The sequence below is a fragment of the Pseudomonas frederiksbergensis genome (assembly GCF_003732705.1).
Lineage (GTDB): Bacteria > Pseudomonadota > Gammaproteobacteria > Pseudomonadales > Pseudomonadaceae > Aquipseudomonas > Aquipseudomonas frederiksbergensis_F.
On the sequence record NZ_MOBR01000042.1, the window covers coordinates 57672 to 173014 of the forward strand.

The window sequence follows — 115343 nt, forward strand, 5'->3', positions numbered from 1 at the left end:
TCCCCTGCTCGAATGCGTGATGAACTACGTCAAGGGCAACCAGACCAAGGCCAGCGAGCTGCTCGGGCTGAACCGAGGCACGCTGCGCAAGAAACTCAAGCAGTACGATTTGCTGTAAGCATTCAATCAAACCAGAAAGGCGCCCGCGTAAAACCGGTCGCCTTTTTTGCTGACTCCTTTGCTTTTGATGGAAATTGAAATGACCGACCAGACTACCCGCCTGCCGATCCGCCGCGCCTTGATCAGCGTTTCCGACAAGACCGGGATCCTCGAATTCGCCAAGGAGCTTGAAGCTCTGGGCGTCGAGATCCTCTCCACCGGCGGGACGTTCAAGCTGCTGCGCGACAACGGTGTTGCTGCAGTGGAAGTCGCGGATTACACCGGTTTCGCAGAAATGATGGACGGTCGGGTCAAGACCCTGCACCCGAAAATCCACGGCGGGATCCTCGGTCGTCGCGGTATCGACGACGCGATCATGAACGAGCACGGCATCAAGCCGATCGATCTGGTAGCGGTCAACCTGTACCCGTTCGAAGCCACCATCAACAAGCCAGGCTGCGACCTGCCGACCGCCATCGAGAACATCGATATCGGCGGCCCGACCATGGTCCGCTCGGCAGCCAAAAACCATAAAGACGTGGCCATCGTGGTGAATGCCAGCGACTACGCCAACGTCCTGGAAAGCCTCAAGGCCGGCGGCCTGACCTACGCTCAGCGCTTTGACCTGATGCTCAAGGCCTTCGAACACACCGCCGCCTACGACGGCATGATCGCCAACTACATGGGCACCGTGAACCAGGCCGCTGACACCCTCAGCACCGAAGGTCGCAGCGAGTTCCCGCGCACCTTCAACAGCCAGTTCGTCAAGGCCCAGGAAATGCGCTACGGCGAGAACCCGCACCAGAGCGCGGCGTTCTACGTGGAAGCCAAGCCTGCCGAAGTCGGCATCGCCACCGCGACCCAACTGCAAGGCAAAGAACTGTCGTACAACAACGTGGCCGACACCGACGCCGCGCTGGAATGCGTGAAGAGCTTCGTCAAACCGGCCTGTGTGATCGTCAAGCACGCCAACCCGTGCGGCGTTGCGGTCAGCCCGGACGCCGAAGGCGGCATCCGTCAGGCTTACGAACTGGCTTACGCCACCGACACCGAATCCGCGTTCGGCGGCATCATCGCCTTCAACCGCGAACTGGATGCTGCAACCGCCAAGGCTATCGTCGAGCGTCAGTTCGTCGAAGTGATCATTGCCCCAAGCGTCAGCGAAGAAGCCCGCGCCATCGTGGCCGCCAAAGCCAATGTGCGCCTGCTGACCTGCGGTGAGTGGTCGTCTGACCGCGCTGCTGCCTGGGACTACAAACGCGTCAACGGCGGTTTGCTGGTGCAGAGCCGCGACATCGGCATGATCAGCGCCGATGACCTGAAAGTCGTGACCAAGCGTGCCCCGACCGAACAGGAAATCAACGACCTGATCTTCGCCTGGAAAGTCGCCAAGTACGTTAAATCCAACGCCATCGTCTACGCCAAGAACCGCCAGACCATCGGTGTCGGCGCCGGCCAGATGAGCCGCGTGAACTCCGCCCGCATCGCTGCGATCAAGGCTGAACACGCCGGTTTGCAGGTGGCAGGCTCGGTGATGGCCTCCGACGCGTTCTTCCCGTTCCGCGACGGCCTGGACAATGCAGCCAAGGTGGGTATCACCGCAGTGATCCAGCCGGGCGGCTCGATGCGTGATGCGGAAGTGATTGCCGCGGCTGATGAAGCCGGCATCGCCATGGTCTTCACCGGCATGCGCCATTTCAGGCACTGAGTGCAGCGACAAGTCCCAAGCTGCAAGCGACAAGTAAAAGCCGACCTGCGTAGCTCTTACTGCCACTTGCAGCCTTACTAATTCAGAGCTGCACGCCGCACTTCAGAGCGATACAGATTGCTCTCAACTTGCCGCTTGCAGCTTGCAGCTTCTCCGAAGGAGTCTTCTTTTTGAACATTTTGATCATTGGCAGCGGTGGCCGTGAACACGCCCTGGCCTGGAAAGTGGCTCAGGATCCGCGCGTGCAGAAGGTTTTCGTGGCCCCGGGCAACGCCGGCACCGCCATCGAAGCCAAGTGCGAAAACGTCGCCATCGACGTGCTGGCCCTTGAGCAACTGGCCGATTTTGCCGAGAAGAACGTTTCCCTGACCATCGTCGGCCCGGAAGTCCCGCTGGTTGCCGGCGTTGTCGACCTGTTCCGCGCCCGTGGCCTGGATTGCTTCGGTCCGACCGCTGGCGCTGCCCAGCTGGAAGGTTCGAAAGCGTTCACCAAGGATTTCCTGGCTCGCCACAAGATCCCGACTGCCGACTACCAGAACTTCACCGAGATCGAGCCAGCCCTGGCTTATCTGCGTGAAAAAGGCGCACCGATCGTGATCAAGGCCGATGGCCTGGCCGCCGGTAAAGGCGTGATCGTGGCCATGACCCTGGCCGAAGCCGAAGACGCCGTGCGCGACATGCTCGCCGGCAACGCTTTTGGCGACGCCGGTTCCCGTGTGGTGATCGAAGAGTTCCTCGACGGCGAGGAAGCCAGCTTCATTGTCATGGTCGACGGCAAGAACGTACTGCCGATGGCCACCAGCCAGGACCACAAACGCGTGGGCGACGGCGACACCGGCCCGAACACCGGCGGCATGGGTGCCTACTCCCCTGCCCCGGTCGTGACCGCTGAAGTACACAAGCGCGTCATGGACCTGGTGATTTGGCCAACCGTGCGCGGCATGGCCGATGAAGGCAACGTCTACACCGGTTTCCTCTACGCCGGCCTGATGATCGACAAAGCGGGCAACCCAAAAGTTATCGAGTTCAACTGCCGGTTCGGCGACCCGGAAACCCAACCGGTGATGTTGCGTTTGCAGTCGAGCCTGGTGTTGCTGGTCGAAGCCGCGCTGGCACAAGCCCTGGACAAGGTCGAAGCACAGTGGGATCCACGCCCGAGCGTCGGCATCGTGTTGGCGGCGGGCGGCTATCCTGGCGACTACGCTAAAGGCGTGGCGATCAACGGCCTGGACGCAGCGGCGGGCCTGGAAGGCAAAGTCTTCCACGCCGGCACGGCGCTCAAGGACGGTCAGGTGGTGACGGCCGGTGGTCGGGTGCTGTGCGCCACGGCCATGGGGGCCAGCGTTGATGCGGCCCAACAGCAGGCTTACAAACTGGCGGCTAAAATCGACTGGGAAGGTTGTTTCTATCGCAAGGACATTGGCTACCGCGCCATTGCCCGCGAGCGTGGCGAAAATCAGGAATAGGCCATCCATTCGGCCAGGCAAGGGCGTGATGCCCTTGCCGGACTATTCCAGCGCCGCGCATAGTTATATTCTGGCATCAACCTACGAAGGGATTTCGCCGTGCGCTGGCTCAGGATTGCCATAGGACTTACCGTCACTCTGTTGACCTTGCTCTGCATGCTTCCGGCCCAGGCCGCGCAAGGCAGTGGCTGGTCGGTATTGCTCGACGAACAGGGCGACCTGGCGTTGAGTGACATCCGTTCCGCGCGCTTCACCAATCAATTCAGCCCCATCGAACTCGACCGCCTCACCGCGGCCGAGCCCGACGGTGCGTTATGGCTGCGTTTCAAGCTCGCACCCGGCAAACACGAGCAATTGCTGCGCGTGTTCGCACCTGACCTGTCGCATCTCAATTTATACGTGCTGGACGGCGACACGCTGGTCGAGCAACAGAACACCGGCACTCAACAGCCTCAGGCTGATCGGCCATTGCCCAGCAGTGACTTCATGTTGCCGCTGCCCCAAAGTGACAAAACCCTCGACGTCTACGTGCGACTGGTCTCCCAACACCAGTTGCGGCCTTATATCACCCTGCAATCAGCGGTGATGACGGCGGCCAATCAGAACCTCACGCTGATCTATGGCCTGCTGTTCGGCTGCATCGCCATGCTGATCCTGCACAACATCGTGCGTTACGCCTACACCCGCTCACGCAGCAGCCTGTGGCTTGCCGCGTGTGAATTCCTGCTGATGCTCAGCCTGATCCTGTTGCTGAACCTGGCCGGCCCGTGGCTGCCGAACTGGCACGCCGTCCAGACCCCCGGTGCCTATCTCGCCTTGTTGCTGACGGCGCCGTGCGGGCTGATGTTCGCCTACCGTTTCTTTGCGCCATTGGGCCCGCATCCACTGAACAAGCTGCTGCTGGGGGACATTCTGTTCACCGTCGTCGCCGGGCTGTTGCTGTTGTTCGTCAACACCCTGCCGCTGAACATCATCACATACGCCCTGGTCGCACTCGCGGGCTTGAGCATGTTGTTCGTCAGCGGTTATCACTGGCAAAAAGGCTATCGCCCGGCCCGACTGTTCGTGGCGGCGATGGTGGTGTTCAACATCGGCGCGCTGATCATCCTGCCGGCCCTGCTGGGGTTAACCCTGGTCGCCCCGCAAGGCCTGATCATCACCCTGCTGGCCTTCATCTGCATCAGCGGCCTGTTGATGAGCATCGCCCTGGGCGAACGCCAGCGCAGCATCACCGAAGACCGTTTCAGCGTCAGTCGCGATCTGGCCGCCAGCAATGCCGAGATCAACGCCAAAGCCGAATTCCTGGCCAAGATCAGCCACGAAATCCGCACACCGATGAATGGCGTGCTGGGCATGACCGAACTGCTGTTGGGTACGCCGTTGTCGGTCAAGCAACGGGATTACGTGCAAACCATCCACAGCGCCGGCAACGAGCTGCTGACCCTGATCAACGAGATTCTCGACATCTCCAAGCTCGAATCCGGGCAGATCGAACTGGACGACGTGCAATTCGATCTCAATGCCCTGATCGAAGATTGCCTGAGTATCTTCCGCGCCAAGGCCGAACAGCAGAACGTCGAACTGATCAGCTTTATCCAGCCGCAAGTGCCGCGGGTGATCAGCGGTGATCCGACCCGCCTGCGCCAGACCCTGCTGAGCCTGCTGGAAAACGCCCTGAAGAAAACCGACGAAGGCGAGATTCTGATCGTCGTCGCCCTCGACGAACGCAGCGCCAAACCGCGCCTGCGCATTGCCGTGCAAGACAGTGGCATTCCAATGGAAGCCGAAGAGCGCGATGCCCTGATGCACGCCGAGTTGCACAGCAAGCATTTCCTCTCCGCCACGCGCCTGGGCGGAAATCTGGGGCTGGTCATCGCCCGGCAACTGATTCGTCTGATGCAAGGGGAATTCGGGATCAAGAGCGGCGCCAACCAGGGCAGCACCTTGTGGCTGACCCTGCCGCTGGACCCGGATCGCCTCGAACACCCGACCTCCGACCTCGACAGCCCGTTGCAGGGTGCGCGGGTGTTGGTGGTGGACGACAACGACACCTGTCGCAAGGTGCTGGTGCAGCAGTGCAGCGCCTGGGGCCTGAATGTCAGCGCCGTGCCGTCCGGCAAAGAAGCTCTGGCGTTGCTGCGCACCAAGGCGCATCTGCGTGATTACTTCGATGTGGTCCTGCTGGACCAGAACATGCCCGGCATGACCGGCATGCAACTGGCGGCCAAGATCAAGGAAGACCCGAGCCTCAACCATGACATCCTGCTGATCATGCTCACGGGCATCAGCAATGCGCCAAGCAAGATCATCGCCCGCAACTCGGGGATCAAACGCATCCTCGCCAAACCAGTGGCCGGCTACACCCTCAAGACCACCCTGGCGGACGAACTGAACCAGCGCAACAAAGGCCTGGCCGTGTCACATCACGTGCCCGCCGGCCCTACCGTGCCGGTCAAGGTACCCAGCGATTTCCGCATCCTGGTGGCCGAAGACAACAGCATCTCGACCAAGGTGATTCGCGGCATGCTGGGTAAGCTCAACCTGCAACCGGACACCGCCAGCAATGGCGAAGAAGCCTTGCAAGCGATGAAAGCCCAACGCTACGACCTGGTGCTGATGGACTGCGAAATGCCGATCCTCGACGGTTTCTCCGCGACCCAGCAATTACGCGCGTGGGAAGTCGGCAATCAGCGGATTCGCACCCCCGTGGTAGCGCTGACCGCACATATCCTCGCCGAGCACAAAGAGCGCGCGCGGCAGGCCGGCATGGATGGGCACATGGCCAAACCGGTCGAGTTGTCGCAATTGCGCGAATTGATCGAGCATTGGGTTGCCCAGCGTGATCAGCAGAACAGGGCAGCCGCGCAAACGTCCTGAGCCGACAGACGCCATGGCGCCTGATAGACTCCGCCTCGACTTCCCTCGCCAGTGAGCTAGCACCATGCTCCATGTGTTGTTCAGTGTTTACCTGAAGATGCTGGTGCTCTACAGCCCGTTCTTCGTGTTGTCCTGTTTTATCAGCCTGACCCGTGGTTATTCACGCAAGGAACAACGTCGCCTGGCCTGGAAAGTGGCGGTCGCGACGCTGGTTTCCAGTGTTTTGCTGTACCTGTTCGGGCGGGTAATTTTCAGCGTGTTCGGCATCACCGTGGATGCGTTTCGCATCGGCGCCGGCAGCGTGCTGTTCATCTCGGCACTGGGCATGGCCCAGGGTAAGGCCGTGGTGCAGACCGACAATGTGCAGCAGGACGTGACCATTGTGCCGCTGACCATCCCGCTGACCGTCGGCCCCGGCACCATCGGTGCGCTGCTGGTGATGGGCGTAAGCCAGCCGCATTGGGATGACAAGCTCACCGCGATTCTGAGCATTGCCTTGGCCAGTTTCACGGTTGGGGTGGTGCTTTATTTATCCAACCACATCGAACGGATTCTTGGTGATCAGGGCTTGCAGATTGTCAGCCGGTTGATGGGGTTGTTTGTGTGCGCATTGGCGGCGCAGATTATTTTTACCGGGGTGAAGGGTTACCTCGTGCCGTAGACGTTTTGTCTGACGCTGGCACCCCGCCTCCTTGAGCGCCTTGACCGGTCGCGTGCGGTGTAAAAGAGATCAATGCAGTTCCACAATCTCGTCTTCGCGCCGCGTACCGAGTATCGACAGCACCGTTGATCGGGAGAAATCTTCGTACTCATCACTTAGCTGGGCCTGAAAGCACAACAGATGAACGCTGCCATTGATCCGGTCAGCCATAAACTGTTGACTCATAAAGTTTGAGTTCAACGGCTCGGCGACTGCAAAACTAATCCTGAGCATCTTTAACGTCGCGGCTTCGTCGACAAGGCCAACTTGCAGCCGGATTCGGGTCAAGCCTTGGCTATCCGTTGACTCGCTCGTTCCAATAACCGGTTCCACAGCGTGCCGCGTCAGAACTTGCAGGCTTGTGCCGTTTGAAGTACCAGCGGAAAGAGACTGCAGGGCCGGATTTATTAACGCTATTTGCTCACGCGAAAAACAACGCTCCAACGCGTTGTCGATCACACTGGCAACCGATACGTGGCCTTCTCGCCCTAATGTATAAACATCCCCCGCCGTTCCCAAGACATTAAAATGCAGCCGGCGCAGCAACAGTGAATACACTTCGCACCACGAATCAAAGTCTTTAAACTCTGGATGTTTATGAGTTGACGCCAACTGCATGTAAAGCGTAGAAGCCGTAAAGTCATCACGCTGCGAACGTTCCAACATTGGCGACAAAACTAAAACGCTGCCCCCACTGACATAACTGTAACGATCCATAATTCTCACCTCCTCTTGGCAAAAAAAAGCCAAGCGCGTTAACGCTTGGCTTCCAAAAATTACTTGATGCCGAATTCCAGCTCCAGGGCTCTGTCCGCTGCTTCAAAGAACGCTTGGGCTTGCGCTTCTTTCCTGGCGGTGTAGTCCTCTTCATGAATGGTAAGAGTGGCTTTACCTTGGTTCACCTTTGCTGAGAAATGCATTTTTTCGAAGATGGCAACTTGGGTGTTACCGGCGTCAGTGAAATAGGAAGTTGAGCCCAGTACAGCCCAGACATCCTCTCCCTTGTCCTGCGCCACGGCCATTATCCCGATCGAGGCGCCATAGGCTTTCTTGCCATTTTTCTCATACAACGCCAGGGCTTCCGCGTTCTTCGCCAAACCCTCGATCGTCTTGTTGGCGACCGCTTTCAAAACAGTGGCGGTGGAGCCAGCAACACCACCGATGGCTGCATGAACAACATCGAGAACAACATTGCTCATGGTATAACCAACGTAATCTTGATCCATACCCGTATAACCATCGTGCATTCGGGACCACCCCATCGCCCTCATACCTTTGACATAGTGCTCCCAGCGTTCAACCTGTTGCTCTTTTTTTGGATATTTGATTTCAGCGCTAACGTCCGCAAAAAACTGAGTCCGCTTGATAATGTTCCTGTAACGACGACTCATATCATCGGGAAAACCAATCAGCGTCGAGTTCAAAATGGCCGCATTCAACTTCTCTGTATCAATGGGCAAATCCACTGCAACACGCATTGCTTTAGGGGTTGCCAATGCCTGGAGGACCGGCATGCAAGTTGCCATGCAGTCTTCGATAAATGCCAGACTTTCGGCTTCGGTCATTTTCACATCACGCACATTATTCACAATCAAAGTTCCTTTTTAAATAGTTATGAGCCAACGCCGGCTCGATGAGAAAATTAACGCACTCCGCGCTTCAACTTCAACTTAACTAAAAGAACAAAACATTTCAAAGACAGAGCAAAAGCAATTAACCAAGGATCAAAAATACTGTCACAGCACAAACTAATAAGAGATCAAAGACCCACGAAACCCTATTAAAAAGCAATGCACCCCATCCTTAGACCGAAGCGCACGAAGTACAAGAGGTCATGCCTGCAGTTGGTCTGCTGCAACTCGCAGGGCTGGCAACAACGCTTTTAGCACTACACCCGCCGCGGGCTCCGGGATGTCCACCAAGGCACGCACCAAGGCCGAAACGGCAACGTCCCGATAAACAAATAACTTTGCGACGGATATAAAAAACGCCTCCGAAGAGGCGTTTTCACTTAACCGGCGGGCTTGTCGCCATACCAGCGTGGCGTATACACCCACGCACCACCCTCGGCGCGAGGAAACACGCAGGTGGTGGACGAACCGATCAGCACCATCGTGCGCATGTCCACTTGGTCCGGGGTTAACTGACCTAGCGTGGTGACACGCAATGTCTGCCCCGGTCGGCCAATGTCACGCCCCAGCACCACTGGCGTTTCGGCGGTGCGGTGCTGCGCGACGATCTCCAGCGCGCGACCCAGTTGCCATGGGCGGGAACGGGAAATCGGGTTGTAGAACGCCAGGGCCAGGTCGGCCTGGGAGGCCAGATCCAGACGTTTCTCAATGATCGACCATGGCTTGAGGTTGTCCGACAGCGACATTACGCAAAAGTCATGGCCCAACGGTGCGCCGGCCTGGGCCGCCGTGGCCAGGGACGCGGAGACGCCGGGAAGGATCTCCAGCTCAACGTTATGCCAGTTCACATCGCTCGATTCGTGCAAGGCTTCAAGCACCGCCGCAGCCATGGCGAACACGCCCGGATCGCCGGACGACACCACCACCACCGAACGCCCCTGGGCCGCGAGTTCGAAGGCGTGGCGGGCACGCTGCATCTCTTCGCGGTTATCGGTGCAGTGCATCACCTGATCGGCGCGGAACGGCCCGGCCATGCGCACGTAGGTTTCGTAACCCAGTACGTCATTGGCCCGGGCCAGTTCGGCTTTGACCGCTGGCACCATCAGTTCGGCGGCGCCAGGGCCCAGGCCGATCACCGCCAGACGACCGCGTGGACGGCCGATCAGCTGTGGATCGAGGGGGTCGGCAGCGACGGCGATGGCCATCGAGTCGTTGATTTCAATTGAAGTGAGCAGCGACGGCACGGCGTTGCGCGCCAGCTCAAGCACAGTGTCGGGCCGGGCGCTGAAACGCAGCGGCACACCCAACTCCAGCGCCGCTTCGCGCAATGACGGGTTGGCCATCTCGCTTTCATCGCTCAACAAACAGGCCAACGATTGCAGCGCAATATTGGCTTCACGCAACGCCGCACGAATGGTTTCCGCCGTTCCCGCCGTCACTGCCACAACCACATTGCGCGGATAAATCAGCAGCTCATTGGCACTCGGCTGACGCTCGGCATGCCCGACATGGATCGCCAATCGCGCCTGCCGGTCTTCCGGCAACTGCGCCTCGGCCAACCATGGCGCCGGACCTTCGATGCGCACCGATTCGCCTGCGAGCAAATCCGAGACGAAGCGCTTGCCCAACTCCAGATCGCCCAAGGCATAACCGCTGGGCGGGTTGAGCAGGCAAGTGCCAAAACGCAATTCACCGCTGGTGGTGATGGCGGCGGCGACGTCCAGCGCGGCGGCGATCTCCCGCGCCAACACATTCACCCCGCCCAGACCGCCGAGCAGCGGCACCACGGCGCTACCGTCTTCAGCCACGGCCAGCACCGGCGGCTCGGCGCCCTTTTCCAGCAGCAACGGCGCCAGAGTGCGGATGACAATACCGGCCGCGCACAGGGCAATGATCGGTGTGTCCTGTTGATAGAGTTCGCGCAACGTCGTGCCGAACTCTTGATAGTCGCGGTCGGCGCCCTCAACCCGCCCGGCCAGTCCGTGGATCACGGCGTCCGGATAACGCTGCTGAATCCGTCGCGCCGTGGCGAGGCTGCCATTGCCAAGGATGACAATCGCCGGAGCTGGACGGCCGATCACCCTTGCCACCGTTCACCGGGCACGATGATCAACGAGAAGTACGGCGAGGACATCGGCTCGACTTCATCCAGCGCAACGATTTTCTGGTTGGCCATGGTCGCGCGCTCGACGTACAACGCGCGCCCGGCCAGACCGAGCTCTTCCAGCACCTGCCGCACCTTGGGGAAATTGCGCCCCAGCTTCATGATCACCGCCGCATCGGCATCGGCCAAACGTCGTTTCAATTCGTCATGGGGCAGCACGCCGGACAACACCGACAAACTCTGATTGCGATACACCAGCGGCGCACCCAGCACCGACGCGCCGCCGAGCATCGAGCAGACACCCGGCACCACTTCGGCGACGTAGCGTTCGGCCAGGCGATCGTGCAGGTACATGTAGGAGCCGTAGAAGAACGGATCACCTTCGCAGATCACCGCCACATCGCGGCCGGCATCCAGGTGTTGCGCCAATTGCTCGGCAGCGGTGTCGTAGAAATCGCTGATCACTTGCTCGTAGGACAGCGGCGCCGGCAACGCTTCGGTGGTCACCGGGTACACCAACGGCAGCAGGTTTTGCGCATCGACAAGGTGCGCTTCGATGATGCCGAACGCGTTGCCTTTCTTGCCCTTGGCGACGAAGTACGCCACCACCGGCGATTCGCGCAGCAGGCGCAGGGCTTTGACGGTAATCAGTTCCGGATCACCGGGGCCGACGCCCAGGCCGATCAAGCGTCCAGGTTGCTGCATCATTCGATCTCCGTGGCGAGGGCGTTGACAGCGGCGGCGGCCATGGCGCTACCGCCCAACCGGCCTTGCATGATCACGAACGGCACACCACGACTGTCTGCCGCGAGCGCTGCTTTCGATTCGGCGGCGCCGACGAAGCCCACCGGGAAGCCGAGGATCAGCGCCGGTTTCGGGGCACCGGCGTCGAGCATTTCCAGCAAGTAGAACAGCGCAGTCGGCGCGTTGCCGATCACCACCACGCTGCCTTCCAGATGCGGGCGCCACAGTTCCAGCGCGGCGGCGGAACGGGTGTTGCCCAACTCACGAGCCAACTCCGGAACGCTGTCGTCGCGCAGGGTACAGATCACCTGATTGTTCGCAGGCAGGCGCGTGCGGGTCACGCCTTCGGACACCATCCGCGCATCGCACAGGATCGGCGCACCAGCCGCCAGCGCAGCGCGCCCGGCCTTGCCGGCGCCTTCGGAAAATTGCAGACCGTCGATGGCCTCGACCATGCCGCAGGCGTGGATCACCCGCACCGCGAGTTTTTCCAGGTCGGCCGGGATGCGCGAAAGGTTCGCCTCGGCGCGAATGATCGCGAAGGAGTTGCGATAGATCTCCTGACCGTCGCGGATGTAATCAAGCATCAAGGGGGCTCCGTGGGCGGGCGTCGAGCAAGGTCGCGACCGCTTCAATAGTAAGGTTGCGTGCGTGCAGCGCGCCGAAACCCGGCAGTGCTGCATCGCGAAAATAGAGGTCGTAGTGACCGGGTGAAACCGCCAGCAAGGTCACCGGCGCAATGTGCGCGGCCGCGCAGGAACGCGGGCAGCCAGACAGGTGCACATTCAGGATTTGGCCGTGACGTTGCAGCGATGCCGCCAGTTGCAGGGCATCGCTTTTGGTGTCGGACAGGCCTTTGCCACAACCGGCGGAACCGGTGCAGGCAATCACATGGGCCAGGGCATCGTCGGCGCAACAGCGCAGGCCGAAGGTTTCCAGGCTGTGGATAACTTGGGCGGCGTTGTCTTCATGGATATTGGGCAGCAACAGACTTTGCCACGGCGTGAAGCGTAGCGTGCCGTCGCCCTGCTCCCGGGCCAGTTGTGCAGCGCCTCGGAGCATGGCGGGATCGAGCCGGCCAAGGGGGGGGACTGCGCCGATATACACACGACCGGGTTCACGTTGCGGATGTGCGCCGATATGCAAGACGCCCGAGGTACGCGGCGCGTTGACGATGGAGAGCATCGGCACACGTTCGCCCAGTTGCGCGAGCAACCCGGCCAACGGGTATTCGGCCAGCAGATGACGCATGCGGGTCTGCTCGGGGCGCGCCAGTTCGAGGAATAAATCGAGCACTGCGATCACCAGTGCGTGGCCGTGCTCCAGTTGCACCGCGCCCAGGGCAACGTCCGTCGGGCAACCGGCCAGGCCGAACGCCAACAGACACTCGCCATTGTGCTCGACCGCGCTCAACCACAAGTCATGGTGATGTTCGAGCATCGCCAAGCCTTCGCCGCCATCAAGTTGCACGGCGAACTTGGCGCTCAACCCGTGGAAACGCTCATGGCTTTGCAGGCTGGTGAGGATCTGATCGGCCAACGGCCGCGTATCGAGCACCATCTGCCGATCAATCCCGGCGCCCGGGCTGAGCATCAGGTTGCGCACATCGTCGCCCGCTGCGGTCCGTGGTCCCAACCCGGCGGCCAACAGGCTGTCGATCAACGCAGCTTCTTCAGGGCCAATCCCGCGAATCTGCAGATTGGCGCGATTGGTCGCCTCGATCACGCCGCCGGCAAAGCGCTCGGCAGCATTAGCCACGGCGTCAGCCTGATCGGCACTGATCGAACCGCCATTCAACTTGATCCGGCAGATCCCGCCATCCAGCGCCTGGACGATACGCAGCAACCCCGGGCAGGCCGAGGGGCGTAGGGCGGTAGACATCGGGCGTTCGTTCAAGGGATGGCTGGCTGCGCGGTGATGGGCGAAAGGGCGCCATTATGCCTGCTTTGCCCCCCAGCATGAAAAGCCGGCGGGCAGAATACCGTCGCAGCCAACTCATCACAGGCTGGATCCAGCACTGGACATTTTGGAGGACGTACTCTGGCCACAGGCTACACGGCGCCGGTTTTCAAACCTGAAAATTAAACTCGATGGCGTCCAATTCCTCCACTATTTGTCGCAACTCCGCCCGGCTAGTGTCCATGTCTCGACGACCGATCGTAAAACGCTGCGCTCTGATATCCAATTGAGACAGGTTGTGTTGAATCTTCCAGAACAGATAATCGGTACTCCACGAACTGACTATCAGGCGCATATCAGAGACCCAGAGCTCAATTCTTTTATCGCTGGTTATCGAAATCGGCAACACTCGCATATCGCCATCTTTTCGAATACTCCCATTAAAGGCTTCACTTGTATCCTGATGGCTTTCAATCATCGATACCGCCTCCAGGCTTGCCTTTAACTTATCAGCGCTGATTTTCGATTTCATGACGTCTACCCACGCGGCCATGAGGCTGCCTCGATACTGTTTATCGACCTTTTCTACGGGTTGACCTTCAATAACCCAGCCAATGGACCATAACATCCCGCTATAGTGTTCAAACCAATCGGCTGGATAGCGCCTGCGATTAGCTCTGGCATCCGCACCCACCTCAGCATACGTAATACTGTCCTTTACAAAACGCTTATCTTCTTTCGATAAGCCCGCAAAAAAACTCATCACATTACTTTGCACCATCGAGGCACTTTGCCCGTCGGCTTCTTCTGATAAACCCAAGCTGCCCCTGACGCTCGACGACTTCAAAGTATTGACATCCCGGCTCGGCGAACCCTGCGCATCTTGTGCAACTTCTTTCACAGGCCCGTCACTTAATACAACTTCTTCCATGATCACACTGTCTCCTGACTGCTCTAACGAGTAATTAATTAATAACTTGCAACACCGCCAAACTAACAACAAACACTTAGCAAGTTAACCATCAATGTTGTACATCGAATTTCGGGCGGGCCAGGCGCAAAGCCAATAACGTCACTCCCAATGTCAATGCACAATTGAAAGCGTCAGGCCCTGACGACCGCGTTATCATGCCGACTTTAAAAAATACGCTTCTGGTTGAGATACGACATGACACCCTGGCTGACAGTAATAGGAATCGCTGAAGACGGCTTCAAGGGCCTGGGCAAGAACGCCCGACGGGCCCTGCTGAGCGCTTCACGGATCATTGGTGGCCAGCGCCAACTGGATTTGCTGCCGGTGTGCATTCGTGGCGAGCGGCAGTTATGGCCGAGCCCGTTTTCCCTGGCTCGGGTGCTGGAGCGCCATGGCGAAGCGGTGTGCGTGTTGGCCAGTGGCGACCCGATGTTCTTTGGCGTCGGCGCCAGCCTTGCGCGGCAAGTGCCTGCCGAACAGATGCTGATCCTGCCGGCGCCCTCTTCCTGCTCCCTGGCGGCAGCGCGGATGGGCTGGCCGTTGCAGGAGGTGGTGACGCTGTCGGTGGTGGCTCGTCCGATTGCCGCGCTGAATGCGCACCTGTCCGGTGGCGTGCGGTTGCTGGTGTTGAGCAATGACGGGCAGAGCCCGGCGGCCATCGCTCAATTGCTGCACGAACGGGGTTTCGGGGCGAGCCGACTGACCGTCCTCGAACACCTGGGTGGCGGGGCCGAGCGACGTATCGAAGGGCTTGCCAGCGACTGGACCGTCACAGGCATTGCCGATCTCAATGTGATAGCCATCGAATGCATCGCCGACCCTGGCACCCCACGCCTGTCACGCCTCGCCGGTTTGCCGGATTCAGCCTTCCAGCACGACGGCCAACTGACCAAACGCGATGTGCGCGCCATCACCCTCGCCCGGCTCGCGCCGACACCCGGCGAATTGTTGTGGGACGTCGGCGCCGGCAGCGGCTCGATCGGCATCGAATGGATGCGTGCACACCCGAGTTGCCGGGCGCTGGCTATCGAGGCCGATGACGGACGGCAATTGTTGATCGAGCAGAATCGCGACGCCCTGGGCGTCCCGGGCCTGCAACTGATTCGCGGCAACGCGCCGCAAGCCCTGGCCGGGCTCGAACGTCCGGACGCGATTTTCATCGGCGGCGGCGTGACCCGCGACGGTGTGCTCGATGCTTGCTGGTCGGCGCTGAAACCCGGCGGCCGATTGATCGCCAACGCCGTCACCCTGCAAAGCGAAATGACTCTGATGTCTTGGCGCGACCAGCACGGCGGTGAGTTGACCCGCATCCATATCGCTCAGGCCCGGCCGTTGGGCGAGTTCGATACCTGGCGCCAAGCGTTGCCGATTACCCTGCTTGATGTGACGAAGCCACTCGATGCGTGACGAAACCGCTGAACAACCCGCGCCCCTGCGCAGCGGTCTGACCACCGGCAGTTGCGCCACGGCCACCAGCCTCGCCGCCGCACGCCTGTTGCTCAGCGGCGCGAATGCCGACGCGGTGGAAATCGTCCTGCCCAAGGGCAAGCAGGTGCGAATGCGCCTGGAGTTCTGCCGTTTGAGCGACGACGGCGCCGAGGCCGGAACGATCAAGGATGCCGGTGATGACCCGGACGTGACCCACGGCGCGTTGCTCTATTCCCACGTGCGCCTGGGCGCCGAACCCGGCATTCGCTTTATTGCCGGCCAAGGCGTTGGCACCGTGACGCGGCCCGGTCTGGTGCTGGGTGTCGGCGAACCGGCCATCAACCCGGTGCCGCGCAAAATGATCACCGAGCACCTCACGCTATTGGCTCAGGAGTTGAGCTACAGCGGTGGTTTCGAGGTCACGGTCAACGTCGAAAACGGCGAAGCCCTGGCGCTGAAAACCATGAACCCGCGCCTGGGAATTCTCGGCGGGTTGTCGATTCTCGGTACCAGCGGCATCGTCCGGCCATTCTCCTGCGCGGCGTACATTGCCTCGATCCACCAGGGTATCGACGTCGCCAAAACCAACGGCTATCGGCACATCGCCGCCTGCACCGGCAACGCCAGCGAAGACACCATGCGCCGGGTCTACGACCTGCCGGAAATCGCCCTGATCGAAATGGGCGACTTCGTCGGCGCGGTGCTCAAGCATCTGCGCAGAGTGCCTGTGGATAAACTCAGCCTTTGCGGCGGCTTCGGCAAGATCAGCAAACTGGCGGCCGGGCACATGGATTTGCACAGTCGCCATTCAAGCATCGACCTGCCGCAACTGGCCGAATGGGCGGCGGCAATTGGCGCCGATGAGGCGTTGCAGCAATCGATCCGCGAGGCCAATACCAGTCAGCAGGCATTGGCCATGGCCAGTGAGGCCGGCATCGGGTTGGGTGATGAAGTGTGTCGACATGCCTTGGAGTTTGCGCGCAGCGTGGTGCCGGCGCAGGTTCAGGTCGAGGTTTTTGCGATTGATCGTCAGGGCGGGATAGTCGGGCATGCGGGAGCCTTTCAATGAAGCGCGTGTTGTTGCTGGGGGGCGTGACAGAAGCGTTGGCCATCGCCCGGACGCTGGGACCGGAGCACATCTACAGCCTGGCCGGCGTTGGTCGCGTGCCGACGGATTTGTCCTGTCAGGTTCGCGTCGGCGGTTACGGCGGTGCTGAAGGCCTGGCGCAATTCATTCGCGAAGAAGGCATTGAACTGCTGCTGGACGCCACCCATCCCTACGCCGCGCGAATCAGTCAAAACGCTGCGACCGCCGCACAGTTGAGCGACATCCCATGCTGGGCCCTGCGTCGTTCAGCCTGGCAACCACAGGCCGGGGATGACTGGCGTGAAGTCAGCGACTGGGCGGAACTGATCGAGGCGTTGAAACCCTTCCGCCGACCACTGTTCACCCTCGGCCGCGAGCCCTTGCAACACCTGCACGAAATCCCCCCGGAACAGTTCTGGACCTTGCGCGCGCTCGACGCTTACCCCGGCAACGAACGCTGCGAAGTCATCGGCGCCCGTGGGCCGTTTTTGCTCGAAGGTGAACGCGAACTGTTCGAACGCCGGCAGATCGATGTGCTGATCAGCAAAAACAGCGGCAGCGCCGCCACCGAACCGAAACTGGAAGTGGCGCGGGAGCGTGGGGTGCCGGTGCTGGTGTTGAAGCGGCCGGTGTTGGCGAGGGTTGAGCGGGAGTTCGGGGCTGTGGATGAAGTGCTGCAGGCCCTGAAAGAACGTGGATTGCGCTGAAAACTGCGAACGGCATAGGCCGCTTTCGCAAGCAAGCCCGCTCCCACACTGATTGCGTGAACACTGTAGATCTACTGTGGGAGCGGGCTTGCTCGCGAAGGCAACTTGACTGACGACACAAGGCTAAAGCCTACAAATCAACAGGACCTTACGCACAGCATCATCAAAACCAGCCGACTGACTTAGTCAGACTTCAACCGGTATGTTTTCGAGCACTTTAACTGAAGTGCCAGAGCCCCAAATGCCCGAAAAATTCGCCCGTTTCGATATCAAGGAGTTTCTCCTGTCACCCGCCGATATGTGCAACTACATCCAGGCTTGTGAAGTGGAAGACCCAGGCGATGGGAGCCTCAATCGTGTGGCACTCATGGACGTCAAACACCTCATTCGCGCAAGAATTCAAAGAGACCCGCAATTCGCCCAGGCATTGCGAATCGAAGTCGCTACACTCTTTCATAACGGTCAGCCAGAACTAGCTCGCAGGTTCTTGCTCCTGTTGAATGAGGCGCTGCGACACCACACCGCACGCCGCTTTTTTACTTATCGGCCCTGATCAGGCTAAATAGCCGCGCCTGATCGCCCACCCAACCGGATCTGTCCCATGTCCCGACAACGGCTCGCATTTGCCTGGATCGCCTGCTTTGCAGTGCTGTTCAATATGCTCGCCATGCCGATGACCGGTGCGATGGCGCAGTCGGCGAAGTCACCCGCCGAACAGTTGTTGTGGGGGAGTTTTTGCACGTCCAGCGGCACGAAGATGGTGGCGATTTCCCTGGGCAAAATCGAACAGAAAGCCCCACAAAACGACGATCATTCCAACATGCAGCATTGCTGGTGCTGCTCGGGTTCCGCACCGTTGGTGGCATTGCCGGGGCATGTACCGCAGTTGTATTTCGCGCGGTTCGAGGCCAATCACAGCCTGCCCGCCGCCTCTCTCGACACACCGACACCGCGCCAGCAATGGCCGAGCCTCAACCCCCGCGCGTCCCCTCTGGTGTGATTCCTTCTCGCAATTGACCTGCGTTTTGAATCGTTCTGGAGAACTGCCATGTTGAACAAACTCATCGTTCTGGCCGCGTTGCTGCTGCCTGCCTGTTTCGCCAATGCCCATGAATACAAGGCCGGCGAGCTGGAAATCGCCCATCCGTGGTCGCAAGAGTTGCCACCCAACGCGCCCACCGTGGCGGCTTACTTCGTGATTCAAAACAACGGCAAAACCGCTGACCGACTGCTGAGTGTTGACTCGCCGATTTCAGAGATTGCCCAGTTGCATGAGCACGTCATGCAGAACGACTTGATGAAAATGCAGCAGGTACCCAGCGTCGAAATCCCGGCCGGTGGCAATGTCACGTTTGCGCCGATGGCTTACCACGTGATGCTGCTGAACCTGAAAGACCGCAGCCTGCTCCGCGACGGCAAGCGTTTCCCGCTGACGATGCATTTCGAGAAATCCGGTGATGTGACCGTCGAAGTCTCGGTGCAGAAGAAACCGCCGGAAGACATGCAGATGCACGCCCACGCCCAGTAATCGCCTGAGCCGCAAACACCATGCGCCCGCTTAGCGCCAGGTCATCCGCACACCGCCGTCAGTCCCTGAGCCTGACCCGCGGCAGCTGGATCAGCCTGTTCGCCATGTTGATGATCTTTATCGGCCCACTGATTTCTCAGTCGATGCCGATGGATCAACGCGCCTCGCCGCTCATGAACATGAGCATGAGCATGAGCATGTCGATGGACATGAGCATGGACGGGCATGGGGAACAGGCTAAAGAACACTGCCCACCGCAAGCCGAACACCACGCGCTATGGGAAAAATGCGGCTATTGCAGCCTGCTGTTCAACTGCCCGGCGCTGACCGGCGGGCAGTCGTTCAGCGCATTCGATACGCCTCACGCAACGACCTTCACCACTCCCGCCACCCGCCTGGGTCACGCCCGGCAATCGTTCTTCCCCGGCGCTAGAACCCGCGCCCCGCCTATCGCTTCGTAAACCCCCACACCGATCTCACACGGTTTAGAAGATAGCCATCGCAACCTGTGAGAGCGGGCTTTTGTGGCGAGGGGGCTTGCCCCCGTTGGGTCGCGTAGCGGCCCCAAAACCTGCAATTGCTGTGTATCAGGTACACCGCGCGCAATGGTTTTACGACTGCTTCGCAGCCGAACGGGGGCAAGCCCCCTCGCCACACAAGCCCGCTCCCACAGGGGATTGCGCACGCTGCCGGCCGTGTCGTTTACGACTGTTCGATGGAAATTGTCATGTCCAGGTTTTCTGCTGACACACGCTTTATCTACACCCACGCCACTGCCGTCCTTTGCGGCGTTTTACTGTCCCCGATGGTGCTGGCCGACGACCACGCCGGCCACACCGAAGAACTGAGCCCGACGGTGATCACCGCCATCGCGCCGAGTTCGCCGCTGACCGTCGTCACCAATCCCAAGGACCCACGCCAACCGGTGCCGGCCAGCGACGGTGGCGATTATTTGAAGACCATTCCCGGCTTCGCCCTGGTGCGCAATGGCGGCACCAACGGCGATCCGGTGCTGCGCGGCATGTTCGGTTCGCGCCTGAATATCCTCACCAACGGCAGCATGATGCTCGGCGCCTGCCCCGGCCGCATGGACGCGCCGACCTCGTACATATCCCCCGAAACCTACGACAAACTCACCGTAATCAAAGGCCCGCAAACCGTGCTCTGGGGACCGGGCGCCTCCGCTGGCACGATCCTGTTCGATCGTGAACCGGAACACTTCGGCGAACTCGGCACCCGCGTGAACGCCAGCGTGCTGGCCGGCTCCAACGGCCGCTTCGACAAAGTGGTGGATGCCGCTGCGGGCGGGCCGCTGGGCTATGTGCGGGTGATCGGCAACACCGCGCATTCGGACGACTACAAGGACGGCAACAACGACACCGTGGCGTCACGCTATGACAAATGGAACGGCGATGTCGCGCTCGGTTGGACCCCGGACGCCGACACCTTGCTGGAACTGACCGCCGGCAAGGGCGATGGCGAAGCGCGTTACGCCGGGCGCAGCATGGACGGTTCGCAGTTCAAGCGCGAAAGCCTGGGCCTGCGGTTCGAGAAGTCCAACATCGGCGATGTGCTGGATAAAGTCGAAGCCCAGGTCTACTACAACTACGCCGACCATGTGATGGACAACTACACCCTGCGCACGCCGTCCGGCACCGGGATGATGGCAGGGCCGATGGCGTCCAACGTCGATCGCCGGACCCTTGGTGCGCGGATCAAGGCGACCTGGCGCTGGGCCGATGTGCAATTGATCAGCGGCCTCGATGCGCAGACCAACGAACACCGCCAACGCAGCAGCATGGGCATCGACACCTATAAGGACCTGCCCTACACCAAGGACGCCGACTTCCATAATTACGGCGTGTTCAGCGAACTGACCTGGTACGCCGCCGACCGTGATCGCGTGATCACCGGTGCGCGCGTGGACCGCGCGAGCGCCAAGGATTTTCGGCAAACCATCGATGCCGGAATGATGAGCATGCCGAACCCGACCGCCGACAAGACCCGCGCCGATACCCTGCCCAGCGGCTTCGTCCGTTACGAGCATGACTTGGCCGACAGCCCGACCACGCTCTACGCCGGCCTCGGCCACGCCGAGCGCTTCCCGGATTACTGGGAGCTGTTTTCCCCCGACTCCGGCCCCGCCGGTTCGGTGAATGCCTTCGATTCGATCAAACCGGAAAAGACCACCCAGCTCGACTTCGGCCTGCAATACAAGACCGAAAACCTCGAAGCCTGGGCCTCGGGTTATGTCGGCCAGGTGCGCGATTACATCCTGTTCAACTACACGCCGGGAATGATGGGCGCGACTTCGCAAGCGCAGAACATCGACGCGCGAATCATGGGTGGCGAATTGGGTGCGGCCTACAAGCTGACCAGCAACTGGAAAGCCGACGCGACCCTGGCCTACGCCTGGGGCAAGAACAGCAGCGACGGCAAGGCACTGCCGCAGATGCCGCCGCTGGATGCGCGTTTCGGCCTGACCTACAGCGAAGACAACTGGAGCGCCGGGGCCTTGTGGCGCGTGGTCGCGGCGCAAAACCGCATCGACCGGAACAAGGGCAACGTGGTCGGCAAGGACTTCGACAAGAGCTCGGGTTTCGGCGTGTTCTCGCTGAACGGTGCGTACCGCATCAACAAGAACTGGAAGGTCAGCAGCGGCGTCGACAACTTGTTCGGCAAGGCTTACGCCGAGCATTTGAACCTGGCCGGCAATGCCGGTTTCGGCTACCCGGCCAATGACCCGCAAGCTATCAACGAACCGGGGCGAACGCTCTGGACCAAGGTGGATATGAGTTTCTAACAACATGCAAAACCTGTGGGAGCGAGCTTGCTCGCGATAACGTCAGGTCAGTCAACAGATATGTTGACTGAAAGGGCCTCATCGCGAGCAAGCTCGCTCCCACAGGGACTGCGGTGAAACAAAAAAAGAACCAAGCCAAGCGGAGCACACGTGATGAAACAGCCCAAACCCAACTTCTACAACCTGGCCTGGCGCTGGCATTTTTATGCCGGGTTATTCGTCGCGCCATTCATGGTGATGCTGGCCCTGACCGGTCTTATTTACCTGTTCAAACCACAACTCGATCCGTTGATGTACGGCAGCCTGATGAATGTTCCGGCCGGGCATCACGCGGTGTCCGCCGATGACCTGCTCAAGCGGGTGAAACAGGCGTATCCACAGGGCCAGATCAAACAGTATCTGCCGCCGATCAATGCTGAGCGCAGCGCACAGTTTGTCGTGATCAATGCCGGGCAGGAGCTCAACGTCTTCATCGACCCGTACCACGGCGACATCCTCGGCGAGCAAGACGCCAAGAAAAACCTGCAAGCCCTCGCCCGGGCGATTCATGGCGAGTTGATGATCGGCACCGTCGGTGATCGGCTGGTGGAATTGGCGGCAGGCTGGGGCGTGGTGCTGGTGGTGTCCGGGGTTTTCCTGTGGTGGCCGCGGGGTCAATTCGCCGGTGTGTTGTGGCCACGCTTTAACAGTCGCGGCCGCGTCCTGTGGCGTGATTTGCACGCGGTCACCGGGTTCTGGGGCGCCGCGTTTTTGCTGGTGATGCTGCTCAGCGGCATGACCTGGACCGGGTTCTGGGGCAAGCAATACGCCGAGGTCTGGAACACCTTCCCGGCGGTGATGTGGGACAACGTGCCGAAGTCCGACGTCGAGGCCCGCAGCCTCAACAGCGCCACGCGCCAGACCGTGCCTTGGGCGATGGAAAACACGCCAATGCCGATGTCCGGCGACCACGCCGAACACATGGCCCACGGTACCGCACCGGCCGGTCCCGCCGCGCCGACCATCAGCCTGCAAGACGTGCAGAACATCGCCGTGCAACGCAAGGTCGAGCCGGGTTACAGCATCACCCTGCCGACCACCGCCACCGGCGTGTTCACCATCGCGGTATTCGCCGATGACCCGCGCAACGACGCCACCCTGCACGTCGATCAATACACCGGCGACGTCCTTGCCGATGTGCGCTTCGAGCAATACGGCAGCGTCGCCCGCGCCACGGAAATCGGCGTGATGCTGCACGAAGGCAAGATGTTTGGTGCGTTCAATCAGATCGTTGTACTGCTGATCTGCCTGATGATTCTGCTCAGCGCGGTCAGTGGCGTGGTGATCTGGTGGAAGCGTCGTCCGGACGGCAAGTTCGGCGTGCCGCCGCTGCGCCATGACCTGCCGAAATGGAAAACCGGGGTGGCGATCATGCTGGCGCTGGCGGTGATCTTTCCGTTGGTGGGGGCTTCGCTGATTGTGGTGTGGGGGCTGGATAGGCTGATGTTGTCGCGGCAAGTCACCCGCAACGCTTCAGCCTGATTTACGCAAAGGAGGCGCAGCGCGGGATCAACTCTGATCGCCGCGCTTGCACATCATCAAACTAAGCTAACGACAAGTACCAACCGCTAATTCGCCCTGGCAATTGCTTAGTTTCGGAACATCCGTCAGGTTGACCGTACTGGTTACCGGGTAGGAGTTAGTAGCTGCGTGCGTGGAACACCATGCCTTGATCTGACACTGCCCATTCCCCAAATCCTTGATAGTCAGGTCGAAGCCGGTTCCGGATTTAGAGCCGCAACTCTGACTCGCGGAGCTCTGGTACCACGCATTCGTGCAGTCATCCGCAACAGCCATTTGCTGGATCCCTAGCAACAATGCCGACACGGCAAGTCCATTTACCAAAATAGAGCGCTTCATAGGTGAGTCCTCATAAGAAACAAACAGCTCCACACTACAAGCAGGCCTTCGCCAAGATAACTGTCATAAATGACAGTTATTTCGATTGCTTTGGACTCACAACCATGTTTCTCAGAACCACGAGTTCTATCAGCACGCAACCTGAATCCACCTCACCTTCATCATGAATCACGCGAGATGCGCGCATTAGAGGGATCTGTAGACTTCGCGCGCTTATCCCTCGGTCATTTTTAGTGTTACTGTATAACGCAAATGCACCGCCCCGCCCGCCACAGGAATGTCGCGGGTTTTCTTTGCAGAAGTGATTCACCGCCCCGATGAACAAGTACCTCTTGTCCAGCCTTTGCCTGCTTGCCCTGAACAACGCCCAGGCGCAACCGCTGACATTGCCCACCGGCACGATCACCGCCACCGCCGTTGACAATGACACCGTCAGCCTCAACACGCCGACCACCGCCGGTTCGCGCCTCAATCTCACGGCGATGGAAACCCCGGCCAGCGTCGAAAGCCTGACCGGCGAACAGATTCGCACGCGCGGTGATCGCAGCGTGCAGGACGCGGTATCGCGCAGCACCGGGATCAGCCGCACCGGCACGCCGGGGGATGGCGGCACGTCGTTGCAGGCGCGCGGTTTTACCGGACAGAGTTCGGTGATGCATCTGTTTGACGGCAATCGCTTGTACACCGGCATGGGTACCGCGACGTTCCCGGTGGACACCTGGTCGGTGGAGCGCGTCGATGTGCTGCGCGGCCCGGCCTCGGTGTTGTACGGCGAAGGCGCGACCGGCGCGGTGGTCAACGTGATCCCGAAAAAACCCTTCGAGGGCGAGATCGAAAACCACCTGCGCGTTGGCTACGGTTCCTACGACCGTCAGCAGCAAGCTTTCGACAGCGGTGGTTCGCTGACCGACACCCTGAGCTATCGCCTGAACCTCAATCGCCTGCGCAGCAATGGCTGGATCGATCGCGGCGATTCCGCCAGCGACTTCATCAGCGCCGCCGTGCGCTGGCAGGCGACCGACGATTTGTCGTTCACCCTCGCCCACGACTACGGCGATCAAAAGCCGATGAACGACTTCGGCACGCCGCTGATCAATGGCCGCTTCAAGGACAGCCTGCGGGACAAGAACTACAACGTCAGCAACGACAAGCAACACTACAACGATCAATGGACACGGCTGACCAGCGACTGGCAGATGTCCGACAGCGTCAGTTCCAGCAACGAGCTGTATTACCTCAAGGCCCAACGCCGCTGGCAGAACGCCGAGAATTACAACTTCAACCGCGACGCCCAGCAGCTCAGTCGCAGCGGTTACTTCGGCATCGGCCACACCCAGGAACAGGTCGGTGATCGCCAGACCTTCACCTTCAAACACACCCTGTTCGGCCTCGACAGCCAGACCGTCACCGGCGTCGATTACAACCGCATCCGCTTCCAGCTCGACAGCAACTCGCCGTTCAACGATGTGCTGCCGAACGGCCAACCGGTGGATCTGTATCACCCGCAACCGGGTCGCTTTGAAAGTGCCGATCCGTATCGCAGTCAGTTTCAATCCACGACGAAGCAGATGTCAGTCTTTGCTGAAAACCGCACGCAGCTGAGTGAGCGCTGGTCCGTGGTGACCGGTGTGCGCCGCGATTACGTGCATGTGGATCGCACCAACCTGATCGATGACAGCCAAAGCGACAAGACCCTGACCGGCAACAACTGGAAAGCCGGATTGGTATTCGCCCTGACCCCGGACACCTCGTTCTACGGCCAGTACGCCACTAGCACGGACGGCGTCGGCGGCTTGATTTCCCTGAGCCCGAGCCAGCAGCAATACGATCTAGCCACCGCCAAACAAACCGAGATCGGCGTGAAGCAACTGTTCTGGGATCAGCGTGGCGAGTTCACGTTGGCGGCGTACCACATCGTCAAAAAGAAACTGCTGACCGACGACCCGGGCAATCCGACGCTCAAGCAACAGGTCGGCCAGCAATCGTCCAACGGCCTGGAAGCGAGCCTTGATCTGCAACTGCCACACGCCTGGCAACTGCAAGCCAACGTCGCCATCGTCAAGGCCAAGTACGACGATTTCTCGGCGGTGGTGACTGGGGAAACCGTGTCGTACAACGGCAACCGCCCAACGGACGTACCGCGCCGCACGGCGAATCTGTGGCTGAGCAAAGCGATCAACGATGATCTGAAAGCCGGGGCTGGCGTGCGTTATGTCGATGCGCGTTTTGCGGACATGGCGAATCAGAATGAGTTGCCGAGCTACACCGTGGTTGATGCGACGTTGTCCTGGCAGGCGCTGCGTAATACGACGCTGGGGTTGCAGGTGAACAATCTGTTTGACCGGCAGTATGCGCAAAGCCAATACAATGAGGGCCAGCAGTGGATCCTCGGTGAGCCGCGGTCGTTCTTTGTCACGGCTGATTACACCTTTTGATTCAAAAGCCACCCCTCACCCCAGCCCTCTCCCCAAAGGGGAGAGGGGGAAAGGGAGCCGATCGGGGGCTTTTCAGAACCTGAGTTCGACTCGAACTTTCAGGTCGATGTAACTCGAAAGAACACCTCGGCCAGTCCCCTCGCCCCTCTGGGGAGAGGGTTAGGGAGAGGGGTCGATTCAACTGATACCCATAGCAATCACGATCACCACCCAACGGAACCTGCATGACCTCGCTGAACCTCACACACCTCGCCTGGACGCCCCTGGGCCACGGCCACTGCCATCACCAGTTCCAACTGCGTGACGCCTCCCTGCACGTGGCCGCCGGTGAGTTCGTCGGGTTGATCGGCCCCAATGGCAGCGGCAAGACCAGCCTGTTGCGTTGCGCCTATCGCTTCAGCAAACCGGAGGCCGGCGGGGTCCAACTTGGCCACCACAACGTCTGGAAGCAATCCTCACGCTGGTGCGCTCAACGCATCGCCGTCGTGCTGCAAGAATTCCCCGACGCCTTCGGTCTCACTGTCGAAGAAGTCGTCGCCATGGGCCGCACGCCGCACAAAGGTCTGTTCGACGGTGACACGCTTGAAGATCGCAATCTCGCCACTCAAGCCTTGGAATCCGTCGGCCTCAAAGGCTTCGAAGACCATGCCTTCGCCACCCTGTCCGGTGGTGAGAAGCAGCGAGTGATCCTCGCTCGCGCCTTGGCCCAGCAACCCCAATTGCTGATCCTCGACGAGCCGACCAACCACCTCGACCCACGCTATCAGCTCGAATTACTGCAACTGGTCAAACGCCTGAACATCGGCACCCTGGCGAGCATTCACGACCTCAATCTGGCCGCCGCTTTCTGCGACCGACTCTACGTGATCAACCACGGCCGCATCGTCACCAGCGGCACCCCCAAAGAGGTCCTGACCGCCCCGCTGCTGCTTGATGTATTCGGCGTCGAAGCGCTGATCGACGAACACCCCCTCCACGGCTACCCCCGAATCACCTGGATAACCCAACCATGACTGTGCGTTCCCTGCTGTGCGTCGCCCTGTTGCTGGGCAGTGCTCCGGCCTTCGCCGAAGCGACGAAATACCCGCTGACCGTCCAGAGCTGCAACCGCGACGTGACGTTCAAGCAAGCGCCGAAACACGCGGTCAGCCACGACATCAACATGACCCAGATGATGCTCGCCCTCGGCCTCAAGCCGAGCATGGTCGGCTACAGCGGCGTCAGTGGCTGGAAGTCGGTCACGCCCGAGATGCAGACCATCCTCGACGGTCTGCCCGAGCTGGCGGCCAAGTACCCGTCGGTGGAAACCCTGCTCAACGCCAACGTCGATTTCTTCTTCGCCGGTTGGGATTACGGCATGCGCGTCGGCGGGGACCTGACGCCGCAAACCCTGCAACCGCTGGGCATCAACGTCTACGAGTTGACCGAGTCCTGTGCCTTCGTGATGAAGCGCCCGGCGGCCAGTCTCGAAGACACCTACAACGACCTGCGCAACCTCGGCAAAATCTTCGACGTGCAGGACCGCGCCAACACCTTGATCGCCGAGATGCAGGCGCAAGTCGCTGCGGTGCGCAAGGATCTGCCGGCGGACAAACCTCGCGTGTTCCTCTACGACAGCGGCGAAGACCGGGCCATGACATCTGGCCGCCTCGGCATGCCGCAAGCGCTGATCGATGCCGCTGGCGGACACAATATTCTCGATGACGTCGAGGCCAGTTGGACTCGCGTGAACTGGGAAAACGTGGTCGAACGCAACCCGCAGGTGATCGTGATCGTCGACTACGGCGAAGTCACCGCCGAACAGAAAGAGCAATTCCTGCTCAATAACAAAGCCCTGCAATCGGTAGACGCAATCAAGAACCAGCGCTTTATCGTCATCCCTTACGTGCAAGCCACACCGGGGATCGACAACGTGCTGGCGGTGGAAACCCTGGCCAAAGGGTTCCACGGCGAATGATCGATCGTCGCTATGCCGTGTTGCTCACCGCCCTCGGCGCACTGTTGCTGGTGTCGTGCGTGGTGTCTCTGGGCTTTGGCCCGGCTCGAGTGCCGGTGGACGTGGTCTGGCGGATTTTGCTGCACAAAGTCTTCAGTGTCGGCGTGCCGGACTGGGCCGCCGGCCAGGAACATATCGTGTGGCTGATCCGTGTGCCGCGCATGTTGCTCGGGGCATTGGTCGGTGCCGGGCTGGCGCTGATCGGCGCGGTGTTGCAAGCGGTGACGCGTAATCCACTGGCCGATCCGCACCTGCTTGGCGTCACCTCCGGCGCCACGTTGGGCGCGGTGATCGTGGTGCTGCATGTCGGCGAAATTGTCGGCCTGCTGACCCTGCCGATTGCGGCGTTTATCGGCGCGTTGGCGAGCATGTTGATCGTGCTGATGATCGCCAATCGCAATGGGCGGCTGGACAGTGATCGGCTGCTGCTATGCGGCGTGGCGGTGTCGTTCGTGATGATGGCGATTGCCAATTTGCTGCTGTTCATGGGCGATCATCGCGCCAGTTCGGCGGTGATGTTCTGGATGCTTGGGGGGCTGGGATTGGCCCGTTGGGAATTGCTCTCTGTACCGGCGGCCAGCGTGTTGCTGGGTCTGGTGTTGTTGCTGGGAATGGCCCGTCCGTTGAATGCGTTGATGGCCGGTGAACAAACGGCGGTAACCCTCGGGCTCAATGCGCGCACCGTGCGGTTGCGAGTGTTTTTGATTGCGTCGCTGATGACCGGGGTGCTGGTGTCGATCAGTGGTTCCATCGGGTTTGTCGGGTTGATGGTGCCGCACATTGCCCGACGCCTGGTCGGGGCTGAACACCGGCGATTGCTGCCGGTGTGCGTGTTGCTCGGCAGTGTTTTCCTGGTCTGGGTGGATGTCGCCGCCCGCACCCTGATCGCCCCGGAAGACTTGCCCATCGGCGTCGCCACTGCGGCCATTGGCGGGTTGTTTTTCATTGGCCTGATGCGCCGGCGCTGAGCCTCTGCTGCCAGAGGCTCAGCGACCACATTACAGCTCGTCGTGTTTTGGCTCCTGCGGCACCACCGGGTAAGGCACCTGCGCCGGGCTGATCCGCCCCGGACGCTGCCAATACGCATCAATGTCCAAGACCTGCAGCCTGCTGATGTTGGTCAACAGCTTGAAGAAACGACTGACGCCCGCGCCCGGGTCTTCATCCAGCAACGTCGTTTCCTGTGCGGTGTAGTTGGGCGTGAACTTGAGCAAGGCACCGCCGCGACTGCTCAGGTAACAGCACGCTCCCGGCAGCGCATTCTTTTTCAACACGTCGACACTGAAGCGCAAATCGGCCAGTGCCAGGTTGTTCAATAACTGCCGTTCTGCCTCAGTGGTTTGATTGAGCACGCGGGTGATTTTGTAGAACTGATGCACCGCGCCCAGCCTGAAACCGTTGGGAAACTCCGGTATCGGCAAGGGCACTGCACCCGGCCCGCTGACCGGCGCAATCGGCCCGCCGGGCCCCGAATAAAACAGACGTGCCGCCGCACCGCTCTCGGGGCCATCCTCCAACGGTTCGATTGCCACACACACATCGACATTCGGTTGCACCAAGACACCGCCCAGGTATTGCTTGTCCGCAAACGGCCCGAGCCTGTTGCCGGCATCCCGCGCAGCATCATCGGCATGGGCGAACAGCGGCCCCAGCGCCAGCCGCTTGTCCCGTGGCCAGCGCACCAGTCCGATTCCGCTTTTCACGCCTTTGGCGTCCACGCGCAACGGCGACCAATAACGACTGCGCGCCAGCACCCGCAAGCCGCCGTGCTTGATCAGTTTGCGCACGTACTCGATCAGCGGTTCGGCCCCGGACTGGAGCTGTATGTCATACGCATGAGTTGCCGGAAAACTGGCCCATTCGGCGGCGAGGCGGTTGGCGCTGTAGTGCAATAACGCGCCGTCGGCACAGGACAGATAAAGTCCGTGATACGTGTCACCTTGGGCACTGGACACCCGCAGCGCATCCAGCGCCCGGGTCAACTCGCGCACCGAGACGAAGCTGCGGTGCAGGTCGCTCGGATCGGTCGCCGAAGGGGTCGGCGCCAGCAGATACAGCCCCTGCACCGCGAACCCCAACGGCAGCAAACCCTGTGGGAACACCCGCTCGACCATCAGCGCGCCGTCACTGGCCACCACGGGCAACGTGGCGACATAACACGCCTCAGTCAACGACTTGAGAAGGTAGCCGAACATCAATCGCTGACCGTTTTGCGCAAGGCGATGCACATGGCGGGCGGCGTCATCGAGTTGGCTGAACAGCGGACTCAACGCCGGTTCGGCCACCGCAAATCGCTGCAATGCCGACACGCCAAGATCGGGAACGCTCCACTGCATCACGCGCCTCGGACTGCCCCACACCGCACTGCCCTCGACGACCTGCAACTGGCCGGCCTTCGCCAACCGATCCACCAGATCACTGGGGTTCAGCGTGCCGTTGCGCATCTGCAACTCCAATGGGGTTTGCCGTTGCTGCAACACACTGGGCATAGCCAATGCCTGGGCCAGTTGTTGCGCTGCCGGACCGTCGCCGTGGCAGTAACGGATCAGGCTGCCATCCAGACCGATCAGGTATTCGTCACCGGGGGACAGGCGCGTGCCGCTGATCGGTGTCGAGACAATGGCCGCCAGAAAATCAGTGGAAAACAGATTCAGGTACAGCGCTCGCTGCTGACTGGACAAGGCGAAAATCGGCTCGACCCGGCGCCGTGAATGATAGCGAGCGACCACCGTACTGCCGGCCAGAAACAGGCCCTGGTCCGCCAGCTCATCCAGGCGAATCCAGTGGGGCGCAAAGTCTTCGACATCCACCGCCACCGGCAGGGTTACGACAAACCGGCCATCGCGACGGCGCAACACCAGGCCAGCGTAAACCCGCTCGCGGTCCTGCCCGATCCGCGTCATGGCATAACGCACCGCATCGTCCTGCCATAGAAATACCGGGCTGAGCTGACGTCGCTGAATCAAGGCAAACGGTTTCCATTGCGCTGACACCGCCCCGGGCTCGTCCCAACACTCGCTGGTGACCCGGACCTGCAACTCGCCACTCGCTGCGATCCGGCGCATGACCGACAAATAGGGCGCGGTGTCACGGCCCATCAGTGCCAGTAAATCCCCCACCCCGGTGCCGCCCTGCGCAAGGTCGAACAACGTCGAGGTGCTCGAATAGCGGTAGCGCAGCAAGGCACCGTCGAGGGTGGCGATGTACAGCGAAAGGTCTTGATGATGAGTCAGGCGTTGCGTGCCCTTGTCGTCGTAAAGTGCGGCGAACAGATCGGTCAGGGCCATGAAGTGCCGGGCAAACCAGCCATCGGCGGTCGACAGGCCTCGTGGTAGCCAACTGGCGGCGTAATAGACGCAGTGGGTGCGGAACTCGTCGATCAGTACCGGGGCGCCAAAGTCGCTCGACTGACTCAAGCGATTCAAGTCCTTGGCCGCCACGGTTTCGGTGGCCACGTACTCCTGCCGCGTCTTGTGCTTGAGGATAAACCCCAGCCCGCCGCTGGCCGCCCGATAATCGCCACGGGCCCGTTGGCGGGCGTCGAGCACGGCCAGTTCCGCCGTGGCGAACCTTGCCCCCAATCTCGGCGCCAGCGTCTGTTTCTGCGCACCGCCGCCCAACACCCGACCGCGTTCGCCCCACAGGTCACTGCCGACAATGACCTGCAGTTCGCCGCTGGCCGCCAGTTCCGTCATCAAGTCCGACACGGGCAGCGAATCCATCGCGAGGCGCTCGCTCAACCGCGCACGAGCGGTCAACGCGCGCTCGTCTTCGCGATAGGCCAGCAAGCTGTCGGCGGCCCCGGAGAGATAAGCGACGCTGACCGCGTTGCGGCTATCCAGCAACAAACGAATATCGTCAGGGGTGAACATCTGTGTTGATTCGTGAGCACTGCCAGGGCGGACATCGCCCTGCCAGCGCGAGGCGTACAGTCCGTGCAACGCGTAACCGGCCGCCAGCACCAGCGGCGCACCGGTGTTATCCCGAGGACACAACCGGTCCAGGGCAAATCGGGGGCCATAGGCCGGCACCGGCAAAGTCGCGACAAAGCCCTTGTCCGCCGATTGCAGGATCAGCCCGACATACGCCTGGTCACGCAGGCTGCCGATGGTCTGGTGGGCGAACCGCGCCGCGTCGTCGGCGGTAACGAACACCGGGCTCAAACGTTGTGCCCCGGCGTAGGGCTGCCACTCGGCGCCGACACGCCCGCCGACATCCCACAATGGGCTGCCGAGGATCACCGACAGCTCGCCATGGCTCGCCACTTGGCGCACATAGTCCGAGGGCTTGAGCGCGCCGCTGCTCAATTGCCGGTTGAAGGACGTGCTGTCCCTGAGCGGTTGTTCCGCCACCGTGAGCGCCGGTTCGTACTGCAACACCGCGCCATCGGGCGTCCAGGTGTACACCCGCAATTCGTCGCCGTACTGGCGCCGATGGCTGTTCTCATGGGCAAAACGCAGGCCGTCCGCCAGTTCGTCCGGGGCGAAGAATTGCTCGTACAGCCAAGGTTCCTGAAGGCTGCTGGCCGTGTCGGCGCGAGAGATGAAATACACGCCGTCCAGTTCGTAACCCGGCGGAGCGGCCAATTTGAGGTGGTTGATATCGTCAAAGTGCAGCACGCGCATCATGTCGATGGTCGGGCGGGTGGACGCTATTGGATACGTGGCGATCCGCTCGCGACTGCCGGCGGCACGCAGGACAAACCCCAGGTAGCGCTCGTTTGGCTCAAGGCGTTGCGCACTGCCGGCCGCAATGATCGCCCCGCTGGTGTGATTGGCGACCGGGGCAAAGAAGGTGGTTTCGTCCTTTATGCTGATAAAGCGCACGGGTTTGCCGAGGGTCCAGGTGTCCGGCACGGTGCCTGCCCGTGCGCCCCACACCGTATTGGCGATCAGCACACGCAAGGTGCCGATCCGCGCCAACTGCTGAATCAACCGTTCGATATCGCTGAAGGGCCCGGGGCGGGTGACACCGGGCGTGAAGAGCTGCCGTTCACGGCCCGGCGCTGTGGATTCGTACTTGATCAGTGAGCCGTCAGGCCCTGACAAGTAATGGCGCTCCCCATAGGGGCCCGGATCCTGGGCGAAACTCAACAGATGCCCGAAGAAGAAAAAGCCGAGGTACAGGGTGATCTGCTCTTCGGTCCAGTCCGGGTGCACCCGCCGGGTCTCGGCATGGTCGGCCGCGTGGGACACGAAATAGGCCACCCCCACATAACCCTCGGGCACCACGAAATGTCGGCTGGCCGGCGCCTTGGTCAACAGGTCATCGAAGTCGAAAAACAGTTTGTGCTTGCCGGGTACCGGAAACGTTGCCCGGTACTGACCGTCGCCGCTTTGCACAATCACCGCGCCACACGCGCGATCACGCGTTTGAGCGATTTGTCGATGCGCCCAATAGGCCGCGTCGTCCGCGCTGATGAAGGCCGGGCCCAGGGCCGGAAAACCCACGGCATCGGTGGGCAAGGAAGGAATTGATGTGCTGTCCATACGCAACTCGCCTGAAGAAGAGCCCGCATGATCAATATTCCCAAAGCCCCCCGTGCGGTACATATCTATCGCTGTCGCCCCAATCTGGCGCATCCGGGCGCACCAGCGCATCCTCGACGTGCCTTGCTGGTGCGCCGCCATCCCCGCGCAACCGCTCTAACACGACATTTCCTTGCCAAAACCCGACCGGGCACAGCCCTTGCTAAAGACCTGTCAGTAGTCCGCCTCTGCCAATCAAAAAAATACTAATGTTCATGGAGATCGCACAATGAAGCGTCGCAGCTTGATCAAGGCTTTCACACTCACGGCAAGCATTGCCGCGATGGGCATGACCTGGACGGTCCAGGCCGCCGAGACCATCAAGGTCGGCATCCTGCACTCCCTGTCCGGCACCATGGCGATCTCCGAAACGTCCCTCAAAGACATGGCGTTGATGACCATCGACGAGATCAACGCCAAGGGCGGTGTGAACGGCAAGATGCTCGAACCGGTGGTGGTCGACCCGGCGTCGAACTGGCCGCTGTTCGCCGAAAAGGGCCGTCAGTTGCTGACCCAGGACAAGGTGGCCGTGGTGTTCGGTTGCTGGACCTCCGTGTCGCGTAAATCGGTGTTGCCGGTGTTCGAAGAACTCAACGGCTTGCTGTTCTACCCGGTGCAATACGAAGGCGAAGAGATGTCGCCGAACGTGTTCTACACCGGCGCCGCGCCGAACCAACAGGCAATCCCGGCGGTGGAATACCTGATGAGCGAAGAAGGTGGCAGCGCCAAGCGCTACTTCCTGCTCGGCACCGACTACGTCTACCCGCGCACCACCAACAAAATCCTGCGTTCGTTCCTGCACTCCAAAGGCGTGGCGGACAAGGACATCGAAGAGGTCTATACCCCGTTCGGCCATGCCGATTACCAGACCATCGTGGCCAACATCAAAAAATTCTCCGCCGGTGGCAAAACGGCGGTCATTTCCACAGTCAACGGCGACTCGAACGTGCCGTTCTATAAAGAGCTGGCCAACCAGGGCTTGAAAGCCACCGACGTTCCGGTCGTGGCGTTCTCGGTGGGCGAAGAAGAACTGCGCGGCATCGACACCAAACCGCTGGTGGGCAACCTTGCGGCGTGGAACTACTTCGAGTCCGTCGAAAACCCGCAGAACAAGAAATTCGTTGCCGACTGGAAAGCCTACGCCAAGAAACACAACTTGCCGGGCGCCGACAAAGCGGTGACCAACGATCCGATGGAAGCCACCTACGTCGGCATCCATATGTGGGCGCAAGCGGCTGAGAAAGCCAAGTCCACCGACGTCGATAAAGTCCGCGAAGCCCTGGCCGGCCAGACCTTTGCCGCGCCGTCCGGCTATACCCTGACCATGGACAAGACCAACCACCACCTGCACAAACCGGTGATGATCGGCGAGATTCAAGCGGATGGGCAGTTCAACGTGGTGTGGCAGACCGAAGGCCCGATCCGCGCCGAGCCGTGGAGCCCGTTTATCGCGGGTAACGACAAGAAGCCGGATTATGCGGTGAAGAGCAACTAAGCCACCCCGCACAGCCTGATCGTTCCCACGCTCTGCGTGGGAATGCCTCAACGGACGCTCTGCGTCCGCCTTGGGGACGCGGAGCGTCCCGGGCTGCATTCCCACGCAGAGCGTGGGAACGATCAATACGCAAGGCCAATGACATGCCCACTGTCCTCTACCGCTTTATCCTCGCCCTCGCGCTGCTTTTGCCGATGGGCGCCCACGCCAGCGACGCCGAAGACTTCGTCGCCGCCAATCCGGTGCAGCAAGCAAAACTCCTGGAAACCTGGGCCGCGCAGCCCGATCCGGCCCGTGTCGAACTGATCAACGCCCTGCAACAAGGCGAACTGACCATCGACGGCCAACCCAAAACCCTGCGCCTGAATAACCGCCTGCGGGGTCTGATCGACACCGCCCTGGCCAGCCATCAATTGCTCGCCGCCGACGCCAAAATCCGTCTGGCCGCCGCGCAGCAATTGCAGAAAAGCGCCAAACCCGCGCAGCTGAAATTCCTCGACCTGCAACTGGCTGGCGAAAAAGATGAAAGCGTTCACGCCGCCCTGAGCCTGGCCCTGGCCAACCTGCAACTGGTGGATACCGACCCGACGGTGCGCCTTGCGGCTGTGCGTTTGCTCGGTGAAACCGGCGACCCGCTGGCCCGCACGCGCCTCGAAGGTTTGCTTGAACCCGGCATCGAAGCCGATGCCGGCGTGCGCACTGCCGCCGAAACCAGCCTCGCTCAAGTCAAACGCAAACTGTTGATCGGCGAATTGCTTGGCCAGGCGTTCAGCGGCATGTCCCTGGGGTCGATCCTGCTGCTCGCCGCCCTCGGCCTGGCGATCACGTTCGGCCTGCTCGGCGTGATCAACATGGCCCACGGCGAGATGCTGATGCTCGGCGCCTACTCGACTTACGTGGTGCAGTTGATGTTCCAGCGCTTCGCCCCGCAAGCCATCGAGTTTTACCCATTGATCGCGTTGCCGGTGGCGTTTTTCGTCACCGCCGGAATCGGCATGGCGCTGGAGCGCACGGTGATCCGCCACCTCTACGGCCGCCCGTTGGAAACGTTACTCGCCACTTGGGGCATCAGCCTGATGTTGATTCAGCTTGTTCGATTGTTGTTCGGCGCGCAGAACGTCGAAGTCGCCAACCCGGCGTGGCTCTCAGGTGGGATTCAGGTGTTGCCGAATCTCGTGTTGCCCTACAACCGCATCGTGATCATTGCCTTCGCCCTGTTTGTGGTTGTGTTGACCTGGCTGCTACTGAACAAGACGCGCCTCGGTCTGAACGTGCGCGCCGTTACCCAGAACCGCAACATGGCCGCCTGCTGCGGCGTGCCCACCGGGCGGGTGGACATGCTCGCCTTCGGCCTCGGCTCGGGCATTGCCGGCCTTGGTGGCGTGGCGTTGAGCCAGATCGGCAACGTCGGCCCGGACCTCGGCCAGAGCTACATCATCGACTCGTTTCTGGTGGTGGTGCTTGGCGGTGTCGGCCAGTTGGCCGGTAGCGTGCTCGCGGCGTTCGGCCTCGGTATTGCCAACAAAATTCTCGAACCGCAGATCGGTGCGGTGCTCGGCAAAATCCTGATCCTCGCGCTGATCATTCTGTTCATTCAGAAACGTCCGCAAGGCCTCTTCGCACTGAAAGGACGGGTGATCGACTGATGAACCAGCCCCTGCTCGTTACCGCTACACAAAAGGCCGGCCCCAAAGTCACGATCGCGGTTGGCGCGGTGATTCTTGTTCTGCTGTTGGCGTTGCCGTTGATGTCGCTTCTATCGCCTGTCAGCGTGTTCCACGTATCGGCCTATACGCTGACATTGGTGGGCAAGATTCTCTGTTACGCCATCGTTGCTTTGGCACTGGATCTGGTCTGGGGCTACGCCGGTCTGCTGTCCCTCGGTCACGGTCTGTTCTTCGCCCTCGGCGGTTATGCGATGGGCATGTACCTTATGCGCCAGGCCTCGGGGGATGCCTTGCCGGCATTCATGACCTTTCTGTCGTGGACTGAATTGCCGTGGTACTGGACCGGCACCAGCAGCTTTCTCTGGGCCATGTGCCTGGTGGTGTTGGCGCCGGGATTGTTGGCGTTGGTGTTCGGGTTCTTCGCCTTCCGTTCGCGGATCAAAGGCGTGTATTTCTCGATCATGACCCAAGCCCTGACCTTCGCCGGGATGCTGCTGTTTTTCCGCAACGAAACCGGGTTTGGCGGTAATAACGGCTTCACCAATTTCCGCAGCATTCTCGGATTTGGCATTACCGAACCGGGGACGCGCGCGGTGTTGTTTTTCGCCACGGTGGTGTTGCTGGTGGCGAGCCTGTTTATTGGCTGGCGTCTGGCCCAGAGCAAGTTTGGCCGGGTGTTGACCGCATTGCGCGATGCCGAAAATCGCCTGATGTTCTGCGGCTACGATCCGCGTGGTTTCAAGCTGTTCGTGTGGGTGTTGAGCGCGGTGTTGTGCGGTCTGGCCGGTGCGCTGTATGTGCCGCAGGTCGGGATCATCAACCCGAGTGAAATGTCGCCGACCAACTCCATCGAAGCGGCGGTCTGGGTGGCGTTGGGCGGTCGCGGCACGCTGATCGGGCCGTTGCTCGGCGCGGGTGTGGTCAACGGCATGAAGAGCTGGTTCACCGTGGCGTTCCCGGAATACTGGCTGTTCTTCCTCGGGGCCCTGTTCATCATCGTGACCTTGTATCTGCCCAAGGGCGTGATCGGTTTGCTGAAGAAAAGGGGCGAACAATGAGAATCACACCAACGGCGGAATTTATGCTCGAACCTGTGTTTTTTCCACCCGAACCGAACAAGGATTCAGGCACCAGCCGCGACGCCATCGGCCTCGGCCAACGGGTGACGCAAGGGCTGAACACCCGCCACGGCACGATCCTGACCCTGGAAGACATCAGCGTCAGCTTCGACGGCTTCAAGGCCCTGAACGCTCTGAACCTGTACATCGGCGTCGGCGAACTGCGCTGCATCATCGGCCCCAACGGCGCGGGTAAAACCACGTTGATGGACGTGATCACCGGCAAGACCCGCCCGAGTCACGGCAAGGCCTGGTTCGGTGAAACCCTGGATCTGACGCAGATGAGCGAAGTGCAAATCGCCCAGGCCGGCATCGGGCGCAAGTTCCAGAAACCGACGGTGTTCGAAGCCTTGAGCGTGTTCGAAAACCTGGAGCTGGCGCAGAAAACCGACAAATCGGTGTGGGCCAGCCTGCGGGCGCGTCTGACCGGCGAGCAAAAAGATCGCATCACCGAAGTCCTGGAAACCATCCGCCTGACCACCTCGGTCAATCGACCGGCGGGGTTGTTGTCCCACGGTCAGAAGCAGTTTCTGGAGATCGGCATGTTGCTGATGCAAGACCCGCAACTGCTGCTGCTCGATGAGCCGGTAGCGGGCATGACCGACGCCGAAACCGAATTCACCGCCGAACTGTTCAAGAGCCTGGCCGGCAAGCATTCGCTGATGGTGGTGGAACACGACATGGGGTTTGTGGGTTCGATTGCCGACCACGTCACCGTGTTGCACCAGGGCAGTGTGCTGGCGGAAGGGTCGCTGGAGCAGGTGCAGGAGAATGAGCGCGTGATCGAGGTTTATCTCGGTCGCTGAGATTTGATCGTTCCTACGCTCTGCGTGGGAATGCCGCCATGGACGCTCCGCGTCCACCGTTATGTGACGCGGAGCGTCACGGGATGCATTCCCACGCAGAGCGGGGGAACGATCACTGAGGGAGAATTCGAAATGCTGCAAGTCGACAAACTGCACCAGTACTACGGCGGTAGTCACATCCTGCGCGGCCTCTCGTTTGAGGTGAAGGTCGGCGAAGTCACGTGCCTGCTCGGGCGCAACGGCGTGGGCAAGACCACCCTGCTCAAATGCCTGATGGGCCTGTTGCCGTCCAAGGAAGGCGCGGTGAATTGGGAGGGCAAGCCGATTACCACGTTCAAGCCGCACCAGCGGGTGCACGCCGGGATCGCCTACGTGCCCCAGGGCCGGGAGATTTTCGGGCGGCTGACCGTGGAAGAAAATCTGCTGATGGGCCTTTCGCGCTTCCCCGGTAGCGAAGCCAAGGAAGTCCCGGCGTTTATCTACGAGTTGTTCCCGGTGCTGCTGCAAATGAAGCAACGCCGTGGCGGTGATTTGTCCGGTGGTCAGCAGCAACAATTGGCGATTGGCCGCGCGCTGGCCAGCCGTCCGCGCCTGCTGATCCTCGACGAACCCACCGAAGGCATTCAGCCGTCGGTGATCAAAGAAATCGGCGCGGTGATCAAGCAGCTCGCGGCCCGGGGCGACATGGCGATTTTGCTGGTGGAACAATTTTACGATTTCGCCGCCGAACTGGCCGATCAGTACCTGGTGATGTCCCGGGGCGAGATCGTGCAACAGGGTCGCGGTGAAAATATGGAAGCCGAAGGTGTGCGCGGACTGGTTACGATCTAGTCTGTAGCGTCCTAACGATAATTAGAAATCATGAATTTACCTGTCCCCACTGTCCTGTTTACCCCGAGCTGGCACGCTGAGCTGGAGCTGGGCTACGCCCGCTTCGGCGATACCACGCGCCCGGTCTTGCGCCGGCACCAAGGCCCGCTGCGGGTGCAAAAGCACTTGTACGCCGAAGGGCCCGAGGTCTGCCAGCACATCATCGTCCACCCACCGGGCGGGATTGCCGGGGGTGATCGGCTGGACATCGCCGCCAGCGTCGGCACCGATGCCTGGGCACAAATCACCAGCCCCGGCGCCGCCAAGTGGTATCGCGCCGCCGGCCCCGCTTATCAGCAGCTGGACTTGAATGTGGCGGCCGGTGCGACACTGGAATGGTTGCCCCAAGAGACGATCATCTTCAGCGCCGCCCAAGCCGAACTCAGCACCTCGATCAACCTTGAAGGCGATGCCCGGCTGTTCTACTGGGACGTGGTGGCGCTCGGTCGACCGGCCAGTGGCGAGCGTTTCGATGTCGGGCATTTCCAGGCCAGGCTGGATATCCGCCGCAACGGCCAGTTGCTCTGGCACGAACGTCAGCGCATTGTCGGGAACGATGGCTTGCTCGACTCGCCGATTGGGCTGGATGGGCAACCGGTGTTTGCGACGTTGCTGGTGACCGGGGAGATTGATAGCGATTTGCTGGAGCGTTGTCGCTCATTACCCAATGACGTACGCGGGGATTTGACCCAATTGCCGGGTTTGTTGGTGGCCCGGTGCCTGGCCAGTGAGGCGTTGTTGGCACGGGGTTGGCTTATTGATTTGTGGCGATTGCTGCGCCCGGCGTTACTCGGCCGAGAAGCAGTCCCCCCCAGAATATGGAGCACCTGAACACCGATCCTTGATCATCGATCCACGGATCTCCTGATCACCGATCTCCTGTAGGAGCGAGGCTTGCCCGCGAAGCTTTTGGCGGCCTCAAGGTCCCCTTCGCGGGCAAGCCTCGCTCCTACAGGGTGCAAGACGCAAGATTTTCATTCTGCCAAATATGGATTCCAACGATGGACCTGACCCCACGCGAAAAAGACAAGCTGTTGATCTTCACCGCCGGCCTCGTCGCCGAGCGGCGTTTGGCTCGCGGCGTAAAACTCAATTACCCGGAAGCCATGGCCTACATCTCCGCAGCATTGCTCGAAGGCGCCCGTGACGGTCGCACCGTGGCCGAGTTGATGCACTTCGGCACCACCCTGCTGAGCCGCGAACAAGTGATGGAAGGCATCCCGGAAATGATCCCGGAGATCCAGGTCGAAGCGACGTTCCCCGACGGGACCAAACTGGTCACCGTCCACCAACCGATCGCCTGAGGCCGTGCCATGACTTATCTCATTCGCGATGCACTGCATGCCGATCTGCCGGCGATCCGCGACATCTACAACGACGCGGTGCTCAACACCACCGCGATCTGGAACGAACAGGCCGTGGACCTGGGCAACCGCCAGGCGTGGTTCAGCGCCCGGCAATCCCAGGGTTATCCGATCCTGGTGATCGTCGACGGTGATAACACGGTGCTGGGCTACGCTTCATTTGGTGACTGGCGGCCGTTCGACGGCTTTCGCCACACCGTCGAGCACTCGGTCTACGTGCGCAGCGACCAGCGTGGCAACGGCCTCGGCCCGCAATTGATGGTCGAGCTGATCGAACGCGCCAAGGGCTGCGACAAACACGTGATGGTCGCCGCCATCGAAAGCGGCAATGCCGCCTCAATTCGTCTGCATGAACGCGCCGGTTTCATCATCACCGGGCAAATGCCCCAGGTGGGCACCAAGTTCGGTCGCTGGCTGGACCTGACGTTCATGCAGCTGACCCTCAATCCTGGCGCGGAGCCGCCGCTCGCCAACAAGGAGTAACACCGATGAACGCCGCCCAACTGCGCCGCGTGAATGTTGAAAGCTTTGCGCACTATCGCCAGGGTTTGATCGATTTGCTGCTGGATGCCGTGGGTTACGGCGCCAGCGTCGGTTTCATGGCCGACCTTGATGCGACGCAGGCCCGAGCCTACTTTGATGATGTCCAGGCCAACCTGAACCAGGGCAACGTGCTGTTGTGGGTGGTGGTCAAGGACGAGCAAGTGCAAGCCAGTGTGCAACTGACCCTGTGCCAGAAAGCCAATGGCCTGAACCGCGCTGAAGTGCAGAAACTGCTGGTGCGTGAACACGCCCGTCGCCGCGGTCTGGGCCAGCAATTGATGAGCGCCCTGGAACTCGCCGCCCGTCAGCACAAGCGCGGCATGCTCTACCTCGACACCGAGGCCGGCTCACCCGCCGAAGACTTCTACAAAGCGTTGGGTTACACCCGCGCCGGCGAGATCCCCGACTACGCCTGCGACCCGGCCGGCAACTACCGGCCGACTGCCCTCTACTACAAGATTCTGCAAGGAGTGAATGGATGATTCCCGGTGAATACCAGATCCAGCCCGGCGACATCGAACTCAACGTCGGCCGCCGCACGATTAGCCTGAAAGTGGCCAACAGTGGCGACCGGCCGATCCAGGTCGGCTCCCATTACCATTTTTTCGAAACCAACGACGCCCTCACCTTCGACCGCGCCGCCAGCCGCGGCATGCGCTTGAACATCCCGGCTGGCACCGCCGTGCGCTTTGAGCCGGGGCAGAGTCGGGAAGTCGAGCTTGTCGAGCTAGTGGGGTTGCGCCGGGTCTTTGGGTTTGCGGGAAGAATCATGGGCGACTTATAGATCGACTTCAGCAGCAAGTAACAAGCTTCAAGCTGCAAGAAAGAGCAGTTTGCGGCCCCCCTATCCGCTTTTACTTGAGGCTTGCAGCTAGAAGCTTGCAACTCAATTACGAGGAACGATCAATTAATGCGGTGTCTGCAATGGCCCCATCGCGGGCAAGCCTTGCTCCTACAGGGGATCGCGGTCACCCGTAGGAGCAAAGCTTGCTCGCGATAGCGAGCTACGCGAGCGGTCTCAAATCCAATTGAATCCCAAGGCAAGCCCATGAAAATCTCAAGACAAGCCTACGCCGATATGTTCGGCCCCACCGTCGGCGATAAGGTGCGCCTGGCCGACACCGAGTTGTGGATCGAGGTGGAAAAAGACTTCACCACCTACGGCGAAGAAGTGAAATTCGGCGGCGGCAAAGTCATCCGCGATGGTCAGGGCCAGAGCCAATTGCTCGCGGCCGAAGTGGTCGACACGGTGATCACCAATGCCCTGATCATCGATCACTGGGGCATCGTCAAAGCCGACGTCGGCCTCAAGGACGGGCGCATCGCTGGCATCGGCAAGGCCGGCAACCCGGACGTGCAACCGAACGTGACCATCGCCATCGGCGCCAGCACCGAAGTCATTGCGGGTGAAGGCATGATCCTCACCGCCGGCGGCATCGACACCCATATTCACTTCATCTGCCCGCAGCAGATCGAAGAAGCGCTGATGAGCGGCGTGACCACCATGATCGGCGGCGGCACCGGCCCGGCCACCGGCACCAATGCCACGACTTGCACCTCCGGGCCGTGGCATCTGGCGCGCATGCTTCAGGCAGCGGATGCGTTCCCGATGAACATCGGCCTCACCGGCAAAGGCAACGCCAGCCTGCCGGAGCCGTTGATCGAGCAGGTCAAGGCCGGCGCCATCGGCCTCAAGTTGCACGAAGACTGGGGCACCACCCCGGCGAGCATCGACAACTGCCTGAGCGTGGCCGACCAGTACGACGTGCAGGTGGCGATCCACACCGACACCCTCAACGAATCCGGCTTCGTCGAAACCACCCTCGCCGCCTTCAAGGGCCGCACCATCCACACCTACCACACCGAAGGCGCGGGCGGCGGCCATGCCCCGGACATCATCAAGGCTTGCGGGTTTGCCAACGTGCTGCCGAGTTCAACCAACCCGACCCGGCCGTTCACCCGCAACACCATCGACGAACACCTCGACATGCTGATGGTCTGCCATCACCTGGACCCGAGCATTGCCGAAGACGTGGCCTTCGCTGAAAGCCGCATCCGCCGCGAGACGATTGCCGCCGAAGACATCCTTCACGACCTCGGCGCGTTCTCGATGATCAGCTCCGACAGCCAGGCCATGGGCCGCGTTGGCGAAGTCATCACCCGCACCTGGCAGACCGCCGACAAGATGAAAAAACAGCGCGGCCCGCTGCCTCAGGACGGTGAAGGCAACGACAACTTCCGCGCCAAACGCTACATCGCCAAATACACCATCAACCCGGCGATCACCCATGGCATCAGCCATGAAGTGGGCTCGATTGAAGTGGGTAAATGGGCTGACCTGGTGCTGTGGCGCCCGGCATTCTTCGGTGTGAAACCGACATTGATCCTCAAGGGCGGCGCCATTGCAGCGAGCCTGATGGGTGACGCCAACGCCTCAATCCCAACCCCGCAACCGGTGCACTACCGTCCGATGTTCGCCAGCTACGGTGGCTCGCTGCACGCCACCAGCCTGACCTTTATCAGCCAGGCTGCCCAGGACGCCGGGTTGCCCGAGGCATTGGGTCTGAAGAAGAAAATCGCCGTGGTCAAAGGTTGTCGCGAAGTGCAGAAAACCGACCTGATCCACAACGACTACCTGCCGAACATCGACGTCGATCCACAGACCTATCAGGTCAAGGCCGACGGTGTGCTGCTGTGGTGCGAACCGGCAGAAACCCTGCCGATGGCCCAGCGTTACTTCCTGTTCTGACACCCCGCAAACACCATAGTGGGAGCGGGCTTGCTCGCGAAGGCGGCGGCACATTCAACATCGCGGTGACTGGCCCACCGCTTTCGCGAGCAAGCTCTGCTCCTACAGGGTTTTTCGTCGTTCACACGTTCCACGCACACCACAGATCCACTGTGGGAGCGAGCCTGCTCGCGAAGGCGCCAGCACATTCAATATCTCTGTGACTGGCCCACCGCTTTCGCGAGCAAGCTCTGCTCCTACAGGGTTTTTCGTCGTTCATACGTTCCACGCACACCACAGATCCACTGTGGGAGCGGGCTTGCTCGCGAAGGCGGCGGCACATTCAACATCGCGGTGACTGGCCCACCGCTTTCGCGAGCAAGCTCTGCTCCTACAGGGTTTTTCGTCGTTCACACGTTCCACGCACACCACAGATCCACTGTGGGAGCGGGCTTGCTCGCGAAGGCGGCGGCACAGTCAACATCGCGGTGACTGGCCCACCGCTTTCGCGAGCAAGCTTTGCTCCTACAGGGTTTTTCGTCGTTCACACGTTCCACGCACACCACAGATCCATTGTGGGAGCGGGCTTGCTCGCGAAGACGGCGGCACATTCAACATCGCGGTGACTGGCCCACCGCTTTCGCGAGCAAGCTCTGCTCCTACAGGGTTTTTCGTCGTTCACACGTTCCACGCACACCACAGATCCATTGTGGGAGCGGGCTTGCTCGCGAAGGCGCCAGCACATTCAATATCTCTGTGACTGGCCCACCGCTTTCGCGAGCAAGCTCTGCTCCTACAGGGTTTTGCGGCGTTATCAGGACTCGACGTTAACCGTGAACGGCATCTCTACGCGCTGCACTTTGGCCCGATCCATCGCTTGCTGGGTCAGCGTGTTACGCAACTGGTTGATCTGCTCTTCAATCTCCGCCAGTTCTGCGACGTAATCCGTATCGGTCATGATCACTCCCGGGGCGATGGCGCTTTCGGGCTTGCCGAGTTCGAAGGCCAGCACGCGCAACTCCTCTTTCAGCTTCGCCTTGGCGGCCGGCGGCAGGCCCAGATCTTCTGCCCGTTCATCCAGCGCGACCTTGAACGCGATGGTGTGGTTATAGCGTTGGTGCAACGCCCTGAAATCGCGACGATTGGCCGCTTCGATGTAGTCTTTCCAGAACGGCACGCCGTTGATTGAATCACGCAGCAGATCACCCTGTTCCAGCGCGATCACCGCGTCGCAGGCATCATCGATCATCTTCGGCGTCACCCCCGCCATATTGCGAAACAACATGGACCGTGCCTGCCACGGCAGGTCAAGGCGATCAGCCAGTTCGACCAGGAAAGCCAGGTGCACCTCCAGTACATCGATGGTGCCCTCGACATCGCCATCGTCATTGACCACACGTATTTGCTCTGCGGCCTCGAGCCTTTCGCTGATGTGCCGACGGGCAATGGTGTTGACGCGGTCGATGCGCGATTGCCCCTTGGCCAGTTCAACCAGTTCCGCCTCCATCAGACCCGGATTGCCCAGCGACTTGGCTTCATGCACAAGCACCTGCATGCCCAATTCGTTGAACGCCTGGATAGCGCCGTCGCGGCAGTTGGTCGGGACCGTGGCTTCAGCGAACAGTGATTCGCGCAAGGCGCTGTTCTCGTGCATGGCCTTGAGCATGCGCCAGACTTTGTCACTCAGGTCGGCCCGGTAGACCGAGGTGCGCTTGAAATCCGAAGTTTCGGTCAGGTCCCGGAGCAAAGAGAAGAAGGACTCGGAGCCGAATTCATCTTCCAATTCATCCCAAATGGGCTGTAGCAGGCGCCATTGTTCATCGATCATGCCCTGGGCCCAATGAACGCTGTCCACAGTGCCCAGGGGCGGGTGCAGGCGATCAGGGTCCAGCCCTACCGACTCGGTGTACCCCCTGATTCGCAGAATGGCAGCGTCTGTCATCGGTGGTTGGCGGCGGGTCAGGTGCGTGCGGGCCAGCAACTCGGCCTCGGCCGAACCCGGTGCCACTTGCGGCACCTCACTGATCGGGTTGTTGCGCAGATCCAGATAAATATTGCGCGGGCGCGGTTGGCTGAAAAGCCCCCGCGGCCAAGTTTCGATCTGGGTATTTTCCAGGATCAGTACATGCAGGTCGCGCATCCGCGTGATATCGGGCACCAGGCCCAAGGGATTGCCCGCCAGCGATAAAGATCGCAGGCGACTCAGTGACCGCAGCCGCGCAACCGATTCCGGCATCAGTGCAATGTGGTTGCCACTCAATGCCAGATCGGTGAGGTACGGCATATCGGTGAGTTGCGCCGGCAGCTCGGTCAACAGGTTGTTCGACAGATCGAGCATGCGCAGTCGACGAAATTGCAAAAAGCGCATCTGGCCACTGAACACATTAGTTGCGCGCATGCTCAGTCGGGTGACGTGGTCGAAATTGGCCTCAAGCATGGGGAAATCCGCGAGGTGCTGATCCAGAGGCAGGCGATCAAGCACAAGTGCTTGCGGATTGGCCAGGCCCGGCACCTCGACACCCCGCGGCCCGGTGCGCTGCCAGCAGCGGCGCAGCAGCGTGCAGAACTGATCCCGCGCCTGCCATTGCGCCACGCCGGTGGGGGTTAGCCGCAAGGCTCCGGTGCGGCCGTCACGCCATTGTCGCAGGGCCCGGCACAAACCACTGAACTCGCGCTCAAGCCCGCTGACGTAGCCTTCCATATCGAGGTTGCGTCGAAAAAGAACCTCCAGCAATTGGTCGACATCGACGGTTTCGAAGCCTGGATACAGGCTGCGAACGCGCAGGCGCAAATTTTCTTCTTCAGGGAAGTAGCGGTAGAGCGGCATACCGCCGGGCAGTTTCATGGTCTGTGGGTCATACGCCGGTTGGCGTACTGGCGCGTTCTCCAGGACGGCTGAAAACGGCGCTCGCCCCAACGGTTGTCGCTGCACCCGGGCCTTGAGCTGCGCCCCTTGCGAGATCTCGAAACCCAGGGCCCGGCGCTCTTGATCGGGCAAGGCGTGCAGGATCGATGCGTAGAAATCATCGGCGCCCTGCAGGTGCTGGTCGAGCGCATCCCGCGTTTCAAACCGGCCGTCGTCAGTCACCACCAACACTTTGCGGATCGCTGCCGTCTCGGGGCCGACGCTGTCACGCAATGCGCCGTTGAACGACAGTTCGCGAACTTCGATTCGTACGCTGGCGGACCAGCCTGGCAGCGCGGCCATGCTGTGCAACGCCAGCCGTTCGCTGTCCGCGTTGGCCAACGCGTCCAGATAAAGCCCTTCGTAGGCGCGGGCCACGCGCAGTTCATGCAGTGCGTGGCGGATCTGTGTTTTCAGGCGTAAAGGCAGTCGCCCCTTCTGTTCAATGAACTGCAAATCCTCAAGGTTTGCCTGCTCCAGCAGTTGTTGCGCCAGAGGCTGCGGCAACGATGGGAAATCACGCTGCATCAACAACTGACGCGCATCCTGGGTCACGTCGCCCGCCCGGTACAGCGAGTCGCACAAACGCCCGACTTGACCTTCGGCACGCCTCGACAGCTGCCCGTGCAACGCCTGCAGGCGTTCGGCGCGCACCGAAGACACCTGCCGCCCCAGCAGTGCCTCGACCTCGTCTTCGCGCAACGCACCAAGCACACGCTCCGCCAGCTTGCCGTCGCGCAGCTGTGCACGGCTGACCTTGATGGTCTTTGCGTCAATAGCCTCAGCGTTACCGTACTTGATCGAGGAGCCTGACTCACCGTCGAACAGCTCCAGCGCCCTGGACTCGGGCCAACCCGGCAACTCGGCGACCAGCGTCGGCAGAAACCCTTGCAGCGATTCGGGGACGCGGTTGGCGAGAATCTGCCGGCCCAATGGCTCGACCTCGGCAAACGCCTTGAACCGGTTGAGTGTGTCGGTCAGCATCCCCGGCGGACGCTCGTGTTCGACGTGCATCCGGCGCAACTGCGCAGGGTCGATACCGCTGACGGTGCGGATCTGCGCCTGGTGCTCGACGGAAAACCCTTCCATCGAATGACCAAGGCGTGTCCATACCTTGTCCTCGTCCCAGGTCAGCGGCGTTTCCAGTTCGCTGACCCAGGCGCCGGCGCCATTGTGCGACAGCTCAGGCTGATAGGCCGTGCTGCGGCCGGGATGTTTGATACGGTACTGGCCGGTCAGCAGGTCTTCTTTGACGTCGTAGAGTTTGTCCTCCAAGGCCAGGACCGGGCGCCCTTCGTGGCGATGCAAACCCAGCGCATCGGGCCGGGTGTTATCAGGCAACAGCGAGCGGCGCTCGTAGGGTTTCAGGTCAGGGTTCCACAGGCTGCTGGTGCCGCCCGGCAATTCGACCACTTTCAGGTTATCGACAAAGGTCGAACTTTTTATCGGCGTCGCCATACCGGAAGGCAACACATGCCCGGCCCCCATCATCGCCAGTTGGGCGCCGTTGATCAGCACCGAACAGAGGTGCCCCGCCGCCTCCTCTCGATCGCCTTTGCTCCAGTCTTCGACGCCTTCGGCCAGCTCGTCGAGCAACTGCGCGACCATGATCGCCAGCATGGCTTCACCCAGGCCCGGCAACAGCATCGCGGTGAAGTTGAACAGGTTCCAGGCAATATCGAGATAGCCAGTCAGGCGCTTCCAGCGGCTTTGTGCATCTTCATCGCCGGTCGGTACGGCGATTTTGCGGGCATCGGCAATCGCCTTGTCCCGACGTTCGTTGTACAGGGTGCTCCACAGGTTGGCGCTAATGACGTTGGTGATCGGCGCAGGGTTCGGGTTCTCAACAGCGGTCTCGCGCCACCAAGGGCCCATATCCAGGGGGTCACGCTGTTGCCAGGTGAAGGTCTTGAGTCGTTCGTTGACCCGGCTGAAGAAAACACCTTTGTCCTGCTGTGCGACAAAACGACTGAAGAATTGCTGGTAATCGGTGCACCGCAATTGGCTGATCAGGGTTTTCATGAAGTCGGTGAACGAGTCGTACTCCCTGAGTGGGTGATCGGGATCATCCGGGATATAGGCGATGACGCGGCCCACCAAACGACTTTGCTGATAGTTGTCTTTATTGCGCGCCAACGCCTCGGATAATCCTTTGGGCCCGTTGGCGAAAAACGCCTTGAGCAGTTTGAATCGCTCAAGGTCCTGGTGCGGCAGGAACGGCAGGGCTTGGGACCCGTCCAACACCATCTTCAGCAGCGGCGTGGTCATTCCATCCACGGTTTTCTTGGCCCAGCCTGGCTCGCCCACGGCACTGAACAGGGTGATGCCATGGAGCCGCAATCCCATCAGCGACAGACGGTGAGTCTGCAAGGGCAACCCGTAGAAGGTCTTGCCCGGCACGCCATCATGCACTTGCAGCAACTTATCGTAGCCGTAGGTAGTGATCTCGCCCTTGAGCAGCGCGATCATGGCTGCCTGTTTGAACGCTTCCTTATCGCGGGCCACCGTTTCCTGTTGCAACGCTACCCGGACAGTGGCCGCCGCCGGGGACAGCACACCCTTGATGTGGGTCTGGTATTGCGCGCCCAGGTCCAGGGTCCGGCACAGGCTCACAAACTGTTCGACGGTCATCGAATGCCGCAAGGGCGAACCATCGTCATCCTGGGTAAACACCCCGGAGCCGTCACTGAATGCCCCGGCCTCGGCCTCGGCGGCTTCGAAATTATGCAACGCGGCATCCAGCAGGGTCATTTGCTTGAAATGATCGGCGCCCCGGTCGATGCCGAAGAGGATTCTGCTTGGCACATACAACCGCAGTTCGGCGACCCGAACATCCAGTTCAACGCCCAACTGATCCTTCAAAGCCTTGGTCAACAGCGGTTCGGCAAACGTCTTGATGCCCTGCAGCTCACGGGTCAGGTCATCGACATTGCGTTGGAACAACCAGCGTCGGCCGGACAACTCCCTGAGTTCGTTGCGATCGATTTTCCGCGCCTTCACGTACCACTCGGGAAACAGGCTTATCGGGGTCTGGCTCGCAAGGATCCGGTCATGCGGCAGCATGGGCTCGGCTTGCAGGATCTTTTTTCGGATGAGGTCGACGTGAACGTCGGGTTTTTTGATCTCAGCAATGTCATTCGTGCGGTTAGCGGTTTGTTCCTGTGAGTCAGTCATGTGGCAACAACCATCCATGATTATTGGAAGAATCAGACTAACCAACAAAAAACCCGAAAAAAAATCAAAAACCTGCGGCGATCCGACTCAAAAACACGCAAAAGCCGCAGGTATTGAAATGCCGAAAATAGATAGATACCACCCACTGGCGGCGCGCAGGTGCATTGCAGTTGGACGGTGTGTATCCGCTGGCGAAACCGCTAAGATGCGTTTTACTTTCCTGCTCATGCTGGAGGTTATGGTTCATGCGTTTAAACGAGTTCATTGTGCTGGAAGTCGAGCGCATCGTCGCCGAATGGGAGCAGTTTGCCCGGGAACTCACCGCCACAGAGAGCCTGGACCGCGAGACCCTGCGCGACCACGCCCGATCGATCCTGCTGGCCGCCGCGCGGGACATGACCACCGCCCAGACCGCCCATGAGCAAGCCGCCAAGGCCAAGGGCGACGGCCCGGAGAAAACCCCCAGCCTGGATCAGGCCGCCGCCAGTCATGGCGAGCTACGGCACAACGTCGGGTTTGACCTGGTGCAGATGACCTCCGAGTTCCGTCATTTGCGCGCCTGTGTGATTCGGTTGTGGGTCAACAGTTTGAAGACCCCGGACCTGGATTATTTTCAGGACATGATCCGTTTCAACGAAGCCATCGACGAAGCCCTGGCCGAATCGACGGCGGCCTATGCCGATCAGGTCAATCATTCGCGGGACATTTTCCTCGCCATCCTCGGCCATGACCTGCGCGCGCCGTTGCAAGCGGTGAGCATGTCCACCGAGATGCTGATGCGCAAAACCCATCTTGAAGGCGATGCCCTGGCCTGTGCGCACCACATCAAGCGCGGCACCCGACACATGGCGGCGATGGTCAGCGATTTGCTGGAGCTGGTGCGCAGTCGCCTGGGCAAGAGCCTGCCCATCGAACCGAAACCGATGGACCTGGCGGATGCCGCACACGAAGCGATTGCCCAGGCCTGCGCCGGCAATCCCGAATGCGATCCGACCATCACCGTGCAGGGCGATACGCGCGGCACTTGGGATGCCGGGCGAATCAGTCAACTGCTGCAAAACCTGATCGGCAATGCGTTGCAGCATGGCTCGAACAAGCGCGATGTCAGGGTGGTGCTCAGCGGCGAGGTCGAAACCGTGCGCCTGACGGTGCATAACTATGGCGTGCCGATCCCGGAAGACGCGATCACCACGATCTTCGATCCTCTGGTGCGCAGCGCCGATGAAGAACTCGGGCAGCCGTCGACCAGCCTTGGTTTGGGCTTGTTTATCGTCAAGGAAGTGGTGAATGCCCATCGGGGAACGATCGAGGTCAGTTCCAACGAGGCGGATGGGACGTTGTTTACGGTGGTGTTGCCGCGCAAGGTTTAAGCCTGCTGTGGCGAGGGGGCTTGCCCCCGTTCGGCCGCGAGCGGTCGTAAATCCTGCGAATGCGATGTGTCTGATGAGTTGGGTTGTCTGGTTTTAGGGCTGCTGCGCAGCCCAACGGGGGCAAGCCCCCTCGCCACAGGTTCAGTGTTTACAGCTACTCAACCACCAACCGCCCTAACCGCTGCTTGAGCATCCGGTTCTCGGCCCGCAATTGCTGCACTTCTTCCAGCAAGTCCAGCGCCAACGCAACGCCTTCCCACTCCAGCTCCAGGTCGCGCCGCAGCTTGGCGGCGCGCTTGGCCAGTGCCAGTTCGTAATCGTTGAAAAGCCAATCCTTGGGCGCGGAGCCCTGAGGTTCGAGGATGCCGTGTTCGACGATTTCGATCACGTAGACGTCCGACAGGTCGGTCGCCTCACAGAATTCTGCCATGTCCAGTTGAACGATCAGGGGACTGCTCATTGTCAGTAGCTCCAGGGTTCTAGCGGATCAAAAATTTTCCCGTGGATCAAAAGCGGCTTTCTTCGCCAGTTCCTGCCACAACGCCTTGGTTTCATCATCCAAGACTTTAGGCATCACAGCCTTGAGTTGCACGAACAGGAAGCCCCGTTCGCCCTTTTTGTTCATCAAACCGTGGCCCTTGGCGCGCATGCGCTGGCCGTTCTGGCTGCCGGCCGGGACCTTGAGGTTGATCTTGCCGGTCAGGGTCGGCACGGCCACTTCCGCGCCCAACGCCAGTTCCCACGGCGCCAGCGGCAAGGTGATGATCAGGTTTTCGCCTTCAACATCGAATTTAGGGTGCGGTGCGAAGCGGATGATCAGGAACAAGTCGCCATTGGCGCCACCGCCGACGCCCGGAGCCCCTTGGCCCTTGAGGCGGATACGCTCGCCGTCAGCCACACCGGCCGGGATTTTCACGTTCAGGCTTTTAGGCGTGTTGCTCACATGCTGACCAGCCGCGTTGTATTGCGGCACCTGGAAGGTGACCTTCTTCGATTCGTTCGAGAGGGTTTCTTCCAGAAAAATCCCAAGTTCCATTTCCACGTCTTGCCCTCGACGTCCGGCACTGCGACGCGACTCTCCACCACCAAAACCAGGCCCACGGTTGCCGAAGATCGAACTGAAGAAGTCCGAGAAATCGCCCGTGTCCTGACCACCACCGAAACCGCCGCCTGCGCCACGTCCCTGCCAGCCCGGCGGGCCCTGGAACGGTTGGCCGTGCTGGCCGTATTTGCGCAGATCGTCGTATTCGGCGCGCTTGTCCGCACTTTTCAGCGCTTCATAGGCTTCCGAGGCGTCTTTGAACTTGGCCTCGGCGTCCTTTTCCTTGCTGACGTCGGGGTGGTATTTGCGGGCCAGCTTGCGATAGGCGGCTTTAATCGTCTTATCGTCCGCGGTCGGTTCCACACCGAGAATCTTGTAATAGTCTTTGAAGTCCATCTAAGGATCACCATCCGTTATCAAAATCGCGCCGCTACCCCGGCAGCATGCGCTCATTGGCAGCCACTAGGTTGACCGATCTCAAGGTTGTGACCGGGCAGCGCATCAGAAGTTTATCGGCAGCGGACAGCGGTTCTTGCGACCGCCAAATGGCTGCCAGGGTCGATGCAGACAAGTTTGGGGCATCGGGCCAGCTTATCAAGGCGCTATTCGTGATGATTTAGCGGATAGTCGGCCTTCGAATCTTCGCCGCACTGGCATACACTGCGCGGCCGTTTTTTAACCGGAACTCGAAAGACATGAAAAACGCATCCCCAGCCCGTGCCTGTGGTATCGACTTCGGCACGTCCAACTCCACCGTCGGTTGGCTGCGCCCCGGCATGGAAACGCTGATCGCGCTGGAGGACGACAAGATCACCCTGCCCTCGGTGGTCTTCTTCAACATCGAAGAACGCCGCCCGGTGTATGGCCGGTTGGCGCTGCACGAGTACCTGGAAGGCTACGAAGGCCGGCTGATGCGCTCGCTCAAGAGCCTGCTGGGTTCCAAGCTGATCAAGCACGACACCAGCGTCCTTGGCACAGCGATGCCGTTCAAGGACCTGCTGGGGCTGTTTATCGGCCAGTTGAAGAAGCGCGCCGAAGCGGCCGCCGGTCGCGAGTTCGAAGAAGTGGTGCTGGGTCGCCCGGTGTTTTTCGTCGATGACGATGAGCTGGCGGACCAGGAAGCGGAAAACACCCTGGTGGACGTGGCCCGCGCCATCGGCTTCAAGGACGTGTCGTTCCAATACGAGCCGATTGCCGCGGCGTTCGACTACGAGTCGACCATCGAAAAAGAAGAGTTGGTATTGATCGTCGACATCGGCGGTGGTACCTCCGACTTCTCGCTGGTGCGCCTGTCCCCTGAGCGGCGCATGCACGACAACCGCCATGACGACATCCTCGCCACCGGCGGTGTGCACATCGGCGGGACCGATTTCGACAAGCAACTGAGCCTGCAAGGCCTGATGCCGCTGTTCGGCTACGGCAGCCGCATGAAGAGCGGCGCCTACATGCCCACCAGCCACCACATGAACCTGGCGACCTGGCACACCATCAACTCGGTGTACTCGCAAAAGTCGACCCTGGCCCTGGGCAGCATGCGCTACGACATCGAAGACACCGGCGGCATTGATCGCCTGTTCAAGCTGATCGACCAGCGCGCCGGCCACTGGCTGGCCATGGAAGTGGAAGAAACCAAGATCCAGCTGACCCACGCCGACAGCCGCCACGTACCGCTGGACCGCATCGAGCCGGGCCTGAGCGTGGAACTGACCCGCGCCCTGTTCGAATCCGCCATCGACAACCTGCTGGAGCGCGTGCGCAACAGCGTCACGCAGTTGCTGAACGATGCCAACGTGCGAGTTGATCAGGTCGATACGGTGTTCTTCACCGGCGGTTCCAGCGGCATCCCGGCACTACGCAACAGCGTCTCGGCGATGCTGCCGAACGCGCGGCATGTGGAAGGGAACATCTTTGGCAGCATCGGCAGCGGGTTGGCGATCGAGGCGATGAAGCGTTACGGCTCGATGGACTGATCCAAAACCGCGTCGCACCCTTCGCGGGCAAGCCTCGCTCCTACAGGACCACTGATCGTTCCCACGCTCTGCGTGGGAATGCAGCCCGGGACGCTCCGCGTCCCATTCGAGAGCTGGAACGCGGAGCGTCCCTTGAGGCATTCCCACGCGGAGCGTGGGAACGATCATCAAAACCGAGGCGCGCCCTTCGCGGGCAAGCCTCGCTCCCACAGGATCACGGTATTCAGTGGGAGCGGTGGGCCCGTCAGGCCTGAAGCAACTCATCGGCCCGCCCCGACATCCAGTCTAAGCTGTACTGCCCGACAACCTGCCGGAACTCTTGGCCACTTTTTACAAAGAGCGTCGTCGGCGCTGACTGGATATCGAATTTCTTTTCGGTCGATCCCGCCGTATCCAGCTCTTTGCGCACTACTTTGATTCTGCCGTCATACGCAGCAGCTAGCTGGTCGATGACGGTACTCATTCTTGCACTGGCCTTGACGCCGCTGGCGAACTCGACAATGACAGGTAAGGCAGATTGCAGAACCTCAGCGTCGAAATTCCCATCATTCACGGTAGACACACTCATCACATTTCCCCTGAATTCGATTTGAACACGAGGTGAATTCCTCGCATTCAAAGCTAATCAGCCCGAAGAAACCGCGTCTACTGTCAGAAATAACAGGTGTCAGCCAGCGTTACACTTCATCAAGCCTCAAGCGGCGTCGCTCTTACTTAAGGCTTGCAGCTTGAAACTTACGGCCGCTTCTAAACCATCCCCACCAACTTCAACTCGCTCTTCAGATACGCGTAATAAATCGGCCCCGCCACTACCCCCGGCAGGCCGAACGCGGCCTCGAACACCAGCATTGCCAGCAGCAACTCCCACGACTTGGCACTGATCTGCCCGCCGACGATGCGCGCGTTGAGGAAGTATTCGAGCTTGTGGATAAAAATCAGGTAACCCAGCGCCGCCACGGCGACCCAGATCGACAGGGACAGGCCGACGATGGTGATCAGGGTGTTCGACATGAGGTTGCCGATCACCGGCAGCAGGCCGAGCAGGAAGGTCAGCACGATCAGGGTTTTGGTCAGCGGCAGTTTGATGCCGAACATCGGCAGGATCAGCGCGAGGAAGATCGCGGTGAAGAAGGTGTTGAGCAGGGAAATCTTGATCTGCGCAAACACGATGTTGCGAAACGCCTGGACCAGCAGGTGCAAGCGGTCGAACAGCGCGGCGGCCAGTGGCTTGCGCTTGGTCACGTCCGGGGCACGCTGCAAGGCGATAATCGCGCCCAGCACCATGCCGATCAGCAGCGTCACGAACATGTGCGCCGCGTCCTTGCCCACCAGTTGCAAGTCGCTGAGGTGTTTGCTCATCCACTCGCCGATGGCCACGCGGAATTCGGCGGCGCTGGCCGGCAGGTAGGCATCAATAAATGGCGGCAGTTGCCCGCGGGCGCGATCGACCACGTGCATGAATTTGTCGAGGGAAGCGCCGGGGTTTTCCGCTTCGTGCAGCAAGAAGCTGATAGCACCGGCAAAGATCAACGCCAGCACACTGACCACCAACGTGCCCAGTAACGCCACCGCCAGCCAGCGGGCGCGGCGACCTTCGATCAGCCGCTGTAATTGCGGCGTGAGCATGTTGACCAGTTCGAATACCAACAGCCCGGCCAGCAGGCTGGGCAGCAGGCGCAGCGGGATGACCAGCAGCAATCCACCGAAGATGATGACCCAACTGATTAACAGCAAGACGTGACGTTGAGAAAACGTTGGCATACAGCCTCAAAACGAACGGCGTAAAAGGATGGGCAGTCTGCCAGCGATCCGGGGCCAGCACTAGGGATTGTGTAGGTCGACCTTGGTCGGGGGACTGACGGCTTTTTTCTGTGAACTTTAGGGCCCCATCGCGAGCAAGCTCGCTCCCACAATGGATCTGTGTTCGCAAGACAAATGTGGGAGCGAGCTTGCTCGCGATGGAGCAATCACAGCCCCCACATTCCTCGAATCAATACCTACTTTTTCTTCAGGCAATCACTCATAAAGGTTTTGCGCGCATCCCCCGTGAGGGCTTTGGTTTTGGCGTCGGCGTTGCAGGTTTTCATTTTCTCTTGCTGCGGGGTCAGAACTTTCGCGTCATTGGCCGCCGGGGCAGCTTTGAGGCATGTGCTCATGAATGTCTTGCGCTCATCGCCCTTGAGGCTTTTCGCGGTAGCGTCGGCATTGCAGGTGGTCATTTTGTTCTGTTGGGCCGTGGCGGCGAAGCCCTGGGAGCAGAGCAGCAAGCCGATCATCAACAAAGGGACACGCAACATCTTCATGGAGTTTTCTCCTTGTTACCGCACCGATGGATGCGGCCTCGTCCTGAAGTGTAGACAAACCCCGTAACACCTTCACCTTGTCTCAAGATGACTGCGTCGATACTGCTCCGGCGTGCACCCGGCCTGGCGCGCAAACATCGCGATAAACGCCGAGCCGGTGCTGTAGCCCATGTCGAAGGCGATTTCCTGGATGCTGCGCGGACTGTCCAGCGCTTCGATGGCGGCGAGAAAGCGCAGGCGCAAGCGCCATTCGCCGAAACTCATGCCCAATTCCCGCACGAACTGCCGGGCCAGGGTGCGCTCGCTGACGTGAATCTGCGCCGCCCAATCTGCCAATGGCCGGTTATCCCCCGGCTCGACCTGCAAGGCCTCGAGTATCCCGAGCAGCCCCGGACTGCTGGCATAGGGCAGATAACAGGCGTGTTCGGGCGCTTGTTGCAGTTGATCCACCAGCACCTGGGCCAGGCGCACGTCGGTGTCCTGCTCGGGAATCTTCACGTCCCGGGCAGCGAAGTCTTTGAGGATCGCTTTGAGAATGTCGCTGATGGCCAGGGTGCAAGCCTGCTGCGGCAAGTCCCGGCACAGCGACGGCGCCAGGCACACCGCGCGGTAGTTGATCGGCTGGTTGCTGTAGAAGCTGTGCTCGGTGTCCGGCGGCACCCACACCGCATACTGCGGCGGCGACATGAAGCGGCTGTTGCCGATCTCCATGTGCAACACGCCGTTGGCCGAATACTCCAGCGTGCCCCACGGGTGGCGGTGGGCCGCGGCGTATTCGTGGGTGTCGAAGTCGGCGTAGCGGAAGTACACCGGGGCCGGGAGTTCGCTGAAATCCAGCAGATCGATGTGTTTACTGCTCATGCTGTCCGTCATCAAGGGCCGATTGTCTGGATCGGAGTATAGGCTTGCATCCAGACAAGCGGATAATTGCGCCTCATCAACGTTCTGGTTTCTCTCCCATGCAATATGCGTTTCCCCTGCTGGCCATTTTTATCTGGGCCGGCAATACCGTGATCACCAAGATGTCGGCCGGCGCGATTTTCCCCGCCGAGATCGGTTTCTATCGCTGGCTGCTCGCCGGGATTTTGTTCACGCCGTTCATGCTTAAACCGGTGATCGCCCACTGGCCGATGATCCGCCCGAACCTGGGCAAGATTTTCATCCTCGGCGTGCTCGGCATGGCGGTTTATCAGAGCCTGGCCTACTTCGCCGCAAGCCTGACCACGGCCACCAACATGGGCATCATCCTGTCGTTGATGCCGCTGATGTCCCTGGCGATGGCGATTATCAGCCTCGGCCAACGCCTGACTGCCGGTGCGCTGGCCGGTGCGGTGCTGTCCTTCGCCGGTGTTTTGGTGGTGGTGTCGTCCGGCAGCCTCGGCGCATTGCTGGAACAGGGGGTGAACCTGGGCGACGCGATGATGCTGATCGCGACCCTGGCCTATGCGATCTACAGCACGCTGCTGAAGAAATGGCAGTTGCGCCTGCCGCCGTTGGTGTTGCTGTATATGCAAGTGTGGGTGGCGGTGGCTGTGCTGTTTCCGCTGTTTGCGGTTTCAGCGAAAACCGGCCTGACCCAGCAGAACATTCCGCTGGTGCTCTACGCCTGCCTGCTGGCCTCGATGATTGCGCCGCTGGCGTGGATGCAAGCCGTGGTGCGCCTGGGGCCGAGCCGGACCACGCTGTTTTTCAATCTGCTGCCGGTGATTACCGCGTTGATTGCGGCGGTGGTGCTGCATGAGCAGTTGGCGATGTATCACCTGGTGGGCGGGATGTTGACGTTGGGTGGGGTGATTCTTTCGGAGCGTTGGACCACGGTGCTGGGCCGTAAAATCGTCGTCGTTTGATCTATCGCCATCGCGGGCAAGCCTTGCTCCTACAAAGGATCGACGTGAACCTGTAGGAGCAAGGCTTGCCCGCGATGAACGATGACGCGGGCTAAACCCCGGCGGCTTTCAACCGCGCCGCATGCTCGGTAAACAACCGCACCGGCTCCGCGCCCTTCCCCACCAGCCCCAGCGATTGGTTGACGATATCGAAGTGATCCATCGGGTATTCATCGCCAATCACCGTCCCCAAGTGCGAGCTGTAACGCCCGACCATCCCGTCGCAATGCCCCTTTTCCCGCACGAAGGTCGTGGCGAATAACCGGCAAAACCGATTGGTCCCGTCGAACAAATTGCCGCCGCGATCAGTCTTGCCGGGCTGTAAAGTCCCGGACCAGGAGTAATAACGCACACCGTTGACCTCCTCCGGCCCCTGCCCGCCCCAGGTTTCAGGCAAACCCTGTGGATATTGCTGGTTGAACAGCGCCACGCCTGCGCTGGTCAAGGATTCATGGGACGCATGGATATCCACCGGCAATTTCGGCCCGCGGTAGCCGGTTTCCATCAGGCTCATCAACGCGCCAATGATTCGCAGCAAAACCGCGAGCAAACGTCCCTTGGCACTGTCTGCCGGATAGTGTTTGTGCAGGTAATCCGCCAGTTCCGAACCATGATTGGGCCCGGCCACTGAAGTGACCGACGCCACCCGATCCGGGCGTTTGGCAGCGGCATAACGGGCGGTCAACGAGCCCTGGCTGTGGCCGATCAGGTTGACCTTCTCGGCACCGGTTTCCCGCAGGATCTCATCAATGCGCGCCAGCAACTGCTCACCACGCACTTCGGTGGAATTGAGCGGCGACACCTGCACCGCGAACACCACCGCCCCGCCCCGGCGCAATGCCGAGATGATCCCGTACCAGTAGGGATAAAGCAGCAAGCGGATAAACCCGAGCATTCCCGGGACCAGCACCAACGGGTAACGCGTGGCGGAACCTTGCGACATGGGCGGACATCCTTGTGATCTGTGGGGTGACGCAAGGCGGGATGCAAGACATCAGCCAAGCATCGCCAGCGAAGATGACGAGTCTATGACAACCGCGTTACTTCAGCCCCACCACCCCCGCCACGATCAACCCCACCGAGACCAGTTTCAGCGCCGTCAGGCTTTCGCCCAATAGCGCAAAGCCGAGAAACACCGTGCCCAACGACCCGATGGCGGTCCAGATCGGGTAGGCGATGCTCACCGGCAACTCGCGCATGGCCAGGGTCAGGAAGTAAATTCCGCCGATCGCCGCCACGACCGTGATCACCGACGGCCAAAGCCGGGTAAAGCCTTCGGCGTATTTCATGCCCATGGCGAAGGTGACTTCGAACCCGGCGGCGATCAGCAAGAACAGCCAAGCCATTTAGAACTCCCTTGCCAGCGCCAACAGACGCTCTTCGGCTTCGGCAACGGAAATCTGGAACGTCCGCTCGGCCGACTCTTCACCCTCGGCGGCGACCACCGTGATGTCGGTGATGCCGATGAAACCCAGCGCCGTGCGCAGCAACGTATCGGCATGATTGAGCGATTCCAGCTCACCGCCCGGCCCGAAACCGAACCCGCCGCGACTGGTGACGATCAACGCTTTTTTTCCCTGCACCAGCGGCGCGTACTGCGCTACGCCATTGTCCAGGGTGTGATTGAAGGTCAGCCCGAGCCGCACAATCTGATCGATCCAGGCCTTGAGGCCGCTGGGTACGCTGAAGTTGTGCATCGGCGTGGAGATCACCAGCAGATCGTGGCCGAGCAATTCACCCACCAGTTCATCGCTGAACGCCAGATCGGCCTGCATCGACAACGGCCGGGCATCGGGCTCGGGGTAAAACGCCGCCGCCACGAAGGCTTCGTTGACCGGTGGAATCAACGCTCGCCCGGTTTCGCGACGGGTCAACCGCGACTGCGGATGACGCGCTTGCCATGCCGCCAAAAACACCTCGGCCAGCCGCCGGGAGTGGGAACGCTCGCCACGGGGACTGGCGTGAATCGCAAGAACTGTGCTCATCTGAATCTCCTGAAGGACTACACTCAACCACGTGTGGCTTGCAGCTTGAAGCTGGCAGCTGCCCTTCTTCAAATGAACAAAAGTCAGTCGGGATGAATCCATTTCATCCATGGAGTTCCAATGTTTGCCTCACTGCCGCTGACCGCCCTGCGCGCCTTCGAATCCGCCTCGCGCTTGCTGAGCTTCAAGGCCGCCGCCGAAGAACTGTCGGTAACGCCCACCGCGATTTCCCATCAGATCCGCTCGCTGGAGAGTTGGCTCGGCATCGCGTTGTTCGAGAGGCTGCCACGCCAAGTGCGCCTCACCGATAGCGGCGAACGGTTGTTCCTGAGCCTCCACGGCGCTTTGCTCGACGTGGCCCAGAGCGTCGACACCCTGCGCCCACAGCGCAGCGGCGCAAGCTTGACGCTCTCCACCACGGCAGCCTTCGCTGCGTTGTGGTTGGTGCCGCGCCTGGGGCGTTTCTATGCCCGGCATCCGACCATCAGCCTGCGGCTCGATACCCATTGCGAAGTCATCGATTTGCATCAGGACGCCAGCGTCGATCTGGTGCTGCGCTACAGCCTCGACGACTACCCGAACCTGTATGGGTTGTGCCTGTTCGACGAATCCTTCGGCGTTTATGGCTCACCCGAACAGGTCGCATTGGCGGCCAGTCGAGTGCCCACGCTGATCAGCGTGCGCTGGCACAACTCCAAGCTGTACGCCCACGGCTGGGAGGCCTGGTGCGCCCGGTCAGGTGAAACCTGGCTGGTCGAGCAACCGGCGGTGCGCGAATACGATGAGGAGCATTACGCCTTGCAAGCGGCGATTGCCGGCCAAGGGTTGGTGTTGGCGAGCAATATTCTGGTGTCCGAGAGCGTGGCCAGTGGTTTGCTGGTGCCATACAAGGGTGAGGTTCAGGTGGATGGCGCCGGGTATGCCGCATTGTGCGTGCCGGGGCGTGAACGGCATCCGCCGGTGCGGGCGTTTTTTGCGTGGTTGCAGGAAGAAGCCGCGCTGTCAGGGCTATTGCCAAGATCGCAAGCCTCTACAGGACAACGTATCCCCCTGTAGGCGCTGGCGCAGACTGCGATCTTTTGCGTTCGTCAAATACATCAAACTTTTTGAGTCGCTCATTACTCACACCTTAAGTAGCGATCACGTCCCTAGAGGCGTGACGTCAACCGGATTAGCCTCCAGGAGATCGAGATGAGCGACATGCATTTGTCTGATGTAACCACCCTGCGTGAGCGGGCCCGCAAGAACGTCGAAAACGGTGCCGTGACCGAAAGCTACAGCGCCGATCGCGAAGAAGTGCTGCGCCTGCTCAACGAATCGCTGGCCACTGAGTTGGTCTGCGTGTTGCGCTACAAGCGTCACTACTTCATGGCCAACGGCCTCAAGGCCCACGTGGCCGCCGACGAATTCCTCGAACACGCGACCCAGGAAGCCGAACACGCCGACCGTCTGGCCGAGCGCATCGTGCAATTGGGCGGCGAGCCGGAATTCAACCCCGACCTGCTGTCGAAAAATTCCCACGCCCAATACGTGGCCGGGAATAACCTCAAGGAGATGGTCTACGAAGACCTGGTCGCCGAGCGGATCGCCATCGACAGCTACCGCGAGATCATTCAGTACATCGGCGAAAAAGACCCGACCACCCGGCGCATCTTCGAAGACATCCTGGCCCAGGAAGAAGAGCATGCGGATGACATGGCCGACATCCTGAAAGACCTCTAACCCCTGATCGTTCCCACGCTCCGCGTGGGAATGCAGCCTGGGACGCTCTGCGTCCCATCAGAACCGAACGCAGAGCGTCCGTTGAGGCATTCCCACGCAGAGCGTGGGAACGATCTTGATAGACGCCACACATTTATTTGGTGGGCTTGACGGTGACAGGCGCCTTGCCCGCCCTCATCTGCTCCAACAACGGCGCACACTGGTTCGGCTCGCCACCACTCGGTGCTACCAGCGCCAGCAAACCCGCCGCCGGCGCGGCAATCACGCCCAACGCCACCATTCCGGCGCCGCGCAGCAACAGCGGCACGGCTTTCACGCCGGCATCCGGCTTGATGAACTTGCCTCGCACATACAGCGGCGAACGCAACGAAATCAAACGCCAGCCCTTGGATTCCGGAGTAACCGTCAAATCCAACTGTTCGGTCGCCATGTTCGCCGTGCCATCGATGTAGATAATTGCGTTCTCGGTATCGAAGACGAACAACTGCGTGGTCGCCAGGCCAGTCTTGATGTCGAAGTCCGCCGCCGCGCAGTTGATCTTCACTTCCTTGTCGCCAAAGATCTTGCCGACCACATAGTTGCCGACGTTAAGCCCCGCCAGCTCCATCAACTCGCGGCTGATGGCGCCGTCGTTGATCAGCATTTTCAGCTTGCCGTTGGAACTGCCCAACAACTTGGCCACCGAGTTGCCGCGACCGGCAATATCAGCATCGCCGTTCAATTCGCCGAAACTGGTTTTCATCGGTTCGAAAGTCGGGAACAACTGCTTGAGCTTGAATCCGCGAGCGGTGAGCTTCGCCTGGCCTTCCAACGGTTCGGTGCGGCCATTGAGGCGAATCTGTGCATCGAGCTTGCCGCCGGCCACGCCGAAACGCAGGGGCTCCAGGCTGAGCACGCCGTCGGTCAGCACCAGGTGCGTATAGAGGTCGGTGAACGGCAGTTTTTCGCTGTGGACGATGCGCTTGCCGGTGAATTCGACATCGGCGTCCATATCCCGCCAGCGCTCGGTCTTGAATTCCTCGACCGGCAACACTTTGTCCGACGGCTGCTTGCTTTCACCGCCACGGGCCTTTTGCTTGGCGTTGGAGTCGGCGCCGATCAGCGGCGCGAGGTCGGCGAACAGCAATTGATTGGAAACCAGCGAACCGCTGAGTTTCGGCCGTGGCTGACTGGCGACATACGCCAGGTCGCCATGAATGTCGCTGTCACCGATCTTGCCGTTGAAGCCTTCATAACGGAACTGCGCGCCGGCCGCGTCATGCAGTTTGGCGGTCAAGTGACCGTCGGTGGCATAGGGCGGCGAGTCTGGCAGGGTGACGCCGGTCAGCGGATACAAATTAGCCAGGCTGCTGCCGGCCAGTTTCAGGCGCAGGTCCAACGCGCCGAGGTTCAGCGGATCGGTCAGGGTGCCCGCCAGCTCGACGCTGGTGTCGGCAATCTTGACCTGGGCCTGCAGCGGAAACGGCTTGGCCGCGTCCTGCAAGGCCAACAGGCCGCCGATCTTGCCTTCGCCGGCGAGTTTCTGCTCGTGGTACTGGCCTTTGACTTTGATTGCGAACGCGTAGTCCTGAGGTGCGCCGCCCTTCTCGACCGCGGTTTTCGCCGCTTTGTCGCCGACGATGTCGCTGAACGGAATCGGTTTGCCCAACGGATCGATCAACAGGTCGAGCTGGGTTTTCAGGCTCTGGTCATCGAGGGTGACGTGGCCCTTGTCGAAGCCGATGGCGCCGATGTCCACCACCCAACTTGAGGGTTCGGCGTTCGGGTCCTTGGGGTCGAACTTGAACGTCCAGTTCGCGCGGCCGTCGGCCAGGCGCTGGAGGTCGGCGTTCGGTTCGGTCAGGTCAATGCGCGGAATCACCACCCGTTGCGCCAACAGGGCCAGGGGCGAGATGCGCAACTCGACGCGTTTGAGGGTGACCATTTGCGGCTTCTTCAACCAGTCAGGGTTGCCCAGGCTCAAATCCTCCGCCACCACGTGCGGCCACGGCACCCAGGCCCGCCAGCCGCCCTCGTCGGGCTCGCGCTGCCAGACCACCGCGAGGTTGCCATTAATGGCAAACGGGCGATGCAGTTCTTCGGAGACTTTGGCGTTGAGGGGCGGTTTGATCCGGTTCCAATCGAAGAACACGATGATCAGCACCAGTACCGCTAGCAGGACAACAAGGGTGGTGAGGGTCCAGCTGATTATTTTTGCAGTGCGCGTCATTGCACAGGGCTCCTGAATACGACTGAGCGCCTGACTGCGACGCACGTTTTTGAAACGTTAGGCCAGAACCGGCCTGCCATGAAAGCTACGACTGGAAAACGGCTCGCAGGTTTAACCGAAAGTGCCGTTAACGCTCAAATAATCGGCCGGCGACACAGTGCGCCCGCTTCAAGCGTTACCGGACCCGCACTTTTGTGCGGCACGAATGGGTCGAAAATACCCACCTCGGTGCAAAACCGTCCGCCGGAAACGCCCGTTCTAGAGCCTCTGCGGTAAACAATCAATTCTGTTGATTATTACCATTGCGTTTATGAACTTTTATATCGACTTATCGAGAGTAGCATTGCCCTCGTACCCACTTTATCGCCCTCCCAAGGAGCAACCCATCATGAAACGCCAATTACTGCTTAGCCTGACCCTCTCGATGCTAGCCAGCACCGCTTTTGCTCTGCCAGCCGCTGATCAGGCCACACCGCAAGTTAAGGACAGCCACTCGGTATTCAGCCAAACCGTTGCAGCCGATGGTTCGGTTCGTACTCCACAGGGTCAAACCCTTGCCGAAGGTGGTAATGATCGCCTGAAAGAAAAAGGTTTGATCACCCAAGACGGCTACGACAAAACCCCACAAGGCCAAACCCTTGCTGCTGACGGTTCTGATCGCACCCCACAAGGCCAAACCCTCGCTGCTGATGGTTCGGACCGCACCCCACAAGGCCAAACCCTCGCTGCTGATGGTTCGGACCGCACCCCACAAGGCCAAACCCTTGCTGAAGGTGGTGGTGACCGTGTAATCGAACGCAACAGCGCTGTGAGCTGAGCCCATGGCGGCCCTGAAAAAAAGCCCAATCCCCGGATTGGGCTTTTGACTTATATAGAGCCACGCAACTTCCTCGCTTGAACCCTCCCCCCCGATCCCCGTTCGACGCCGGCAAAGCCGATTTGCTAGAGTGCGCCGCTGTCCTGTCCAGAAAACACCCTTGCGATGCTGCCCCGCGCCGAACAGAAACAACAGACCCGCAGCGCCCTGATGGACGCCGCTCGACATTTGATGGAGTCCGGCCGAGGATTCGGCAGCCTGAGCCTGCGCGAAGTGGCGAAAACCGCCGGGATCGTGCCCACCGGTTTCTACCGGCATTTTGCCGATATGGACGAACTGGGCCTGGTGCTGGTCAGCGAAGTCGGCCAGACCTTCCGTGAAACCATTCGCCTGGTACGCCACAACGAATTCGTCATGGGCGGCATCATCGATGCGTCGGTGCGGATCTTCCTCGATGTGGTCAGCGCCAATCGCTCGCAATTCCTGTTTCTTGCCCGTGAGCAGTACGGTGGCTCGCTGCCGGTGCGCCAGGCCATTGGCCGCTTGCGCGAAGACATCAGTTCCGATCTGGCGTCCGATCTGTCGTTGATGCCCAAATTGCAGCATCTGGACATCGATGGCCTGAGCGTCATGGCTGATCTAATTGTTAAAAGTGTGTTTGCCACGTTGCCGGACATCATCGATCCGCCGGTTGAAGCATTACCGGAACACCTGACGCCCCAGGCGAAGATTACGCAGCAATTGCGCTTCATCTTTATCGGGCTCAAACACTGGCAAGGTTTGGGAAGCACCGAATAACCCCTGTGGGAGTGAGCTTGCTTGCGATGGCGATTGCCCATCCAAATATGTTGTGACGGCGAGGTCGCTATCGCGAGCAAGCTCGCTCCCACAAAAAAAGCGACCGCGCCGCAAATCAGTGCATGAAAAATCCTTCACGCACCAATCTGATCCAAATCCCTGCAACATCTTGCAACAACTACTACTCTCCGACAGGGTTTTCCTACGCATCCCCCCGATTGGCAAGCCCCTTGCTCTAGCCTGAGCATTGTCCTTTGCTGGAAGCTTTCCGATGCTGGTGATTCACCGCAGAATCGACCCTCAACCCGTCTGGGCCGCTGAGTTGCACCTGACCTTCGAAGCCCGGAGCAAAAGCCGTTTGCGCTGTTTCAGTGCCGAACAGGAAGACGTCGGGTTGTTTCTGGAACGCGGTCAGCCACCGCTGTATGACGGCGAATGCCTACAGGCCGAAGACGGACGCATCGTTCGCGTCTGCGCCCGCCCCGAACAACTGCTGCACGTCACCTGCGCCAACGCCTTCGAACTGACGCGCGCCGCTTATCACCTCGGCAACCGCCACGTCGCCCTGCAAGTCGGTGACGGCTGGCTGCGTTTGCTTGACGACTACGTGCTCAAGGCCATGCTCGAACAGCTGGACGCCAAGGTCGAAAACATCGAAGCCCCGTTCCAGCCGGAACACGGCGCCTACGGTGGCGGCCATCATCACTCGCGGCACGGCGACGAAGACTTCAACTATCCGCCGAAACTGCACCAGTTCGGCGTACGCCTATGAACCCAGCCTGGGCGCTGCTGCGCTTGGCCAGTCCGCAATTGCCGATTGGCGGCTACAGCTATTCCCAAGGCTTGGAAATGGCGGTGGATAACGGCCGGGTGACGGATGCCGACAGCGCCCGGCGCTGGATCAGCGATCAATTGTTGCTCAACCTCGCCCGCTTCGAAGCGCCGCTGCTGCTCGCCCACTGCACAGCGGCAGCAGAAGAAAACTGGGCTGAACTGCTGCAACGCTGCGAAGAACATCGCGCGAGCCGAGAAACCCGTGAGCTGCACTCGGAAAGTCGGCAGATGGGTTATTCGTTGCAACAACTGCTCAACGGTTTGCCTGAACTTGATGCCCTCGCCCGGGCCTTTCTTGAACAACGCCCGGAACCGCACTTGGCCCTCGGCTGGGCCTTGGCCGCTCGCGCCTGGGGGATAAGTCCGCAAGACGCCTTGGCCGCATGGCTTTGGAGTTGGCTGGAAAACCAATTGGCGGTGCTGATGAAGACCCTGCCCCTGGGCCAGCAAGCCGCCCAGCGCCTGACCAGCCAACTGCTGCCTCTTCTGCAGGAAGCCCAGCAAAACGCTATCCGAATCCACCCCGAACACTTTGGCAGCGCCGCTTTCGGCCTGTCCCTGGCATGCATGGCCCATGAGCGCCAGTACAGCCGCCTCTTTCGCTCTTAGGGCTTTTTATTTTGGAGAACCATATGAACACACAACCTCTGCGCGTCGGCATCGGCGGCCCGGTCGGTTCCGGCAAAACCGCACTGACCCTGGCTCTGTGCCTGGCCCTGCGCGACCGCTACAACCTGGCGGTGGTGACCAACGACATCTACACCCGCGAAGACGCCGACTTCCTGGTGCGCAATGAAGCATTGGCACCGGAACGCATCATCGGTGTGGAAACCGGCGGTTGCCCGCACACGGCGATCCGTGAAGACGCCTCGATCAACCTCGAAGCCGTGGACCAGTTGAACCGGCGCTTTCCGGGGCTGGACCTGATTATTGTCGAGTCCGGTGGCGACAACCTCTCGGCGACGTTTAGCCCCGAATTGTCCGACCTGACCATCTACGTGATCGACGTCTCCGCCGGTGACAAGCTGCCGCGCAAGGGCGGGCCGGGGATCTGTAAATCCGATTTGCTGGTGATCAACAAAGTCGACCTGGCGCCCCTCGTCGGTGCATCGCTGGAGTTAATGGACAGCGACACCAAGCGGATGCGCAACGGCAAGCCGTTTGTCTTCAGCAACCAGAAGACCGGCCTGGGCCTGGAAGAAATCATTGCCTTCATCGAACGCCAGGGCCTGCTGACCGCGGCCTGATCACGACTTATCAACAAGGAAGCTTATCCATGACACTGAAACGCATCCTGGGCGCAATGGCCCTGCTGCTGACCCCGGCCATCGCCTTCGCGCACCCAGGCCACGGCGACAATGGTTTGATCGCCGGTATCAGCCACCCGATTGGCGGCATTGATCACCTGCTGGCGATGGTCGCGGTGGGTTTGTGGGCCGCGCAGCAAAAAGGCGCGGCGCGCTGGGCACTGCCCTGCACGTTCGTCGGCACCATGCTGATCGGCGGTTTGCTTGGGTTTGAAGGGCTGAACCTGCCGGCGCTGGAAAGCGGGATTGCTGCGTCGGTGCTGGCGCTGGGTCTGGCGGTAGCGTTGGCGGTGCGTCCACCGTTGAGCGTGGCGGTAGGGGCGACGGCGTTGTTTGCGCTGTTCCATGGCGTGGCCCATGGCCTGGAATTGCCGGCCATGTCGAGCCCTTGGGCGTATGCCGCAGGGTTTGTGGCGGCGACGGCGGCGTTGCACGCGGCTGGATATGCCGTGGTTCGCGTGCTGCCTCAGGCGGCGGCGCCGTTGATTCGTGTTGCTGGCGCGGCTTCGGCGGCGACTGGGGTTTGGTTGCTGGCGGGCTAAGCACCCAGAGATCGTTCCCACGCTCTGCGTGGGAATGCCGCCCGGGACGCTCCGCGTCCCATCCAGAGCCGAACGCAGAGCGTCCGTTGAGGCATTCCCACGCAGAGCGTGGGAACGATCGGAGCACTCACTCTGCTACCATGTCGCGCAATCGCCCCTGCCGTGACGACGCCAGCCAATGCCGCCTGTTTCTCGCTCTGCCTCCCAGCCCGAATTGACCACCCTGTTCGCCTCAGTGCAACAGCACTTCCAGGACGTGATCGTGCCGCTCTGGCAAGGCCCCGGCTGGAATGCCGAAATGGCGCTGCCGTATGAAGCGCTGGACGCCGAGCACCAACCGCTGCCGCCGCAACGCTACCGCGCCATGGCCTGCGCCCGTCAGCTGTATGTGTTTTCGAGCCTGATCGGCCAGGTGCCGGCTGCCGAAGAACGCGCGGCGGCGCTGTTCCGCTCCTTGCAGCAGCACTTTCACGATGCCGAGCACGGTGGCTGGTTCTACAGCATCGACCCGCAAGGCGCGCCGCTGGATCAGCGCAAAGACCTCTACACCCACGCCTTCATCCTGTTCGCTTGCGCCCATTACTGGGACAAGGTTCGTGAGCCGTTGGTGGAGTCGGTGCTCAATGCCGCACTGGAAGTCGTGGCCCAGCGCTTCGCCACGGACGACGGTCTGTACGAAGCTTGCCTGGAGCGTGACTGGTCTTCACTCCAGACCGGGCCGTTGCAGAACCCGCTGATGCATTTGGCCGAAGCCTTCCTCGCCACCCTTTCGGTGCGCGAAGACGCTGGCGCCCAAGGCGCGCTCGTGGAGTTATGCACAGCGATGCAGAAACACTTCATCGATCCGCAGACCGGTGCGCTGATGGAAAAACCGCTGGGGGCTGTGGATAACTGGTTTGAACCGGGGCATCAGTTCGAATGGTATTTCCTGCTGGAATCCTCGCCATTGCTGCGTGGATCGAAGCTGCATGCCTCGCTGGATCGAGCCTTCGCTTTCACTGAGCAATTGGGGGTCGATCCACAGACCAGCGCTGTTCGAGCGATGCTCGACCTGGATGGCCGCCCGAAAGATGGCACCGAAAGAATCTGGGCCCAGGCTGAATACCTGCGGGCATTGACCTTGCGGCCCGACAGCGAAGCGGCTGTGCTGCGCCAATTGCAGGCGTTGCAGCAGCGGTTTCTGCATGTTGGGGGTTGGTATGAGTGCCGTGATGCCGAGGGTGAAGTCAGCCGTAAGGACATGCCTTCGACCACGCCTTATCACTTGGCGACTTGTTATCGTGGGTTGGTTGAATATTTGCGCTGAGTTCGAGATCGCTTTCGCGGGCAAGCCTCGCTCCTACAGGGGATCACCGAACCTGTAGGAGCGAGCGGTGCGACGATTCGACTTGCCCGCGAAGAGGCCCTCAAATCGGTCACCGTCTAATCAGGCAATCCACTTCCGATCCCCGGTAAAACTGATGGTCAACCATCGCGCCGCATCCGCCTGACTCAGCTTTGCGGAAATCTCCTCACGCAGTTCATCCAGTTGCCCCACGCTTTCCAGTCGGTAATCCGCCGGCAACACCACGTGAATCTCGATAAACCGCGCCCGGCCGTGCTTCTGCACGTAGGAGCTGTAGTCGTCGAAACCATGCTCGGCCTTGGCCGCGTCCATCACCTGGCGCACTTTGTCGTCCAGTTGATCCGGGGCAATCCCCAGCACATCGCGCAGCGCCGGACGCAGGATCTTGAAGGCCGGCGGCAGCATGCTCAGGGCCAGCAGAATCAGGATCAACGGGTCGACGTAGACCGCCCACTGGCCGTAACCCTGGGACTTGAGCAACAGCGCGGTGAGGAAACTCACCAGCAAACCCACAGAAAGCATCGCGTCCACCAGCCAACTGATGTTGTCGAACTGGATCAGCGTCGATTTGAGCTTGCGATTGCGATGACGAACGTAGAAGAAATACGCGAACTCGATGACGGTGAACACCGCCGCGTAGAGGATCACCAACCCCAACTCGATCTCGCGGCCGCCATTGATGATGCCGAACACGCCGTTGAGAAAGGCATAGATAGCGATCAAGCACAGGAAGCTGCCTTCGATCAGCAACACCATGGGTTCCAGATGCCAGAAGCCGAACTGGAAACGGTGGTTACTTTCTTTGGCGATCAGCTTGGCAGTGATCAGCATCAGGACCTTGATGAAGGTCGCGATCAACGAGAAAAAACCATCGAACAGGATGGATTGGGCCCCCGAAACAAAACCGGTGACGATCCCGGCGATCGCCACGGCGAACATCAGGATGGTCGATTGTTTGAGCAGTGACTGCTCACCTCGGTTACTCACGTAGCCTCCTCTGAAAACCCTGGAAACCGCGGGGTGCGGTGGGGTTGTTGGGAGGGGAGTCTACCTGATGTGCTGTTGTTGCCTGTGATGGCCCTATCGCGAGCAAGCTTTGCTCCTACAGGTTTTGTGTCGTGCGCCGGAAATGGGCACGACACAAAACCTGTAGGAGCAAGGCTTGCCCGCGATGGCCGTTACGCGGTCTTACGCCTTGCCACCATTACGCTCAATGGAGAACCCAGCCCAGGTCTGGCTCACCGGCATCAGTTCGAGGCTGTTGATGTTGATGTGCGCCGGCGCATTCAGCACCCAGAAGATGGTGTCGGCAATGTCCTGCGGCTGGATCGGCTCGGCACCGGCGTAGGTGGCGTTGTAACGCTCCTGGTCACCGGCGAAGCGCACCAGGGAGAACTCGCTTTCGCACAGGCCCGGCTCGATGTTGCTGACGCGTACGCCCGTGCCTTGCAGGTCGCAGCGCAGGTTCAGGGAGAACTGTTTGACGAACGCCTTGCTCGCGCCGTACACGTGGCTGCCCGGGTACGGGTAGTTGCCGGCGATGGAGCCGAGGTTGACGATGCCGGCACCACGACCGTGGGCGATCAGGCGCGGCAGTAGCAGGCGAGTGCTGTACATCAGGCCTTTGATGTTGGTATCGACCATGGTGTCCCAGTCGTCCAGATCGCACTTGGGCGCCGGGTCCACACCCAGGGCCAGGCCCGCGTTGTTGATCAGCCCGCGCAGCTTGGCGAAGGACGGCGGCAGGTTGGCGATCGCCTCCTCCATGGCCTTGCGATCACGCACGTCGAGCACCAGGCCATGGACCTCGGTCTGCTTCGACAACTCGGCGCACAGGGCATTGAGGCGCTCTTCACGACGGCCGGTCAGCACCAGTTTCCAGCCAGCCTCGGCAAAACGACGGGCACAGGCTTCGCCAAAACCGGACGTCGCGCCGGTGATAAACAGGGTGTTGGACATCGTGTTCTCCTTGCTTCGGCTGATCGCAGCCATTGGAATAGAAAATCAGCCGCCAGCATGCCCGGCGCGGCGCTGACCGGCAACCTCGTTTCCCGGTGTTTTCTGTACAAAAAACAACCAGCCGAAGCGGCGCCTTATACCCCGTGGCTTGCAGCCATGTGCGCGCACGTTATCCACAGGCCGGTCCACAGTCTTTGGGGGCAAGTGCAAAAGCTGGAAGCCGCTGTGTATAAGGCTTTGCGAGCAGAATAGAAACTTTTTTGCTTGACCCTCAAGGGCCCGCCGTGTAGCTCATGGCATTTTGCACGATCTCCTGCGCAAACAGACGATGGCGCCAAGCCAGCAACGACGGCCCTCAGCCGAGTCTTTCCAGAGTTTAACCACAGACTTATCCACAGGCTGGCGCACCTTGAATCTGGCGCATTTGACCCACAACAAAAAGGTTGACAACGGCAGCTAATGGTCCCGGAAAAACGCCTGATCAAAAAACAACCACACGTCTGAAAGCCACGGTTTAAAAGGCGTCCAGCCAGCTACTCCCACGTTATTCACAGCCAGCTCCACAGCAAACGGGGACAAGTCAAAACTGTGACAAAACAACTATTTGCAGCGGCTTTATGTCGCGGTTTCAGAGCTTGCGAATATTGTTTTCCACAATTTCCCGAAAGCCCACACAGACCCCTTGTGGGAGCGAGCCTGCTCGCGAAAGCGGTGGGTCAGATATCTCAATGTGGAGGCAGATATCGCTTTCGCGAGCAGGCTCGCTCCCACAGGGGATGGTGGTGAATTGAAGGCGTAAAAAAGCCCCGGCGATTGCGCGCCGGGGCTGTGTGTTTCTCAGTCGAACTCAGTGCCCGCCAAGATAAGCGTTACGCACCTCTTCGTTCACCAGCAGCTCCTTGCCGGTGCCTGTGAGGCGAATCTCGCCGTTGACCATCACGTACGCCCGGTCCGAGAGTTTGAGCGCGTGGTTGGCGTTCTGCTCGACCAGGAAGATGGTCATACCGGTCTTGGCCAGTTCCCGCAGAGTGGCGAAGATCTGTTTCACCACAATCGGCGCCAGTCCCAGGCTCGGCTCATCGAGCAGCAGCAGTTTCGGCCGGCTCATCAGTGCACGGGCGATGGCGAGCATTTGCTGCTCGCCGCCAGACATGGTCATGGCCCGCTGGGTACGCCGCTCTTCGAGCCGTGGAAACAGCTCGAACATGCGCTGCATGTCTTCCTTGGCGTACTTGTCGCCAATCGGAATGGTGCCCATCAACAGGTTTTCCTCGACGGTCATGTCGGGGAACACCCGCCGCCCTTCCGGCGACTGCGCGATGCCGTGGGACGCGATGTAGTGGGACGACTTGTGGGTGATGTCCACACCCTGATAGATGATCTGCCCGTCAGCCGCCCGGGGCTGGCCGAAGATCGACATCAGCAGGGTCGACTTGCCGGCGCCGTTGGAGCCGATCAGGCTCACGGTTTCGCCTTCGTTGATGTGCAGCGAGACTTTCTTCAGGGCCTGGATCGGCCCGTAAAACACGTCCAGATCCTTCAATTCGAGGATGGGTTGGCTCATAGCACCACTTCCTCTTCATCAGCGCCAAGGTAGGCCGCAATCACTTTCGGGTCGTTACGAATGGCGTCAGGACCGCCCTCGGCGATGACGATGCCGTGGTCCAGCACCACGATGTGGTCGGAAATGCTCATGACCATGCCCATATCGTGTTCGATCAGCACCACGGTCAGATCGTGCTCGTCGCGCAGCAGTCGGATCATCGCGCTCAGCGCTTCGGTTTCCTGAGGGTTGAGGCCGGCGGCCGGCTCGTCGAGGCAGATGATCTGCGGCCGGGTGCACATGGCCCGGGCGATTTCCAGACGACGTTGCTGACCGTAGGACAGTTCACCGGCCAGACGGTTGGCGCAGTCCACAAGATCCACCACTTCCAGCCAGTAGAAAGCGTGGTCCAGCGCATCGCTTTCGGCTTTGCGGTAACCCTTGGTGTTGAGGATACCGGCCAGCATGTTGCGGTTGACCCACATGTGTTGGGCCACCAGCAGGTTTTCCAGCACCGACATTTCCTTGAACAGGCGAATGTTCTGGAAGGTCCGCGCCAGGCCGGCACGGTTCACCAAGTGGGTGCCGCCGAACATCTTGTAGTACAGGCGGCTGAAGAAGGATTTCGGCGAAACGAAATCCACCGGTTTGAACGACTCGCCCAGCAACTGGATAACGTTGGTCTGCTCGCCACGCACACTGAGTTCGATCTTGCCACCGGAGGCCTTGTAGAACCCGGTCAGGCAGTTGAACACGGTGGTCTTGCCGGCGCCGTTGGGGCCGATCAGAGCGAAGATCGAGTTGCGGTGGACTTTGAGGCTGACATCGCTCAACGCCTTGATGCCGCCGAAGTGCATCATCAGCTTCTCGACCGAGAGTACGACTTCGCTCATGGCGCTACTCCTTTACGCGGGGTCACACCGGTACGGCTGATCCGAATCAGGCCGCGCGGTCGCCAGATCATCATCAGCACCATCAGGATGCCGAACAGAAGCACGCGGTATTCCGCGAAGCCGCGCAACAGCTCCGGGGCGACGGTCAGCACGAACGCTGCGATCACTACGCCGATGGTCGAGCCCATGCCGCCGAGTACGACGATGGCGAGAATCAGTGCCGATTCGAAGAAGGTGAACGAAGTCGGGTTGACGAACCCTTGATAGGTCGCAAAGAACACACCCGCCAAACCGGCGGTCGACGCACCGATGGTGAACGCCGAGAGCTTGACCAGTACGTGGTTCAGGCCCATGGAGCGGCAGGCGATTTCATCTTCACGCAGGGCTTCCCAGGCGCGGCCGACCGGCATCTTGACCAGGCGATGCTTGATGTACAACACCGCCAGAACCACCAGGAACAACACCGCGTAGATGAAGTAATACTTCACGTCCGGGTTGTAGGCGATGCCGAAGAACTCATGGAACGGCACTCCGCCGTCCTTCGCTCGTTTGCCGAATTCCAGGCCGAAGAAGGTTGGAAGTGGCGCCGCCATGCCGTTTGGGCCACCCGTCAGGGACAACCAGTTGTTGAGAATCAGGCGGATGATTTCACCGAAGCCCAGGGTCACGATCGCCAGGTAGTCACCGTGCAGGCGCAACACCGGGAAACCGAGGATGCACCCGGCAAGGCCAGCAGTGATCGCCGCCAGCGGCAGCACGGTCCAGAACCCCAAACCGAGGTATTGATAACCGAGCGCCAGACCGTAGGCACCGATGGCGTAGAACGCCACGTAACCCAAGTCGAGCAGGCCGGCCAGACCGACCACAATGTTCAGGCCCAGGCCCAGCAGCACGTAGATCAGCCCGAGGATGACCACGCCCAGCAGGTAGGAGTTGGAGAAGAACGGGAACACCACGGCGATGACAACCACCAGCGGGATGATCCAGCGCAAACGGGTTTTGTAATCGGGCGGCAGTACATGAACCCCGGAACCAGTGCTTTCAAAGCCTTCGAGGATTTTCAGGCCCTTGGAGGTTTGCAGGAACAGGCTCAAGGCAAAACGGCCAGCCATGACGATGGCGACAATCCACGCCACACGGGTCGGTTGCAGGTTGAAGCCGTAGCCGTCGAGGACCACGCCGACAATCGGGCCGAACACAATCAGGGCAACGAGGCCGGCAAGAATCGCGTCAACCAGGCTTCTTTTGAGATCAATGGTTTTTTTAGTGGTTGAAGACATCGCTTACACCTTCGACACAAGAGGACGGCCGAGCAGGCCTTGGGGCCGAAAGACCAGAACGAGAACGAGCAGCGAGAAGCTGAAAACGTCTTTGTAGTCCGAGTTCACCAGACCTGAGAACAGCGACTCGGAAATTCCGAGGATGATCCCGCCGAGCATGGCGCCAGGCAGCGAACCGATGCCACCGAGTACCGCGGCGGTGAACGCCTTGATCCCGATAACGAAGCCTGCATAGAAGTCGAACGTGCCGTAGTTCATGGTGATCAGCACGCCGGCCAGGGCCGCCATCGCTGCACCGATGATGAACACGTAGGAAATCACGCGGTCGGTGTTGATCCCCAGGATCGAGGCCATCTTGCGGTCTTGCTGGGTGGCGCGGCACATGCGGCCGAGCTTGGTGTACTTGATGACGTAGGTCAGCAGGCCCATACCGACGAACGCAGCCACCAGAATGAAGATCTTGGTGTAGGTGAGCTGGACGAAACCAGTGCCTACTTCAACGCGCCATGCACCGGTCAGCAGGGTTGGCACACCCTGTTGGCGAGCGCCCTGGGCGATCTGTGCGTAGTTTTGCAGGATCAGGGAAATACCGATGGCGCTGATCAGCGGTGCCAGTCGTGTGGAGTTGCGCAGCGGTTTGTAGGCGACGCGCTCGATGACCCAGCCATACACCGCTGTGACGATGATGGTGAAGACCAGTGTGCCGAGCATCAGCAGAGGGAAGGATTCAATACCGAAGTAAGCCAGCAGAGCCAGACTGATCGCCGCGAGGTAAGCGGAAATCATGTAAACCTCGCCGTGGGCGAAGTTGATCATGCCGATGATGCCATAGACCATTGTGTAGCCGATGGCGATCAGGCCATAGACCGACCCGAGGGTCAGACCGTTGACCAGTTGCTGCAGGAAAATACCATCCATAACGCAATCTCACGCATTTGAGAGACTGCACAGAAGCGGGTTGCAACGGACCGGGGTTCAGCCGCCAGTGCAACACGGTTATGTGCAGCTCTACGAGAAAAGACAGGTACTGCACGGACATGTTCTAAGACCGCCCGGCGCACATGGCGCCGGGCAATCAATGGTTCATATCACTTCTGTTTTTCCAGCTGGTGGTATTTGCCGTCCTTGTCCCACTGGTAAACCACGTAGTCGGAGACTTTCAAGTCGCCCTTGCTGTCCCAGGTCTTCTCGCCCATGACGGTCTTGACCGGGTTTTTCTTCAGCCACTCGGCAGCTTTTTCGCCACTGTTGGACTTGGAGCCGTTGAAAGCAGCGGCCAGGGTCTGGACCGAAGCGTAGGCGTACAGGGTGTAGCCTTCAGGCTCGGTGCCATTTTTGCGGAACTCGTCCACTACGGTCTTGCTGTCTGGCAGCAGGCGTGGGTCGGCGCCGAAAGTCATCAGCACGCCGTCAACGTATTGCGGGCCGCCAGCGGTGGTCACCAGTTCGTCGGTCACGATGCCGTCATCGGACATGAATTTCACGTCTTTCAGGCCTTCGGTACGCAGTTGTTTAACCAGTGGACCGGCCTCTGGGTGCAAGCCGCCGAAGTAGACCACGTCGGCACCGGCCGCACGGATCTTGGTGACCACGGCGCTGAAGTCTTTCTCGCCGCGAGTCAGGCCTTCGTACAGCACTGGCGTTACGCCGCGCTTGGTCAGCTGAGCCTTGGTGGCGTCTGCCAGGCCTTGGCCGTAGGTGTCTTTGTCGTGCAGAACGGCGACTTTCTTGCCCTTGAGCACGTCGACGATGTAGTCGCCGGCCACGATGCCTTGCTGGTCGTCACGCCCGCACATACGGAACATGGCGCTCAGGCCGCGTTCGGTCACTTGTGGGTTGGTGGAACCTGGGGTGATCGCGATGATGCCCGCTTCGTCGTAGATCTCGGAAGCCGGGATGGTCGACGAGGAGCAGAAGTGGCCGACAACGCCAGCGACTTTCTGGTTGGTCAGGTCCTTGGCGACCGTCACAGCCTGTTTCGGTTCGCAGGCGTCATCGCCCTTGACCAGTACGATTTTTTCCCCGTTGACGCCGCCCGCGGCGTTGATGGCGTCGGCCGCTGCCTGCGCACCCTTCATGTATTGCAAGCCAAATGCCGCGTTGGCGCCAGTCATTGGACCCGCCACACCGATTTTCACATCAGCCTGTGCAAACGCAGAAACACCCAACGCAGTTGCCACTGCGAGGGCCAGAAAGCCTTTCTTGTAAAACGTCTGGGACATGAGGTGGTGCTCCAAGGTTTTTTTTAGTTGGCACTGCGACTTCTCTGGTTGCTCAGAGCAAGGGCCGTGCCATCGGTTTTTTATTCTGAAAAAAGTCGCTGCTTTATTGTTATTTCGACTGTTTCGATCCCATTTTCATTGGGCGTGCAACCGTCTAAACCGCGGGAGGTGAAACCATTTTTTTAAAAAGGCGCAACCCGCACGCGCCATCATTGCAACCGCGGCACTAAACGACGTGCAACCAGCCTGTAACAACGTGCGTCACCGAAGTGCACACTCGTGGTGCGCAACTGCTACAACCCGCACCACTACAGGCTAGTCGCTGCGCGAAAAAGCGCCGCTTCCAGCAACAAAATTCAACAATCAAATCACGATCCGCAAGCACTGGCCTGCGTGATACAGCGAAAAACCGGCCTCATACAGACAGCTGCGCAGGCCGACACCCGCCAGTGGCTGCATCGGTGCGAACGGAATCGGTAGCGCTTGAGGATTTCCGTTACACAAATAGTCGGCAAAGGCTTTGCCGACCACCGTACCGGTGGTCACACCCCGGCCGTTGTAACCGGTGACTGCCACTATTCCAGGCGCCGGTTCGAACAGGCGCATCAGGTGATCGGGGGTAAACGCGATGCAACCGGTCCAGGTGCATTCCCATTCCACCGGTTTAAGGTAGGGGAAGTAATGCTGCTGAACCCGATCGGCCCAGGCCTTCAAGAACCAGGTCGGTTTTTGATTGCCGTTGCCGAGACTGCCGAGTAACAGGCGCCCGTCCTTATCACGACGGATGCTGCTGAGTACCTGCCGAGTGTCCCAGGAACCTTGGCCGCCGGGCAAAATCTGCTGCGCAGCGTCTTCGGTCAGCGGCACCGAGGCCACTTGGTAGTAATAACCGGGGAAGAAGTTACGCCGCAGTTCGGTCCAGTCGCCTTCGGTGTAGGCGTTGGAGGCGATCACCACCTGATCGGCGAGCACCGAGCCTTGGGCAGTTTGCACCGACCACTTTTGGCCCTGACGTTCCAGTCGGGTCACCGGGGAATGATCGAACAGTTGACCGCCGAGGGCGATGGCCGCTTTGGCCAGGCCGGTGGTGTAGGCCATCGGGTTGATCGTACCGGCACGTCGATCCAGCAACGCGGCGGCAATTTTTTTGGTCCCGGTGGCTTGTTCGCAGGCCTGGCCGGTCAACAGCTCAACCGGTGCGCCACGGCGTTTCCATTGTTCTTCACGACTGCGCAGATCGGCTTCGCCACGGCTGTTGTGCGCCATGTGCAGCGTGCCTTCGCGGCGTAACTGGCAATCGATGTTGTATTTATCCACAAGGCTGAACACCAGGGACGGTGCTGCGCCAAGCATGCGGTTGAGCTGACTGCCCACCGCTTCGCCAAACCCGGCTTCGATCTCATCCGGTGGAATCCACATCCCGGCGTTGACCAGCCCGACGTTGCGCCCCGAGCCACCATGGCCGGCGCGATGGGCTTCCACCACGCAGGCGCTTTTACCTGCTTCCAACAGATGCACCGCCGCCGACAGACCGGTGAAACCGGCGCCGATAACGCAGACATCGACCTTCACTTCACCCTTGAGCGCCGTATTGTCGGGCCTTTGCGGCGTCAGTTTTTCCCACAGACACTCTTCGCGTAACGGCATTGCCAGACTCCAATCAGAAACCTAACCATCACACACTGATCGTTCCCACGCTCTGCGTGGGAATGCAGCCCGGGACGCTCTGCGTCCCAAAAGCGGACGCGGAGCGTCCATTGAGGCATTCCCACGCAGAGCGTGGGAACGATCAACAAAAAGCTCCGTCGCCTATCAGTCGAACGTAATACCCTGGGCCAACGGCAACTCCAGCGAGTAGTTCACGGTGTTGGTCTGGCGGCGCATGTAGCCGCGCCATGCATCGGAGCCCGATTCACGACCACCGCCGGTTTCCTTCTCGCCACCAAACGCGCCGCCGATTTCCGCGCCGCTCGGGCCGATGTTGACGTTGGCGATGCCGCAGTCGCTGCCCACGTCGGACATGAACTGCTCGGCTTCACGCACGTCGGTGGTGAAGATGCACGAGGACAGGCCTTGGGGTACAGCGTTATTCAAGCGCAGGGCTTCGGCGAAATCCTTGTAGCCAACCACGTAGAGGATCGGGGCGAAGGTTTCGTTGCACACCACGTCGCTCTGCTCCGGCATCTCGACGATGGCCGGGGACACGTAGTAGGCATTCGGGAATTTGTCTTCCAGTTGACGCTTGCCGCCAAACACCCGGCCGCCTTCGCTCAAGGCTTGTTCCAGCGCTTCCTGCATGTTTTCGAAACTGTTCTTGTCGATCAGCGGGCCGATCAGGTTGCCTTCCAGCGGGTTGCCGATGCGCACCTTGGAATAGGCAGCCTTCAGGCGGGTGACGATTTCTTCCTTCACCGATTCGTGGGCAATCAAGCGACGCAGGGTGGTGCAGCGCTGACCGGCGGTGCCGACGGCGCTGAACAGGATCGCGCGAACGGCCATGTCCAGGTCGGCGCTTGGGCCGAGGATCATCGCGTTGTTGCCGCCCAGTTCGAGGATGCTGCGGGCGAAACGAGCGGCGATTTTCGGCGCCACTTCACGGCCCATGCGGGTGCTGCCGGTGGCGCTGATCAGCGCGACACGCGGGTCATCAACCAGTGCTTCGCCGGCATCGCGGCCGCCGATGATCACTTGGCTCAAGTGCGGTGGTGCGTCGCTGAAGTTTTTCAGCACGCGATCAAACAGCGCCTGGCAGGCCAGCGCGGTCAGCGGGGTTTTTTCCGACGGTTTCCAGATCACCGGGTTGCCGCAGACCAGCGCCAGCGCGGTGTTCCAGGCCCAGACCGCGACCGGGAAGTTGAACGCACTGATTACGCCGACAACGCCCAGCGGGTGCCAGGTTTCGCGCATGTGGTGGCCAGGACGCTCGGAAGCGATGGTCAAACCGTACAACTGGCGAGACAGACCGACGGCGAAGTCGCAGATATCGATCATTTCCTGAACTTCGCCCAGGCCTTCCTGGGTGATCTTGCCGGCTTCCCAGGAAACCAGTTCACCAAGATCGGCCTTGTATTCACGCAGGATGTCGCCCAGTTGACGCACCAGTTCGCCACGGCGCGGTGCCGGGACCTTGCGCCACAAATCGAACGCATGATCTGCGCGACTGATGTGCTGCTCGACTTCCGCCGCGCCTTCCCAGTTCACGGCGGCAATCTGGCTGCCATCGATCGGCGAATGCACCGGCACTTTGCCGTTCTGGTACAGGGCCGGGTTCACACCAAGACGATCAAGCAATGCGGCAACCATGGGTCACTCCTCAAGCAGAAAACGGAAATCGTGCAGCCGGAAAATCACGGCTGATCAGGCCTGTAGTTGTAGCTCTACCGAGACGGGCCAACAAACGACCATTAAGCGAGATATCATTCCGTTTATTCATGCTTCGCATTGCTGGCAACAAAGTTAAGAAGAAAAAGGACCACCCATGCTGAATAAACGCTACTTGCCGTCGATCACTGCCTTGCAGTGTTTCGAGGCCGTGACCCGGCATCTGAGCTTCACTCGGGCCGCCGAAGAGCTGAACCTGACCCAGAGCGCCGTTAGCAAACAGGTCGCGCAACTCGAAGAGCTGCTGCAGCACCTGCTGTTCCGCCGGGTGCGCCGACGCCTGCAAATGACCCCGGCCGGGGATTTGTATCTGGTGGAAGTACGAAAAATCCTTACTCAAGTCGAAATGTCGACCCACTACCTGCGTTCCTATGGCGGTGACACCGAAGTCTTGCGCGTCTCCACGCCGCCGACCTTCGGCGCCCGCTGGCTGGTGCCGCGCCTGAAAGGCTGGCGCCTGCGTCATCCGTCGATTCACCTCGATTTATGCAGCGAACAGGAAGCCGACGACCTGCTGCAAGGTCGCAGCGACCTGGCGTTCTACTTCGGCCAAGGCTCGCGGCCGGGCACCGAAAGCCTGAAGCTGTTCGGCGAAGAGCTGGTGCCGGTCTGCGCCCCGGGCAGCCTGCCGGACACGCCGTTCACCGACCCGACGCAACTCACCGACCTGGTCCTGCTGCAAAACGCCTCCCGGCCCCAGGCCTGGCACGACTGGTTCGACAGCCAGGGCTACCACACCGAACACAGCTACCACGGCCCGCGCTTCGAAACCTTTTATATGTGCATCCGCGCCGCCCAGGTCGGCTGCGGCGTGGCGCTGTTGCCGCGGTTTCTGGTGGAAGAGGAATTGGCGGACGGCAAACTGGTCATACCCTGGCAGCATGCGATGCCGAGTTCCGACGCGTATTACCTGGCCTACCCCGAACATTCGGCGGAAGTGCCCAAGGTGCGGGACTTTGTGAAGTGGATGTTGGAGCAGATTGATAGCCCGGATATGCCACAAATTTAGGGTTACCCCCAATCCCTGTGGGAGCGAGCCTGCTCGCGAAAGCGGTGGATCATTCAACATTGATGTTGAGTGTGCCGGCCCCTTCGCGAGCAGGCTCGCTCCCACAGGAATCTACGGCTGTCTAAAAAATCGCTGGCAATAACTGCCACGGATATGCGCCACTAGCCCCATTCATTGAAACAGCTGAAACGTCGCGACCACGGGCCGCGGCCAGCCTGGAGATTCCCTTATGAGCGAGAGCGTGTTTGGCGATCGCATCGTGCAGAACCTGCTCGACACCGACTTCTACAAACTGACGATGATGCAGGCGGTGCTGCACAACTACCCTAACGTCGAAGTCGAATGGGAGTTTCGTTGCCGTAACAGTGAGGATTTGCGCCCATACCTGGCGGAGATCCGTTACCAGATCGAGCGCCTGGCCGAATTGAGCCTGAGCGCCGACCAGTTGAGTTTCATGGAGCGCATCAGCTTCATGAAGCCGGATTTCCTGCGGTTTCTCGGGCTGTTCCGCTTCAACCTGCGCTACGTCCACACTGGCATCGAAAACGGCGAATTGTTTATCCGCTTGCGCGGGCCGTGGCTGCACGTGATTTTGTTCGAAGTGCCGATGCTGGCGATCGTCAGCGAAGTGCGTAACCGCTACCGCTACCGCGAAGTCGTCCTGGAGCAGGCGCGCGAGCAGCTCTATCGCAAGTTCGACTGGCTGACGGCCAACGCCAGCAGCGATGAATTGTCCGAGTTGCAAGTAGCCGATTTCGGCACCCGTCGTCGCTTTTCGTACCGCGTGCAGGAAGAAGTGGTGAACGTGCTCAAGCACGATTTCCCCGGACGCTTCGTCGGCACCAGCAACGTGCACCTGTCCCGCGAGCTGGACATGAAACCCCTGGGCACCATGGCCCACGAGTGGATCATGGCCCATCAGCAACTCGGCCCACGGCTGATTGACAGCCAGATTGCCGCCCTCGATTGCTGGGTCCGCGAATATCGCGGTTTGCTGGGGATTGCCCTGACCGACTGCATCACCACCGATGCTTTCCTGGGTGATTTCGACCTGTATTTCGCCAAGCTTTTCGACGGTTTGCGCCATGACTCCGGTGATCCGGTGCTGTGGGCGGAAAAATCCATCGCCCACTACCACAAGCTCGGCATCGACCCGATGAGCAAGACGCTGGTGTTCTCCGACAGCCTGACGCTGCCTAAATCCCTGGAAATATTCCGTGCGTTGCGGGGTCGGATCAATGTCAGCTTCGGCATCGGTACCAACCTGACCTGTGACATTCCAGGTGTTGAACCGATGAGCATCGTGCTTAAAATGACCGCCTGCAACGGCCAACCGGTGGCGAAGATCTCCGACGAGCCTGGCAAGACTCACTGCAAAGACCCGAATTTCGTCGCCTATTTGCGACACGTTTTCAAAGTCCCTGCCCTTTCCAGTATTCCAAGCAAGGAGTGAATTCATGCAAGCCGTACAGCGTGAGATTGCTGATCAGCTCAAGGTTCAGCCGCCATTCGCCAATCAAGCGGCCCTCGAGGCGGAAGTCGCCCGGCGGATTACCTTTATCCAGGATTGCCTGGTCAATTCCGGGCTCAAGACCCTGGTGCTTGGCATCAGCGGCGGCGTCGATTCCCTGACCGCCGGCCTGCTGGCCCAGCGCGCCATGCGCGAATTGCGCACCCGCACCGGTGACGACAGTTACAAGTTCATCGCCGTGCGTCTGCCGTACGAAACCCAGTTCGATGAACACGACGCCCAGGCCTCGGTGGATTTCATCGCCCCGGACGAGCGCCACACCGTGAACATCGGCCCGGCGGTCAAATCCCTGGCCAGTGAAGTCGCGGCGTTTGAAGGCAAGCACGCGGTGTCGGTGGATTTCGTGCTCGGCAACACCAAGGCGCGGATGCGCATGGTCGCCCAGTACACCATCGCCGGTGCAGCCCAAGGCTTGGTGATCGGCACTGACCACGCGGCGGAAGCCGTGATGGGTTTCTTCACCAAGTTCGGTGACGGCGCCTGCGACCTGGCGCCGTTGAGCGGGTTGGTGAAGAACCAGGTCCGCGCGATTGCCCGCAGCTTCGGTGCGCCGGAGTCGTTGGTGGAAAAGGTCCCGACAGCGGACCTTGAAGATCTGTCGCCGGGCAAGCCGGACGAAGCGTCCCATGGCGTGACCTATGCCGAGATCGATGCGTTCTTGCATGGCGAGGCGGTGCGGGAGGAAGCGTTCAAGATCATCTGCGATACGTACAGGAAGACCCATCACAAGCGGGTGATGCCGTTTGCGCCGTAAGCCTTGATCAACCACCTGCCTTCAGCATTCCCCGAGTGTCGAAGGCAGGTGTTGTGTTCAAGACACCCGGAAATAGTAGGTTTGCGTCCCTAGTCCAAAGTCCTGGCTTCCTCTTACCCGGAATACATGAATGTCGCTCGGTAAATCTCGGACTGGCAGCTCCCAAACGCCGAGAATGTTGACGATCGGATTGCCCACCAGATCCAATCTATTGTGAACGCTGAGTCGCTCTCCCGCCGCGCCGGTGCCGGTCAACACGATCGAACGATCACTCGTCGTGCCATTGATGGGAATAGGATTACCCCTGGAGTCTCTCGCCAGTCGAATGATTGGCAGGCGTTGATCCACAAAGCGAAATCTGTAGTCGTGATTTTCAATGGAATTAGCCACTTTAACGATATAGAGCTGTTGAATCAGGCCTTCCAACCGTACTTTCCAGTCGCCCTCGGGATCGGCCACCGTGGCGTTTTCTTGACCGCTGGTGGTGAAAACCCTGACCAACTGACCCGGTGCAGCGCTGCCTATGACGTCCACCTTCGTCGAGGCGGTGTAATGAGAACGGGGAATGTCATAACCATCGCTGTCTTTTATCGTCCTGATCCAAACATTCCCGCGCTCGACCGCGACCATCACCGTCCAGATGTTAGACGCCAGACCGTCAGCAACTGCCTTGAACAGGTGTTGCCTATCCATGTTCAAGTGGGTCACGATGAAGCTCCACGTACCGTCTTGAACAGCCGTACCGCCCCGCCGATCGTCCCCAACAAAAACTTCGACATAGCTACCAACCTCTGCTGTACCACTCAACACCAGAGTGGTGGAGGCCGTAGTCCCTCCGTCAGGAACCGGGCGCCCCGCCATGTCGATTACGCTCAATATCAAGGGCGATATCGCTTCAACCGTCACTCTCCAACTAAGTGAAGGCAGACCGTTGGCAGAAACCTGGATAGTGTGAGTTGTCCTTTTGCTCAAATCCTCCAGACGGTAGTCCCATGTACCCGCTTTTGCTTGAGTACTCCCGATGGAGATCCCGTCAAGAATAACGTCGACAACATCGTTCACACCTGCGGTACCGCTTAAGTTCAGCGTGCTGGAGTGGGTGGCCCCTCCATCATAAACCGGCCCCCCCTCAGCATCTGTTATCGAAATTATTTCAGGTACGACGTTTTCATTCGTCATGATCAAATGCCCTATCGATGTCGCCACCGCGATGGCGGCGAACTCAAGAGCGATTTGAAGCCTTGAATCAAAATCCCGTCTACTGTCATAAATGACAGGTCACCCCACCTTTCAGACCGACGGCTGGATTCTGGCAATCGGAGGACCCACACACAAAAAAGACGCCTCCTCAGGCGTCTTCTTTTAAGTCCAGCAAGGGTTATTTGACGGTAACCGTGCCTTTCATCATCGAGATGTGGCCAGGGAACGAGCAGAAGAAACCGTATTTTTCAGCAGCATCAAGCTTCGACACATCGAAAGTCACCGAGTCTGTCTCTTTAGCACCAATGATTTTGGTGTGAGCAATGATGCGTGCGTCACCTTCCGGCAGGTAGTTCTTGTCGATGCCGGCGGCCAAACCAGCGGTGGCGATCGGCTGCATGTCGGCTTCTTTGCTCAGTACCCAGTTATGGCCCATGACGTTTTTCGGCAGGCTGCCGGAGTGGGTCAGTTCCACGGTGAACGTCTTGCAGCTCTTGTCGATTTCGATGGCCTTGGTGTTGAAGGACATCTGGTCAGTGGAGTCGATGGTGGTCTTGCACTCGGCAGCCATCAATTGGCTGCTGGCCAGCGTCAGGAGGGATACCGCAACAAGTTTGGCAAACATGGTGAATCTCCAAGGCAGGGTTAACGAAATGGCGAATGGTCAGAAGACTGCCTGAAAACTTCGCAAGTTCCTATGACCTGAATCAAAAATTGTATACAACTTTCGGGCTATGACACTCATCGAAACAATCTAACAGCCAGGCGTCTGGGTCGGCCCTATCCTCAAGTCTTCATCACTTCGACGGAGCGCCTGTCATGTCCATCAACAGCCTGTTGTGCGGTTTGCTCGCCGCTTATGCCTGTGGCGCCAGCGGCACCTATGAAACACCTCAACGCGAGGTTTAAGCCTTGGATCGATGCGTGCGTGCCTTTACTCTGTGGCCATCCTGACCCTGGAGTAAGGCATGTCTATCGCATCCGTTTGTGTATTTTGCGGTGCCAGCACCGGCACCAACCCGGCTTATCGTGAAGCGGCTGTCGCCCTGGGGCGAGCATTGGCCGAGCGCAAGCTGACCCTGGTCTATGGCGGCGGCGCCGTCGGGCTGATGGGGATCGTCGCTGATGCCGCGCTGGCGGCGGGCGGTGAAGTGATCGGGATCATCCCGCAAAGCCTCAAGGACAAGGAAATCGGCCACAGCGGCCTGACCCGTCTGGAAGTGGTCGACGGCATGCATGCGCGCAAGGCGCGGATGGCTGAACTCAGCGACGCATTCATCGCACTGCCCGGCGGCCTCGGCACCCTGGAAGAACTGTTCGAAGTCTGGACCTGGGGACAGCTCGGCTACCACGGAAAACCCCTCGGTTTGCTCGAAGTAAACGGTTTCTATGGCCAATTGACCGCTTTTCTTGATCATATCGTCGGCGAAGGCTTCGTTCGCGCACCACACCGTGACATGCTGCAAGTGAGCGAATCGTCGCAAACCTTGATCGATGCACTGGACGCCTGGCGACCCTCGGTCCTGCCAAAATGGGCCGAGCAAAAACCCAGCTAACGGCTAGGCACCGATACAGGGCAGAATATGCGCCGCTCAACCTCACCTTCGACCCCAGAGGATCGCCCATGGCTAAACCTAATTATTCCTTCGCCAAACGTCAGAGAGACTTGGCCAAGGAGCAGAAGAAAGAGGAAAAGCTTCAGCGCAAGAAAGCTACAGCTGAAGAAGAAGCAGCAGCACTGAACCCGGATGCAGAAGGTGAAGTGGCGGCAGAAAATGATGTTGAAGCACCGAAAGATCAGGCGCCCGACGCCTGAGACCCTCAGGGCCCGATGATCTGATCAGGCTCACCGGATCTGTGTCCAGGGTCAGCAGCCCCGCTGCTGACCCTCACAGGCCCAACGCTTTGTGAATCGAATCGCGATACCCCTTGGGCAAGTTGGCCGGCAGATTCGCGGGTTCAAACAGCCCGATCTCTTTATGCTCATGACTGACTTTCGGCACAAAACCGCCCAGCAACTGGCAGCGGTAAGTCGAGATGAATACGTGTTTGCCGGGGATCACCTCGAACAGATACGAATCCAGCGGTTCTCCCACCTCCACCTCGACGTCCAGCTCCTCGGCGATTTCCCGTGCCAGGCAGCCCGGTGCCGTTTCGCCGAGTTCGATTCGCCCGCCGGGTAGTTCCCATTCGTCGCGCTCGTTGAGCATCAACACGATGAGGCCTTCGGGGGATTGCAGGACGCCTTTGATTGAAACCGGGAACATCTGAAACCTCCTCTTATGATCGTTCCCACGCTCCGCGTGGGAATGCCTCAATGGACGCTCTGCGTCCGACTTGGGACGCGGAGCGTCCCGGGCTGCATTCCCACGCAGAGCGTGGGAACGATCTGCCTAGTCCAGTGGCATTACGGTGACTCGGACTTCCGGGTCATGGTTGCCGCCGCCAAGAATCACCCCACGCAACGGCGACACATCGGAAAAATCGCGTCCCCAAGCGAGGGTGATGTGTTCCAGCGCCGGTTGTACATTGTTGGTCGGGTCGAAATCCACCCAGCCCAGCACCGGACAAAACACCGAAACCCAGGCATGGGAAGCATCGGCGCCAATCATCCGTGGCTGGCCCGGTGGCGGCTGGGTCAGCAGATAACCGCTGACATACCGCGCAGCCAAACCACGCGAGCGCACACACGCGAGCATCAGGTGCGCGAAGTCCTGGCAGACGCCGCGCCGACGCTCCAGCACTTCCACCAATGGCGTGGCGACTTGAGTCGCCTCGGCATCGAAGGTGAACTCGCTGAAAATCTTCTCCATCAACGCCTGGACACCCAACAGCAGCGGCCGCCCCGGCGGGAAACAGCTTTGCGAGAAGTCGACGAAGTTGCGCTTCAAATGCACGTACGGCGATTCGAAACGATAACGACAGGCTTCCAGCACCTGCAGCGAAAGCGGCTGACTGCTATAGGTCAGTGCGTTGCGGGTTTCTTCCCAGGCCGGCGATTGATTGAAATCCAGGATCGGCCGGGCCAGCACTTCGACAGTCAGCTCGGCGTTCACCAGCAATTCATCATGAGGCCGCTCAAACGCCAAACGTGTGAGCGGATTGCCGAACACGTCCAGTTCATCGCGACGGGTCGTCGGATCCGGGCTGATCAGCAACGCCTGCGCGGTGCAACGCTGCCAGGTACACGCTCGCGGCCACAGGTGCGCCAGTTGCTGGGCCAGGGACACCGGGCTGTCGTAGTGATAGTGAGTGTCGTGGAAAATCTGGTAACGGGCATTCATCAGACGGACACCGTGCGCTGGCTGACATCATCGACATGGGCAAAATGGCGCAGAGCCAGGCGATCCGAAACCTGGCCGCTGGCATCGGCAATCTCTTGCAGCAAATCAGCCAAGCCCTCGACCGCCGCGTGAACGCTCGCCTCACCAAACAATGAGTTCTCCAGACAGCCCAGATCGAAGTGCATCAAGCGCTCCACCAACCGTGGCAGCCCAGCCTCTCGCGGGGCGCCGAAATCGTCGTTCAGACGCTTCAGGGTCCGGGTGACCAGTTTCAACTGGAACAGCACTGCGTGGGGGTTCTGCTCATCCAGCAACAACAGGTCGAGCACCGGAATCAACTGCGCCACCGCCAAATATCGCGAGCGATAGGTGATGCTGCTGTTACCCAACTCCAGCAACCATTCGAGCCCGGCCTGATCGAAGGCGCCAGCCCCGCGCAAAAACGCCGCGAGACTGCCGCTGAGAAACTGCAAGCGTTCGATCCGCCGACCGATCATCAGGAAACGCCAGCCTTCGTCTCGGGTCATGTCGTCCAGGGCGAAACCGGACAGCGCCGCCAGGGACATCACCAAGCGGTTGAGGAAATCCAGCAACTCGCCGAAATCCGGTTCTTCGGTTTCCAGTTCCATGGCCTCGCGCTGCAACTCCACCAGCGCCTGCCAGTTTTCCCGGGAGAGCTTGCCACGCACTTGCGAGGCCGCCCATTGCAGACGTTGCAGGTTGGAACGCAGGCTGAACGGCCAGTCATCGCCGAGCAATGCAGCGAGTAAGCGTTCCGGCAGTTCGCCTTCGTCGGGCAACAGATTCAGGCGTTCACCGAGATCGACCGCCGCTTCCAGCGCTTGCGGGTCATCGACGTCGACATAGCGCGCCAGCATGATTCGCAGCAACCGCGCACTGTCGTCGCAGCGCTCGCAATAACGACCGAACCAGAACAGGTTCTCCACCACCCGCGAGGGCAGATACGGATCGCGCCGCACCAGATCGTGGACACCGATGGTGCGCTGGGTTTTCCATTGCTCGCCGCTGGGTGCGCGCTCACCCAGCACCCACGTGTCCTTGCTCGCGCCACCGCGCTGCATCGACACCACTTCGGCGTCGGCCTCGGCGGCCACTCGGGTCAGGCCGCCGGGCAACACCCGGTAACCATCGCGACTGGCCACCGCGTACACGCGCATGCCAATCGCCCGGGGTTGCAGTTGACCGTCCTCGGCCTGCCAGATCGGCGCCTGGGACAGCTGCGCCAATTCTTGCGCGACATAGGCATAAGGCCGGGCCTGCATGCGCTCGGCCAGCGCTTGACGCTGTTTTTCACTCAAGTCACGGCCAAACACCGGCGCAAAGCTCTGGGACGGGAACGCCGGTTTGATTAGCAATTCCGGGAGTTTTTCCAAGGCCTGGGCCAATACCGGCGCTTCACCGCACCACCATGTGGCGATGGACGGCAGGATCAGTTCTTCGCCGAACAGGAATTGATTGATCCTTGGCAAGAAGCCCAGCAACCCCGGCGACTCCAGTACGCCGCTGCCCAAGGCATTGGCCACCAGCACCCGGCCCTGGCGCACGGCCTCCAGTAACCCCGGCACACCGAGGGCCGAGTCGGTGCGCAGTTCCAGCGGATCGCAGAAATCATCATCGAGGCGGCGCATGATCGCGTGCACCCGGCGCAGACCGCTCAGGGTTTTCAGGTAGACGGTGGCGTCACGAACGGTCAGGTCGCCACCCTCCACCAGCGGATAACCTAGCTGACGCGCCAAGTACAAATGTTCGAAATAGCTTTCATTGAAGCGACCCGGCGTCAGCAGCACCACCAGCGGCGCTTCATCGTCACACGGCGCCTGGCGGGCCAATGTTTCCTGCAAGGTGCGGAAGAACCCGGCCAGGTGCTGCACTTTCAAATCGCGATACAACTCGGGAAAGGCCCGGGACACGATGGTTCGGTTTTCCAGCGCATAACCGGCACCGGACGGCGCCTGGGTCCGGTCTGCCGTCACCCACCAACGCCCGTCGGGGGTGCGCGCCAGGTCCACGGCGTACAAATGCAAAAAGGCCCCGTCCGGTGGAGAAATCCCCTGACAAGGCCATAGAAAGTTGTTGTGCCCGAACACCAATTCCGCCGGCAGCAGCCCTTCAGCGATCAACCGCTGCGGACCATACAGATCCGCCAGGACCGCGTTGAGCAAGCGCGCCCGCTGGGCAATCCCGGCGGACAAATGCTGCCACTCATCGGCGGCAATCACATGGGGTAACAGGTCCAGTTCCCACGGGCGATCGGCGCCCTTGGGGTCGGCGTAGACGTTGTAGGTCACGCCGTTTTCCTGGATTTGCCGGGTCAGCAACGCCTGGCGCTGCACCAGTTGCGTTGGAGTGCTGCGCTGCAATTGGTCGAACAGCCGACGCCAGTGCGGACGCACGGCGCCGCTGTCGTCGAGCAGTTCGTGATAAGTGCCCGCCGTCAGCGGGTAGCGGTCAAGCAGGTCAGGCATGGAAAGCTCGGCAGACAGCAAAGAACGGTCAGACTAACGCAGGCTCATGACGCTCGGATATACGAAAAATCCGAGCGTCGTGTAGGGCTTAGAAACGTCGCAAATCGAGCGTCATCGGCAGCTCGTCGTTAATCGTCACGTTCGGTATAGGAAGTTTCCCAGGGGTGTGTCCGATTCGGAAGAATCGCGCCATGCGCCGGCTCTCCGCCTCATTGGCGTTCACCGGCAGGCTGTCGTAGTTGCGCCCGCCCGGATGGGCGACGTGGTACTGACAGCCACCCAGGGAACGTTCCATCCAGGTGTCGAGCAGGTCGAACACCAGCGGCGCGTGGACCGGGATGGTCGGTTGCAGGCAGTTGGAGGGTTGCCAGGCGCGGAAGCGCACGCCGGCGACAAATTCGCCCACCCGGCCCGTCGGTTGCAGCGGCACCGGGATGCCATTGCAGGTCAGCAGATAACGTTGCGGCGCCAGACCGGAAACCTTGACCTGCAAGCGCTCCAGGGACGAATCCACATAACGCACCGTGCCGCCGACCGCGCCCTCCTCGCCCAGCACATGCCAAGGCTCCAGGGCCTGACGCACTTCCAGCTCGATGCCACTGACGGCGTAATCACCGACCTTGGGAAAGCGGAATTCCAGATGCGCGGCAAACCACTCGGCCCGCACCGGATAACCGGCGGCATTCAGGTCGACGATGACGTCGGCGAAATCCTGCTCGATAAAGTGCGGCAACAGGAAGCGATCGTGCAGTTCGGTGCCCCAGCGTGCCAGTTTCGGCGGCGCATAAGGCTCGCGCCAGAATCGCGCCACCAGCGCCCGCAACAACAGCTGCTGGGCCAGGCTCATGCGCGCATGGGGCGGCATTTCAAACGCTCGCAACTCGAGCAAGCCCAGACGCCCGGTGGCGCCGTCCGGCGAATAGAGTTTGTCGATGCAGAACTCGGCGCGGTGGGTGTTGCCGGTGACGTCGATCAGCAGGTTACGCAGCAGTCGATCCACCAGCCACGGCGCGCACTCTTCCCCCGGTTTCGGCATTTGGGCGAAGGCGATTTCCAGTTCATACAACGAATCGTTGCGCGCTTCGTCCACCCGTGGCGCCTGGGACGTCGGGCCGATGAATAATCCGGAAAACAGGTAGGACAAGAACGGGTGGTTATGCCAGTAACTGATCAGGCTGCGCAGCAAGTCCGGACGACGCAGGAACGGTGAGTCGGCCGGCGTCGCGCCACCCAGGACGAAATGGTTGCCGCCGCCGGTGCCGGTGTGGCGGCCGTCGATCATGAATTTCTCGGTGGTCAGGCGGGTCTGGCGCGCTTCTTCGTAGAGAAATTCGGTGCGCTCAACCAGTTCATCCCAAGTGGCGGATGGCTGCACGTTGACTTCGATCACGCCCGGATCCGGGGTGATGCGGAAGTTGCTCAGGCGCGGGTCGCTCGGCGGCTCATAGCCTTCCAGCAATACCGGGCAATGCAGCTCCTGAGCGGTGGCTTCGATGGCGGTGACCAGTTCCAGGTAATCCTCGACCCGTTCCAGCGGCGGCATAAACAGGTACAAACGGCCATCCCGCGCTTCGGCGCAGAATGCGGTGCGGGTCAGCCAGTCGGCGGACTCGTCGATCTCGATATCCCGTTCAATCGCTTCCGCTGCCGCGCCCGGACTGTTCAACTGCTGAGTGTCCGGCAGCACCGGGAATTCCTGGTTCGGATCGTTAGGGTAGATAAACGGATACTCCGCCGCTTTCACCCAGGGCTGCGAGCCCAGCGGCAAGCGATAACCCAGCGGCGAATCCCCCGGCACCAGCCGGCAATGTTCGTCGCGCAGGTACCAGCGACCGCTCTGCCACTGATCACCCTTGGCGGTGCGCGCCAGTGGCAGTACCTGGCCGATGACCTTGTCCAGTCCTTGGCTGAAGACTTTGCGCAGTCGCGCACGCTCCAACGGTTCTTCCAGGCGTGAATCTTCGGCGCTGACGTTCAGCGGCAAAGCGCCTTCGCGCCAGAGGTAATAGAAATTGTCTTCGTAGGCCGGGAACACAAAGCGTGTCGGAATTTTCAGGCGTTCAGCGACACTCGCGAGAAAACGCCCGGCCAGTTCACCATCGGCGCCGTAGTCTTCCTGCTCATCGGCAATCAGCGCGCTGTTGTGCCAGATCGGCACGCCGTCACGACGCCAATAGCAATTCAACGACCAACGCGGCAGTTGCTCGCCCGGATACCACTTGCCCTGGCCGAAATGCACCAGGCCTTTGGGGGCGTAATGTTTGCGCATCCGTTGGAACAGTTCAGCGGACAGACGACGCTTGTCCGGCCCAAGGGCGGCGGTGTTCCACTCGGCGCCGTCCGGGTCATCGATGGACACGAAGGTCGGTTCGCCGCCCATGGTCAGGCGTACATCGCCTTCCAACAGGTCGGCATCGATCTGCCGGCCCAGCGCCTGGATCGCCAGCCACTGGTCTTCGGTGTAGGGCTTTGTGACGCGCGGGGCTTCCCAAATCCGCTCCACGGACATTTCGTGGGTGAATTCGCACTCGCACGGTTCCACCAAGCCACTGATCGGTGCCGCAGAGCCCGGATCGGGACTACACGCCAACGGAATGTGTCCTTCACCGGCAAACAGCCCTGAGGTCGCGTCCAGGCCGATCCAGCCAGCGCCGGGCAAGTAAACCTCGCACCAGGCGTGGAGGTCGGTGAAGTCCACGTCGGCGCCCGAGGGGCCGTCGAGGCTTTTGACGTCGGCGGTGAGCTGGATCAGGTAGCCAGAGACAAACCGCGCCGCCAGCCCGAGATTGCGCAGCAGTTGCACCAGCAACCACGCCGAATCGCGGCAGGAGCCGGAGGCATGTTCGAGGGTATGTTCAGGAGTTTGGACGCCGGGCTCCATGCGGATCAGGTAGCCGATGTCTTCGCTCAGGCGCTGGTTCAGCGCCACGAGGAAATCCACGCTGGGCAGCGGCGTGCGGTCGATGCCGTCCAGGTAAGCCTTGAACTTCGGCGTCAGGGGCAAGGTTTCCAGGTATGGCGCCAGTTCCTTGCGCTCATCGGCGGCGTAGGTGAACGGGATCTTTTCCGCGTAGGGCTCAAGGAAGAAGTCGAACGGGTTGAAGACCGCCATTTCCGCCAGCAGATCGACTTCGATCCGCAGTTCATCGGTTTTTTCCGGGAACACCAACCGCGCCAGGTAATTGCCCTGGGGGTCCTGCTGCCAGTTGATGAAGTGCTGCTCGGGCGAGACTTTCAGCGCATAGGACAAAATCCGCGTGCGACTGTGGGCGGCCGGGCGCAGGCGAACGATCTGCGGACCGAGCTCGACGGCGCGGTCGTAGCGGTAATGCGTGACGTGATGCAATGCGACATGAATCGACACGGCGTGCCTCCTGCGAGCCTTAAGCGTATTCGACAGCGCGCAAGACTTATGCCATCGCGCAGCGCTGGCGCTTTCATAGATTGCTTAAGGCAGTACAGCACCAAAATCGGGCGATGCGGGAATTTGGTTTGAGGCAATTGCACGCAAATGTGGCGTGACCATGATCGTTCCCACGCTCCAGCGTGGGAATGCAGCCCGTGACGCTCCGCGTCACTGGACGCGGAGCGTCCCTGGAGGCATTCCCACGCGGAGCGTGGGAACGATCAGCAAAACGCCAACCCGAAGGTTGGCGTTTTGTTCAGCTCAAGCGAGGCTTAGCGCGGCACTACCGGCTTACGCGCAGGCTTGGGCCCTTTGCCTTTGGCCGCATCCTTGCGATCCTTGGCCGCTTGCTGGTTGCGGGCGAATGCCGCCGCCTTGGCCTGTTCACGTTTGTCCCACGGGTTACCACCGTCACTGGCACGCGGCGGCAGGCCGGTGTGCTGGGTCAGGATCTTGGTGGTCTTCTCCCCCGCCACTTTATGGCTGCCAGCCGGCGTCGAGTTTTTGCGACGGGCGCTCTGGTAGCTGTCGGTGGCCGGTTGATGCAACGGGATCAACTGGGTCTTGCCCGGCCCGATCAGGTCGGCGCGGCCCATGCGGGTCAACGCTTCGCGCAGCATCGGCCAGCCTTTCGGGTCGTGGTAACGCAAGAACGCCTTGTGCAGACGACGCTGCTCTTCGCTCTTGACGATAGTGACCGCGTCGCTCTTGTAAGTGACCTTACGCAGCGGGTTCTTGCCCGAGTGGTACATCGCGGTGGCGGTGGCCATCGGCGAAGGGTAGAACGCTTGCACCTGGTCGGCGCGGAAGCCATTGCCCTTGAGCCACAGGGCCAGGTTCATCATGTCTTCGTCGGTGGTGCCCGGGTGAGCGGCGATAAAGTACGGAATCAGGTACTGCTCTTTCCCGGCTTCCTTGGAGTACTTCTCGAACATGCGCTTGAACTTGTCATAGCTGCCGATGCCCGGTTTCATCATCTGGTTGAGCGGACCTTCCTCGGTGTGTTCCGGGGCGATCTTCAGGTAACCACCGACGTGGTGGGTCACCAGTTCCTTGACGTATTCCGGTGACTCGACCGCAAGGTCGTAGCGCAGGCCGGAAGCAATCAGGATCTTCTTCACACCCGGCAAGGCACGGGCGCTGCGATAGAGCTGGATCAACGACGAGTGATCGGTGTTCAGGTTCGGGCAGATCCCCGGGAACACGCACGATGGCTTACGGCACGCGGATTCGATTTCCGGGCTCTTGCAGGCAATGCGGTACATGTTCGCGGTCGGGCCGCCGAGGTCGGAAATGACGCCGGTGAAGCCTGGCACCTTGTCGCGGATCTCTTCGATTTCGCGAATGATCGACTCTTCGGAACGGTTCTGGATGATCCGGCCTTCGTGCTCGGTGATCGAGCAGAAGGTGCAGCCGCCGAAGCAGCCACGCATGATGTTCACCGAGAAACGGATCATGTCGTAGGCCGGAATCTTTTCCTTGCCGTACGCCGGGTGCGGAATCCGTGCGTAAGGCATGCCGAACACGTAGTCCATTTCTTCAGTGGTCATCGGAATCGGCGGCGGGTTGAACCAGACGTCGACTTCGCCGTGCTTCTGCACCAGCGCACGGGCGTTGCCCGGGTTGGTTTCCAGGTGAAGCACGCGGTTGGCGTGAGCATAAAGCACCGCGTCGCCACGGACTTTTTCTACCGACGGCAGACGAATCACAGTCTTGTCGCGGGTCATTTTCGGGCTGGCCAGAATCTGCACGACTTTGGCTTCTTCCGGGTCTTCAACCGGGCCTTTTTCCTGCTCGATGGCGCAGGCCTGGGTGTCCTGGGTGTTCACGTACGGGTTGATGATCTTGTCGACCTTGCCCGGACGGTCGATGCGCGTGGAATCGACTTCGTACCAGTCTTTGGGCGTGTCACGACGAATGAACGCGGTGCCGCGCACATCGGTGATGTCTTCGATCTTGTGACCGTAGGACAGACGCTGGGCGACTTCGACGATCGCACGCTCGGCGTTGCCGTAGAGCAGGATGTCGGCGCAGGCGTCGATCAGGATCGAGTTACGCACCCGGTCCTGCCAGTAATCGTAGTGAGCGATGCGGCGCAGGGAAGCTTCGATGCCACCGAGGACGATCGGCACGTTTTTGTAGGCTTCCTTGCAGCGCTGGCTGTAGACCAGGCTCGCGCGATCCGGCCGTTTGCCTGCCATGCCACCCGGGGTGTAGGCATCATCGGAGCGGACTTTTTTGTCGGCGGTGTAGCGGTTGATCATCGAGTCCATGTTGCCGGCCGCGACACCGAAGAACAGGTTCGGCTCGCCGAGCTTCATGAAGTCGTCTTTGGACTGCCAGTTCGGCTGGGCAATGATCCCGACGCGGAAGCCTTGCGACTCCAGCAGCCGGCCGATGATTGCCATGCCGAACGACGGATGGTCAACGTAGGCATCACCGGTGACGATGATGATGTCGCATGAATCCCAGCCGAGCTGATCCATCTCCTCCCTGCTCATGGGCAGGAATGGCGCTGGCCCGAAACATTCGGCCCAGTACTTGGGATAGTCAAATAACGGCTTGGCTGCTTGCATCATGTCGATAACCGGTGTTGGCTTTCATTGAATTTCGCGGGCGCGGAATATAGCACAAAAAATAACCAATTCCGACGGCTATGGTCGGAAATTGGTGGTGGCCTAAACGCGGAGCAGAAATGGGGACCGCGTTATCGTTCATCGCGAGCAAGCTTTGCTCCTACAAAGGCTGATACACCACCTGTAGGAGCAAAGCTTGCTCGCGATGAGGCCCTATCAGACGCCGAATATCTTATTCGTCGTCGAAGTTGTAGCTGCCCGGCGCAAGGTTTTCAAAGCGGGTGTATTTGCCGATGAACGCCAGGCGCGACGTGCCAATCGGACCGTTCCGCTGCTTGCCGATGATGATCTCGGCGATGCCTTTATGCTCGGTTTCCGGGTGATACACCTCATCCCGGTACACGAACATGATTACGTCAGCATCCTGCTCGATCGCTCCGGATTCCCGGAGGTCGGAGTTGATCGGGCGTTTGTTCGGCCGCTGCTCCAGGGAGCGGTTGAGCTGCGACAGCGCCACCACCGGGCAGTTGAATTCCTTGGCCAGGGCCTTCAAGGAACGGGAGATCTCGGAAATCTCGTTGGTCCGGTTATCGCCGCCGGAACCCGGGATCTGCATCAATTGCAGGTAGTCGATCATGATCAAAGCCACGTCGCCGTGCTCACGCACCAGACGTCGGGTCCGCGCACGCATTTCCGAGGGGCTGATACCGGCCGTATCGTCGATGAACAGCTTGCGGTCGTTGAGCAGGTTGACCGCCGACGTCAGGCGCGGCCAATCGTCGTCGTCCAGCCGACCGGCCCGGACCTTGGTCTGGTCGATGCGGCCCAGGGACGACAACATACGCATGATCAGCGATTCGCCTGGCATCTCCAGCGAGTAAACCAGGACGCACTTGTCGCTGCGCAACACGGCGTTTTCCACCAGGTTCATCGCAAAGGTGGTTTTACCCATGGAAGGACGGCCGGCGACGATAATCAAATCGGACGGCTGCAGGCCGCTGGTCATCCCGTCGAGGTCGGTGTAACCGGTAGACAGGCCGGTGATGGCGTTGTCGGTGTTGAACAAGGTGTCGATGCGGTCGATGGCCTTGGTCAGCAGGTCATTCACACTCACCGGGCCGCCGGTTTTTGGCCGGGCCTCAGCAATCTGGAAAATCTGCCGTTCGGCTTCGTCGAGAATCTCTTCCGCCGTACGACCTTCGGGGTTGAAGGCGCTGTCGGCAATTTCGGAGGCGATGCCGATCAGTTGGCGCAAGGTCGCCCGCGCACGGACGATCTGAGCATAGGCCTTGATGTTAGCGACGGACGGCGTGTTTTTCGCCAGTTCGCCGAGGTAACCGAGGCCACCCACCTGGGAAGTCTGACCTTCCTTGTCCAATTGCTCGGCCAGGGTCACGACGTCGATGGGCGAGTTCATGTCCGCCAGTTTGGCGATTGCGCGGAAGATCAGGCGATGGTCATGTCGATAGAAATCACCATCCGAGACCTGATCGAGCACGCGTTCCCAGGCGTTGTTGTCCAGCATCAGACCACCGAGCACAGCCTGTTCGGCCTCGATGGAGTGCGGCGGCACCTTCAGGGAAGCGGTTTGCAGATCATATTGCTCGGGAGCGGAGATATCGTTCATGGCCACTTGTTGAATAAGAATTGGGAGAATCAGGAACTGCAGAAAGACAAAGGGCACGACCTGTAAACAGGATCGTGCCCGATGTTACCGACAAGCACCCGAGGGTGCCAGCCGACAAGTGCTGCTTAAGCTGCTACCACGACAACGCGTACGGTGGCTTCAACTTCGGCGTGCAGGTGCACGGCTACGTCGAATTCACCTACGTTACGGATAGTGCCGTTCGGCAGACGAACTTCGCTTTTTGCAACTTCAACGCCAGAGGCGGTCAGTGCATCAGCGATGTCGTGAGTACCGATCGAACCGAACAGCTTGCCTTCGTCACCGGCGGTGGCAGTGATAGTCACTTCCAGCTCAGCCAGTTGGGCGGCGCGGTTTTCAGCCGAAGTTTTGCGGTCTGCTGCGGCTTTTTCCAGCTCAGCGCGACGCTCTTCGAACGCAGCCACGTTGGCAGCGGTCGCAGCGGTAGCTTTGCCGTAAGGCAGCAGGTAGTTACGACCGTAACCAGCCTTAACGTTCACTTTGTCACCCAGGTTGCCCAGGTTGGTGACTTTTTCCAGAAGGATCAGTTGCATGTGAAAATCCTCTTAACTTTTAACCTTCACCGTTCGCGTTATCGGCGTCTTTCGGCGCCAGACGACCGCGAAAATCAATCAGGCTGTCGACGATGGCCAAGACCACCAGCAACGGATAGATCAGCTGCATGAACAGCAACAGCGTGACGTACAACCCCACCAGCCAGAACCTGGCCAGTCGCTTTTGCGCCACCAGCCCGTGAATCAGGGCCAGCCCGGCGAATACCAGCGGAACACTGCACAACGGTGTCAACATGGCCATCTGCGGACCGATATTCGGTCCCAGAAGCATCAACACCAGCAGCGAAATCGCCGGTCCCAGCGGGAATCGGATGGCGCGAAACTCGCGACCAAAACCACCCGGGTTGTACAACAACGCCTGCCAGTAGCGCCCGACAATCAGGCTCAGCACACTGACGATTTGCAACAAGGCCGCAATCAGGCCGGTCAGGACCGGTGCAATCAGGGACGCAAAATGCGCACGCTCATCTACGGACAACTTGTCGTAGACCTCACCGAGCAGCGACGGCATGACTTTTATCAAAGCCTGCGCCAGCTGCTCGATCTGGGGACCAAAAGCCGTCCCCAGCACCACTGCAAACACCACTCCCATCGCTATGCTGACCAGCAGCACGCGGTTCCAGGACTCGCTTGCGCGCAAAACCAACGCAAGGCCCGAAGACCCCAGCAGCACCAGAAGTGCCCGTGGGTCGTCGGAGTAAAGCCACCAGACCAAGGCCGGCAGCAGTCCCAGAGCAAGTACGCCAATGGCGTCCTTCAATCCGCGCCGCAGGAGCACAAGGCAACCTGCGGCAGCACCCAACCAATACAACAACGGCAATGTTGCGCATCCAGCCACTACGAGAGTGGCCTGCACGCGGCCGCGCATGATGAACTCAGCTATGGCACGCATGCATTCAATCCTTTGCTACGTCGACTGCCCGGTCTCAGCGGCCGTGGCTGTCGGTGTAGGCCAGCAGGGCCAGGAAGCGGGCGCGCTTGATAGCGGTGGCCAGCTGACGCTGATAACGAGCTTTGGTACCGGTGATACGGCTTGGAACGATTTTGCCGGTCTCGGATACGTATGCTTTCAGGGTGTTGAGATCTTTGTAATCGATCTCTTTCACGTCTTCAGCGGTGAAGCGGCAGAATTTACGACGACGGAAGAAACGTGCCATGTAATAGGCTCCTCAAAAGGTCCGTGGATTACTCGTCAGCGTTATCGCTGTTGTCGCTGTCATCACTGTCAACGCCTTCGGCGTCGGAGTGCTCAGGACGGTCGCGACGCTCACGGCGCTCACTGCGGTTTTCTTCAGCCTTGAGCATCTCGGATTGGCCGGTAACGGCTTCTTCGCGACGGATGACCAGGTTACGGATCACTGCATCGTTGTAGCGGAAGTTGTCTTCCAGCTCGGCCAGGGCCTTGCCAGTGCATTCAACGTTCAGCATCACGTAGTGAGCCTTGTGAACATTGTTGATTGCGTAGGCCAGTTGACGACGGCCCCAATCTTCCAGACGGTGGATTTTGCCGCCGTCTTCTTCGATCAGCTTGGTGTAACGCTCTACCATGCCGCCGACTTGCTCGCTTTGATCCGGGTGGACCAAAAAGATGATTTCGTAATGACGCATGAATGCTCCTTACGGGTTGTAGCCTGCCGCTCAAAAGCGGTCAGACAAGGAGTGAATGACACTTATGGACTTGCTTGCGATAGACACATGCGTGCCTGCCGTCACAGCAAGGGGCGCAATTGTAGAGAAGGGACAGGAGAGGTGCAAGGCAATTGGTGATTATTTGAACAGTTCGTTCACCCACCTATTTTTGCCACCCCACAAACCACTGTAGGAGCAAAGCTTGCTCGCGATGAGGGCGGAACATTCAGCATTGATGCTGAATGTTACACCGCTATCGCGAGCAAGCTTTGCTCCTACAGACAGCTGTGTGTCAGGACTTTTTGGTGGCAGCCTTGACGCTGCGCTGGCGCTGGGCCTCAAACAGGCAAACACCGGTCGCCACGGAAACGTTGAGGCTGCTGACGCTACCAGTCATCGGCAGGTGCACCAGGTAGTCGCACAGGTCGCGAGTCAGGCGACGCATACCGCTGCCTTCGGCGCCCATGATCAGGATGGTCGGGCCGGTCATGTCTTGCTGATACAGACTCTGCTCAGCCTCGCCCGCCGTACCGACAACCCACAAGCCGCGCTGCTTGAGTTTTTCCAGGGTGCGCGCCAGGTTGGTCACGGCGACCAACGGAATCACTTCCGCCGCGCCGCAGGCCACTTTACGCACCGTCGGGGTCAGGGTCGCTGACTTGTCCTTCGGCACGATCACCGCCAGCGCACCGGCCGCATCGGCCGAACGCAGGCAAGCGCCGAGGTTGTGCGGGTCGGTCACGCCGTCGAGCACCAGCAGCAACGGCGCGCCTTCGGAGCGATCCAGCAACTCGTCGAGCATCGCCTCGCCCCAGACCTGGCTCGGACTCACGTCCGCCACCACGCCTTGGTGCACGCCATCAACCCAGGCGTCGAGTTCACGACGCTCGGCGTTGCCGACGGGCACGCGATTTTCATTCGCCAGCGCGATCAGCGCCTGTACACGCGGCTCGCTGCGGCCTTCAGCCAGCCAGATCTGCTTGACGCGTTTCGGGTGGTGACGCAGCAACGCTTCTACCGCATGCACGCCGTAGATTTTTTCCAACTGACTCATGACTTGGCCTTAGGTTTACGCGCCCCGCCGCTTTTGGCTGGGGCCGAGCCCGCTTTCGGCGGGCCTTTACGGTGTTTGCTCGGCTTGCTGCCGGGAGCCTTATCAGGCGCCGACCGTCCGGTCTTTCCCCCAGACGCCGCTTTACCGCCGCTTTTCGCTTCAGACAGTAACGCCTGTTTCAGTTCACGGCTTTTGCGCAGCTCGGCATTTTTCGCCGCCGCATCGCTCGGGCGATAGGCTTCGGGCGCTTTTTCCTTGGCAGGACGACGGCCGGTTTTTGCCGGAGCCGGTTCTGCCGCAGCAGCGGTTTTAGCCGCTGGCGCAGTGGCTTCAGTGCCACGCTTCTTGCGACCGATCGGCGCGCTGATGGTCTTTTCAGCCATCTCGAAGTCGATTTTGCGTTCGTCGAGATCGACGCGCATCACCCGCACTTCAACGGTGTCGCCCAGGCGGAAGCTGCGACCGGTACGTTCACCGGCGAGGCGGTGGTGCACAGGATCGAAGTGGTAGTAATCCCCCGGCAGCGCGGTGACGTGCACCAGGCCTTCGACGTAGATGTCGGTCAGCTCGACGAACAGGCCGAAACCGGTCACGGCGGTGATCACACCCGGGAACGATTCGCCCACGCGGTCTTTCATAAACTCGCATTTGAGCCAGTTCACCACGTCGCGGGTCGCTTCGTCGGCACGGCGCTCGCTCATCGAGCACTGCTCGCCGAGTTGCTCCAGGGCCGCTTCGTCGTACGGATAGATGCGCGCTTTCGGAATCGTCATCGCGCCGGCACGGCGAACGTGCGGGGTGTCTTGCTTCGAATGGATAACGCTGCGGATCGCCCGGTGCGTGAGCAAGTCCGGGTAGCGGCGGATCGGCGAGGTGAAGTGGGTATAGGCTTCGTAATTCAGGCCGAAGTGGCCCTGGTTATCGGCACTGTACACCGCTTGGCTCAACGAACGCAGCATGACGGTCTGAATCAGATGGAAATCCGGACGATCCTTGATGCTCGCCAGCAGTGCCTGGTAATCCTTCGGCGACGGGCCGTCCTTGCCTTTGTGCAGGGACAGGCCGAGCTCACCGAGGAAGGCGCGCAGTTTTTCCAGACGCTCCGGTGGCGGACCGTTGTGCACGCGATACAGCGCAGGAATTTCGTGTTTCTTCAGGAATTCAGCAGTGGCCACGTTGGCCGCGAGCATGCATTCCTCGATCAGTTTGTGCGCATCGTTACGCACGGTCGGACGGATTTCGGCAATCTTGCGCTCGGTGCCGAAGATGATCCGGGTTTCCTGGGTTTCGAAATCGATCGCGCCACGCACGTGACGAGCGCCCAGCAACACTTTGTACAGTGCGTAAAGCTGCTTGAGGTGCGGCAGAACGTCGGTGTACTCGCCACGAAGCTGACGGGCTTCGGTGAGTTTCGGCGTTTCCAGCATCGCGCTGACTTTGTTGTAGGTCAGGCGAGCGTGGGAGTGAATCACCGCTTCGTAGAAGCAGTAGTCGGTCATCTCGCCGGTTTTGGAGATGGTCATCTCACAAACCATAGCCAGGCGATCGACATGCGGATTCAGCGAGCACAGGCCGTTGGACAGCTGCTCAGGCAGCATCGGCACCACGCGCTCGGGGAAGTACACCGAGTTGCCGCGAACCTGGGATTCGTTGTCCAGCGCCGAACCGATCTTCACGTAGCTGGAGACGTCGGCAATCGCCACGTACAACTTCCAGCCACCGGAGAACAGGCGCAGCTTGCCTGGCTTGGATTCGCAGTAAACCGCGTCATCGAAGTCGCGCGCGTCTTCACCGTCGATGGTCACGAACGGCAGATGGCGCAGGTCGATGCGCTTCTCTTTGTCTTTTTCTTCGACTTCAGGCTTGAGCTTGGCGGCTTCTTTCAACACCGCCTCAGGCCATACGTGCGGGATATCGTACGCGCGCAGGGCGACATCGATTTCCATGCCCGGCGCCATGTAGTTACCCACGACTTCGACCACGTCGCCTTGCGGCTGGAAGCGCGGCGTCGGCCAGTGAGTGATCTTCACTTCGACGAACTGACCGATATTGGCATTGGCGTTGCGACCCGGCGTGACCAGCACTTCTTGCTGGATCTTCGGGTTATCCGCAACCACGAAGCCGATACCGCCCTCTTCGAAGTAACGGCCGACGATGGTCTCGTGGGCACGGGACACCACTTCGACGATCATGCCTTCGCGGCGACCGCGACGGTCCAGGCCGGAAACACGGGCCAGGGCACGGTCACCGTCGAACACCAGGCGCATTTGCGCCGGGCTCATGAACAGGTCGTCACTGCCGTCGTCCGGGACCAGGAAGCCGAAACCGTCACGGTGACCGCTGATGCGGCCCAGGATCAGGTCGAGCTTATCCACAGGCGCATAGGTGCCGCGACGGGTATAGATGAGTTGAGCGTCGCGCTCCATGGCGCGCAGACGGCGACGCAGGGCTTCGATCTGGTCTTCTGTGGTCAGACCAAACTCCTCGACCAACTGCTCGCGGTTAGCAGGCGAACCTCGATCAGCAAGGTGCTGAAGGATCAGTTCGCGGCTAGGAATAGGGTTTTCATATTTTTCCGCTTCACGAGCGGCCTCGGGATCGAGGGACTGCCAATCGGCCATTAGAGAGTTTTCACCTTGTCTATATGCGGGTTAGTTTGGCATAGGCGTAATGAAACGGGAAATTTCAGGCTATGAGAGCCCATCTAAAGCCCTTTATCGACACCGCGAAGCTGATTTAAATGCCATCGGTGAAATTTTCCAGGTTTTTTTGACGACAGGGGTTTACAGTTAAAAAGACGCTCCGTATAGTGCGCGCCATCGACGACGCACTAGCGTTGCCGATACTGCCCAGATGGTGAAATTGGTAGACACGCCAGCTTCAGGTGCTGGTGACCGCAAGGTCGTGGAAGTTCGAGTCTTCTTCTGGGCACCAATTCAAATTTCAGAGTCGATCTGGAATTTCACAAAAACCCGCGAAAGCGGGTTTTTGCGTTTCTGGCCTCCCAGAATTTTCGAGAGTCAACGCGCGCCTCTGTAGGAGCAAGGCTTACCCGCGATGGCATCCTTGAAATCGCCATCGCGGGCAAGCCTTGCTCCTACAGGTTTAGCGTTTTGCCCCGAGCCCGCCCTGGCAGGGCCTTATCCTGCCCTCAAGGCGCACTTGAGAAACAATATCGTTTATCATTGTTGCAAGTTTTTGCAATGCGACAGTGAGGAACCCTGCGAATGATGTTTCGAAATACCCTGCGCCGAGGCCTGACCTTTACCCTCCTCGGCCTGGCTCTCGCCACTCCCCTCACCCAAGCCGCCGACCCGGTTTCCCTGACGCTCTATAACGGCCAACACAAGGAAGTCGGCGATGCAGTCGCCAAAGCTTTCGAAGCCAAGACCGGGATTCACGTCAATGTACGCAAGGGCAGCAGCAACCAGCTCGCCAGCCAGGTCGTTGAAGAAGGCGACCGCTCCCCCGCCGACGTGATCTACACCGAAGAATCGCCGCCACTGAACAAACTTGGCGAACAAGGCCTGCTGGCCCAGACCGACGCCGCCACCCTCGCCGTCCTGCCGAAAGATTACGTCGCCGGCAATGGTACCTGGATCGGCATCACCGCCCGGGTCCGCGTGGTCGCTTTCAACCCGAAACTGATCGACGAAAAAGACCTGCCCAAGTCGGTCATGGAGTTCTCCGATCCAAAATGGCAAGGCAAGGTCGGTTTCGTACCCACCAGCGGCGCCTTCCAGGAACAGGCCGTGGCGATCATCAAGACCCACGGCATGGACGCTGCCGAAGAATGGCTGACTGGCCTGCGCGCGTTCGGCAAGGTCTACAGCAACAATATGGTTGCACTGAAAGCCGTGGAAAACGGCGAAGTCGCCACCGTGCTGGTGAACAACTACTACTGGTTCGCCTTGCAGCGTGAAAAAGGCCAGCTCGATTCGAAACTGCATTACTTCACCGGCGGCGACGTTGGCGGCTTGATCACCGTTTCCAGCGCGGCCGTGCTGAAATCCAGCAAGCATCCAAAAGAAGCCCAGCAATTCCTTGCCTACATGGCCAGCGAAGAAGGTCAGCGCGTGATCACCCAGACCACCGCCGAATACCCACTGCACAAAGGCATGCAATCGGATCGTGGGCTCAAGCCGTTCAGCGAACTCGAAGCGCCGAAAGTCACCCCAGCCGACCTCGGCAATGCCGAAGAAGCCCTGGACCTGGAACGTGACGTTGGCTTGAACTGATGAGCGCATCGCTATCCGCCCCTGCCTCGCGCGGAGGTAACGTGCCACGGCGCAAACGGCCGTCGATCTGGTTGTTGCTGCCGGTGTTGCTGCTGGTGGTGCTCAGCCTGTTGCCGCTGGCCTATGTCGGGCTCAAGACTTGGCAAGCGGGCTGGGCCGAAGCATTGCATCTGCTATGGCGGCCGTATGTGTTTGGCCTGCTGCGCAACACATTGTCGCTGATGATTGGCGTCACCCTGGCCTGCGGCGTGACCGGGTTGTCCCTGGCCTGGCTGCTGGAGCGCAGCAATCTGAAGGGGCGGCGAATCTGGGGCGTGATCCTGTGCCTGCCTTTTGCCGTGCCGGCGTTTGTCAGCAGTTTTACCTGGGTTTCCCTCAGCGCGCATTTCGAGGGCCTGGGCGGGGCGATTCTGGTGATGACCCTGTCCAAGTATCCGCTGGTGTTTTTGCCGGTAGCGGCGACTCTGCGCAATCTTGATCCCTCCCTTGAAGAGTCCGCCCGCACCCTGGGGCAGAATCGCTGGGGCGTGTTTTTCCGGATCACCCTGCCGCTGCTCTGGCCGTCGCTACTGGCCGGCTCGTTGCTGATTGCGCTGCACATGCTGGTGGAATTTGGCGCGCTGTCGATCATCGGCCTGCAAACCTTCACTACGGCGATCTATCAACAGTTCGAACTGGAATTCAGCAACGCCAACGCCGCGATGCTGTCGGCGGTGCTGTTGGCGCTGTGTCTGGTGCTGCTGTGGCTTGAGCTGCGGGTTCGCGGCAAGGGCCGACACGTGCGCACCGGTCAGGGCGCGGCGCGGCATGCCGAACAGGTTCGCCTCGGGCCTTGGGCTGCCGCCGGACAGGTTTATTGCCTGGCGCTGGCGATCATCGGCAGTGGCATCCCGCTGGGGATGCTCGCGTACTGGCTGGCGGTCGGTTCATCGGCGGCTTTCCCGATGGCGGCGATCAGCGAAGCACTGCTGTCGTCCCTGGCACTGTCTCTCGGCGGTGCGGCGCTGTGTCTGGTGCTGGCGGTGCCTGTCGGATTGCTGGTGGTGCGCTACAAAGGCCAACTGGCAATCTGGGCCGAGCGCTTGCCGTATTTGCTGCACGCGTTACCAGGCCTGGTGATTGCCCTGACCCTGGTGTATTTCGCCCTGCACTATGTGCCGGCGCTGTACCAGACGTCGATGTTGCTGCTGATCGCTTATGCGCTGTTGTTTCTGCCGCTGGCCCAGGCGCCGATTCGTACGGCACTGAATAAAGCGGCGCCACAACTGGAAGAGGCGGCGCGCACGCTGGGTGCGTCGTCGTTCAGTGCGTTTTGCCGGGTGACGTTGCCGATTATCTTCCCGGCGCTGGGCGCTGCGTTTGCGCTGGTGTTTCTGGATGCGATGAAGGAATTGACGGCGACGCTGCTGCTGAGCCCGACCGGGTTGAACACGCTGGCGACAGAGGTGTGGGCGCATACCGCGAACGTGGAATTTGCGGCGGCGGCGCCTTATGCGGCGTTGTTGATTTTGGTGTCGGGGCTGCCGGTTTATTTACTGACTACCCGGATGTATTTGAGCCGTTGAGATTGCCTTCGCGAGCAGGCTCGCTCCCACATTGGAATGCATTCCCCTGTGGGAGCGAGCCTGCTCGCGAAGAGGCCAGCCCAGGCAAAGAAAACCCTAAGCCCTGAACTGCCCCAGACTCGCCTTCAACTGCGCCGCCAAGCCATCCAGCACTTTGCCGCTGGCTGTGGTTTCCACCACGGCCTTAGCCGCTTTCTCAGCCTGAGCATGAATGGTTTCAACCCGACCCCGCACCGCTTGCGCGCCCTGCGCCTGATGGGCCGCGGCCTGGGTCGCCAGACCGATCGCCGCATGCACTTGCTCGACCGACGCCTGCACCGACTGCTGCAACCGCGCGCTGTCACGCAACACCAGCAAACCTTCGCTGGCCTGGCGCCCGGCCTGACCAATCGCCGCGACCGCCTCACGTGCACCTTGCTGCAACGCCACGATGTGCGCCTGGATATCGCCAGTAGAACTTTGCGTCTTGCTCGCCAGCGCCCGCACTTCATCTGCCACAACGGCGAACCCGCGACCGGTTTCACCCGCCCGCGCCGCTTCGATGGCCGCGTTCAGCGCCAGCAGGTTGGTTTGCTCGGCGATCCCGTGGATCACCGTCAACACGACTTCAATCTGTTCACTTTGCTGCGCCAGACGCTCGATAACTTTCGCACCGGTATCGACCTGGCCGGCCAATGCTTCAATCAGGCTGCCGACCTTCGCCGAGGTCCGGGTGTTCTCATCGGTGGCCTGACGAATATCCACAACCTGCTGCAAGGCTGCTTGCATCGCGTGACTTTCCGACTGCGCTTCATCGGCCATTTGCGACAGCGCGCGCAGGCTCTCGGCCACTTCATCGCGCTGCATGCCCGCCGCTTTATCGGCCCCGGCATTGCGCAAGGTCATGGCGCCGATTTCCACGCCGGTGCGCTGGGCCACGTCGCCCGCTTCACGCACGATCGGCTGCAACTTATCCACAAAGCGATTGACCGCCGAGGCCATGTCGCCGATTTCGTCCTTGCTGTTGATCTGCACACGCTTGGTCAGGTCACCCTCGCCCGCCGCCAGATCATCCATGGCGGCAATCAGCATTTTCAGGCGATTGACGACGCGACGACCCAGCACCACGGCCAGCAACAGCAACACGCCAAAGCCCACCACCGCCAGACCCATACCGATGCGCCAGCGCAAAGTGCCCGCTGCTTGCTGCACGGTGCTGGTGGTGTTGGCCTGCATTTCTGACGCCGTGGACTGCGCCGACTTCAGACGCGCGCCCATCGCTGCGGCACTATCAGCCGCCGCGCCTTTGAGGCTGTCGCCGACCAGCTGATCGCTGCTGGCGATCAGCGCCGAGAAACGTTTGTCGAGGGCTGCCAGATCGACTTCCACGGAAGCGGTGGAGACGCCCATCAAGACCTTGCCAATTTCCACGCCATTGGGGCTGATCGAGGCTTCGAGGTAGTAGACCGATGGATCGTTCTTCGCCGCATCCAGCACTTTGTCCAACGCACGCTCGCCCTGGCCTTTCTCCAGCAGCGCTTTGTTGATCGGGTTCTCGCGGTTCAAATAGCGCGTCAGGTGCTGGCCGGTGGCGTCGTCGTAGATCACGAACAATACGTTTGGATTGCGCTGGGCGCGGCGGGCAAATTCGGACAGGGTAGGAACGTCGCTGTCCCACATGGCGCGGGGGGCGACCGAGGCCAGAAGTTGCGCCATATCATTGGCGGAGTCCTTCAGGTCTTTTTCCAAAGTCCCACGCAATTGCGCCTGCTCGTCCTTCAGACGTGAGGACAGACCGGCGGTGAGCCGCTGACGGGTGTTGGTGGACAGGCTGTCCAGGCTCGACGTGACCTCACGGCCCGCCTGCTCCAGCTCACCGGAGAGCTTTTGACTGTCAGCCCCCAGGCGCACACCGAGATCGGCTTCCAATGCAGTCACCGTGCTCCGAGTCAGGGCAACCGCAACCAGCACTTGCACCAAAAGGGCGATACCAAGGGTAACGAACACGGGCCGCAGAAGACGGCTTTGTAACAGTGAGAGAATGGCTGACACTTAAAATCCCTCTGCTTGGCGCCATTAAATTGATGGCGCATCGGAAGCGATGCTTTTAATCAACATCACAGCAAAGGTCGTGCCGTCTGACAGGCAGATACGACAAAGGCCCCAAACGAGGGGCCTTTGTGTTTTACATCAACGACTTATTAAGCGAACGGGTGACGCAAAACGATGGTTTCGTTGCGGTCCGGGCCCGTCGAAATAATGTCAATCGGCGCACCGACCAACTCTTCAACGCGTTTGATGTAGTTGCGAGCAGCTTGCGGCAGCTCTTCCAGGGTCTTGGCGCCGACAGTGGATTCGGTCCAGCCTGGCATCTCTTCGTATACCGGCTCGAGGCCGATGTAGCTGTCGGCGTCGGTCGGTGCGTCGATCACTGCACCATCCTGGTTCTTGTAGCCAACACAGATGTTGATGGTTTCCAGGCCGTCCAGCACGTCCAGCTTGGTCAGGCACAGGCCCGAGATGCTGTTGACGTCGATTGCGCGACGCAGGATGACGGCATCGAACCAGCCGCAACGACGGGCACGGCCGGTGGTAGCGCCGAACTCGTGGCCACGCTTGGCCAGGAACGCGCCAACGTCGTCGAACAGCTCAGTCGGGAATGGACCCGAACCGACGCGAGTGGTGTAGGCCTTGGTGATGCCGAGGATGTAATCCAGGTACATCGGACCGAAACCCGAACCGGTGGCGATGCCGCCCGCAGTAGTGTTGGAGCTGGTGACGTACGGGTAAGTACCGTGATCGATGTCCAGCAGGGAGCCTTGGGCGCCTTCGAACATGATGTCTTTGCCAGCGCGACGCAGCTCGTGCAGCTCAGCGGTGACGTCGAGCATCATCGGCTTGAGCAGCTCGGCGTATTCCATGCACTCGTCGAGTGTCTTCTGGAAGTCGATCGCTGGCTCTTTGTAGTAATTGACCAGGACGAAGTTGTGGTAATCCAGCAACTCGCCCAGCTTGGCGGCGAAACGCTCACGATGGAACAGGTCACCGATGCGCAGACCGCGACGGGCAACTTTATCTTCGTAAGCCGGGCCGATGCCGCGACCGGTGGTGCCGATCTTCAGCTCGCCACGGGCCTTTTCACGCGCCTGGTCCAGCGCGACGTGATAGGACAGGATCAGCGGGCAGGAAGGGCTGATACGCAGACGCTCGCGCACCGGTACACCTTTCTCTTCCAGCTTGATGATCTCGCGCAGCAGAGCGTCCGGTGCAACCACCACGCCGTTGCCGATCAGGCACTGCACGCCTTCGCGCAGCACGCCCGACGGGATCAGGTGCAAGACGGTTTTTTCGCCGTCGATCACCAGGGTGTGACCCGCGTTGTGGCCACCTTGGTAGCGCACTACGGCGGCAGCATGTTCGGTCAGCAGATCAACGATCTTGCCTTTGCCCTCATCACCCCATTGGGTGCCCAGGACTACGACATTCTTACCCATAACACTTGTCCTCATTCGCGCAAACTTGGTGCCGGCAGCCGCCGGCAGGAAAACTCAAGAAGCCAGCGGCAATACTTGCCAAAGCCCGTTCTGCTGAATCAATTGCCGGTCGCAGTCCGCTTCACGGGCGGCGGCCAATGGTTGCCCAGGCAAAGCCTGAACGACACGCTGACCCTCACTGCGCAACTGGCAAACCTGCTGCCAGAGTGCCGCATCCGTACTGTCAGGCATCCAGATACCGCCAGACGGTAACTCGATCTCAGCACGCCCCAGGGTCACCAGGGTTTTCAAATCGGTAGAGAAGCCGGTTGCCGGACGGGCACGACCGAAGTCGGCACCGATGTCGTCGTAACGACCGCCCTGGGCAATGGACTGGCCAACGCCCGGTACGAACACCGCGAACACCACACCGGTGTGATAGTGGTAGCCGCGCAACTCGCCCAGATCGAAGTAAAGCGGTAATTCCGGGAAACGCGCGGACAGCCGATCGGCAATGGCCAGCAAGTCTTCCAGCGCCGCCAGTACCGGCGCCGGCGCACGGGCCAGACGCTCGCGGGCAGCGCTCAACACTTCACGACCGCCACACAGGTCGACCAACGCGCGCAGCATGCCCGACAGATCGGCAGGCAGGCCTTCGGTCAAGGTAATGACCTCGTCGATGGCCTTACGTTGCAATGCATCGAACAACTGTTGCTCGACTTCGCCGGACAAACCGGCGGCGCGGGCCAGGCCGCGGTAGATACCAACATGCCCGAGGTCCATGTGCACATCCGGCACATCGGCCAGTTGCAGCATGGCCAGCATCAGGCTGATGACTTCGACGTCGCTGCTCGGGCTGGCATCGCCGTACAACTCGGCGCCCAACTGGATCGGACTGCGCGACGACGACAAGGCCCGCGGCTGCGCATGCAGCACGCTGCCGGCATAGCACAGGCGGCTCGGACCTTCGCGACGCAGGGTGTGCGCATCGATGCGCGCCACTTGCGGCGTGATGTCGGCACGGAAACCCATCTGCCGGCCCGATTGCGGGTCGATGACCTTGAAGGTACGCAGATCCAGGTCCTGGCCCGCGCCGGTCAGCAGGGATTCCAGGTACTCGATATGGGGAGTCACGACAAACTCGTAACCCCAGCTCTGGAACAGATCCAACACCTGGCGGCGCGCTACTTCAATGCGCGCTGCCTCCGGTGGCAGTACTTCTTCGATGCCATCTGGCAGCAGCCAGCGGTCTACCGTTGCCATTACGCCATTCCCCTATGATCCGGGCGGCCAGCCGTTGGGCGAGCCTTGAGTGAAGCAGAAAATGATCGGTTCATGCGCAAACAACGCGCATGAACGACACGGCGAAAAGCCTGAAATCGGCTTCGCCAACCACTTTCCTCGAAAAACCTGTCGAGTCATTCAACTCGGGCGCCTGCCAAAAAACCGCAATCAAACATGCAGACGCAAAAAAGCCGGGAATTTCCCGGCTGCCGCATCATACACACGTTTTCCCAAAGGATCACCCCGCCCGAGGTTTTAGCCGCCGGGCGGGGGATGATTCAGGTCAACGCCGTATCAAGGCTTGGCTTTTTCCAGATAACGGAAGAAGTCGCTGCTTGGGTCCAGGACCATGACATCGGTTTTGTTCGCGAAGCTTTCACGGTAGGCACGCAGGCTACGGTAGAAACCGTAGAACTCCTGGTCCTGGCCGTAGGCTTTGGAGTAGATCGCAGCAGCCTGGGCATCACCATCACCACGAACCTCTTCAGATTCACGGTAGGCTTCGGCCAGCAACACGCGGCGTTGACGATCGGCGTCGGCACGGATGCCTTCGGCCAGCTCGTTACCCTTGGCGCGGTGCTCGCGAGCTTCACGCTCACGCTCGGTGCTCATACGTTCGAACACGCTGCGGTTCACTTCTTTCGGCAGGTCGATGGCCTTGACCCGAACATCGACAACTTCGATGCCCAGTTCTTTTTCCGCCATCTTGTTCAGCGAAGCGGTGATGTCCGCCATCAACGCGTCACGTTCACCAGAAACCACTTCATGCAGGGTGCGCTTACCAAACTGGTCACGCAGGCCCGATTCCAGACGACGGGACAGACGCTCGTCGGCAATCTGCTTGAGGCCGGAGGTTGCGGTGTAGAAGCGCTCGGCATCTTTCACGCGCCACTTGGCGTAGGCATCGACCATGACGGCTTTCTTTTCCAGCGTCAGGAAGCGTTGTGTCGGTGCATCCAGCGTCATCAGGCGTGCGTCGAATTTGCGCACCTGGTTAACGTAAGGCACTTTCACATGCAGGCCCGGCTGAACATCAGTCTGGACCACGCGACCGAATTGCAGCATTACCGCACGCTCGGTCTGACCCACAATGTAGAAGCAGTTCCAGGCTGCGATCGCCACGACGACGCAGACAATAAGGGCGATCAGCGATTTATTGCTCATCAGCGACTCTCCCTGGTACGTGCTTGCTGTTGTTGCAGATCAGCGGCTGCACGCGCATTCGCTTCATTGCTGCTGGCTGTCGCGCCCGTTACCGGAGCGCTGGTGCTGCGGCCACTGTCGATCATCTTGTCCAGCGGCAAGTACAGCAGATTGCTCTGGCCATTCTTGTTGCCGGTCACGAGAACCTTGCTGGTGTTGGTGAAGACTTCCTGCATGGTGTCCAGGTACAGACGCTCGCGGGTAACTTCAGGAGCCTTGCGGTACTCGGCGACCAGTTTGGTGAAGCGATCCGCCTCACCCTTGGCGCGCGATACCGTTTCGTCACGGTAGCCGTTGGCATCTTCAAGGATGCGCTGGGCCTGACCACGGGCTTCCGGCACGACGCCGTTGGCGTAGGTTTCAGCCTGGTTGCGCGAACGCTGCTCGTCTTCACGGGCACGGATCACGTCATCGAAGGCTTCCTGGACTTCACGCGGTGCGGCTGCGCTCTGAACGTTGACCTGGGTAACGGTGATACCGGTGCGATAGGTATCGAGGAAGCGTTGCAGACGCTCCTTGATTTCGCTGGCCATCAATTCACGACCTTCGGTCAATACCTGGTCCATGGCGGTGGAACCCACCACATGGCGCAAGGCACTGTCGGTTGCGTGTTGCAGGCTGATTTCCGGCTGATCGACGTTCAGCACGAAATCCTGCAGGTTGCTGATCTTGTACTGCACGGTCAGCGGCACTTCGACGATGTTTTCGTCTTCAGTCAGCATTTGACCTTGCTTGGTATAGGCACGCTCACGCGTGACGTTT

Annotated in this window: 95 protein-coding genes and 1 tRNA gene (2 of these 96 cut by a window edge); 49 read left to right on the forward strand and 47 right to left on the reverse strand. The window is 60.3% G+C overall.

From position 1 onward, the window contains the following. From fis to tspR, 5 genes are all read left to right on the forward strand, one after another. A protein-coding gene (gene fis / locus BK667_RS29500; protein WP_007907419.1) for a DNA-binding transcriptional regulator Fis crosses the window boundary here: on the forward strand, nt 1–118 show its final stretch. The gene continues 203 nt to the left of window position 1, outside the view; only the last 118 of its 321 coding nucleotides appear in the window; the start codon falls outside the window, past its left edge; its stop codon occupies nt 116–118. A gap of 81 nt (nt 119–199) precedes the next feature. Further along, entirely contained in the window at nt 200–1807 is a 1608-nt protein-coding gene (gene purH / locus BK667_RS29505; RefSeq protein ID WP_123599688.1) for a bifunctional phosphoribosylaminoimidazolecarboxamide formyltransferase/IMP cyclohydrolase, read from the forward strand. Nucleotides 1808–1977: 170 nt separating this feature from the next. Continuing rightward, entirely contained in the window at nt 1978–3273 is a 1296-nt protein-coding gene (gene purD / locus BK667_RS29510; protein ID WP_123599689.1) for a phosphoribosylamine--glycine ligase, read from the forward strand. Between the two features lie 99 nt (nt 3274–3372). Further along, nucleotides 3373–6150, forward strand: a complete 2778-nt coding sequence (locus BK667_RS29515; protein ID WP_123599690.1) for a hybrid sensor histidine kinase/response regulator — start codon at nt 3373–3375, stop codon at nt 6148–6150. A gap of 64 nt (nt 6151–6214) precedes the next feature. Continuing rightward, nucleotides 6215–6811 (forward strand): type III secretion system genes modulator TspR, encoded by a 597-nt coding sequence (gene tspR / locus BK667_RS29520; protein WP_123599691.1) that lies wholly within the window; start codon nt 6215–6217, stop codon nt 6809–6811. Between the two features lie 69 nt (nt 6812–6880). Here the strand turns inward: tspR and BK667_RS29525 are convergent, their stop codons facing one another. From BK667_RS29525 to BK667_RS29555, 7 genes are all read right to left on the reverse strand, one after another. Then, nucleotides 6881–7567, reverse strand: coding sequence for a hypothetical protein (locus BK667_RS29525; RefSeq protein WP_123599692.1), 687 nt, complete (start codon nt 7565–7567; stop codon nt 6881–6883). A gap of 59 nt (nt 7568–7626) precedes the next feature. Then, the gene (locus BK667_RS29530) at nt 7627–8439 is read right to left on the reverse strand and encodes a hypothetical protein (protein WP_148060173.1); all 813 of its coding nucleotides are present in this window, start codon (nt 8437–8439) and stop codon (nt 7627–7629) included. A 422-nt stretch (nt 8440–8861) separates the two neighbouring features. After that, nucleotides 8862–10559 (reverse strand): precorrin-3B C(17)-methyltransferase, encoded by a 1698-nt coding sequence (gene cobJ, locus BK667_RS29535; RefSeq protein ID WP_123599750.1) that lies wholly within the window; start codon nt 10557–10559, stop codon nt 8862–8864. Then, entirely contained in the window at nt 10559–11290 is a 732-nt protein-coding gene (locus BK667_RS29540) for a precorrin-2 C(20)-methyltransferase (protein WP_123514064.1), read from the reverse strand. Before BK667_RS29540 ends, cobJ begins: the two co-directional genes overlap by 1 nt. Then, entirely contained in the window at nt 11290–11916 is a 627-nt protein-coding gene (locus tag BK667_RS29545) for a precorrin-8X methylmutase (protein WP_123514062.1), read from the reverse strand. Before BK667_RS29545 ends, BK667_RS29540 begins: the two co-directional genes overlap by 1 nt. Then, on the reverse strand, nt 11909–13210 hold the full coding sequence (gene cobG, locus BK667_RS29550) for a precorrin-3B synthase (protein ID WP_123599694.1): 1302 nt from the start codon (nt 13208–13210) through the stop codon (nt 11909–11911). The genes BK667_RS29545 and cobG overlap by 8 nt, the downstream gene beginning before the upstream one ends. 187 nt (nt 13211–13397) lie before the next feature. Continuing rightward, complete coding sequence (locus tag BK667_RS29555; protein WP_123599695.1) at nt 13398–14159, reverse strand: hypothetical protein; 762 nt, start codon at nt 14157–14159, stop codon at nt 13398–13400. 237 nt (nt 14160–14396) lie between these two features. On the opposite strand from BK667_RS29555, the gene cbiE reads away from it, so the two are divergent. From cbiE to BK667_RS29630, 13 genes are all read left to right on the forward strand, one after another. Continuing rightward, nucleotides 14397–15608, forward strand: coding sequence for a precorrin-6y C5,15-methyltransferase (decarboxylating) subunit CbiE (gene cbiE / locus BK667_RS29560; RefSeq protein WP_123599696.1), 1212 nt, complete (start codon nt 14397–14399; stop codon nt 15606–15608). Beyond that, complete coding sequence (locus BK667_RS29565; RefSeq protein ID WP_123599697.1) at nt 15601–16698, forward strand: cobalt-precorrin-5B (C(1))-methyltransferase; 1098 nt, start codon at nt 15601–15603, stop codon at nt 16696–16698. Before cbiE ends, BK667_RS29565 begins: the two co-directional genes overlap by 8 nt. Continuing rightward, on the forward strand, nt 16695–17423 hold the full coding sequence (locus tag BK667_RS29570; protein ID WP_123599698.1) for a cobalt-precorrin-6A reductase: 729 nt from the start codon (nt 16695–16697) through the stop codon (nt 17421–17423). Before BK667_RS29565 ends, BK667_RS29570 begins: the two co-directional genes overlap by 4 nt. 241 nt (nt 17424–17664) lie before the next feature. Continuing rightward, entirely contained in the window at nt 17665–17976 is a 312-nt protein-coding gene (locus BK667_RS29575; protein WP_123514048.1) for a hypothetical protein, read from the forward strand. Between the two features lie 48 nt (nt 17977–18024). Continuing rightward, a complete protein-coding gene (locus tag BK667_RS29580) occupies nt 18025–18423 on the forward strand; it encodes a DUF2946 domain-containing protein (RefSeq protein WP_123599699.1) in 399 nt (132 codons plus the stop codon). Nucleotides 18424–18471: 48 nt separating this feature from the next. Then, nucleotides 18472–18951 carry a copper chaperone PCu(A)C gene (locus tag BK667_RS29585; protein ID WP_123514044.1) on the forward strand — a complete coding sequence of 160 codons (480 nt, stop codon included), beginning with the start codon at nt 18472–18474 and terminating at the stop codon, nt 18949–18951. 20 nt (nt 18952–18971) lie between these two features. Then, nucleotides 18972–19412, forward strand: coding sequence for a DUF2946 domain-containing protein (locus tag BK667_RS29590; RefSeq protein ID WP_123599700.1), 441 nt, complete (start codon nt 18972–18974; stop codon nt 19410–19412). Between the two features lie 266 nt (nt 19413–19678). Next, complete coding sequence (locus BK667_RS29600) at nt 19679–21754, forward strand: TonB-dependent copper receptor (protein ID WP_375539190.1); 2076 nt, start codon at nt 19679–19681, stop codon at nt 21752–21754. A gap of 153 nt (nt 21755–21907) precedes the next feature. Next, entirely contained in the window at nt 21908–23275 is a 1368-nt protein-coding gene (locus BK667_RS29610; protein WP_123599701.1) for a PepSY-associated TM helix domain-containing protein, read from the forward strand. Between the two features lie 695 nt (nt 23276–23970). Next, nucleotides 23971–26088 carry a TonB-dependent receptor gene (locus tag BK667_RS29615; RefSeq protein ID WP_123599702.1) on the forward strand — a complete coding sequence of 706 codons (2118 nt, stop codon included), beginning with the start codon at nt 23971–23973 and terminating at the stop codon, nt 26086–26088. Between the two features lie 224 nt (nt 26089–26312). Then, nucleotides 26313–27101 carry an ABC transporter ATP-binding protein gene (locus BK667_RS29620; protein WP_123599703.1) on the forward strand — a complete coding sequence of 263 codons (789 nt, stop codon included), beginning with the start codon at nt 26313–26315 and terminating at the stop codon, nt 27099–27101. Then, nucleotides 27098–28045: an ABC transporter substrate-binding protein gene (locus BK667_RS29625; RefSeq protein ID WP_123599704.1), complete on the forward strand. Its 948-nt coding sequence runs from the start codon at nt 27098–27100 to the stop codon at nt 28043–28045. Before BK667_RS29620 ends, BK667_RS29625 begins: the two co-directional genes overlap by 4 nt. Further along, the gene (locus tag BK667_RS29630; protein WP_123599705.1) at nt 28042–29052 is read left to right on the forward strand and encodes a FecCD family ABC transporter permease; all 1011 of its coding nucleotides are present in this window, start codon (nt 28042–28044) and stop codon (nt 29050–29052) included. Before BK667_RS29625 ends, BK667_RS29630 begins: the two co-directional genes overlap by 4 nt. Before the next feature lie 30 nt (nt 29053–29082). Here BK667_RS29630 and BK667_RS29635 read toward each other — a convergent pair whose 3' ends face one another. Next, a complete protein-coding gene (locus tag BK667_RS29635) occupies nt 29083–33573 on the reverse strand; it encodes a hypothetical protein (RefSeq protein WP_123599706.1) in 4491 nt (1496 codons plus the stop codon). Nucleotides 33574–33841: 268 nt separating this feature from the next. On the opposite strand from BK667_RS29635, the gene urtA reads away from it, so the two are divergent. The 11 genes from urtA (at nt 33842) to ureC (ending at nt 44224) form a co-directional block, all read left to right on the forward strand. Then, a complete protein-coding gene (gene urtA / locus BK667_RS29640) occupies nt 33842–35107 on the forward strand; it encodes an urea ABC transporter substrate-binding protein (RefSeq protein ID WP_123402373.1) in 1266 nt (421 codons plus the stop codon). Between the two features lie 143 nt (nt 35108–35250). After that, nucleotides 35251–36753: an urea ABC transporter permease subunit UrtB gene (gene urtB, locus BK667_RS29645; RefSeq protein ID WP_123599707.1), complete on the forward strand. Its 1503-nt coding sequence runs from the start codon at nt 35251–35253 to the stop codon at nt 36751–36753. After that, nucleotides 36753–37832, forward strand: coding sequence for an urea ABC transporter permease subunit UrtC (gene urtC, locus BK667_RS29650; RefSeq protein ID WP_123599708.1), 1080 nt, complete (start codon nt 36753–36755; stop codon nt 37830–37832). The genes urtB and urtC overlap by 1 nt, the downstream gene beginning before the upstream one ends. Beyond that, entirely contained in the window at nt 37829–38698 is an 870-nt protein-coding gene (gene urtD, locus BK667_RS29655; RefSeq protein ID WP_123514016.1) for an urea ABC transporter ATP-binding protein UrtD, read from the forward strand. The genes urtC and urtD overlap by 4 nt, the downstream gene beginning before the upstream one ends. Before the next feature lie 132 nt (nt 38699–38830). Next, on the forward strand, nt 38831–39529 hold the full coding sequence (gene urtE, locus BK667_RS29660) for an urea ABC transporter ATP-binding subunit UrtE (RefSeq protein ID WP_123514014.1): 699 nt from the start codon (nt 38831–38833) through the stop codon (nt 39527–39529). 30 nt (nt 39530–39559) lie between these two features. Continuing rightward, nucleotides 39560–40399 (forward strand): urease accessory protein UreD, encoded by an 840-nt coding sequence (locus BK667_RS29665; RefSeq protein WP_123599709.1) that lies wholly within the window; start codon nt 39560–39562, stop codon nt 40397–40399. Between the two features lie 170 nt (nt 40400–40569). Then, nucleotides 40570–40872 carry an urease subunit gamma gene (ureA, locus tag BK667_RS29670; protein WP_033055605.1) on the forward strand — a complete coding sequence of 101 codons (303 nt, stop codon included), beginning with the start codon at nt 40570–40572 and terminating at the stop codon, nt 40870–40872. A 9-nt stretch (nt 40873–40881) separates the two neighbouring features. After that, nucleotides 40882–41415 (forward strand): GNAT family N-acetyltransferase, encoded by a 534-nt coding sequence (locus BK667_RS29675; protein ID WP_123599710.1) that lies wholly within the window; start codon nt 40882–40884, stop codon nt 41413–41415. 5 nt (nt 41416–41420) lie between these two features. Next, a complete protein-coding gene (locus tag BK667_RS29680; RefSeq protein ID WP_123599711.1) occupies nt 41421–41957 on the forward strand; it encodes a GNAT family N-acetyltransferase in 537 nt (178 codons plus the stop codon). After that, entirely contained in the window at nt 41954–42259 is a 306-nt protein-coding gene (locus BK667_RS29685; RefSeq protein ID WP_123514005.1) for an urease subunit beta, read from the forward strand. The genes BK667_RS29680 and BK667_RS29685 overlap by 4 nt, the downstream gene beginning before the upstream one ends. Before the next feature lie 264 nt (nt 42260–42523). Then, entirely contained in the window at nt 42524–44224 is a 1701-nt protein-coding gene (gene ureC / locus BK667_RS29690) for an urease subunit alpha (RefSeq protein WP_123599712.1), read from the forward strand. 793 nt (nt 44225–45017) lie between these two features. On the opposite strand, the gene BK667_RS29695 is transcribed toward ureC, so the two are convergent. After that, on the reverse strand, nt 45018–50282 hold the full coding sequence (locus BK667_RS29695) for an NEL-type E3 ubiquitin ligase domain-containing protein (protein WP_185058292.1): 5265 nt from the start codon (nt 50280–50282) through the stop codon (nt 45018–45020). Between the two features lie 245 nt (nt 50283–50527). Here BK667_RS29695 and BK667_RS29700 point away from each other — a divergent pair, with 245 nt between their 5' ends. Further along, nucleotides 50528–51652, forward strand: coding sequence for a sensor histidine kinase (locus BK667_RS29700; protein WP_123599714.1), 1125 nt, complete (start codon nt 50528–50530; stop codon nt 51650–51652). 154 nt (nt 51653–51806) lie between these two features. On the opposite strand, the gene BK667_RS29705 is transcribed toward BK667_RS29700, so the two are convergent. Then, nucleotides 51807–52112, reverse strand: a complete 306-nt coding sequence (locus tag BK667_RS29705; RefSeq protein ID WP_123513998.1) for a chaperone modulator CbpM — start codon at nt 52110–52112, stop codon at nt 51807–51809. 27 nt (nt 52113–52139) lie between these two features. After that, nucleotides 52140–53090 (reverse strand): DnaJ C-terminal domain-containing protein, encoded by a 951-nt coding sequence (locus BK667_RS29710; protein ID WP_123513996.1) that lies wholly within the window; start codon nt 53088–53090, stop codon nt 52140–52142. 299 nt (nt 53091–53389) lie between these two features. Here BK667_RS29710 and BK667_RS29715 point away from each other — a divergent pair, with 299 nt between their 5' ends. Then, a complete protein-coding gene (locus tag BK667_RS29715) occupies nt 53390–54664 on the forward strand; it encodes an Hsp70 family protein (protein WP_054044063.1) in 1275 nt (424 codons plus the stop codon). A gap of 244 nt (nt 54665–54908) precedes the next feature. Here BK667_RS29715 and BK667_RS29725 read toward each other — a convergent pair whose 3' ends face one another. From BK667_RS29725 to BK667_RS29740, 4 genes are all read right to left on the reverse strand, one after another. After that, a complete protein-coding gene (locus BK667_RS29725) occupies nt 54909–55232 on the reverse strand; it encodes a thioredoxin family protein (protein WP_123599716.1) in 324 nt (107 codons plus the stop codon). A 179-nt stretch (nt 55233–55411) separates the two neighbouring features. After that, a complete protein-coding gene (locus BK667_RS29730; protein ID WP_123513990.1) occupies nt 55412–56425 on the reverse strand; it encodes an AI-2E family transporter in 1014 nt (337 codons plus the stop codon). Between the two features lie 236 nt (nt 56426–56661). Beyond that, entirely contained in the window at nt 56662–56967 is a 306-nt protein-coding gene (locus BK667_RS29735) for a PsiF family protein (RefSeq protein ID WP_003221193.1), read from the reverse strand. Nucleotides 56968–57039: 72 nt separating this feature from the next. Further along, a complete protein-coding gene (locus tag BK667_RS29740; RefSeq protein WP_185058293.1) occupies nt 57040–57828 on the reverse strand; it encodes an AraC family transcriptional regulator in 789 nt (262 codons plus the stop codon). Nucleotides 57829–57926: 98 nt separating this feature from the next. On the opposite strand from BK667_RS29740, the gene BK667_RS29745 reads away from it, so the two are divergent. Further along, complete coding sequence (locus tag BK667_RS29745) at nt 57927–58814, forward strand: DMT family transporter (RefSeq protein WP_123599717.1); 888 nt, start codon at nt 57927–57929, stop codon at nt 58812–58814. 91 nt (nt 58815–58905) lie between these two features. Here BK667_RS29745 and BK667_RS29750 read toward each other — a convergent pair whose 3' ends face one another. From BK667_RS29750 to BK667_RS29760, 3 genes are all read right to left on the reverse strand, one after another. After that, complete coding sequence (locus BK667_RS29750; protein ID WP_123599718.1) at nt 58906–59796, reverse strand: esterase/lipase family protein; 891 nt, start codon at nt 59794–59796, stop codon at nt 58906–58908. Between the two features lie 97 nt (nt 59797–59893). Next, nucleotides 59894–60199: a DMT family transporter gene (locus BK667_RS29755; protein ID WP_123599719.1), complete on the reverse strand. Its 306-nt coding sequence runs from the start codon at nt 60197–60199 to the stop codon at nt 59894–59896. Beyond that, the gene (locus tag BK667_RS29760; RefSeq protein ID WP_123513982.1) at nt 60200–60838 is read right to left on the reverse strand and encodes an FMN-dependent NADH-azoreductase; all 639 of its coding nucleotides are present in this window, start codon (nt 60836–60838) and stop codon (nt 60200–60202) included. A 120-nt stretch (nt 60839–60958) separates the two neighbouring features. Here BK667_RS29760 and BK667_RS29765 point away from each other — a divergent pair, with 120 nt between their 5' ends. Both BK667_RS29765 and BK667_RS29770 read left to right on the forward strand, forming a co-directional pair. Further along, nucleotides 60959–61894, forward strand: coding sequence for a LysR substrate-binding domain-containing protein (locus BK667_RS29765; RefSeq protein WP_123599720.1), 936 nt, complete (start codon nt 60959–60961; stop codon nt 61892–61894). Nucleotides 61895–62029: 135 nt separating this feature from the next. Further along, entirely contained in the window at nt 62030–62560 is a 531-nt protein-coding gene (locus BK667_RS29770; RefSeq protein WP_123599721.1) for a ferritin-like domain-containing protein, read from the forward strand. 133 nt (nt 62561–62693) lie between these two features. On the opposite strand, the gene BK667_RS29775 is transcribed toward BK667_RS29770, so the two are convergent. Further along, nucleotides 62694–64769: an AsmA family protein gene (locus BK667_RS29775; RefSeq protein ID WP_123599722.1), complete on the reverse strand. Its 2076-nt coding sequence runs from the start codon at nt 64767–64769 to the stop codon at nt 62694–62696. Between the two features lie 388 nt (nt 64770–65157). On the opposite strand from BK667_RS29775, the gene BK667_RS29780 reads away from it, so the two are divergent. The 7 genes from BK667_RS29780 to BK667_RS29810 all read left to right on the forward strand — a co-directional run bounded on the left by BK667_RS29780 (nt 65158) and on the right by BK667_RS29810 (nt 70373). After that, entirely contained in the window at nt 65158–65586 is a 429-nt protein-coding gene (locus BK667_RS29780; RefSeq protein WP_123599723.1) for a hypothetical protein, read from the forward strand. A gap of 165 nt (nt 65587–65751) precedes the next feature. Then, nucleotides 65752–66384: a TetR family transcriptional regulator gene (locus BK667_RS29785; RefSeq protein WP_123513972.1), complete on the forward strand. Its 633-nt coding sequence runs from the start codon at nt 65752–65754 to the stop codon at nt 66382–66384. A gap of 271 nt (nt 66385–66655) precedes the next feature. Continuing rightward, a complete protein-coding gene (ureE, locus tag BK667_RS29790) occupies nt 66656–67156 on the forward strand; it encodes an urease accessory protein UreE (RefSeq protein ID WP_054044075.1) in 501 nt (166 codons plus the stop codon). After that, nucleotides 67153–67827 (forward strand): urease accessory protein UreF, encoded by a 675-nt coding sequence (locus BK667_RS29795; RefSeq protein ID WP_123599724.1) that lies wholly within the window; start codon nt 67153–67155, stop codon nt 67825–67827. Before ureE ends, BK667_RS29795 begins: the two co-directional genes overlap by 4 nt. A 23-nt stretch (nt 67828–67850) precedes the next feature. After that, the gene (gene ureG / locus BK667_RS29800; protein WP_123513966.1) at nt 67851–68465 is read left to right on the forward strand and encodes an urease accessory protein UreG; all 615 of its coding nucleotides are present in this window, start codon (nt 67851–67853) and stop codon (nt 68463–68465) included. 29 nt (nt 68466–68494) lie between these two features. Next, the gene (locus tag BK667_RS29805) at nt 68495–69067 is read left to right on the forward strand and encodes a HupE/UreJ family protein (protein ID WP_123599725.1); all 573 of its coding nucleotides are present in this window, start codon (nt 68495–68497) and stop codon (nt 69065–69067) included. Between the two features lie 178 nt (nt 69068–69245). Next, nucleotides 69246–70373, forward strand: a complete 1128-nt coding sequence (locus BK667_RS29810; protein ID WP_123599726.1) for an AGE family epimerase/isomerase — start codon at nt 69246–69248, stop codon at nt 70371–70373. A 120-nt stretch (nt 70374–70493) separates the two neighbouring features. Here BK667_RS29810 and BK667_RS29815 read toward each other — a convergent pair whose 3' ends face one another. From BK667_RS29815 to amaB, 9 genes are all read right to left on the reverse strand, one after another. Further along, a complete protein-coding gene (locus BK667_RS29815) occupies nt 70494–71399 on the reverse strand; it encodes a cation diffusion facilitator family transporter (protein WP_123599727.1) in 906 nt (301 codons plus the stop codon). Between the two features lie 201 nt (nt 71400–71600). Beyond that, entirely contained in the window at nt 71601–72371 is a 771-nt protein-coding gene (locus BK667_RS29820; RefSeq protein ID WP_054044081.1) for an SDR family oxidoreductase, read from the reverse strand. Between the two features lie 847 nt (nt 72372–73218). After that, nucleotides 73219–73935: an ABC transporter ATP-binding protein gene (locus tag BK667_RS29830; RefSeq protein ID WP_123513958.1), complete on the reverse strand. Its 717-nt coding sequence runs from the start codon at nt 73933–73935 to the stop codon at nt 73219–73221. Further along, nucleotides 73932–74807, reverse strand: coding sequence for an ATP-binding cassette domain-containing protein (locus BK667_RS29835; protein WP_123513956.1), 876 nt, complete (start codon nt 74805–74807; stop codon nt 73932–73934). Before BK667_RS29835 ends, BK667_RS29830 begins: the two co-directional genes overlap by 4 nt. Beyond that, nucleotides 74804–76087, reverse strand: a complete 1284-nt coding sequence (livM, locus tag BK667_RS29840; RefSeq protein WP_123513954.1) for a high-affinity branched-chain amino acid ABC transporter permease LivM — start codon at nt 76085–76087, stop codon at nt 74804–74806. The genes BK667_RS29835 and livM overlap by 4 nt, the downstream gene beginning before the upstream one ends. A gap of 3 nt (nt 76088–76090) precedes the next feature. Then, entirely contained in the window at nt 76091–77005 is a 915-nt protein-coding gene (locus BK667_RS29845; RefSeq protein WP_054044085.1) for an ABC transporter permease subunit, read from the reverse strand. A gap of 170 nt (nt 77006–77175) precedes the next feature. Next, nucleotides 77176–78309 carry a branched-chain amino acid ABC transporter substrate-binding protein gene (locus BK667_RS29850; protein WP_123513952.1) on the reverse strand — a complete coding sequence of 378 codons (1134 nt, stop codon included), beginning with the start codon at nt 78307–78309 and terminating at the stop codon, nt 77176–77178. 363 nt (nt 78310–78672) lie between these two features. Continuing rightward, complete coding sequence (amaA, locus tag BK667_RS29855) at nt 78673–79956, reverse strand: L-pipecolate oxidase (RefSeq protein WP_123599728.1); 1284 nt, start codon at nt 79954–79956, stop codon at nt 78673–78675. Between the two features lie 165 nt (nt 79957–80121). Continuing rightward, nucleotides 80122–81612, reverse strand: a complete 1491-nt coding sequence (gene amaB, locus BK667_RS29865) for an L-piperidine-6-carboxylate dehydrogenase (RefSeq protein WP_123599729.1) — start codon at nt 81610–81612, stop codon at nt 80122–80124. Nucleotides 81613–81787: 175 nt separating this feature from the next. On the opposite strand from amaB, the gene BK667_RS29870 reads away from it, so the two are divergent. The 3 genes from BK667_RS29870 to nadE all read left to right on the forward strand — a co-directional run bounded on the left by BK667_RS29870 (nt 81788) and on the right by nadE (nt 84984). Further along, nucleotides 81788–82699: a LysR family transcriptional regulator gene (locus BK667_RS29870; RefSeq protein WP_123599730.1), complete on the forward strand. Its 912-nt coding sequence runs from the start codon at nt 81788–81790 to the stop codon at nt 82697–82699. A 229-nt stretch (nt 82700–82928) separates the two neighbouring features. Further along, the gene (gene pncB / locus BK667_RS29880) at nt 82929–84152 is read left to right on the forward strand and encodes a nicotinate phosphoribosyltransferase (protein ID WP_123513942.1); all 1224 of its coding nucleotides are present in this window, start codon (nt 82929–82931) and stop codon (nt 84150–84152) included. Nucleotides 84153–84156: 4 nt separating this feature from the next. After that, nucleotides 84157–84984: an NAD(+) synthase gene (gene nadE / locus BK667_RS29885; RefSeq protein WP_123513940.1), complete on the forward strand. Its 828-nt coding sequence runs from the start codon at nt 84157–84159 to the stop codon at nt 84982–84984. Nucleotides 84985–85041: 57 nt separating this feature from the next. Here nadE and BK667_RS29890 read toward each other — a convergent pair whose 3' ends face one another. Then, nucleotides 85042–86163, reverse strand: coding sequence for a hypothetical protein (locus BK667_RS29890; RefSeq protein ID WP_123599731.1), 1122 nt, complete (start codon nt 86161–86163; stop codon nt 85042–85044). Between the two features lie 199 nt (nt 86164–86362). Further along, on the reverse strand, nt 86363–86809 hold the full coding sequence (gene azu, locus BK667_RS29895) for an azurin (RefSeq protein WP_123513936.1): 447 nt from the start codon (nt 86807–86809) through the stop codon (nt 86363–86365). A 343-nt stretch (nt 86810–87152) separates the two neighbouring features. Between azu and BK667_RS29900 the strand changes: the two genes are divergently transcribed. Both BK667_RS29900 and BK667_RS29905 read left to right on the forward strand, forming a co-directional pair. After that, nucleotides 87153–87740 carry a cytokinin riboside 5'-monophosphate phosphoribohydrolase gene (locus BK667_RS29900; RefSeq protein ID WP_123599732.1) on the forward strand — a complete coding sequence of 196 codons (588 nt, stop codon included), beginning with the start codon at nt 87153–87155 and terminating at the stop codon, nt 87738–87740. A gap of 68 nt (nt 87741–87808) precedes the next feature. Next, nucleotides 87809–88000 (forward strand): hypothetical protein, encoded by a 192-nt coding sequence (locus BK667_RS29905; RefSeq protein WP_123513934.1) that lies wholly within the window; start codon nt 87809–87811, stop codon nt 87998–88000. Between the two features lie 73 nt (nt 88001–88073). Here BK667_RS29905 and BK667_RS29910 read toward each other — a convergent pair whose 3' ends face one another. The 12 genes from BK667_RS29910 to rnr all read right to left on the reverse strand — a co-directional run bounded on the left by BK667_RS29910 (nt 88074) and on the right by rnr (nt 105460). After that, complete coding sequence (locus BK667_RS29910) at nt 88074–88451, reverse strand: NUDIX hydrolase (protein WP_123513932.1); 378 nt, start codon at nt 88449–88451, stop codon at nt 88074–88076. 126 nt (nt 88452–88577) lie between these two features. Continuing rightward, nucleotides 88578–89468 carry a transglutaminase family protein gene (locus BK667_RS29915; RefSeq protein WP_123599733.1) on the reverse strand — a complete coding sequence of 297 codons (891 nt, stop codon included), beginning with the start codon at nt 89466–89468 and terminating at the stop codon, nt 88578–88580. Further along, complete coding sequence (locus BK667_RS29920; RefSeq protein ID WP_123599734.1) at nt 89468–91954, reverse strand: circularly permuted type 2 ATP-grasp protein; 2487 nt, start codon at nt 91952–91954, stop codon at nt 89468–89470. The genes BK667_RS29915 and BK667_RS29920 overlap by 1 nt, the downstream gene beginning before the upstream one ends. Nucleotides 91955–92042: 88 nt before the next feature. Continuing rightward, nucleotides 92043–95318 carry a transglutaminase family protein gene (locus BK667_RS29925; RefSeq protein WP_123599735.1) on the reverse strand — a complete coding sequence of 1092 codons (3276 nt, stop codon included), beginning with the start codon at nt 95316–95318 and terminating at the stop codon, nt 92043–92045. Nucleotides 95319–95632: 314 nt separating this feature from the next. Next, a complete protein-coding gene (locus BK667_RS29930; protein WP_123514076.1) occupies nt 95633–97936 on the reverse strand; it encodes a YgiQ family radical SAM protein in 2304 nt (767 codons plus the stop codon). A gap of 232 nt (nt 97937–98168) precedes the next feature. Further along, nucleotides 98169–99563 (reverse strand): replicative DNA helicase, encoded by a 1395-nt coding sequence (dnaB, locus tag BK667_RS29935; RefSeq protein WP_123599736.1) that lies wholly within the window; start codon nt 99561–99563, stop codon nt 98169–98171. 125 nt (nt 99564–99688) lie between these two features. Further along, entirely contained in the window at nt 99689–100135 is a 447-nt protein-coding gene (gene rplI, locus BK667_RS29940) for a 50S ribosomal protein L9 (protein WP_054044100.1), read from the reverse strand. Between the two features lie 19 nt (nt 100136–100154). After that, a complete protein-coding gene (locus BK667_RS29945; RefSeq protein WP_123513922.1) occupies nt 100155–101048 on the reverse strand; it encodes a YybS family protein in 894 nt (297 codons plus the stop codon). 34 nt (nt 101049–101082) lie between these two features. Then, nucleotides 101083–101313, reverse strand: a complete 231-nt coding sequence (rpsR, locus tag BK667_RS29950; RefSeq protein ID WP_002551829.1) for a 30S ribosomal protein S18 — start codon at nt 101311–101313, stop codon at nt 101083–101085. 28 nt (nt 101314–101341) lie between these two features. Continuing rightward, the gene (gene rpsF / locus BK667_RS29955; protein WP_007939579.1) at nt 101342–101764 is read right to left on the reverse strand and encodes a 30S ribosomal protein S6; all 423 of its coding nucleotides are present in this window, start codon (nt 101762–101764) and stop codon (nt 101342–101344) included. A 313-nt stretch (nt 101765–102077) separates the two neighbouring features. Beyond that, complete coding sequence (rlmB, locus tag BK667_RS29960; RefSeq protein WP_123513920.1) at nt 102078–102839, reverse strand: 23S rRNA (guanosine(2251)-2'-O)-methyltransferase RlmB; 762 nt, start codon at nt 102837–102839, stop codon at nt 102078–102080. After that, the gene (gene rnr / locus BK667_RS29965) at nt 102836–105460 is read right to left on the reverse strand and encodes a ribonuclease R (protein WP_123599737.1); all 2625 of its coding nucleotides are present in this window, start codon (nt 105458–105460) and stop codon (nt 102836–102838) included. Before rnr ends, rlmB begins: the two co-directional genes overlap by 4 nt. 226 nt (nt 105461–105686) lie before the next feature. On the opposite strand from rnr, the gene BK667_RS29970 reads away from it, so the two are divergent. The 3 genes from BK667_RS29970 to BK667_RS29980 all read left to right on the forward strand — a co-directional run bounded on the left by BK667_RS29970 (nt 105687) and on the right by BK667_RS29980 (nt 108642). Then, nucleotides 105687–105773 (forward strand) — tRNA-Leu (locus tag BK667_RS29970). Between the two features lie 293 nt (nt 105774–106066). Continuing rightward, entirely contained in the window at nt 106067–107077 is a 1011-nt protein-coding gene (locus tag BK667_RS29975) for an extracellular solute-binding protein (protein ID WP_123599738.1), read from the forward strand. Next, a complete protein-coding gene (locus BK667_RS29980; RefSeq protein ID WP_123599739.1) occupies nt 107077–108642 on the forward strand; it encodes an ABC transporter permease in 1566 nt (521 codons plus the stop codon). The genes BK667_RS29975 and BK667_RS29980 overlap by 1 nt, the downstream gene beginning before the upstream one ends. Nucleotides 108643–108738: 96 nt before the next feature. On the opposite strand, the gene BK667_RS29985 is transcribed toward BK667_RS29980, so the two are convergent. The 5 genes from BK667_RS29985 to hflK form a co-directional block, all read right to left on the reverse strand. Next, on the reverse strand, nt 108739–110673 hold the full coding sequence (locus tag BK667_RS29985) for a methyl-accepting chemotaxis protein (protein WP_123599740.1): 1935 nt from the start codon (nt 110671–110673) through the stop codon (nt 108739–108741). A gap of 149 nt (nt 110674–110822) precedes the next feature. After that, nucleotides 110823–112115, reverse strand: a complete 1293-nt coding sequence (locus BK667_RS29990; RefSeq protein WP_010464193.1) for an adenylosuccinate synthase — start codon at nt 112113–112115, stop codon at nt 110823–110825. A 54-nt stretch (nt 112116–112169) separates the two neighbouring features. Beyond that, nucleotides 112170–113357, reverse strand: a complete 1188-nt coding sequence (locus BK667_RS29995; protein WP_123510810.1) for an ATP phosphoribosyltransferase regulatory subunit — start codon at nt 113355–113357, stop codon at nt 112170–112172. A 315-nt stretch (nt 113358–113672) separates the two neighbouring features. Further along, the gene (gene hflC / locus BK667_RS30000; protein ID WP_123402429.1) at nt 113673–114542 is read right to left on the reverse strand and encodes a protease modulator HflC; all 870 of its coding nucleotides are present in this window, start codon (nt 114540–114542) and stop codon (nt 113673–113675) included. Next, nucleotides 114542–115343, reverse strand: the 3' portion of a protein-coding gene (hflK, locus tag BK667_RS30005) for an FtsH protease activity modulator HflK (RefSeq protein WP_123599741.1). It continues 371 nt past the right edge of the window; only the last 802 of its 1173 coding nucleotides appear in the window; its start codon lies off the right edge, out of view; the stop codon is at nt 114542–114544. The genes hflC and hflK overlap by 1 nt, the downstream gene beginning before the upstream one ends.

Excerpts from the sequence above, each read along its gene's own strand:
- purH (WP_123599688.1), top strand. The coding sequence starts at position 200 with ATGACCGACCAGACTACCCGCCTGCCGATCCGCCGCGCCTTGATCAGC.
- tspR (WP_123599691.1), top strand. The coding sequence starts at position 6,215 with ATGCTCCATGTGTTGTTCAGTGTTTACCTGAAGATGCTGGTGCTCTAC.
- BK667_RS29525 (WP_123599692.1), bottom strand. The coding sequence starts at position 7,567 with ATGGATCGTTACAGTTATGTCAGTGGGGGCAGCGTTTTAGTTTTGTCG.
- BK667_RS29540 (WP_123514064.1), bottom strand. The coding sequence starts at position 11,290 with ATGCAGCAACCTGGACGCTTGATCGGCCTGGGCGTCGGCCCCGGTGAT.
- BK667_RS29545 (WP_123514062.1), bottom strand. The coding sequence starts at position 11,916 with ATGCTTGATTACATCCGCGACGGTCAGGAGATCTATCGCAACTCCTTC.
- cobG (WP_123599694.1), bottom strand. The coding sequence starts at position 13,210 with ATGTCTACCGCCCTACGCCCCTCGGCCTGCCCGGGGTTGCTGCGTATC.
- BK667_RS29555 (WP_123599695.1), bottom strand. The coding sequence starts at position 14,159 with ATGGAAGAAGTTGTATTAAGTGACGGGCCTGTGAAAGAAGTTGCACAA.
- cbiE (WP_123599696.1), top strand. The coding sequence starts at position 14,397 with ATGACACCCTGGCTGACAGTAATAGGAATCGCTGAAGACGGCTTCAAG.
- BK667_RS29565 (WP_123599697.1), top strand. The coding sequence starts at position 15,601 with ATGCGTGACGAAACCGCTGAACAACCCGCGCCCCTGCGCAGCGGTCTG.
- BK667_RS29570 (WP_123599698.1), top strand. The coding sequence starts at position 16,695 with ATGAAGCGCGTGTTGTTGCTGGGGGGCGTGACAGAAGCGTTGGCCATC.
- BK667_RS29575 (WP_123514048.1), top strand. The coding sequence starts at position 17,665 with ATGCCCGAAAAATTCGCCCGTTTCGATATCAAGGAGTTTCTCCTGTCA.
- BK667_RS29580 (WP_123599699.1), top strand. The coding sequence starts at position 18,025 with ATGTCCCGACAACGGCTCGCATTTGCCTGGATCGCCTGCTTTGCAGTG.
- BK667_RS29585 (WP_123514044.1), top strand. The coding sequence starts at position 18,472 with ATGTTGAACAAACTCATCGTTCTGGCCGCGTTGCTGCTGCCTGCCTGT.
- BK667_RS29590 (WP_123599700.1), top strand. The coding sequence starts at position 18,972 with ATGCGCCCGCTTAGCGCCAGGTCATCCGCACACCGCCGTCAGTCCCTG.
- BK667_RS29600 (WP_375539190.1), top strand. The coding sequence starts at position 19,679 with ATGTCCAGGTTTTCTGCTGACACACGCTTTATCTACACCCACGCCACT.
- BK667_RS29610 (WP_123599701.1), top strand. The coding sequence starts at position 21,908 with ATGAAACAGCCCAAACCCAACTTCTACAACCTGGCCTGGCGCTGGCAT.
- BK667_RS29615 (WP_123599702.1), top strand. The coding sequence starts at position 23,971 with ATGAACAAGTACCTCTTGTCCAGCCTTTGCCTGCTTGCCCTGAACAAC.
- BK667_RS29620 (WP_123599703.1), top strand. The coding sequence starts at position 26,313 with ATGACCTCGCTGAACCTCACACACCTCGCCTGGACGCCCCTGGGCCAC.
- BK667_RS29625 (WP_123599704.1), top strand. The coding sequence starts at position 27,098 with ATGACTGTGCGTTCCCTGCTGTGCGTCGCCCTGTTGCTGGGCAGTGCT.
- BK667_RS29630 (WP_123599705.1), top strand. The coding sequence starts at position 28,042 with ATGATCGATCGTCGCTATGCCGTGTTGCTCACCGCCCTCGGCGCACTG.
- BK667_RS29635 (WP_123599706.1), bottom strand. The coding sequence starts at position 33,573 with ATGGACAGCACATCAATTCCTTCCTTGCCCACCGATGCCGTGGGTTTT.
- urtA (WP_123402373.1), top strand. The coding sequence starts at position 33,842 with ATGAAGCGTCGCAGCTTGATCAAGGCTTTCACACTCACGGCAAGCATT.
- urtB (WP_123599707.1), top strand. The coding sequence starts at position 35,251 with ATGCCCACTGTCCTCTACCGCTTTATCCTCGCCCTCGCGCTGCTTTTG.
- urtC (WP_123599708.1), top strand. The coding sequence starts at position 36,753 with ATGAACCAGCCCCTGCTCGTTACCGCTACACAAAAGGCCGGCCCCAAA.
- urtD (WP_123514016.1), top strand. The coding sequence starts at position 37,829 with ATGAGAATCACACCAACGGCGGAATTTATGCTCGAACCTGTGTTTTTT.
- urtE (WP_123514014.1), top strand. The coding sequence starts at position 38,831 with ATGCTGCAAGTCGACAAACTGCACCAGTACTACGGCGGTAGTCACATC.
- BK667_RS29665 (WP_123599709.1), top strand. The coding sequence starts at position 39,560 with ATGAATTTACCTGTCCCCACTGTCCTGTTTACCCCGAGCTGGCACGCT.
- ureA (WP_033055605.1), top strand. The coding sequence starts at position 40,570 with ATGGACCTGACCCCACGCGAAAAAGACAAGCTGTTGATCTTCACCGCC.
- BK667_RS29675 (WP_123599710.1), top strand. The coding sequence starts at position 40,882 with ATGACTTATCTCATTCGCGATGCACTGCATGCCGATCTGCCGGCGATC.
- BK667_RS29680 (WP_123599711.1), top strand. The coding sequence starts at position 41,421 with ATGAACGCCGCCCAACTGCGCCGCGTGAATGTTGAAAGCTTTGCGCAC.
- BK667_RS29685 (WP_123514005.1), top strand. The coding sequence starts at position 41,954 with ATGATTCCCGGTGAATACCAGATCCAGCCCGGCGACATCGAACTCAAC.
- ureC (WP_123599712.1), top strand. The coding sequence starts at position 42,524 with ATGAAAATCTCAAGACAAGCCTACGCCGATATGTTCGGCCCCACCGTC.
- BK667_RS29695 (WP_185058292.1), bottom strand. The coding sequence starts at position 50,282 with ATGACTGACTCACAGGAACAAACCGCTAACCGCACGAATGACATTGCT.
- BK667_RS29700 (WP_123599714.1), top strand. The coding sequence starts at position 50,528 with ATGCGTTTAAACGAGTTCATTGTGCTGGAAGTCGAGCGCATCGTCGCC.
- BK667_RS29705 (WP_123513998.1), bottom strand. The coding sequence starts at position 52,112 with ATGAGCAGTCCCCTGATCGTTCAACTGGACATGGCAGAATTCTGTGAG.
- BK667_RS29710 (WP_123513996.1), bottom strand. The coding sequence starts at position 53,090 with ATGGACTTCAAAGACTATTACAAGATTCTCGGTGTGGAACCGACCGCG.
- BK667_RS29715 (WP_054044063.1), top strand. The coding sequence starts at position 53,390 with ATGAAAAACGCATCCCCAGCCCGTGCCTGTGGTATCGACTTCGGCACG.
- BK667_RS29725 (WP_123599716.1), bottom strand. The coding sequence starts at position 55,232 with ATGAGTGTGTCTACCGTGAATGATGGGAATTTCGACGCTGAGGTTCTG.
- BK667_RS29730 (WP_123513990.1), bottom strand. The coding sequence starts at position 56,425 with ATGCCAACGTTTTCTCAACGTCACGTCTTGCTGTTAATCAGTTGGGTC.
- BK667_RS29735 (WP_003221193.1), bottom strand. The coding sequence starts at position 56,967 with ATGAAGATGTTGCGTGTCCCTTTGTTGATGATCGGCTTGCTGCTCTGC.
- BK667_RS29740 (WP_185058293.1), bottom strand. The coding sequence starts at position 57,828 with ATGAGCAGTAAACACATCGATCTGCTGGATTTCAGCGAACTCCCGGCC.
- BK667_RS29745 (WP_123599717.1), top strand. The coding sequence starts at position 57,927 with ATGCAATATGCGTTTCCCCTGCTGGCCATTTTTATCTGGGCCGGCAAT.
- BK667_RS29750 (WP_123599718.1), bottom strand. The coding sequence starts at position 59,796 with ATGTCGCAAGGTTCCGCCACGCGTTACCCGTTGGTGCTGGTCCCGGGA.
- BK667_RS29755 (WP_123599719.1), bottom strand. The coding sequence starts at position 60,199 with ATGGCTTGGCTGTTCTTGCTGATCGCCGCCGGGTTCGAAGTCACCTTC.
- BK667_RS29760 (WP_123513982.1), bottom strand. The coding sequence starts at position 60,838 with ATGAGCACAGTTCTTGCGATTCACGCCAGTCCCCGTGGCGAGCGTTCC.
- BK667_RS29765 (WP_123599720.1), top strand. The coding sequence starts at position 60,959 with ATGTTTGCCTCACTGCCGCTGACCGCCCTGCGCGCCTTCGAATCCGCC.
- BK667_RS29770 (WP_123599721.1), top strand. The coding sequence starts at position 62,030 with ATGAGCGACATGCATTTGTCTGATGTAACCACCCTGCGTGAGCGGGCC.
- BK667_RS29775 (WP_123599722.1), bottom strand. The coding sequence starts at position 64,769 with ATGACGCGCACTGCAAAAATAATCAGCTGGACCCTCACCACCCTTGTT.
- BK667_RS29780 (WP_123599723.1), top strand. The coding sequence starts at position 65,158 with ATGAAACGCCAATTACTGCTTAGCCTGACCCTCTCGATGCTAGCCAGC.
- BK667_RS29785 (WP_123513972.1), top strand. The coding sequence starts at position 65,752 with ATGCTGCCCCGCGCCGAACAGAAACAACAGACCCGCAGCGCCCTGATG.
- ureE (WP_054044075.1), top strand. The coding sequence starts at position 66,656 with ATGCTGGTGATTCACCGCAGAATCGACCCTCAACCCGTCTGGGCCGCT.
- BK667_RS29795 (WP_123599724.1), top strand. The coding sequence starts at position 67,153 with ATGAACCCAGCCTGGGCGCTGCTGCGCTTGGCCAGTCCGCAATTGCCG.
- ureG (WP_123513966.1), top strand. The coding sequence starts at position 67,851 with ATGAACACACAACCTCTGCGCGTCGGCATCGGCGGCCCGGTCGGTTCC.
- BK667_RS29805 (WP_123599725.1), top strand. The coding sequence starts at position 68,495 with ATGACACTGAAACGCATCCTGGGCGCAATGGCCCTGCTGCTGACCCCG.
- BK667_RS29810 (WP_123599726.1), top strand. The coding sequence starts at position 69,246 with ATGCCGCCTGTTTCTCGCTCTGCCTCCCAGCCCGAATTGACCACCCTG.
- BK667_RS29820 (WP_054044081.1), bottom strand. The coding sequence starts at position 72,371 with ATGTCCAACACCCTGTTTATCACCGGCGCGACGTCCGGTTTTGGCGAA.
- BK667_RS29830 (WP_123513958.1), bottom strand. The coding sequence starts at position 73,935 with ATGAGCCAACCCATCCTCGAATTGAAGGATCTGGACGTGTTTTACGGG.
- BK667_RS29835 (WP_123513956.1), bottom strand. The coding sequence starts at position 74,807 with ATGAGCGAAGTCGTACTCTCGGTCGAGAAGCTGATGATGCACTTCGGC.
- livM (WP_123513954.1), bottom strand. The coding sequence starts at position 76,087 with ATGTCTTCAACCACTAAAAAAACCATTGATCTCAAAAGAAGCCTGGTT.
- BK667_RS29845 (WP_054044085.1), bottom strand. The coding sequence starts at position 77,005 with ATGGATGGTATTTTCCTGCAGCAACTGGTCAACGGTCTGACCCTCGGG.
- BK667_RS29850 (WP_123513952.1), bottom strand. The coding sequence starts at position 78,309 with ATGTCCCAGACGTTTTACAAGAAAGGCTTTCTGGCCCTCGCAGTGGCA.
- amaA (WP_123599728.1), bottom strand. The coding sequence starts at position 79,956 with ATGCCGTTACGCGAAGAGTGTCTGTGGGAAAAACTGACGCCGCAAAGG.
- amaB (WP_123599729.1), bottom strand. The coding sequence starts at position 81,612 with ATGGTTGCCGCATTGCTTGATCGTCTTGGTGTGAACCCGGCCCTGTAC.
- BK667_RS29870 (WP_123599730.1), top strand. The coding sequence starts at position 81,788 with ATGCTGAATAAACGCTACTTGCCGTCGATCACTGCCTTGCAGTGTTTC.
- pncB (WP_123513942.1), top strand. The coding sequence starts at position 82,929 with ATGAGCGAGAGCGTGTTTGGCGATCGCATCGTGCAGAACCTGCTCGAC.
- nadE (WP_123513940.1), top strand. The coding sequence starts at position 84,157 with ATGCAAGCCGTACAGCGTGAGATTGCTGATCAGCTCAAGGTTCAGCCG.
- BK667_RS29890 (WP_123599731.1), bottom strand. The coding sequence starts at position 86,163 with ATGACGAATGAAAACGTCGTACCTGAAATAATTTCGATAACAGATGCT.
- azu (WP_123513936.1), bottom strand. The coding sequence starts at position 86,809 with ATGTTTGCCAAACTTGTTGCGGTATCCCTCCTGACGCTGGCCAGCAGC.
- BK667_RS29900 (WP_123599732.1), top strand. The coding sequence starts at position 87,153 with ATGTCTATCGCATCCGTTTGTGTATTTTGCGGTGCCAGCACCGGCACC.
- BK667_RS29905 (WP_123513934.1), top strand. The coding sequence starts at position 87,809 with ATGGCTAAACCTAATTATTCCTTCGCCAAACGTCAGAGAGACTTGGCC.
- BK667_RS29910 (WP_123513932.1), bottom strand. The coding sequence starts at position 88,451 with ATGTTCCCGGTTTCAATCAAAGGCGTCCTGCAATCCCCCGAAGGCCTC.
- BK667_RS29915 (WP_123599733.1), bottom strand. The coding sequence starts at position 89,468 with ATGAATGCCCGTTACCAGATTTTCCACGACACTCACTATCACTACGAC.
- BK667_RS29920 (WP_123599734.1), bottom strand. The coding sequence starts at position 91,954 with ATGCCTGACCTGCTTGACCGCTACCCGCTGACGGCGGGCACTTATCAC.
- BK667_RS29930 (WP_123514076.1), bottom strand. The coding sequence starts at position 97,936 with ATGCAAGCAGCCAAGCCGTTATTTGACTATCCCAAGTACTGGGCCGAA.
- dnaB (WP_123599736.1), bottom strand. The coding sequence starts at position 99,563 with ATGAACGATATCTCCGCTCCCGAGCAATATGATCTGCAAACCGCTTCC.
- rplI (WP_054044100.1), bottom strand. The coding sequence starts at position 100,135 with ATGCAACTGATCCTTCTGGAAAAAGTCACCAACCTGGGCAACCTGGGT.
- BK667_RS29945 (WP_123513922.1), bottom strand. The coding sequence starts at position 101,048 with ATGCGTGCCATAGCTGAGTTCATCATGCGCGGCCGCGTGCAGGCCACT.
- rpsR (WP_002551829.1), bottom strand. The coding sequence starts at position 101,313 with ATGGCACGTTTCTTCCGTCGTCGTAAATTCTGCCGCTTCACCGCTGAA.
- rpsF (WP_007939579.1), bottom strand. The coding sequence starts at position 101,764 with ATGCGTCATTACGAAATCATCTTTTTGGTCCACCCGGATCAAAGCGAG.
- rlmB (WP_123513920.1), bottom strand. The coding sequence starts at position 102,839 with ATGAGTCAGTTGGAAAAAATCTACGGCGTGCATGCGGTAGAAGCGTTG.
- rnr (WP_123599737.1), bottom strand. The coding sequence starts at position 105,460 with ATGGCCGATTGGCAGTCCCTCGATCCCGAGGCCGCTCGTGAAGCGGAA.
- BK667_RS29975 (WP_123599738.1), top strand. The coding sequence starts at position 106,067 with ATGATGTTTCGAAATACCCTGCGCCGAGGCCTGACCTTTACCCTCCTC.
- BK667_RS29980 (WP_123599739.1), top strand. The coding sequence starts at position 107,077 with ATGAGCGCATCGCTATCCGCCCCTGCCTCGCGCGGAGGTAACGTGCCA.
- BK667_RS29990 (WP_010464193.1), bottom strand. The coding sequence starts at position 112,115 with ATGGGTAAGAATGTCGTAGTCCTGGGCACCCAATGGGGTGATGAGGGC.
- BK667_RS29995 (WP_123510810.1), bottom strand. The coding sequence starts at position 113,357 with ATGGCAACGGTAGACCGCTGGCTGCTGCCAGATGGCATCGAAGAAGTA.
- hflC (WP_123402429.1), bottom strand. The coding sequence starts at position 114,542 with ATGAGCAATAAATCGCTGATCGCCCTTATTGTCTGCGTCGTCGTGGCG.